Genomic DNA, 114,336 nt, shown 5'->3' on the forward strand with positions numbered 1-114,336 from the left:
TCGTCGTTCTTCAGCAGGACGATGGAGCGGGAGGCCGCCTCCCGCGCGAGCGCGTGGTGCGCCTCCACATCCAGGGGCCCCTCGACGCGGTCCGTCTGCGCCCATCCGGCGGCGAGGCGGGCGACCCGGGCGGCCGACACGTCGAGCTCGTCCTCGTCGAGGGAGCCGTCGCCGACCGCGGCGACCAGCGCCCTGTCGCCCTGCCCGCCGTTGCCCGGCATCTCCAGGTCGAGGCCGGCGTGGAGCGCCGCCACCCTGTCGTTCACCGCGCCCCAGTCGGAGACGACCAGGCCCTCGAAGCCCCACTCGCCGCGCAGCACGTCGGTGAGCAGCCAGCGGTTCTCCGACGCGAAGACGCCGTTGATGCGGTTGTAGGAGCACATGACCGTCTTCGGCTGGGCGTCCTCCACGACGCGCTGGAACCCGCGCAGGTAGATCTCGCGCAGCGGACGCGGGTCGACGTCGGACGAGGACCGCATCCGGTCGTCCTCCTGGTTGTTCGCGGCGAAGTGCTTGAGCGAGGCGCCGACGCCCTGGGACTGGATGCCGCGCACCAGCGCCGCGCCGAGCACGCCGGAGACGATCGGGTCCTCGCTCAGGTACTCGAAGTTGCGGCCGCACAGCGGCGATCGCTTGATGTTGATGCCGGGCCCGAGGATGACGGCGACATCCTCGATCGACGACTCCACGCCGAGCGCGGTGCCGACCCGCTCGACGAGCTCCACATCCCACGAGGAGCCGAGCGCCACGGCCGGCGGGAAGCAGGTCGCCGGCACGCTGTCGCCGATCCCGAGGTGGTCGCCGCCCTCGCGCTGCTTGCGCAGGCCGTGCGGTCCGTCCGTGAGCATGACGGACGGGACGTCGCCCACCGCCTTGGTGCGCCAGAAGCTCTCGCCGCTGGTGAGCGCCGCCTTCTGCTCGACGGTGAGGCCGGAGAGGTCCGGCGTCGTCGTGGTGGTGTCGGTCATGGTGTCCTTTCGTGTGGTGCGGTGAAGGTCAGCGGGTCGCCTTGATCGGCCAGACGGCGAGTGCCCCCAGGATGCCGAGCACGATCGCGATCGGGAAGAGCGCGGCGTAGCCGAAGGCGAGGATGATCGCTCCGGCGACGCCGGGGGCCAGGGTCTGCGGGAGGGTCGCCGCGATGTTGACGACACCGAGGTCTTTCGCGAACGACTTCGCTGACGGGAGCACCTCGCTCATGAGAGCCGTGTCCACGGCCTGGAACATCCCGAAGCCGAAGCCCGACACGATGGTCATGATCACCCAGGCGGTGACATCCGGCCACAGCCACGGGAGTAGGAACGCGAGGCTGACCACGGCGGCGGATGCGAACACGAACGGCTTCCTGCGCCCGATCCGGTCGGAGAGGGGCCCGGCGACGATGGTCGAGACGAGGATCCCGACGAGGCTCAGGAGGCCGAGGATCGGAATGATCTGCTCCGGGTGCGCGACGCGGAAGTAGTTGCTCAGCAGGTAGAGCTGGTACCCGGTCACCGCGAAGTAGCCCGTGTAGAGCAGCAGGCGGCCGGTGAACGCCCAGAAGAAGTCGGGATGCGCGACCGGGTTCACCCAGAAGGTCTTGAGGAAGTCGACCAGTGTGAACGGCTCCCGCTGCAGCTGGCGGCTGGAGTAGTCCGGGTTGGCGAGCACGAACAGGCTCAGCACCACGAGCGAGAACACGGCGAAGAACACGTACCCGACGGTGATGCTGTTGAAGAAGAGCGCACCGACGATCGAGCCGCCGAGCGCTCCCACCATGAGCCCGATGCCCGACAGCGCTGCGAACGTCCCGCGCCGCTTGAGCGGAACGCGGTCCGGCATCACGGCCGTGAGCGGGCCCTGCGCGAAGTTGTAGCTGATCTGGACGAGGGTCCAGGCGATGATCACGCCGACCAGCGAGTTCGCGAAGGCCAAGCCGACGAGCGACAGACCGCCCGCGAGGGAGCCGATGAGGATCCAGGGCGCACGACGTCCGAAGCGGGAGCGCGTGCGGTCGGAGATCTGGCCGGCGATCGGCTGTGCCACCATCGCGGCGAAGGCTCCGATCGTGGCGACGACGGCCAGGTTGGCGACCTGGTCCTTCTGGCCGAACAGCACCGTGATCTGCTGCGGGAGCAGGATCCCGGGCAGCGCTCCCCAGATCAGGTAGATGCCGAGGTTGGCGGGGATGATCCACACCATCAGGCGGCGGAGGCCCTTGATCGGTGCGGGCGGATCGTCGTTGCCGGCGGCGGTGCCGACGAAGGTGTTGGTGGTGATCGGGGCGACCGGTCCGGCGGGCTGTTCTGCGGCCGAGTCCGCGGCCGGGATGGAGGTGTCTGACGTCATCGTCGTGGGGGTCCTCTCGCCATCCACCGTGGATGGTGGCAAAACCTTACGTCACTCGGTTTTCAGAAATCAAGCGCCACTCGGTTTATCCTCGGGTCATGGCAAGCAGAGGCGCATACGCGAAGGGCGTGGCCAAGCGCGACGAGATCCTGGAGACCGCCCTCGAGGTGATCGCGCGCGAGGGCTACCGCGGCGCGTCGGTGAAGGAGCTGGCGGAGGCGGTCGGACTCTCGCAGGCCGGCCTCCTGCACTACTTCGACAGCAAGGACGAGCTGTTCACCGCCATCCTCCGCAAGCGCGACGAGGTCGACTCGCGCCGCTTCGGCGACCTCGACGAGAAGCCGTCGCTCGACCGCATGCGCGAGGGCTTCGTCGGGATCGTCCGCCACAACGCCGAAGTCCCGGGGCTCGTGCAGCTGTTCTCGCGGCTGGCCGTCGAGGCCGGCGACCCGCAGCATCCCGCCCACGACTACTTCGTGGAGCGGAGCGCCGCCCTGCGCGGCACGGTCGCCGACGCGGTCGCCCGCCGCCAGCAGGAGGGCGGCATCGGCGACGCGGTCGACCCCGAGACCATCGCGCGCATCATCCAGGCGGTCGCCGACGGCCTCCAGCTGCAGTGGCTGCAAGACCCGACCATTGACATGGCCGCGACGGTCGACGCGGTCTTCACCCTGCTCGCCGCGCCCGCCGCGCAATCGAGTGGACGCGACACGCCGTAACGGCGGACCCGCTCAGGGCATGTTGCGTCACATAGATGCGGAACCGGGTGGGCCCTGCCTCGCGGCACTGCATCGAACCGACGACCGTGCTTCGCAAACGGTGGGCCCTGCCGGGATCGAACCGACGACATCCACGGTGTAAACGTGGCGCTCTACCAGCTGAGCTAAAGGCCCGGGATGCCGACCAGCCTACTGGACCGGCTCAGACGTGGGCGGGCAGCCGGTCGAGCGCGGCGCGGTATGCGTCGATCGAGCGCGCTTCGCCCGGGGCGGTGATGAACGACTGGCGGATGATGCCGCGCTCGTCGATCAGGAAGGTCGCGCGGTTCGCGAAGCCCTTCTCGGGCAGGAAGACGCCGTACTCCTTGGCGATCTCGCCGTGGGGCCAGAAGTCGGCGAGCAGGGAGAACGAGTAGCCCTCCTGCTCCGCCCACGCGCGCAGCGTGTACTTGGAGTCGACCGAGATCCCCAGCAGCTCCACCCGGTGGTCCTCGAACAGGGCCAGGTTGTCGCGCAGCGCGCACAGCTCGCCGGTGCAGGTGCCGGAGAACGCCAGCGGGAAGAAGACCAGCGCCACCGCCTTGCGTCCGCGGAAGTCGCTGAGCCGCACGCTCTCCCCGTACTGGTTGAGGAGCTCGAAGTCTGGAGCCTGGGTGTCGTTCTCGAGAGCCACGAGCAGACAGCATAGACCGGCACGCTCCCACCACCAAGCGACGGTCAACACTGGCCACGGAGTGCGGCTAGGCTGAAGGATGGTGTCCGCACTTGTCGAGAACCGACAGCGCATGGGCATGTCCACGATCCATCCGACACAAGAAAGAGGTCGAGGGTGACTGTAAACGACCAGGACCCGTACTCGGTGAACAACATCGATTCGGACCCGGAGGAGACCGCCGAGTGGCGTGAATCCCTCGACCAACTGGTTGCGGCCCATGGCCATGAGCGTGCTCGCGAGATCATGCTCAGCCTGCTGAAGCGCTCCTCCGAGCTGCACCTGGGTGTCCCGATGGTGCCGACCACGGACTACATCAACACCATCTCCGCCGAGGACGAGGCGGAGTTCCCCGGCGACGAGGAGATCGAGCGCCGCTACCGGGCGTGGATCCGGTGGAACGCCGCCGTCATGGTGCACCGCGCGCAGCGCCCCGGCATCGCCGTCGGCGGCCACCTGTCCAGCTACGCCTCCAGCGCGACCCTCTTCGAGGTCGGCTTCAACCACTTCTTCCGCGGCCAGGACCACCCGGGCGGCGGAGACCAGGTCTTCTTCCAGGGCCACGCCTCCCCCGGCGTCTACGCCCGCGCGTTCCTCGAGGGCCGGCTCAGCGCCGACCAGCTCGACGGCTTCCGCCAGGAGAAGTCGCACGCCGGCGGCGGCCTTTCCAGCTACCCGCACCCCCGGCTCATGCCCGAGTTCTGGCAGTTCCCGACCGTGTCGATGGGTCTCGGCCCGATCAACGCGATCTACCAGGCGCAGCTCAACAAGTACCTCACCAACCGCGGCATCAAGGACGCCTCCGACCAGCACGTCTGGGCGTTCCTCGGCGACGGCGAGATGGACGAGGTGGAGTCGCGCGGCCAGCTCCAGGTCGCGGCGAACGAGAAGCTCGACAACCTGACCTTCGTCATCAACGCGAACCTGCAGCGCCTCGACGGCCCGGTGCGCGGCAACGGCAAGATCATCCAGGAGCTGGAGAGCTACTTCCGCGGCGCCGGCTGGAACGTCATCAAGGTGATCTGGGGCCGCGAGTGGGACGACCTGCTCTCCCGCGACACCGACGGCGCCCTGGTCAACCTCATGAACCAGACGCCCGACGGCGACTACCAGACCTACAAGACCGAGAACGGCGCCTACGTGCGCGAGAACTTCTTCGGCCGCGACCCGCGCACGCTCGAGCTCGTCAAGGACTACACCGACGACCAGGTGTGGGGCCTCAAGCGCGGCGGCCACGACTACCGCAAGGTCTACGCGGCCTTCAAGGCGGCCTCCGAGCACAAGGGCCAGCCGACCGTCATCATCGCCAAGACCATCAAGGGCTACGGGCTGGGCCCGTCGTTCGAGGGCCGCAACGCGACCCACCAGATGAAGAAGATGACCCTCGACAACCTGAAGGCGTTCCGCGACGCCATGCGCATCCCGGTGTCGGACGCGCAGCTCGAGGAGAACCCGTACCTCCCGCCGTACTACAACCCCGGCGCCGAGGACGAGACCATCCGCTACCTGCACGAGCGCCGCCGCGACCTCGGGGGCTACGTGCCAGAGCGCCGCGCGAAGTACACGCAGCTGAGCCTCCCGGAGGACTCGGCGTACGCGATCTCGAAGAAGGGCTCCGGAACGCAGGAGATCGCCACCACCATGGCGTTCGTCCGCCTGCTGAAGGACCTGCTGCGCTCGAAGGACTTCGGCCACCGAATCGTCCCGATCATCCCGGACGAGGCGCGCACCTTCGGCATGGACGCGTTCTTCCCGAACGCGAAGATCTACAACCCGAACGGCCAGCACTACACGTCGGTCGACCGCGAGCTGCTCCTGGCCTACAAGGAGAGCCCGCAGGGCCAGATCATCCACGTCGGCATCAACGAGGCCGGCGCGGTCGCCGCGTTCACCAACGTCGGCACGTCGTACTCGACGCAGGGCGAGCCCCTCATCCCGGTCTACGTCTTCTACTCGATGTTCGGCTTCCAGCGCACGGGCGACGCCCTGTGGGCGGCGGGCGACCAGATGGCGCGCGGCTTCCTCATCGGCGCCACCGCCGGCCGCACCACGCTGACGGGCGAGGGCCTGCAGCACGCAGACGGGCACTCCCCGCTGCTCGCCTCCACCAACCCCGCGGTCGTCTCGTACGACCCGGCGTACGGCTACGAGATCGGCCACATCGTTCGCGCCGGCCTCGAGCGGATGTACGGCGGCAACCACCCGGACCCGAACGTCATGTACTACCTCACGGTGTACAACGAGCCGATCGTGCAGCCGGCCGAGCCGGAGGGCGTGGATGTGGACGGCATCGTCCGCGGCATCCACCTGCTCCACGGCGGCCAGGAGCAGGGCCCGAAGGCCCAGCTGCTCGCCTCCGGCGTCTCGGTGCCGTGGGCGCTCGAGGCCCAGCACCTGCTCGCGCAGGACTGGGGCGTGTCGGCCGACGTGTGGAGCGTCACCTCGTGGGGCGAGCTGCGCCGCGACGGACTTGCGGCGGAGGAGCACAACTTCCTCTACCCGCAGCAGGAGAAGCAGGTCCCGTACGTGACCCGCAAGCTGCAGGACGCCCAGGGCCCGTTCGTCGCCGTCAGCGACTACGAGCACGCCGTCCCTGACCAGATCCGGCAGTTCGTTCCCGGCGAGTACGCCACGCTCGGTGCCGACGGCTTCGGCTTCTCCGACACCCGCCCGGCAGCGCGCCGGTTCTTCAAGATCGACGGCCCGTCGATCGTGGTCCGCACCCTCGAGCTGCTCGCGGCCCGCGGCCAGGTGGACCCGAACGCTCCGGCGTGGGCGATCGAGAAGTACCTGCTGCACGACGTCAACGCCGGCACCACCGGCTCGGCGGGCGGCGAGGCGTAACGGCCCCCGTGGCTGGGAGCTCCGTGGAGAGGACGAAGCCCGAGACGCTCGCGTGGCTGCGCAAGATCTCGGGCGAGTTGGCTACGACCACGCTCAAGCGGCTGGAGGACACCCTCCCCTGGTACCGCGACATGCCACCGGGCCGGCGCAGCGCCGTCGGCCTGGTGGCCCAGGCGGGCATCTCGTCGTTCATCTCCTGGTACGACGATCCGCGGTCGACACCGTGGATCGCCGCGGACGTGTTCGGCGCGGCCCCGCGCGAGCTGCTGCGGAGCGTGAGCCTGCAGCAGACCCTCCAGCTCATCAAGATCACCGTCGAGGTGGTCGAGGAGCGCGTGAAGAGCGCGGGCGGCGAGGACCTGCGGGAGGCGATCCTGCTCTACTCGCGCGAGATCGCGTTCGCGGCCGCCGACGTGTACGCGCGCGCCGCCGAGGCCCGCGGACTGTGGGACGCGCGCCTGGAGGCCCTGGTCGTCGACAGCATCCTGACCGGCGAGTACGACGACGAGCTGCCGAGCCGCATCGCCGCGCTCGGCTGGCACGGGCACGGCGAGGTCAGCGTCCTGGTGGGCACCGCCCCGAAGATGCTCGACGTCGACCAGCTGCGCCGCACGGCCCGGCACATGTCGGCGGACGTGCTGATCGGCGTTCAGGGCAGCCGCCTGGTGCTCGTCATCGGTCGCGCGTGGCCCAGCAACAGCACCCCGGAGGACGCGATCGGCCCGGCGCCGGTCGTCTCCTTCCTGGAGATCGCGCAGCAGCTGGAGCCCGGCTTCGGCGCCGGCCACCTGGTGCTCGGCCACGAGGTCCCCAGCCTGGTGGACGCGTCCAAGAGCGCGAAGGCGGCCCTGGCAGGGTTCGCGGTGGCCAAGGCATGGCGCAACTGCCCGCGACCGGTGCACGCCGACGACCTGCTGCCGGAGCGCGCGCTCGCGGGCGACGGGCTCGCCCGCGCGACGCTGATCAGCCGCATCTACCGGCCGCTGCAGGGATACTCCTCCGAACTGCTCACCACCCTCTGGTGCTACCTCGACAACGGCCGTTCCCTGGAGGCCACGGCGCGCGAGCTGTTCGTGCACCCGAACACGGTGCGCTATCGGCTGAAGCGCGTCTCCGAGGTGATCGGCTGGGACGCGACGGGAGCACGCGAGGCCCTCATCCTGCAGGCGGCGCTCATCGTCGGCTCGATCAACGAGCCCGATTCGCCCCGGCGCGGTGGCTGACCTTGTAGACAACCACAAGCATTCCTCGAATACTTCGTATCCATCCGACACATCCGCTCGGCGGAAGATTGGCAGACTGGAAACCGTGATCGTCATCGTGTGCCCGGGTCAGGGATCCCAGACCCCCGGCTTCCTGGACCCCTGGCTCGCCGAGTCCTCGTTCCGCGATCAGCTGACCGGCATCTCCGACGCCGTCGGCATCGACCTAGTCGCGCACGGCACCGTGAGCGACGCGGACACCATCCGCGACACCGCCGTGGCCCAGCCGCTGATCGTCTCCGCCGGGCTGCTGACGCTGTCCGCCCTGTTCGCCGACGGACGCCGTGAGCGCGTCGGCGGCATCGCCGGGCACTCCGTCGGCGAGCTGACCGCCGCGGCCGGCGCCGGCGTGCTCAGCGAGACGGACGCTGTCGCGTTCGTGCGCGAGCGCGGCGCCGCAATGGCCCGCGCGGCCGCCGAGGTGCGCACCGGCATGAGCGCGGTCATCGGCGCCGACGAGGCCGAGCTGCTGGCCCTGCTCGACGAGCTCGGCCTCTCCCCCGCCAACTACAACGGCGGCGGCCAGATCGTCGTCGCGGGCGCCCTGGACGCGCTGGCCCGGCTGGCGGAGAACCCGCCGGCCCGCGCCCGCGTCATCCCGCTGCAGGTCGCCGGCGCCTTCCACACGCGCTACATGGCCCCGGCGGTCCCCGCGCTCGAGGCGTTCGCCGCGACGCTCGGCACGAACGACCCGACGCTGCGGCTCTGGACGAACAGGGACGGCTCCGAGGTCACCGACGGCGCCGAGTTCCTGCGCCTGCTCGTCGGTCAGGTCTCCTCGCCGGTGCGCTGGGACCTCGACATGAAGGCGTTCGAGGCGGCCGGCGTGACCGGCCTCATCGAGGTCGCCCCGGCCGGCGCCCTCGTCGGGCTCGCCAAGCGCGGGCTCAAGGGCGTCCCCACCGTCGCCATCAAGACCCCGGACGACCTGCCCGCCGCCTTCGACCTCATCGACCAGGCCGCGTAAGGCCGCAAGGAGCTCCCGACGATGACCCACCCCACCCTGCAGCAGTCGCACGGCCCGCAGTACACGCGCATCCTGTCCATCGGCGCGGCGCGCGGCGACCTCGTGGTGCCGAACGACGACCTGGTCGGCCCGATCAACTCCTCCGACGAGTGGATCCGCCAGCGCACCGGCATCGTGACGCGCACGCGCGCCAGCCACGACATCAAGGCGCTCGACCTCGCCACGGAGGCCTCGAAGGAGGCCATCGCGAAGTCCGGCGTCGACCCGTCGCTCATCGACGCGGTCATCGTCGCCACCATCTCGAACGTGCAGCAGACGCCGTCGCTCGCCGCCGTGCTGGCCGACCGCGTCGGCTCCAACCCGGCCGCGGCCTACGACATGAACGCCGCCTGCGCCGGCTACACCTACGGCATCGCCCAGGCCGACGCGCTCATCCGCACCGGCGTCGCCCACTACGCGCTCGTCGTCGGCGCCGAGAAGCTGTCCGACGTCGTCGACCCCACCGACCGCACCATCTCGTTCCTCCTCGGCGACGGCGCGGGCGCGGTCGTCATCGGCCCGAGCGAGTACCCCGGCATCTCGAAGACCGTCTGGGGCTCCGACGGCTCCAAGGCCGACGCGGTCGGGATGGACGGAACGCTCACGCAGTTCCGCGACGGCGAGACGTCCTGGCCGACCCTGCGCCAGGAGGGCCAGACGGTCTTCCGCTGGGCGGTCTGGGAGATGGCGAAGGTCGCGAAGCGCGCGCTCGACGAGGCCGGGGTCGCCCCGGACCAGCTCGCCGCGTTCATCCCCCACCAGGCCAACATGCGCATCGTCGACGAGTTCGCCAAGCAGCTCAAGCTGCCGGAGACCGTGGCGATCGCCCGCGACATCGAGACGACGGGCAACACGTCCGCCGCCTCGATCCCCCTCGCGACCCACCGGCTGCTCCAGGAACACCCGGAGCTGAGCGGCGGACTGGCGCTGCAGATCGGCTTCGGCGCCGGTCTGGTCTTCGGCGCCCAGGTCGTCGTGCTGCCCTAGACTGTTTCCCGGTCACAACGACACCCCCCTCAAGGAGAGAAAACCATGGCATTGTCCACCGAAGAAGTTCTTGCCGGCCTGGCCGAGCTCATCAACGACGAGACCGGCATCGCGACCGACACGGTTGAGCTGGACAAGTCGTTCACCGACGACCTCGACATCGACTCCATCTCGATGATGACCATCGTGGTCAACGCCGAGGACAAGTTCGACGTCAAGATCCCCGACGAGGAGGTCAAGAACCTCAAGACCGTCGGAGACGCGGTCGAGTTCATCGTCAAGGCGCAGGACGCCTAAGGCCTCAGGCTGATTTCTTCCGCGCGGGCGGCGCACCACGGGTCGCCGCCCGCGCGTGCGGAAGCGCTCTGACTTCCGCTTCTCGACACACAGAGAGTTGCCGTTATGACCAAGAAGATCGTCGTCACCGGCGTGGGCGCGTCCTCGCCCCTCGGTGGCACCGCCCCCGAGAGCTGGACCGCGCTGCTCGCCGGCGTCTCCGGCGCCCGCACCCTCGAGCACGACTGGGTGAAGCAGTACGAGCTCCCGGTGACCTTCGCCGCCGAGGCGAAGGTGCGCCCGGAGGAGGTGCTGGAGCGTCCCGTCGCCAAGCGCCTCGACCCGTCCAGCCAGTTCGCCCTGATCTCCGCCATGGAGGCGTGGGAGGACGCGGGACGCCCCGAGGTCGCCCCCGAGCGCCTCGGCGTCGACTACGCCACCGGCATCGGCGGCGTCTGGACCCTGCTCGACGCCTGGGACACCCTGCGGGACCGCGGACCCCGCCGCGTGCTGCCGATGACCGTTCCGATGCTCATGCCGAACGCGGCCTCCGCCGCCGTGTCGATGCACTTCGAGGCGCGGGCGTTCGCGCGCACGGTCGCCTCCGCGTGCGCGTCGAGCACCGAGTCCCTCGTCAATGCGTACGAGCACCTGCAGGCGGGCCTCGCCGACGTCGTGATCGCGGGAGGGACCGAGTCGGCCATCCACCCGATCACCGTCGCCTCGTTCTCGTCGATGCAGGCCCTGTCGCGCCGCAACGACGACCCCGCGCACGCCTCCCGCCCCTACAGCGTCGACCGCGACGGCTTCGTCATGGGCGAGGGCGCGGCCAGCCTGGTGCTCGAGACCGAGGAGCACGCGCTCGCCCGCGGCGCCCGCATTTACGCGGAGCTCGCCGGCGGCGGCGTGACCGCCGACTCCTACCACATCACCGCCAACGACCCGGAGGGCCGCGGCGCCAGCCGTGCCGTGCACATCGCTCTGGAGCGTGCGGGCGCGTCGGCCGACGACGTCACCCACATCAACGCCCACGCGACGAGCACGCCGGTCGGAGACCCGTCGGAGTACGTCGCGCTGCGCGAAGTGTTCGGCGACCGGGTGCACAGCATCCCGGTGTCGGCCACCAAGGCGTCCACCGGTCACCTGCTCGGTGGCACCGGCGCGCTTGAGGCCGTGTTCACCATCTTCGCGATCCGCGACCGTCAGGCGCCGCCGACGATCAACATCACCGAGATGGACCCGGCCATCCCGCTGCAGGTCACGGGCGAGCCCCAGCCGCTCGGCGACGGCCCGCAGCTGGCGATCAGCAACTCCTTCGGCTTCGGCGGCCACAACGCCGTCGCCGCGTTCCGCAGCTACTGACCCGGTTCGGAACGTCTGCGACTGCTCGCGCGGCCGCAGACGTTCCGTGGGACAGCAGAAGGCCCCGGTCGAGTGACCGGGGCCTTCTGCGTGTCACCGCGTGCGGGCGGCCTCTGCCGGGCCCGCCGCGGGAGGCACGGTGTCAGCCGACGTTGTGCAGCCAGATGACGGAGGTGTCGTCGTGGGCGTGGCGGAACGGCTCCAGCTCGTCGTCCCACGCCTGCCCGAGCGCCAGCCGCAGCTCGCGGTGCAGCTCGAGCGCGTTGGCGCCGGCGATCTCCATGGCGTAGCGGATGCGGTCCTCCGGGACCACCATGTTGCCGGCCGTGTCGACCTGCGCGAAGAAGATGCCGAGGTCGGGGGTGTGCATCCACCGGCCGCCGTCGGTGCCGTGGCCCGCGTCCTCCGTCACCTCGTAGCGGAGGTGCTCCCATCCGCGGAGGGCGGAGGCGAGGCGGGCGCCCGTGCCGGCGGGGCCGTCCCAGAAGAACTCGGTGCGCTGGGCGCCCTTGAGCACCGGCTGCCTCTCCCAGGTGAAGTTGACAGCGCGGCCGAGAGCGCGACCCGCGGCCCACTCGATGTGGGGGCAGAGCGCGCTGGGAGAGGAGTGCACGTAGAGCACCCCTCGAGCTGCGTGTGCCGACATGGTTCTCCTCCGTTCGTTGGTGCGTCTTCCCCTACGACCAGGAACGGGATGGAGTGCTTCGGCGTATGAAATTGGATGCGCGCAGGCGCGTTGAGTCGATTATGCCCGAGAATCGCGGGGAGTTACAAGATTGTGATTCGGCGATTCGGTCGCGTGGCTACGCGTGCGCGGAATAGCATACCGAGTATGTCGGTCCAGAACGGTTTCCTGGCGCTGCTCACGCAGGGTCCCGCCTACGGCTCGCAATTGCAGAGCGAGTTCCTGTGCCGCGCGGCGCACCGCCGGCAGCTCAATCCCGGCCAGGTCTACTCCACGCTCGACCGGATGATCGACCAGGGCCTCGTCGCCTCAGCGGGCGCGACGGACGACGGCCTGCCCCTCTACGAGCTCACTCCGGCCGGACGGGAGGCGGCGGCCGCGTGGCTCTCGACCGGCCCTTCCGACGGCCGGCCCGACTGGGACGAGATGCAGGACCAGGTGCTCATCGCCGCCTCGCTCGACGGCGGCGCGGCCCTCACGATCGCCGACGGCTACCGCGTCGCGTACGCCGAGCGCATCCGCTACCTGACGCACGAAGCGGACTCGCGGGCGCTGCTCGCCGCCAACCGCGCGGCCGAGCTCGGGGCGAAGGCGGCCATCGAGTGGCTGGACGAGGTGGTCTCAGCCCTGCGGAAGAACCCGGAGGCGCTGCTGCAGGCGCGCTCCCCCGAGCGCCCGCGCCGCGGCCGCCGGCCCGCGGCGGAGTCGGCGGCGCCCGCGGAGGCCTGACCCGGCCCGGTGATCAGTGCAGCAGCTCGCCCTGCTTGTTCAGGACGTTCTTCTCGCCGGCCTCGATCGGCACTGCGAAACGGTTCTGCGCGGGAGGCAACGGGCAGTTGAAGTTGTAGCTGAACGCGCAGGGCGGCAGCACCGCGAGGTTGAAGTCGAGGGTGACCGTGCCGTCCTCGTTCGGGACGACGAACAGGAAGCGCCCGACCGAGTAGGTGCTGTCGCCGTTGGTGGTGTCCGCGAACACGAGCTGGAGGGCACGCCCTGCCTTGAAGGCGGCCAGGTTGTAGTCGACGCCGTCCTTGGTGAAGGTGATCTCGCCCGGGATGACCATGTCGCGGGTCGCGCCGTCGTCCTTGAGGTGCTCGAAGCCGACGGTCTTGCCGCCCTCGATCGGCGTGAACGTCGCCTGGATGATCCACTCGGGGTTGAACGGGAACGCGTCGATGGAGCCGAAGTTCTGGATGTCCTCGGAGTCCGCGTCCCACACCCGCAGCGCGTAGTCGCCGGCCTCGCTGGCGATGACGAACCCGGTCCTCGTGTCGCTGAAGCGGATCGCGGACGGGTTCGGGTCGTCCTTGCCGCGCACGATCGCGCTGCCGTCGACGAGCACCTCGTCCACGAAGATGTCGTCGGTCGCCGTCGCGGTCACGCGCAGCCCGGACTCGCCCTTCGGGAGCGGCGACCACAGACCGGGCACGCCCCAGACCGGCTGCTCGCTGTCCGGTTCGCCGGTGATCCACTGCGTGTTGACGAGGGCCAGGTTGCCCTGCGGCGCGGTCACGGCCTGCTCGCGGCGGGCGCGGTAGCGGGCGAGGACGGCGTTCGGGTCGGTCGCGGTGGTGTCGGTCATGGTCTCCATCCTCGGTCAGGTCGTAGGTCGCAACCAACTCCGACACTCGGGCATTCCGTGCCCGGGGTCATTTCGCCTCCGCGTAGCTGTCCGCGATGACCGCCGTGACCGGGAACTCGACCGGGAATGCCCCGAACAGCAGCCGCCCGGCCTGCTCGGCCGACGCGCGCACGGCCGCGGCGACCTGCTCGGCCAGGGCCTCCGGCGTGTGGACGATGACCTCGTCGTGCAGGAAGTACACCAGGTGCGGCGCGGCCGTGAGCGACTCCCCCGGCGCCAGGGCGGTCAGCCGGTTGCGCAGTTCGGCCATCCAGCAGAGCGCCCACTCGGCGGCGCTCGCCTGCACGACGAAGTTGCGGGTGAACCGTCCCCAGTCCCGAGCCTGCGAGCGGGCCCGGCGCTCATCGGTGTCGGTGGATTCGGGCCCTGCTGCCGCAGCCTGGGTCGCCGCCCAGCTGCCGCCGGGCCGGGGCGAGCTCCGCCCGAGCCGCGAGGTCACCTTCTCGCCGCGCTCCCCGGCGCGCGCCGCCTCCTCCACCAGCCGTACTGCGCGTGGGAACGCGCGGCTCAGCCGCGGCATCAGCCGGCCGCTCTCCCCCGTCGTCGCCCCGTACATGGCACCGAGCATGGCGACCTTCGCCTGCGCGCGCTCCTCGACGGCCCCCGAAGCGACGATGCCCTCGTAGAGGTCTTTCCCGCGCCCGGCGGCCGCCATCGCCTGGTCGCCCGCGAGCCCGGTGAGGATGCGCGGCTCCAGCTGGGCCGCATCCGCCACGACGAGCTTCCAGCCCGGGTCGGCGACGACGGCGCCGCGCACCTGTTTCGGCAGCTGGAGCGCACCGCCGCCGCGGGTGGCCCAGCGGCCGGTCACGACCCCGCCCGGCACGTAGTCGGGCCGGAACCGGCCGTCGCGCACCCACGCGTCGAGCCACGTCCAGCCGTTCGCGGTGAGCAGCCGCGACAGCTTCTTGTAGCGCAGCAGCGGCTCGATCACGGGATGCTCCAGCCGCCGCAGCTCCCAGGAGCGCGTGGAGGTGGCCATCACGCCGGCGCGCTGGAGGGCACGCAGGAGGTCGGGTGGGCTGTCCGGGTTGAGGCCGGGCGACTCCAGGTGCTCCCGGATCTCGCGCACGAGCGCCTCGAGCACGGCCGGGCGGCCGTAGGCGGGCCGCGGCCCCAGCAGCTCGGTGAGCAGCTCGTCGTGCCGGTCGGCGCGGTACGGCAGCCCGGCGTGCTGCAGTTCGACGCCGATCAGAGCGCCGGCCGATTCCGCCGCAAGCAGCAGCCGGAGCCGGCGTGGGTCGGTGCTCGCCGCCACGGCGGCCTCCTGAGCGGCGAACTCCTCGCGCGCCGACAGCCCGGCGGTCGCCGCCGCGTCGGCCTCGGGCTCGGGCACGTCGAGCTCGAACAGCGCCGTGTGCGCGGGCGCGGACTCGCCCTCCGGCTCGGCCGCCGCATCCCACCGCCCCACCGGCGCCGTCGCGAGCGGCGTGTCCGCGGTGAGGGTCGACCCGCGCAGGATGGCGTGGCACAGCCGCAGGTCGACGCACCGCTCGACCCGCGCACCCGCGGCCAGCAGCGCGGGGTACCAGGCGCGCGTGTCGTCCCACACCCAGCGCGGCCGCTCCTGGCCGGCCTCGTGCTCGCGCACGAACGCGGCCAGGGCGCCGGCGGGCAGCTCCTCCGACCGCTCGTCCTCTCCTCCCACGCTCGCCCCGGGCGCGGCCGGCGCCCAGGTCGCCCGGACCGTGTCGCGGCCGGCGCGTTCGAGGAGGATGTGCACCCTCCCATTCTCGACGCCCCCGCCGACACCGGCGCGCCGCTTGCGGGGCCGACCGGGCGGTGAGCATAATTCACTGAACGACGAATGCCGACCCGAAAGGCATGATCGACGATGACCGTCTACCTGCACGACAGCCAGGGGGTGTGGATCGCGTACCGAACCGATCTGCGCTCCCGCGACCTCTTCAACCCCGACGGGGAGTGGATCGGCTGGTTCCCCTGGTCCGACGACGTGGCCGTCACCCCCGACGGGGAGTACCTCGGCAGCGTCCGCGGCGACCGCCTGTTCGCCGACGCGGGGCACCCGTACCGCGGAACGCCGGGCTACCCCGGTGCTCCGGCGTACCCGGGTCCGGCGCCGTACCCGGGTGCCGCGAGCTACTCGGGCCTGCCGGCCGGCTGCGACGACGTCGCATCCGGGCTGCTCTGGCCCGCCCGGCACGCGGTCTAGTCACCGCCGCTGCGGCTACCGCTGTCCGGTCGTCACCCCGACAGCGCGGTGAGGCGCGCCCGCAGCTGCGGCCAGGCGTCCGCGAATCCCGGGTGCAGCGGCAGTGCCGACACCTCGTGGACGGGCACCCAGCGCAGCTCGATGCTCTCCACGTCGGCCATGTGCGCCTCGAACGGACGCACCGCCTGCGCCACGACGGTGGTGTACGACCAGAATCCGAGGTCGAGCACGCTCTCGAACAGCACCTCGAGGGCGTCGGGCGGCACCGCCGCCTCCTCCGCCGCCTCGCGCAGTGCGCCCTCCACGGCCGTCTCCCCCGCATGACGCGCACCGCCCGGGAGACCCCAGGTGCCGCCGAAGTGGCTCCAGTCCGCCCGGTGCTGCAGCAGGATGCCGCGCCGCAGGTCGTGCACGAGCAGGCCGGCCGCACCGAACCGGCCCCAGAACCGCCGGCCGTCCGGTCCCTCCACCCACGCGTCTCCCGAGTCCACGCTTCCACGTTAGTCGCCGCGGCGTGCCCCGCCGCACGGCTCGTCTCACGGCGTCACGCGTGACAGGCTGAGGGGATGACCGTTCGCAGCGCCGCCGTGCTCCTCTATCGCCGCCGGGAGGAGGTGGAGGTGTGGATCGCGCACATGGGCGGACCGTTCTGGGCGCGCAAGGACGAGGGCGCCTGGTCGCTGCCGAAGGGCATCGTCGAGTCCGGCGACCTCGGCGACGAGCTGGCCGCCGCCCGGCGCGAGTTCGCCGAGGAGATCGGGACGCCCGCACCGGACGCCGACTACGTCCCGCTGGGCGAGTTCCGCGGCTCGGGCAAGACGATCGTCGTCTTCGCGGCGGAGTCCGAGTTCGAGCCGGGAGCGATCGTCAGCAACACGTTCGAGCTGGAATGGCCGCCGCGGTCGGGCCGCCGGCAGGAGTTCCCGGAGGTCGACGATGCCCGCTGGTTCGCGGTCGAGGAGGCGCGGGTGAAGCTCACGAAGGCGCAGCGGCCCATTCTGGACGCGCTGCTCGCCCGCCTCGCACAGGACGCGGAAACCCGCTAGCGCCACACGGGGTCCGTACCCGTATGGTTAGCGCCACGAGGGGGTGCAAACCGAGGAGGCACCGTGGCGAAGACCAAGGCCGAGAAGGCCGCAGAGCGAGCACTCGACGCGGCCCGCGTCGCCGTCGGCGAGGCGGAGCAGGCCGTGAAGAAGCTCGACAAGAAGACCCGCCGGGAGGCGGAGGACCTGGCCGACCGGCTGGCGCAGGCGGCGAAGGACGCGAAGAAGGCGGTCCGCAGGGCGAAGAAGACGGCGGAGGAGGCACGCACGTCGGCGAAGTCGGTGGCGGAGCACGTCGGTCCGCCGGCCTCCAGCACCGGCATCCCGACCTTCCGCGAGCTGCGCGACCGCGCGAAGGCCCGCGGCATCCAGGGCTACTCCCGGATGAACAAGGCGCAGCTGCTGCACGCCCTCGGCGAGGGCTGAGCGACGCGACCGGCAGGCTCGTTCACCGGCGCTTTACCCGCCGGCCCTAGCGTGCCGCCGTGACCGACGCTCCCCTGACCTCGGCCCCCGGGCTGCTCCTGCGCGTCTCCGAGGCGCCGCCCGCGCGGACGCTCGTCGACGTGCTGACGGAGACCGCCTCCCGCCATCCCGACGCCTCCGCTCTCGAGGACGCCGCGGGCGCCCTCAGCTATCGCGAGCTGCTCGCCCAGGTCTTCGCCGGAGCCGCACGCCTGCGCGAGCACGGCGTGGGCCGCGGCGACCGGGTCGGCGTGCGGATGAGCTCGGGCACCCGGGAGCTGTACCTGGCCATCCTGAGCGTGCTCGCCGCGGGGGCGGCGTACGTGCCGGTCGACGCCGACGACCCGGAGGAGCGCGCCGAGCTGGTGTTCGGCGAGGCGGCCGTGCGTGCCGTGCTGACGGACGCCGGGCTGGCCGTGGGCGACGCCCCGGCCGTCCCGGTCTTCGAGGGCTCGGCGCCGCATCCCAGCACCGCCGCCATGCCCGTCGTCTCGCCTCCGGCGCCGGAGGACGACGCCTGGATCATCTTCACCTCGGGCTCGACGGGCACGCCGAAGGGTGTGGCCGTCCGGCACCGCTCCGCCGCCGCGTTCGTGGACGCCGAGGCCCGCCTGTTCCTGCAGGAGGACCCGATCGGGACGCAGGACCGCGTGCTGGCCGGGCTGTCGGTCGCCTTCGACGCCTCCTGCGAGGAGATGTGGCTGGCGTGGGGTCACGGAGCCTGCCTCGTGCCCGCGCCGCGCTCGCTCGTGCGCACCGGGATGGACCTGGGGCCGTGGCTCTCGGCCCGTCGCATCACGGTCGTCTCGACTGTGCCCACACTCGCGGCGCTCTGGCCCGTGGATGCGCTCGACAGCGTGCGGCTGCTGATCTTCGGCGGCGAGGCCTGCCCGCCCGAGCTCGTGTCGCGCCTCGCGGTGACCGGCCGCGAGGTCTGGAACACGTACGGGCCCACTGAGGCGACGGTCGTGGCGTGCGCCGCGCCGCTCGTGGCGGGCGAACCGGTGCGGATCGGCCTCCCGCTCGACGGCTGGGACCTCGCCGTAGTGGACAGCGAGGGGCGGCCGGTCTCGGACGGCGGCTCCGGCGAGCTCGTCATCGGCGGCGTCGGCCTCGCCCGCTACCTCGACCCGGCCAAGGACGCCGAGAAGTACGCACCGCTGCCGACACTCGGCTGGGAGCGCGCCTACCGCAGCGGCGACCTCGTGCGGTTCGACCCCGCCGGGCTGTTCTACCTGGGCCGCGCCGACGATCAGGTGAAGGTCGGCGGCCGGCGGATCGAGCTCGGCGAGGTGGAGGCCGCGCTGCAGCAGCTGCCGGGCGTCTCCGGTGCCGCGGCCGCCGTGCGCCGCTCCGCCGCGGGCAACGATGTGCTGGTGGGCTACCTCGCGGTGCCCGACGAGGATGCGTTCGACCGCGCCGCGTCGATCGCGCACCTCCGGGAGACGCTCCCCGCCGCGCTGGTGCCGCTGCTCGCCGTGGTCGAGGAGCTGCCGGTGCGCACCTCCGGCAAGGTCGACCGGGCAGCACTGCCGTGGCCGCTGGAGGAGCCGGAGGGTGAGGGCGCGGTCAGCGACGACCCGGTGGCGGCGGCTCTCGCCGCGGACTGGCGCAGCGTGCTCGGCCTCCCGGTCACCGGACCGGACGAGAACTTCTTCGACCTGGGCGGCGGGTCGCTTGCGGCCGCGCAGCTGGTGTCGCTCATCCGGCGTCGGCATCCCGACATCACCGTCGCCGATGTGTACGCGACGCCGCGGTTCGGCGCGATGGTGCAGGCGCTCGCCGAGAGCTCGCCATCGTCGACCGCCGCCTCCACCCACGTCGTGCCGCCGACGCCCTTCCGGATGCGGCTGCTGCAGACCGTGCTCGGCATCCCGCTCTTCATCCTGGGCGGGATGCGGTGGCTGCTCTACCTGCTGACCGCGTCCGCCATCCTGCGCCCGCTCGGCGGGTTCGACGTGCTCCCGGCGGTGAACGTCGGCTGGCTGATCGTCGGGCTGATCGTCTTCGTGACCCCGTGGGGCCGGATGGCGATCTCGGTGGTCGCCGCCCGGCTGCTGCTGCTCGGCGTGCGGCCGGGCGACCATCCCCGCGGCGGCGGAGTGCACCTGCGGCTGTGGCTGGCCGAGCAGGTCGCGCACCAGATCGGCGCCGCAAGCCTGGCCGGCGCCCCGTGGATCCTGTACTACGCCCGCGCGCTGGGCGCCACGATCGACCGCGGAGTCGACCTGCACACCCTGCCGCCGGTGACCGGGATGCTGCGCATCGGCGCAGGCGCGTCGGTGGAGCCGGAGGTCGACCTGGCCGGCTACTGGATCGACGGCGACGTGGTGCGCATCGGAGAGATCCGCATCGGTGCGGGCAGCTCCGTCGGCGCCCGCAGCTCGCTGATGCCGGGTACCAAGATCGGACGGAACGCGACGGTCGCGCCAGGCTCCGCCGTCTTCGGCCGCGTGCCGGCCGGGCAGAACTGGTCCGGCTCGCCCGCGGTCCGGGTCGGCCGCGCGCGTGACTGGTGGCCAGAGGAGCGCCCGGCACGCCGCACCCGGTGGGTCGCCGCGTATGCCGCCGCCTCCCTCGGTGTCTCCCTAGTGCCCGTGATCGCCTTCGCGGCCGGAGCCGCGGTCGTCGCGGCGTTCGTGCGCGGCGCGGCCGACTGGGCCGAGGTCGCCGGGCGCACGGCCGCCGCCCTCGTGCCCGCCACGCTCGTCTCCGGGGCGGTGCTCGCGGCGCTGGTGGTCGTCCTGGTGCGGCTGCTCGGCATCGGGATGCGGGAGGGCGTGTACCCGGTCCGCAGCCGCACCGGCTGGCAGGCGTGGTCGACCGAGCGCCTGCTCGACCTGGCCAGGACCGTCCTCTTCCCGCTCTACTCGAGCCTGTTCACGCCGATCTGGCTGCGGATGCTCGGCGCAAGAGTGGGCCGCGACGTCGAGGCGTCGACCGTGCTGCTGCTCCCCCGGATGACGCGCATCCGCGACGGCGCGTTCCTCGCCGACGACACGCTGGTCGCCTCCTACGAGCTCGGCGGCGGCTACGTGCGCATCGCGCCGGTCGACATCGGCGCCCGCGCCTTCCTCGGCAACTCCGGTATGGCCGGCGCGGGCAATCGGGTGCCGCGCGACGGGCTGGTCGCGGTGCTGTCGTTCGCCCCGCGCAAGGCGAAGGCCGGGTCGTCGTGGCTGGGCTCGCCTCCCGTCCGGCTGCGCCGGCACGCTCAGGAGGGCGACCTGTCGCGCACCTTCCGTCCTGCGCCCTGGCTGCGGGTGGCCCGGAGCGGCTGGGAGCTGCTGCGGATCGTCCCGGTGTTCGTCACCTACGGGATCGGCCTGGCCGTGGTGGTCGCGCTCGGCGCGATCGACGCCGCCTGGGGCACGCCGTGGGCGGTCGTGCTCGGCGGTCCCGTCCTGATGCTGGCCGGTGCGGTCGCGGCCGCCGTGAGCACCGCGGCGAAGTGGGCGCTGCTCGGGCGGCTGCGCGCGGGCGAGCATCCCCTCTGGTCGTCGTTCATCTGGCGCAGCGAGGTCTCCGACACGTTCACCGAGATGGTGGCCGCTCCCTGGTTCGCCTGGGCGGCGTCCGGGACGCCCGCGCTGGTCTGGTGGCTGCGCAGCCTCGGCGCACGCATCGGCTCCGGCGTCTGGATCGACAGCTACTGGCTGCCGGAGGCCGATCTCGTCTCGCTCGGCGACGCATCCACGGTCAATCGGGGCTGCGTCGTGCAGACGCACCTGTTCCATGATCGAATCATGAGCATGGACCAGGTCACGATCGAACGCGGCGGCACGCTCGGGCCGCACAGCGTCATCCTGCCCGCCGCCGACATCGGCGCCGACGCGACGGTCGGCCCGGCGTCGCTCGTCATGCGCGGCGAGACGGTGCCGGCCGGCAGCCGGTGGAGCGGCAACCCGATCGGTCCGTGGCGCGAGGTGGTCGTGCGCGAGTACCGGGCACGGGTCGAGGGATGACGGACGCTGCGCACTCCTACCTGCCCCGATCCGGCACCGACGACTACGCGGTGCGGGAGTACGACCTCGACCTGAGCTACCGCGTCGCCACCAACCGGCTGGACGCGACCGCCGTGATCCGCGGGCGGGCGCGCGTCCCGCTGCCGGCGATCGTGCTCGACCTGGTGCACCTGAAGGCCAAGCGCGTGCGGCTCGACGGGGACAAGCGCGTCCGGTTCACGCAGTCGCCGACGCACCTGCGGATCACGCCGCCGACGCCCATCCCGGCGGGCGCGGAGTTCACGGTCGAGATCGCCTACGACGGGTCGCCCGTCCCCCGGCGCACCCGCTGGGGCACGCTCGGCTGGGAGGAGCTGACCGACGGTGTGATCGTGGCCGCGCAGCCCTCCGGCGCGCCGTCCTGGTTCCCCTGCAACGACCACCCCGCCGACCGCGCCGCCTACCGCATCCGGATCGCCACGGAGCAGGCTTACACCGTGCTCGCGACCGGCGAGCCGACCGGGCACAGCGTGACCTCGGGCCGCGGCGTCTGGACGTTCGAGCGGCCGGAGCCGACGCCGACCTACCTCGCCACGGTCCAGATCGGGCGCTACACCCTGGAGCCTCGGCGCACCGCGGGCGTGGAGTGGGTGGTCGCCTATCCCCCGGCGCTCGCCCGCCGCGTGCTGCACGACTTCGCGCCCGTCGGGACGATGCTGGAGCGGTTCCAGGAGCTGTTCGGGCCGTACCCGTTCCCGTCGTACACGGTCGTCGTGACCGAGGACCCGCTCGAGATCCCGCTGGAGGCGCAGGCGATGGCGACCTTCGGCTCGACGCACGCCGACGGCCGCGGCGGGTCGGAGCGGCTGATCGCGCACGAGCTCGCCCACCAGTGGTTCGGCAACAGCGTCGGGCTGGCGTCCTGGCGCGACATCTGGCTCAACGAGGGCTTCGCCTGCTACGCCGAGTGGCTCTGGTCGGAGGCGTCGGGCTCCCACTCGGCGGGGGTGCTGGCGCGGACGCACCACACCGGCCTGCGGCTCGCCCCGAAGGACATCGTGCTCGGCGACCCGGGACCCGATCTGATGTTCGACGACCGCGTCTACAAGCGTGGCGCCTGCCTCCTGCATGCGCTGCGGCTGCGGCTCGGCGACGACGGCTTCTTCGCCCTGCTGCGGGAGTGGACGTCGCGGCACCGCTTCGGCACGGTCACCAGTGCCGACTTCGAGACGCTCGCGCAGGAGCACTCGGACGAGCCGCTCGCCGGGTTCTTCGACGCCTGGCTGCGTCAGACGGCACTGCCCTCGCTCACGCGCTGAGCGTCGCCACGGTGACGCGGCAGCCGTCGGCCCGGGTGCTGCGGAGCCGGTAGCGTCGCCCGTCGAGCACCGCGCGCCACCGGCCGACCCGGACCGCATCCGGCGGCACCCGGAGGCCGCGGCCGTCGGCTTTGAGCACCGCCTCGATCGCGGTCCAGCGCCGGAGGACGTCGCCGCGGCCCGGGGCGAGGTCGTCGATCGCGGCGCGGCGCCCCGGCGGGGTGTCGAGCGGCTCGGCGTCGATCCCGACCGGCGCGCGGCCAGCCGTCGCGAAGGCGGCATCCGCAGCGTGCGCCAGGGCGAGGAACAAGGGCCGCTCCGCATCGGCCGCCCGCGGTCGGCCGTGCGCGGCGCCGCAGTCCGGGCAGGTGGCGTCGACGGTGATCCCCGGCTCGCCCGCCGCGGTGGCGGCGCCGAGCAGCGCGGAGCGGCCGGCGAGGAACCGGGCGCGGTCCGTGGTGCCGGCCAGACCGGCGAGTCGCGCGCTGTCGCCCGGAGAGAGGTGCGGGACGACCCCCTCGGTGCCAGGATCGTCGTAGCGGACGACCACGAAACCTCTCACATCCGTCCCTCCGCGCGCCGACATCCTGATGCTAACGCGCTCTGCCGCTGCACCGTTTGCGCCGGAGAATCGCACCCGCTCGGTTCGAATCTCCGACGATAGGCAGCCCAGCAGGAGAATCGAACGTCTGTCCGCTCAGTTCGACCGGGGGACGGGCGGCCCGCTGCACAGCGAGATGCTGTCGGCCGCCGGGTAATCCGGCGGCCGACAGGACAGGGGGCGATCGGGATGCTGCCCCGACGGCTAGCGGGAGGTGCCGGTGCCGTCGTCGAAGCGCGGGGCCTCGTGCCGGGCGTGACGGGCCGGGTCGTCCGCCGGGGCGGCGGTGCCCTCGGCCGGCGCGGCCGGAGCTGCGGCGGGCGCCGCAGGCGCTGCCGCGGGTGCTCCGGGCGCGGCGGCAGGCGCGTCGGTGCGCGTGCCGTCGTCGATGCGGTTGCCGTTCTTGTCGGTCTTGACGTCCGGGTCGACATGGTCGGCGCGGCGCATGGCCTCCTCGGAATGGGAGCGGGCCTCCGCCGCGGCGGACTCGCGCTCCTCCGCCTCGCGACGCAGACGCTCGGCGTCGACCTCGGCCTGCTTGGCGTCGGCTGCGGCGCGGGCGGCCTTCGCCTCCCGTTCCCGTGCCTCGAGCTCGGACTGCGCAGCCGACTGCCGCATCTCCTCGGCGCGCCGGCGGTCGGCCTCGCGCTTCCGGTTGCGGCCGACGGTGGCGGCGATGATGGCGATCACGGCGATCACGACCACCACGACGACGATCAGGATGATCCATCCAGTTGTGTTCATGCCCCGTCACGGTACCCCGACGGCGAAGAATGGCTAGGGGATTGAACAATCGCCGTCTCGTGCCCCCGCCGGCGCGCGATTCGTCACGAACGGGCGCGATTCGTGACGAGTCGCGAGACGGAGTCGCACGAGGAAAGTAGGGCGGACGGGACTTGAACCCGTGACCGAGGAATTATGAGTTCCCTGCTCTGACCGGCTGAGCTACCGCCCCGGACGTGCGCCTTCCCCGGTCACTCCGGCGAGGCCACGCGGGAGGCCGCTTCCGTCTCCGGGTCGGCCACCGGCTCACCACGATACAGGCTTTCGAAGGTGCTGATCGTGGACTGGATGTCGTGCGCGGCGACGATGCGCAGCGACGCGCGCTTCAGCACATCGAGCTCGTCCTGAGGCAGGCTGAGCACGCTCTCCAGCTTGTCCGCGAGGTCCTGCGCGTCGCCCGGGCGGAACAGGTGGCCGTTCTCGCCGTCGTGCACCAGGTGCGGCAGTGCCATCGCGTTCGCGGCGACGACCGGAAGGCCGGAGGCCATCGCCTCCATGGTCGCGATCGACTGCAGCTCGGCGATGGAGGGCATCGCGAACACGGTGGCGCGGGTGTACGCCTGGCGCAGCTCCTCGTCGCTGACGTAGCCGAGGAACTCGACGCGGTCGGCGATCCCGAGGGTCTCCGCCATGGCCTGGAGGTTCTTCAGCTGGTCGCCGCCGCCCACGATCTGCAGGCGGGCGTCCAGGTCGGCGGGCAGCAGCTTCACGGCGTTCAGGAGCACGTCGATATGCTTCTCGCCCGTGACGCGGCCGACGAACAGGATGCGGTTGCCGCTGCGCGGCGAGAAGTCGGGGGTGTAGTTGCCCGCGTCGATCCCGCAGGAGATCGCATGGACGCCGCGGAGGCCGGTGGCCTTCTCGAGGAAGTCCGCGGCGCGGCGGGTCGGGGTGGTGACGGCTTCGGCGCGGTCGAAGCTGCGGCGGGCGTCGCGCCACTCGACGGCGATCAGCACCTTCTGGAGGAACTTGGGGATGACCGTGAACTCCATGATGTTCTCGGGCATCACGTGGTTCGTCGCGATGATGCGGATGCCGCGCTTCTGCGCCTCGAAGGCGAGGCCCCGGCCGACGACGATGTGCGACTGGAAGTGCACGACGTCGGGCTTGACCTCGTCCAGGATGCGCCGGGCGTTCGCCTTGCTCGTCCACGGCAGCGCGAACCGCAGCCAGTCGTGCGGGTACCAGCGCCAGCTGCGCAGGCGGTGGACCGTCATCTTCTGGCCCTCGTGCTCCTCTGTCCACGTGCCGTGCTTGCGGCTGGCGGCGGGGGCGACGATGTGGACGTCGTGGCCGCGCTCGACGAGGCCGGCGGCGAGCCGCTCGGCGAAGCGCGCGGCGCCGTTGACGTCGGGTGCGAACGTGTCGCAGCCCATGACGATGGTCAGCGGCTTCTTGGCTGCCGGGGCGGGCGGGGTCGGATGCGGTCCGCTCGAATCAGGCACGTGGTTCTTATCCCTCGGTCGTGGGCTTCGGAAGGCGAATCCGGCGACGGCGTTCGCGTGTCGGGCAGTGGGTGCGCCCGGGTCGATTCAACGGCCTAGTCTAGGCTGCTTTCCTTCGCGACGCCCGTAATGCGGTCGGCCACCGGCGCGTCCGCCGAGGTCTGCGGGTGGTGCTTCGACAGCTGGAAGACGCCGAAGATGGCCACGGCGCCGGTCGCCGCGAAGCCGACCATGGCCCACCAGGGCGCGCCTGCGGCCTCGTTCAGCACCACGATTCCGATGGTCACGGCGACGAGCGGGTCGATCACGGTGAGGCCGGCGATCACCAGGTCGGGCGGCCCGGAAGAGTACGCGTTCTGCACGAAGTAGGCACCGAGCACGGCGGCGAGCAGCAGCGCCACGATGCAGGCGACGAGCAGCCAGTCCCACTCCTGGTTGGAGATGCGGTCGATCGCGACCTTCGCCAGCGTCGCGACGAAGCCGTACAGCACGCCCGCGCCCACGACGTAGATGATCGCCTTGAACCGGCGCCGCAGGAACCAGAACAGCGTGCCGAACAGGATCAGCACGACGGCGAGGATGATCAGGATGACCACCAGCGCCCGGCTGGTGACCGGCTCGTCCCGCGCGAACACGGCCGCGAGCAGCACGAACGCGCCGACGCCGCTGACGCACAGGATCACTGCCACCACCGACTGATGGTTGAGCTTCACCCCGCTGACCCGCGCGTTCAGGATGCTGGTGATGACCAGCCCGACGACGCCGAGCGGCTGCACCAGGATGATCGGCGAGAGCTTGAGGCTGACCAGCTGGAAGACGATGGCGAGGCCGAGCAGCAGCGTCCCGATCACCCAGGAGGGCCGCGCGAGCAGCAGGCCGAGGTTGCGCAGGCTCATGCCGCCGTCGCCGTGACCGGCGTTCGCCTCGACCTTCGCGACGCCGTGATGCTGCAGCTGCGCGCCGACCGACAGGAAGCAGGCACCGATGAGCGCGACCGGGATGCCCAGGAGCTGGCTGGGCTGATAGCTCAGGTCCAACGCATCCATCAGTTCCGTACCCACCCCACGACCCTACAAGGAATGATCCGGATAGTCTTGCTGAATGGCCGTCCTCCCGATCCGGATCACCGGTGACCCCGTCCTCCACTCCCCCGCGCGACCGGTCGACGAGATCGACGACGAGCTCCGAACCCTGGTCGCGGACATGTTCGAGACGATGGACGAGGCGCCCGGCGTCGGCCTGGCCGCCCCGCAGGTGGGCGTGCCGCTCCGGCTGTTCGTCTACGGCTGGACGGACGACGACGACGTGCTTCACCGCGGCGTCGCGATCAACCCGACGCTGTGGCTGAGCCCGCTGCCTGTCGGCGAACTCGACGAGGACGCGGAGTCGGAGGGCTGCCTGTCGTTCCCGGGCGAGCGGTTCCCGCTGCGCCGCGCCGAGCGCGCCATCCTGCAGGCGACCGACCTGGACGGCCAGGAGTACGAGGTGCACGCGGAGGGCTGGCTGGCCCGCATCTTCCAGCACGAGTACGACCACCTCGACGGCCTGCTCTACGTGGATCGGCTCGGCCACCCCTACGGTAAGGCCGCCGCCAAAGCGCAGCGCAAGAACAGCTGGGGCGTCCCCGGCCTCAGCTGGCTCCCCGGGCGCGACCACCTCGAGGACTGAGCGCGCAGCAGGCCGCCGGCCTCACCGGCGCAGATCGACCCCGTGAACGCCGTTGTGGTGCCGCAGTGCAGGGAACACCGCCGACAGCGTGAACCCGACACCGGGGACCGTCTGCGCGGTGAGCGTGCCGCCGAACAGCGCGGCGCGCTCCCGCATCTCGATGATGCCCGCCCCCTCGTAGTGCTCGGTGAGCGCCCGCACGTCGTCGGCGATGCTGTACGCGGTCGCCTGGTCGACGCCCTCGCGGTCGAGGCCGAGGCGACGGGCCGCCGCGCGGATGCCGTCGTCCTCCACGCTGACCTGGAGGCCGTCGGCCGTCCACGAGAAGCCGACCACGGCGTTCGTGCCTGCTCCCCCGTGCTTGAGCGCGTTCTCCAGGCTGGTCTGCAGGATGCGGAACACCGCGAGCTCTGCACCCGGCCGCAGCTCGAAGCGGTCGCCCGTCTCGGTGAACGTCACCGCCAGCCCGGCTTCGCGCAGCACCCGGAACAGGTCACGGGCGGAGTGCAGGCTGGGCTGCGGGAGTGCCGCGTCCTGCGCCTCCCTCGCGACCGCCTGCAGCCGCCGCAGGTCGGCGAGGGCGTCTCGGGCCGAGGTCTCCAGCACCCCGACCGAGCGCACGGCCGCGGCCGCGTCGCCCTCGGCGGCGTAGCGGACCCCTTCGGCCTGCGAGACCAGCCGGGAGACCGACTGGATCGCGACGTCGCCGAGGTCGCCGATGATGCGGAACCGGCCGGCCTGCTCGGCGAGGTCGAGCTCGCGGTCGATGCGGTCCCACTCCGACTCCTGGCGGGTGTCGCGCAGCCGGATGCGACGCCGTCGCTCCCAGAGCCACAGGACCAGGAGGACGAGCGCGATCGCGGCCGCCAGGATCGCGGCGACGAGCGTGACGGTGTCCATCCCAGTCCTTTCCTGCCCACGGTTGTGCGGCCCGGTCGATATTACCGGCCCGCTCCGGACGCGCAGACGGGCGCCGTCCGGAGTTGTGGACAACTCAGAACGACGCCCTCCTGTGTGCACCTCGGCGTGGAGATCGGGCGCGGCCGTCAGGCACCGTCGCGATTCGCGCGGAGCACCTCCAGCCGGGCCCGGTACTCCTGCTCGTCGATGTCGCCGTTCGCATAGCGCTGAGCCAGGGTCGACTCGGCCGAGCGGGTCCCGCCGCGGGGTCCCCAGCCGCCGGGTCCGTAGCCGCCGCGCTCCATCGCCGCTCGCCGCCAGCGCCGGCCGGCGAACGCGAAGATCAGGACGAAGACGAGGATCCAGAAGATCGGGATGAAGATCCACCACCAGCCGAAGAAGTGCGGGCCGTACGCGACGACGCACGGCGCCGAGGCGACCGCGGTGGCCAGTGAGCTGAGCATGATGTGTCCAATCGGTGGGTGGTCCACGCCGTTCGCGGACCGTCACCGACAGCCTCGCGCCGGGCGGTCCGCCGCGAATCCGCCGGCGGGAGCGATCCGCTCTACTCCCCGGGGAGCACCGCAGACGCCGGCCCCTGTCGCCGCCCCGCTCCTCCGACGTACGATGCGCGCATGAGCGAACACGACGGGCGGCACGGCAAGCGCGGCCGAGACGAGGGCGAGCCGGACGACCCGCTCACGGAGTACGAGAACGACGAGGCGCAGGACCGCGAGTCGCTAGAGCGGGAGGCCGGGCTGACCGCATTCGGCGGCCCGAGCTTCGGCCACCTGTTCGACCAGGCGCCGCGGGACGACGGCGGGTTCGACGCCGAGCACAACCCGTGAGCCGCCCGGGCGCCTGCCGCGTACTCCCCGGGGAGTAGCCGCGAGACACCGCCGGACGGACGCCGGGCGCGTCCGGCGTGATTAGCATGAGGGGATGCCCTGGAACGCGCCCTCCGATCCGGGCACGGGCGCGCCCTGGCAGCGCGCACCATGGGCGCGCGGCGAGGGCCCCCGCGGCGCCCGCTGGTTCGCCGTGCTCGTCGCGGCCCTCCTCCAACTGCCCGGCCTCGCCATCGCCGCCGCCGGCGCCTCCCACGACCCGCTGGCGCTCGCCCTCGCACTGCTCGCCTTCGCGGCCTCGTTCGTCCTCCTCGCCGGCAGGTCGTATCCCGGCATCACGGTCGTCGCGACCGCCGTGCTCTGCGCGCCCGCGATCGCGGTGACGACAGGTCCCCCGTTCTCCGCCGTCCCTCTCGCCTTCGCCGTGGTCGGCGCGGTGGTGCGCGGGGCGCGGGTATGGGCGTGGGGGACGCTGGCCGGCTTCGCGGTCGCCGGTCCCGCCGCCGCCTACCTGCTGCGCGGCGACGCGGCCGCCATGATCCGCCCGCTCATCGTCGCCCTGGTGCTCATGCTGCTGATCGGCGTCGGGGAGGCGCTGCGCAACCGGCGCGAGCGCTTCCGCGAGATCGCGCGCACCGTCGCCGCCCGGCGCGAGGCGGCTGCGGAGGCAGAGCGGCTGCGCATCGCGCGCGAACTGCACGACGTGCTCGCCCACTCGCTGTCGCAGATCAGCGTGCAGGCCGGGGTCGGGCTCCACCTGTTCGACACCCGGCCGGAGAAGGCGAGGGAGAGCCTGGAGGCGATCAAGGCCACCAGCGGCCAGGCCCTGGAGGAGGTGCGGGGCGTGCTCGGCTTCCTCCGCGGCCCCGACGGCTACGCGGCGCGCTCGCCCGAACCCGACCTCGCCCGCATCCCGGTGCTCGTCGACACGTACCGGTCGGCCGGGCTGGAGGTCGACTACGACGTCGAGCTGCACTCGACCCCATCGGCGGCCGCGCAGCTCGCCCTCTACCGGATCGTGCAGGAGTCGCTCACGAACGTCGGGCGCCACGCGCAGGCGACGACCGTGCGCATCCACCTGGTGGAGGAGCACGGCTGGCTCGTCCTCACCGTGCAGGACGACGGCCGCGGGCTGCCCGCCGACATGGAACGACGCGAGGGCGGCCGCGGGATGCTCGGGATGCGCGAGCGCGCCGAGCTGCTCGGCGGCCGGTTCGACGCGCGGACGCCCGAGGGCGGAGGCCTGCTCATCGAGGCGCGCCTGCCGCTCGCGGCCGCGGGCGAGGGGGTTTCGCGATGATCCGGGTGCTGCTTGCGGACGACCAACTGCTGGTCAGGGCCGGTTTCCGAGCGCTGCTCGAGGCCGAGCCGGATGTCGAGATCGTCGGAGAGGCCGGTACGGGCCGCGACACCGTCGACCTGGCCAGGGCGACCCGGCCGGACGTCGTGCTCATGGACATCCGCATGCCCGACGGCGACGGGCTGTGGGCGACCGGCGAGATCGTCGCCGACCCGGCGCTCTCCGGCACGCGCATCGTCATCGTGACCACGTTCGAGCTCGACGAGTACGTCGCGCAGGCGATCGTTGCCGGTGCCAGCGGCTTCCTCGTGAAGGACACCGAGCCCGTCGAGCTGATCCGCGCGGTGCGCGTGGTGGCGGACGGGGATGCGCTGCTCTCCCCCGGCGTCACGCGCCGCCTGCTGGAGCGCGTGTCGGGCGGTCTGCGCCCCGCTCCCGACACCGCGCGGCTGGAGCAGCTGACCGAGCGGGAGCGCGAGGTCCTCGAACTCGTGGCGCACGGCCTGACCAACACCGAGATCGGCGAGCGGCTGTTCCTCAGCCCGCTCACCGCGAAGACGCACGTCTCGCGGATCATGACGAAGCTCGACGCGCGCGACCGCGTGCACCTCGTCGTGCTCGCCTACGAGACGGGCCTCGTGCAGCCGGGCTGGCAGTAGCACCCCGCCCCGGACACGCAGAAGGCCCCCACCGCGAACGGTGAGGGCCAGGAGCTCCCCGACTTGGACTCGAACCAAGAACCTGCCGGTTAACAGCCGGCTGCTCTGCCAATTGAGCTATCGAGGAATGCTTGATCAGCGAAGCTACTCTAGCAAGATTCGCCGCCGCTCCGGAAATCGGGACAGCATCCCGGGTGCGTCGCCGATCAGTACCCCGCCTCGGTGTCGACGACGCCGACGAAGCGCCCGTCGTCGAGGAACGCGCGGACGTTCTGGCGGATGCGCTCGGCCAGCAGGGGTGCCGTCATCTCGGGGGTGTCGGCCTGGTGCGGTGTGATGATGACGCCGGGCTCGTCCCACAGCGGGTGGCCGTCGGGCAGCGGCTCCGGATCGGTGACGTCGAGGCCTGCGCCCGCGATCGCACCGGAGCGGAGCGCGTCGAGCAGTGCGTCCGTGTCGACGAGACCGCCTCGTGCGATGTTCACGAGGTACGCCGTCGGCTTCATGGCCGCGAACTCCGGCGCACCGAAAAGGTGGCGCGTTCCGCCGGTGAGCGCCGCGGCGACCACGACGAGGTCGGCGTCGGGCAGCACCTCGCCCAGCCGGTCGGTGGTGACCGTGCGCGCCGCGCCCTCGACGGGCGACGACGAGCGGCGGACGACCGTGATCCGGGTCCCGAACGGCTCCAGCAGCCGGATGAGCTCCAGCGCGATCCCGCCCGCGCCGACGATGACCACATCGAGTCCGTAGAGCGACCGCCCCTCCGGCTCGGTCGCCCACGAGCGCGCCCGCAGCCGCTTGGGGAGCACGCGCAGCAGCGCGAGGCTGAGCACGAGCGCGTGCTCGGCGACGGGCTGCGCGTACGCCCCCTTGGCGCTCGTCCAGACGAGCCCCGGTCGGTCCTCGCCCGCGAGCACCTCGGCGAAGGCGTCGACGCCGGCGAACGGCAGCTGCACCCAGCCGATGCCGGGATGCGCCTCAAGCACGGGCGGGAACGCGGAGGCGTCCCGGTTCGAGAGCCAGACGACACCCCGCGTGCGGTCGGAGAGCGGCTCGACCGTCCCGCCGGCCGCCTCCACCGCGTCCACGAACTGCCGGTCCGGCTCCGGGAGGACCGCGATCGGCCCGGGCTCCGGCCGCTTCTCCGGCGGCAGGGCCGTCACGTCGTCGGCCAGCACCGCGCGGTGGCGCGGGGCGGCGTCCTGCTGTGCGTCGTTCTCGGTGCTCACGTGCGGTCTCCTGTCACTTCTGCTCCACGGCGGGCGGCCCGCTGGGGTCGGCGCTCCGTACGCTGCTGCGGCGGCTTCAACGCTCGCGCGAGCCCCGCGACGAACGGGTGCGCCGGGTCCGCGAGCACCTCTTCGATCGGCCCGTAGCCGACCGGGCGCCCTCCCTGCAGCACCAGGGATACGTCGGTGGCGCGGCGCAGCACCGCGAGGTCGTGGCTGACCACGACCGCAGAGAAGTCGGGATGCTCGCGCAGCTGCCCGAGCAGGTCGATCACCGCGTCGCGCACGGTGGCGTCGATGCCGGCCGTCGGCTCGTCGGCGACCAGCATGGTCGGCCCGAGCACCAGCGCCCGGGCCAGCGCGACGCGCTGCCGCTGACCGGAGCTCAGCTCGTACGGGTACTTGCTCAGCACGCTGAGCGGCAGGTGCACGGTGTCGAGCATGGTCGCCGCCCGCTCCCCCGCCGCCCGGCGCGGGTAGCGCTCGTCGCGCTCGAAGATCGGCAGCGTCACGTTGTCCTGCACGCTCATCGTCGGCTCCAGCGTCGCGGCGGCGTCCTGCGGCAGGTAGCCGACGTGGAACGTCACCTCGGCGAGGTCGCGCTTGCGCGCCTTGCGCAGCGGATGGCCGAGCACCGACGCCTCGCCGCCGCTGATGCGCGGGCCCGCCTCCGAGGAGCGCGGCGGCAGCACCCGACCGGAGAGCACCTGCGCGAGCGTGCTCTTGCCAGAGCCCGTCTCGCCGAGCACACCGAGCACCTGCCCCTGCTCGAGCCGGAAGCTGACCCCGCGCAGGGCGACGCACGAGGCGCTCGGACCCCGCGCGGGGTACTCGACGGACAGGTCGCTGACGACGATGGCGGGGTCGGAACTCACACCATCGACCCTAGGCGCTCTGCGACGACAACCGCTGCAGCGCCTCCCGCCGGTCGGCCTGTTCGATCGGGTCGGGCACGGGGAGGGACGCCAGCAGCCGCTGCGTGTACGCCTCGCGCGGGTTGCCGAGCACCTCCTCGCCGGTCCCCTCCTCCACGAGCCTGCCGCGGTGCAGCACCGCGATCCGGTCCGCGAGCAGGTCGACGACGGCGAGGTCGTGGCTGATGAACAGAGAAGCGAAGCCGAACTCCTTCTGCAGGTCGGCGAACAGCTCCAGCACGCGGGCCTGCACCGACACGTCGAGCGCGGAGGTCGGCTCGTCGGCGATCAGGAGCGTCGGCTCCAGCGCGAGGGCACGCGCGAGGCTCGCGCGCTGACGCTGGCCGCCCGACAGCTCGTGCGGGAAGCGGTCCCCGTACGTGCGGGGCAGCTGCACGGCCTCCAGCAGCTCGTCCACCCGCTTGCGGGCCTCCGCTGCGGAGGACGCCCGGCCGTGGACGACCAGCGGCTCGGCGACGCACTCGGCGATCGTGAGCAGCGGGTTGAAGCTCGACGCCGGGTCCTGGAACACGAACCCGATGTCGCTGCGCACCTTGCGGAACTGCCGCTCGCGCACGCCGTTCATCTCCAGGCCCAGCACCTGCAGCGAGCCGCCGGTGACCTTGTTCAGGCCCGCGATGGCACGCCCGATCGTGGTCTTGCCCGAACCGGACTCGCCCACCAGACCCAGCACCTCGCCGGGCCGGATGTCGAACGACACCCCGTCCACGGCCACGAAGCCGGGGCGACCGAGGCGGCCGGGGTACTGGATGCGCAGGTCGCGCGCCCGCACCACCGGCGCCTGCTCCGGGCGCTCGGCCCGGGCGATGGCGCGGTCCTGGGTCGCCACGGCGCCCTGACCGATCTTCGGGACGGCCGCGAGCAGCGCCTTGGTGTAGTCCGCCTGAGGGGCCGAGAACAGCGTGCGCACGTCCGCCTGCTCGACCAGCTTTCCCTGGTACATCACGGCGACGCGGTCGGCGAGGTCGGCGACGACGCCCATGTTGTGCGTGATCAGCACGATGGCTGCGCCGAACTCGTCGCGGCAGCGGCGCAGCAGGTCGAGGATCTCGGCCTGCACCGTCACATCCAGCGCGGTGGTCGGCTCATCGGCGACGATCAGGCCGGGGTTCAGCACGAGCGCCATCGCGATCACGATGCGCTGCTTCTGCCCGCCGGAGAACTGGTGCGGGTAGTACTTGACCCGCTTCTCCGGCTCCGGGATGCCCACCCGCTCCAGGATCTCGACCGCCTTCGCCTGCGCCTCCTTCTTGGAGAGCTTGCCGTGGGCGCGCAGGCCCTCGGCGATCTGCCAGCCGACGGGGTAGACGGGGTTGAGGGCGGTCGACGGCTCCTGGAAGACCATCGCGACGTCGGTGCCGCGCACCTCGCGCAGCCGGCGCTTATCGATGGAGACGACGTCCGCCTCCGACTTCCCGTCGCGGCTGCGCAGGATGACGGCGCCGGAGGCGGTCGCCGTCTCCGGCAGCAGGCCGAGGATCGTCTTCGCGGTGACGGTCTTGCCGGAGCCCGACTCCCCCACGATCGCGAGGACCTCGCCGGCGGCGACGGTCAGGCTCACGTCGTCGACGGCCTTGACGGCGCCGGCGTCGGTCGAGAAGGTGACCGACAGGTCGTTGATCTGGACGACGTCGCTCATGGACGCACCTCGATTCCATGCTCGTCGAACGATTCGCCGCCCTCGAGACCGTCGACCCCGCCAGGGCCCGCGGTCAGCGTGCCGCCGGGGACCACCGAGGTCTCCGCGACCTCGCCGGAGGCGGCGGCCGCACGGCGACGACCGCGAAGGCGCGGGTCGGCCAGGTCGTTGAGGCTCTCGCCCACTAACGTGATGCCGAGCACCGAGAGCACGATCGCGAGGCCCGGGTAGATGGCGGTCCACCAGATGCCGCTCGTCACGTCGTCGGTGGCCTTGTTCAGGTCGTAGCCCCACTCGGCAGCCGCCGTCGGCTCGATGCCGAAGCCGAGGAAGCCCAGGCCCGCGAGCGTCAGGATGGCCTCCGACGAGTTCAGGGTGAAGATCAGCGGCAGGGTGCGGGTGGAGTTGCGGAGCACGTGGCGGAACATGATGCGCCAGTTGCTCGCGCCGACCACCTTGGCGGCCTCCACGTAGGCCTCGGACTTGATCCGGACGACCTCCGAGCGGATCACGCGGAAGTACTGCGGGATGTAGACGACCGTGATCGAGATCGCAGCCGCCAGGATCCCGCCCCACAGGCTCGACTGGCCCCCGCTGATCGCGATGGCCATGACGATCGCGAGCAGCAGCGACGGGAAGGCGTAGATCGCGTCACAGATCACGACCAGCACGCGGTCGAGCCAGCCGCCGAAGTAGCCGGAGACCAGCCCTAAGAGCACACCGATGAAGATCGACAGGATGACCGCGACGATGATCACGAGGATCGCCGTCTGCGCGCCCCAGATCACGCGGGAGTAGACGTCGTACCCGCCGGAGGTGGTGCCCCAGATGTGCGCGGCGCTCGGCGGCTGCTGCGCCCCGAAGGACTTCCCGTCCGCCCGGCTCTGAGCGAAACCGTACGGCGCGATGAGCGGCGCGAAGATCGCGACCACGACGAAAACGAACGTGAGCACCAGGCCGATGACGAGCATCGCCCGCTGCAGGCCGACGCTCTGACGGAGCTGGTGGACGACGGCCAGACGGTCCCAGAGGGAGCGCTTGCGCGGGGTGAGTGCGGTTGCCGACACCTCAGTACCTCACTCTCGGGTCGATCAGGGCCGCGATGACGTCGACCACGAAGTTGGTGAGCGTGACGATCACCGCGAGGAGGACGACCATGCCCTGCACCGCCACGAAGTCGCGCGCCTGCAGGTAGTGCACCAGCTGGAAGCCGAGGCCCTTCCACTCGAACGTGCTCTCGGTCAGCACCGCGCCGCCGAGGAGCAGGGCGATCTGCAGGCCGATGACGGTGATGATCGGGATGAGCGCCGGACGGTAGGCGTGCTTGCGCAGCAGCCGCGACTCCTTCACCCCTCGGGAGCGGGCGGCGTCGACGTAGTCGGTCGACAGCGTCCCGATCACGTTCGTGCGCACCAGGCGGAGGAAGATTCCGGCCGTGAGGAGGCCGAGGGCGACGCCGGGCAGGATCGCGTGCAGCAGCACGTCGCCGACGACGGCGGGGTCGCCGGTCTGGAAGGCGTCGATGAGGTAGATGCCGGTCTTGTTGTCGAGCGTCTGCATCTCCAGCTCCGAGCTGGTGGATGCGCGCCCCGCGACAGGCAGCCAGCCGAGCCAGATCGAGAACACCAGCTTGAGCACCAGACCGACGAAGAAGACGGGCGTCGCGTAGAACAGGATCGCCATGATCCGGAGCGTCGCATCCTGCGCCTTGTCGCGGTAGTACGCGGCGATGAGGCCGAGCGGGATGCCGACGATGAACGCCACGATGAGGGCGTAGAACGCGAGCTCGAGCGTCGCGGCGCCGTACGTGAGCAGCACCTGCGTGACGGGCTGGTTATCGGTGAACGTCGTCCCGAAGTCGCCGCGCAGCAGCTGGCCGAGGTACTCGAAGTACTGGACGATGATCGGCCGGTCGTAACCGGCCTCGTGCACGCGCTGGGCGAGCTGCGCCGGCGGCAGCTTGCCGCCGAGGGCGGCGGTGATGGGGTCACCCGTCGATCGCATCAGGATGAAGACGACGGTGACGAGGATGAAGATGGTCGGGATGATGAGGAGGGCGCGGACCAGGATGTAACGGCCGAGGCCGCCTCCCGATCGTCGCCGTGCCTTCGTGCGCTCGGGGCCGGGGGCGGTTCCCGCGTCCGGCGCGCTGACAGTCGCTGTCATGGAAGCCAATCGTGGTGGTTCGTGGAAGGGGGTGGCTCGCTGATCCAGCGAGCCACCCCCCGGTTCGGCTCAGAGCTCGCGCTCGGGAACCGTCTTACTTCGAGAGCGCCGCGTAGCGGAACTTGAAGGAGGCGTCGAGCGTCTTGTCGGCGCCCTTCACGTCCTTGCCGACGATCGCGATCTGCGAGCCCTGCAGCAGCGGGAGGGTGCTCAGGTCGGCGCCGACCTTGGCCTGGATCTCCTCGATCAGCTTGGTGCGCTCGGCCTTGTCGGTCGTGCCCGCCTGCTTCGCGATGAGGTCCTGGACCTCGGCGTTGTCGTAGTGGTTCGCCAGGAAGTTGTCCTTGATGAAGAACGGCGACAGGTAGTTGTCGGCGTCGGAGTAGTCCGGGAACCAACCCAGCTGGTAGGCCGGGTAGACGTCCTTCGTGCGGTCCTTGGAGTACTGCACCCACTCGGTGGACTGCAGGTTGACCTTGAACAGGCCGCCGTTCTCCAGCTGCTCCTTCACGAGCGCGTACTCGTCGCCGGAGGACGGACCGTAGTGGTCCGGGTTGTACTGGAGGTTCAGCGAGACCGGCGTGGTGACGCCCGCCGCCTGGAGGGTCTGCTTCGCCTTGTCGAGGCTCGGGCCGCCGTTGCCGTCGCCGTACAGGTCCTTCAGGACCGTGGTGGCGCCGGTGAGGCCGTCCGGGACGAACGAGTACAGCGGGGTGTAGGTGCCCTTGTAGACCTGGTCGGCGATCGCGGCGCGGTCGACGAGGTCGGCAGCGGCCTGGCGCACGGCGAGGGCCTTCTTCGCGTCGGCCTCCGGCGTGGTGGCGCCGTACGGCTGGGTGTTGAAGTTGAACACGATGTAGCGGGTCTCGCCACCCGGTCCCTTCACGACCTTGACCTTGTTGTTGTTCTCGAGGCTCGAGATGTCGGTCGCCGAGAGGCTGCGGTAGGCGACGTCGATCGCGTTCTTCTGGATGTCGAGCTTCAGGTTCGACGACTCCGCGTAGTACTTGACGTTGACCTTGGCGGTGGCCGGCTTGCCGAGGATGCCCTTGTAGCCGTCGAACGCCTTATACGCGATCAGGTTGTTGAAGTCGTAGCTCGAGATGTCGTACTGGCCGGCGAACGGGTGGCCCTTGACGATGGTGTTGTCGGCTGTGACCTTGTCGGCGGAGAAGACCTGCTCGTCGACGATCGGACCGGCAGGGCTGGAGAGCACCTGCGGGAAGGTCTGGTCGTTCGGCACCTTCAGCTTGAAGACGACGGTGGTCTTGTCCGGGGTGGACACGCTGTCGAGGTTCGCGAGCAGCGACGCGGGACCGTTCGGGTCGTTGATCTTCAGCTGGCGGTAGAAGGTGAACTTGACGTCGGAGGACGTCAGGTCGTGGCCGTTCGCGAACTTCAGACCCGGCTTGAGCTTGACCGTGTACTCGGTCGGCGACGTGAAGTCGGCGCTCTCGGCGATGTCCGGCTTGACGTCCGGGCTGCCGTAGGGGGTGTTCAGGAGGAACGGGTAGACCTGGTTCATGACGGCGAAGGAGCCGTTGTCGTACGAGCCGGCGGGGTCGATCGACGTGATCTTGTCGGTGGTGCCGACGGTGATGGCGCCGCCGCCACCGCCTCCGCCGTTGTTGCTTCCGGAGCAGCCGGCGAGCACCAGTGCCGCGGCCGCGAAAGCGGCGGACACGGCGAGCAGGCGCCGGCCACCGTTGTGTGCGGATGTCATATCCGATTACCTCTTCCTGGTGTGGGATGCGCGTCGGACGTCACAGCAGGCGTGCGGGATCGCCGTTCGCGTGAGAACTTTCCTAGCACGGAATGGCCACGGAACCCGCATCCTGATGCGGATCCGGGCGCGATCTTTACACGGACGCAACAAAAGAGCGCTTCTGCGGGGCGCCGACGGCAGAATCCGCAGTGGCCGTCTACTCGCCGCGGAGGCGGCGGCGCTCGGTCTCGATCGCGACCATGGCGATCGAGATCTGCCGGCGCAGCTCCGGGTCCTCCGTGCGGCCGAGCCGGGAGGTGAGCTCGGCCTTCTCGCGGAGCAGGTCGCGGTCGATCAGGCCGTCGACGATCGAGCGGGCGTACCGGCCGGGGTCGCCGCCCTGCGGGAGTTCGGCCACGGCGAGGGCGTTCACGGTCGGCACGTACGCCTGCGGCACCTCCGCCAGCACGCGGTCCACCCAGCCGGGCTGGGTCATCGTCGGGAGCTGGCTGGCGATGGCGTCGCGGACGACCGCGTGGGTCGGATTCACGAACGGCACCTGCACGGCGCGGGCGGCGCGGTCGGCGCCCACCTCGCCGGGGAGCTGGAGCAGGACCATGAGGCTCTCGCGCTCGGTGCGCTGCGTCGGGTCCGCGAGGTCGGACTGCGCGAGCGGGCGGGGCTGGTCGGCGGGGGCTGCGGCGGCTGCGCCGCGCGGGTCGTGCTGCGCCGTCCTGCTCGCCTCGCGCTGGTCGCCGCCACGGCCGCCGCCGCGGGCCCCGCTGTGCTGCGCCGAGCGGACGGCACGCGCCGCGTCCTGCAGCTCGGCGCCGGACAGCCGGGCCAGCTCGCGCGTGTAGCCGTTCTGCGAGGCGGGGTCGCGGATCGTCGCCACGATCGGCGCGCCGGCACGGAGAGCTGCGGCCCGGCCCTCGACCGAGTCGAGGTCGAAGCGCTCCACCACCTGCCGGATCATGAACTCGAACATCGGCTTGCGGGCGTCGATCATGCGCCGGACGGCGTCGTCGCCCTTCGCGAGCCGCAGGTCGCACGGGTCGAGGCCCTCCGGCCCGACCGCAACGTACGTCTGCGCCGAGAACCGCTGCTCCTCGCCGAACGCGCGTGCCGCGGCCTTCTGACCGGCCGCATCCGGATCGAACGTGAAGATGACGGACCCCTGGCTGTTGTCGTCGCCCATGACGCGCCGGATCACCTTGATGTGATCGACGCCGAACGACGTGCCGCAGGTCGCGACCGCGGTGGTGATGCCCGCGAGGTGGCACGCCATCACGTCGGTGTAGCCCTCGACGACCACCACCTGGTCCTGACGGGAGATGTCGCGCTTCGCCAGGTCGAGGCCGTAGAGCACCTGCGCCTTCTTGTACACGGCGGTCTCGGGGGTGTTGAGGTACTTCGGGCCCTTGTCGTCGTCGAGCAGGCGCCGGGCGCCGAAACCGATCGTCTGCCCGGTGACATCGCGGATCGGCCAGATCAGCCGGCCGCGGAACCGGTCGTACACCCCGCGGTCGCCCTGGGAGACGAGGCCGGCGGCGACGAGCTCATCCTGCGTGAAGCCCTTGCCGCGCAGGTGCTTGGTCAGCTCGTCCCAGCTCTTCGGCGCGTAGCCCACGCCGAAGTGCGCTGCCGCCGCGGCGTCGAAGCCGCGCTCGCCCAGGAAGCGGCGGCCGGGCTCGGCGTCGGGCGCGGAGAGACGATCGCGGAAGAACTCCTCCGCCGCGGCGTTCGCCGCGAGCAGGCGGGCGCGGTTGCCGGAGCTCTCGGACGGTCCGCCGCCGCCCTCCTCGTAGTGCAGCTGGTAGCCGATGCGCGCCGCGAGCCGCTCGACGGCGTCGGTGAAGGAGACGTGGTCCATCTTGAGCAGGAACTCGTAGACGTCGCCGCCTTCGCCGCAGCCGAAGCAGTGGTAGCGCCCGACGCCCGGGCGGACGTAGAAGCTGGGGCTCTTCTCGTCGTGGAACGGGCACAGCCCCTTGAGCGCGCCGACGCCGCCGGTCTTGAGACTGACGTAATCGCCGACGATGTCGCCGATGTTGGTGCGGGCCTTGACCTCTTCGATGTCGCTCTGTCGAATCCGGCCGGCCATGCTTCGATTCTAGTGAGCCGGACCGACCCTCCGGCCGGCCGGGCCGAATCTGTGGACTACTCCCCCGGCGGACGGCGGCGTCGCGTGTTCTGCGCGATCTCGATGATGGCGCAGAACACCTCGATGCCCACCCGGAGCAGCAGCACCGCCAGCATCGCGCCCACCAGCGTGATGAGCACGCCGAAGAGGAAGACGAACGCCCCGATCGGGGCATGGGTCGCGATGGCGGAGGTGAGCGCGTTGGCGAACCCGACGACGACCCCGAGCGCGATCAGGACGAGCCCGACCACGTACACCGGCCCTGCCAGCTTGCGCGTGACGTAGTTGGTGAACGTGAAGTCGAACAGCGAGGAGAAGAAGCGGGAGTCGTCCAGGCGGTCGGCGAGGTCGCTCACGGTGCGTCCGGACGGCGCGTGCGGTCCTGCGGCGGCGTCGGCGGGCTCGGAGACGGCGGCATAGGCGTCGGGACCGGGGACGGCGCCTGCCGTCTCGGCACCCTCTGCTACCGCCGGGGCAGCGGGCTCGGCCTCGGTGTCGGCCGCGTCGAGGCGCTCGGTCGGTGCGGTCGCGGTCGTCGACGAGGGCTCGCCCACGGTGCTCGCCGCGTCGGCGGCCTCTGTCGTCTCCACCGCGGTCTCCTGAGTAGTGTCGGACGGTCGAGCGGCCGCGGCCGTCGGGGCCGGTGCCGCGTAGACCTCCTCCGCGGTCGGAAGACGCTTGGTGGTCGCCTCGGACCCGGACGCGGACTCCGTCTCGACCAACGGCTCGGCGGGCGAGCTCGACGTGTCGGCCGCGACCGATCCGGCCGCTGGGCTCGTCGCGACCGGGTTGCGCGCGCCGAGTGTCGCGTCCATGATCGACGGCGCCTCGCCCTCAGGGGCGATCGGCGTGGGCTTCGCGGCGGTGCGGCGCGTCCGCGTGGCGGGCTTCTTTGCGGCGGGCGTCGCGGTGCCGTCCGCCGGGGTCTTACCGGCGGGCGTCTTCGCGGCTGCGGCCGTGCCCGACTTGGTGGCGCGGGTGGTCTTCGCGGCCGGCTTGGCTGTTCCGGAGGACGCGGTGGCACCCGTCTTGGCGGTGCTCGCGCGGGACGACGTCCGCGCCGCTCCCGTGCCGCCGGACGCGCGCGACGCGGGGCGGGCGGCCTTCGGCGCGGCCGGGGCCGCCGCCGGTTCGGTCGCCGCTGCCTCGGTCGCCGGTGCTTCGCCCTCGGTGGGGCGGTCGCCGTCCGACGGTGGTGGTGCGGTGCTCATTCGTCTCCTCCCGAAGGCTTGCTCCCCAGCATTCTGCACACGGCGGCGGGATTCAACCCCGCGCGTCGGCGCGTCAGTGCTGCACGAGGCGCTCGTACCAGCTGAGCGCCGACTGATCGGTCAGGCTGGCGACCTGATCGACCACCACGCGCTTGCGCTGCTCGTCGCTGTCGGCGACACGCCAATCCTCCGCGAAGCCCGGGTCGAGCTCCGCGGGGCCGCGCTGGTACAGGATGTCGGCGAGCGTCGTCAGGATCTGCCGCTGCTGCGCGTAGATCGGCTGCCGGGTGTTCCGCGACATGACGAACGTGGCCACGATGCCCTTCAGCACCGCGATCTCGGCGCGGATGCCCGCCGGGACCACCACGTCGGCACCGAACCGGATGAGGTCGGTGCGCCCTGCGGCCTCCTTCGTGGCGTGCACGGCCGCGTGCGCGAATCGTCCGATCAGCTGGCTCGTCAGGTTCTTCAGACGCGCCTGCGAGCGACGGGAGCCGTCCCACCCGTCGAGCCAGATGTCCATGCTGTCGAGGCGGTCGAAGGCCTCGATGAGCTCCTGGTGGCTCACCTCGCCGCCGACCCACTCGTGCATCGATTCGACGAGGTCTTCGTGGTCGACACGGCTGCCGAGCGCTGCGACGTCTATGTAGCCGTTGACCACGGCGTCCTCGAAGTCGTGGACGGAGTAGGCGATGTCGTCGGAGAGGTCCATCACCTGGGCCTCGATGCAGCGCTGGCGGGCGGGGGCGCCCGCGCGCATCCACTCGAAGACGGCGTGGTCGTCGGCGTAGAAGCCGAACTTGGCGCGACCGCTCGGATCGGCCACCGAGGACGACGCCGGCCACGGGTACTTGCAGCTCGCGTCGAGGCTGGCGCGGGTGAGGTTGAGCCCGTAGAGCCGGCCGTCGCGGCCGAACACCTTCGGCTCGAGGCGCGTGAGCAGCCGCAGCGTCTGGGCGTTGCCCTCGAAGCCGCCGATCTCCTCCGCCCATGCGCTCAGGGCGCGCTCGCCGTTGTGACCGAACGGCGGGTGCCCGATGTCATGCGCGAGGCAGGCCGTGTCGACGATGTCCGGGTCGAGCCCGAGACTGTTGGCCAGCTCGCGGCCCACCTGTGCGACCTCGAGCGAGTGCGTGAGGCGGTTGCGCGCGAAGTCGAGGCCGGCGGTCGGGCTGAGCACCTGGGTCTTCGCGGCGAGCCGTCGCAGGGCGCTCGAGTGGAGCAGCCGGGCCCGGTCGCGGGCGAAGTCGCTCCGGCGGTTCGAGTGCTGCTCGGGAAGCCAGCGCTCACGGTCGTGCTCGGTGTACCCGGAAACGGCCTCGGCCGAGTGCGAGTGCGCCGGTGCCGCGGGAGCCGCCGCGCGGGTCGTCGCCGCCACGTCATCCACCACTGTTGTGCACCTCCGCGTCGGCGACCTCGGCACGCTGGGCGCCGTCGAGGTCGCGGCTCTCGAGCCAGCCGTCGGGCAGGGCCGGGCGCTTCGGCGAACCGGCGCGGCCCCGCTGGCCCTCCGCGGCCTCGCCCGGGTACTCCTGATCCCAGTCAAGGGTCGCCAGGAGCTCGTCGAGGTGCTCGAGCGTGTCGACGGTGGCGAGGTTGGCGCGCAGGTCGCCGCCCACCGGGTAGCCCTTGAAGTACCAGGCGACGTGCTTGCGGATGTCGCGGCAGCCGCGCTCCTCGCTGTCGAAGAACTCGACCAGCAGCTCCGCGTGGCGGCGGAAGGTCTGCGCGACCTGACCGAGCGTCGGATGCGCCTGCGCGGCCGCAGCCTCTGCTGCGCTGATCTCGCCCGCGCGGGCGCGGAAAGCCGCCGCCAGGTCGCCGAACAGCCACGGCCGGCCGAGGCATCCACGGCCCACGACGACGCCGTCGCAGCCGGTCTCCTCGACCATCCGGATGGCGTCGGCCGCCGACCAGATGTCGCCGTTGCCGAGCACCGGGGTGGAGGTCACGGTCTCTTTGAGCTTCGCGATGGCCGACCAGTCGGCGTGGCCGGAGTAGAACTCCGCGGCCGTGCGCGCATGCAGTGCCATCGACGCAACGCCCGCGCCCTCGGCGATCCGCCCGGCCTCGAGGTAGGTCAGGTGGTCGCCGTCGATGCCCTTGCGCATCTTGATGGTCAGCGGGATGTCGCCGGCCGCCTTCACCGCGCCCTCGACGATCTCGCGGAACAGCCCGAGCTTCCACGGCAGCGCGGCGCCGCCGCCCTTGCGGGTCACCTTGGGCACCGGGCAGCCGAAGTTGAGGTCGATGTGGTCGGCGCGGTCCTCCGCGACGAGCATGGTCACGGCCTCGCGCACCGTCACCGGGTCGACCCCGTAGAGCTGGATGGAGCGCGGCGTCTCGGACTCGTGGTGCGTGATGAGCCGCAGGGACTCCGGCGTGCGCTCCACCAGCGCCCGTGACGTGATCATCTCGCTGACATAGAGACCCGCACCGAACTCGCGGCAGAGCCGGCGGAACGCCGTGTTGGTGATCCCCGCCATGGGCGCGAGGACCACGGGCACGTCGAGCGCCAGCGGACCGATGGTCAGCTGGGGAGCGTGGCTTAGGGTGGCTGTGGTAGACATCTCACTCGATTCTCCCAGAAAGCGTGCTGAGCTATGGCCGAGAGCCCGGAATCCGTGGATAACTCCCCCGCCGCTGCGGCTGTGGACACCGGACGCACCCGCGTCACGGCCGACGCAGAAGCCCGCGGGGTCGACATCCGCATCGTCGAGCGCCCCGCCGCGCGGAGCCTGGAGGAGGCGGCCGAGCTGCTGGGCATCCAGCCGTCCGACATCGTGAAGACGCTCGTGGTGAAGCGCAGCGACGACACCTTCGTCTTCGCGCTCGTTCCCGGCGGCCGCAAGATCGCGTGGGCGAAGCTGCGCGGCGTGCTCCAGGTGAACAAGCTGCAGCTGCCTGACGCCTCCGTCGCCCTCGCCGCGACCGGCTACGAGCGCGGCACCATCACGCCGTTCGGGAGCACGACCGCGTGGCCGGTCGTCGCCGACGCGACCATCCCGGGCCGGACGGTCTCGATGGGGGCGGGCGAGCACGGCTACTCCCTCTTCGTCGACGCGGACGACCTCATCCGCGCCTTCGGCGCCACCGTCGCCGACATCACCGACCCCGAATAGCCGCCGCGCGCCCCTTCCGATCTGTGGGACGCAACACGCCGCAATGCACGCGCGCATTGCGGCGTGTTGCGTCCCACGGATTCGATGGGTGTGGATAACGTCCGCGGCGCGTCGGCGGATTTGCCAGAGTGATCGGCATGCGCCGCCCCGCCGACCTTCCCCCCATCGCTCGTTCGTCATCCTTCTCCACCCGCACTGCGCAGCTCGCGGGCGTCACGCGATCGCGCCTCCGGCGCACAGACCTCACGAGCCCGTATCACGGCGTCCGGCGGACGACCGATGCTCCGATGACGCTCGATGAGCGCTGCCGCGCCTACCAGCGGGTGATGCCGGACGGGCTGTTCTTCAGCCACGCCACGGCCGCCGCGCTCTACGGGCTGCCGCTGCCGCGCAGCGACCGCGAGCTGCTTCACGTGGGCGCGCGGCGCCCCAGACGGGCACCGCGCGCGGCCGGCATCGTCGGCCACCGTGTGACCCTTGGCGAGGGCAGCGTCTTCACCCTCCGCGGCCTTCCCGTTCCCGCGCCGGTCGAGGTTCTGCTCGAACTCGCCGGGATGCTGGGACACGACGATCTCGTCCGGGTCGGAGATGCACTGGTGCGGCGCACGGACCCTCTGTCGTCGATGGAGGAGCTCCGCTCCGCCGTCGCCGGCGCCCAGGGGAGACCGGGCATCCCGACCCTGCGCAACGCTCTCGAATGGATGCGTGCACGCACCGACTCTCCCATGGAGACGACGCTCCGGCTGGCGCTGGTACGCTCGGGCCTTCCCGAACCGAGCATCAACCATGTCATCGACATCGGGAGCGGGCGGACGGCGCATCTCGACCTCGCCTACCCGAATCATCTCGTCGCGATCGAGTACGACGGGGACCACCACCGCACAGACGACCGGCAATATCACCTCGACGGCGACAGGCTGTGGCGGATCGAGAAGCGAGGGTGGCGGATCGTCCGCATCAACCGCTCACACATGGGCCACTCCGAAGAGGAAGCCGTCCGCCGGGTGCGCGACGCCCTCGCGTCTATGGGACGCAACACGCCGTTATGACGAACGCAAAACGGCGTGTTGCGTCCCATGGATCAGGATGGGAGGGCGCAGGTGTCGCCGTCGCAGACGGCTCCGGCCCCGCCGAGCGGGACGAGCGCCGGGCGCAGCGCGGGCGCCGCTTGGGGCGTTCCCGCGTCCGAGGCCGCTCCGGCGGTCACGCCGACGGGTGCACCAGGCGCGGCCGCTGCGGGCGCGGCCGCTGCGGGTGCGCCGCTCACGCGGTCACCGCCGCGCGCTCGGACCAGACCTGCTCCAGGACCTGGGCGAAGGTCTGCGCGTCCTGGGCGCCGGAGACGCCGTACTTGCCCTCGATGACGAAGAACGGGACACCGTTGATGCCGTACTCGACAGCGGTCGACTGGTCGGCGCGCACGTCGGAGAGGTACTGGTTCGACTCGAGGGCGGCCACGGCCTCCGCGCGGTCCAGACCGACCTCGGCGGCCAGGTCGGCGAGGTCTTCGACGCGACCGACGTGGCGGCCCTCCACGAAGTACGCGCGGAAGAGGCGCTCCGCCAGCTCCAGCTGCTTGCCGTTGGCCTTCGCGAAGTGCAGCAGCTCGTGAGCCTTCACGGTGTTGGTGTGCTTCAGGTGCTCGAAGTCGTAGTCGAGGCCGACGGACGAGGCGATTCCGGTCACCCGCTCCAGCATCTGCTCCACCTGGCCGGCGGGAAGACCCTTGTGGCCGGCGAGGAAGTCGACCTCGCTGCCGTCGAAGTCGACCGGGGTGTCCGGGGACAGCTCGAACGAGTGGTACTCGACCTCGACGGCGCGGCCGTCGCCTGCGCCCGAGAAGAGGCCGCTGCCGGCCTCGAACTTGCGCTTGCCGATGTAGCACCACGGGCACGCGATATCGGACCAGACGTCGATCTTGATGGGTTCGCTCACGAAAGAAGCAACATCGTGCACGACTGCAGTTATTCCGACGCCGCGGTGGGCGTGTCGACCGCTCCCCCGAACCTCCGGTTGCGCTGCTGGTACAACGTCACGGCCTCCCACAGGTCGGTCCGGCTGAAGTCCGGCCACAGCGTGTCGAGGAACACCATCTCGGCGTACGCGCTCTGCCAGAGCAGGAAGTTGCTGGTGCGCTGCTCCCCCGAGCTCCGCACGAACAGGTCGACGTCGGGCATGTCGGGCAGGTACAGGTGGCGCTGGATGGTCTTCTCGCTCACCGCGGACGGACGCAGCCGGCCCGCGGCCACCTCGTCGGCGATGGACCGCACAGCGTCGGCGATCTCCGTCCGGCCGCCGTAGTTGACGCACATGGTCAAGGTCAGCACGTCATTCCCGGCGGTGAGCCGCTCGGCGTACTGCAGCTCCTTGATCACCGACGACCACAGCCGCGGCTTGCGGCCGGCCCACCGCACCCGCACGCCCCACTCGTTGAGCTGGTCGCGCCGCCGGTGCAGCACATCGCGGTTGAAGCCCATCAGGAAGCGGACCTCGTCGGGCGAGCGCTTCCAGTTCTCGGTCGAGAAGGCGTAGACGCTGAGGTGCTTGATCCCGGCCTGGATGGCTCCCGCCACCACGTCGAGCAGGGCCGCCTCCCCTGCCCGGTGCCCCTCGATCCGGGTCAGGCCCTGGCGGTTCGCCCAGCGGCCGTTGCCGTCCATGACGATGGCGACGTGCGACGGCACGCTGCCCGCGGGGAACGCGGGAGGGTACACCCCGGTCCAGTCGAGCGGGCGGTACTCGACCGCGTCCTTGTGCGTGTACGGCTTCGGACTCATCCACTCGCCTTCTGATCGTCGCTGTCGTGCGCCACGTGCTGGAGCGAGCGCAGCCCGCGCTCCAGGTGCCACTGGGTGTACGCCGCCACCACGCCGTTGGCGCGGCCTCGGGTGGTCTCTGACGCCGCCTCGGCCGCCTCCCAGTCGCCGGTCAGCAGCGCGCCGAGGAGGGCGATGGTGTCGGCGTCGACCCGCGGAGCGCCTTGCGGCGCGCAGTCGTCGCACACCACGCCGCCGAGCTGGACGACGATGTGCGTGTGCGGGCCGGGGGTGCCGCAGCGCGAGCAATCCTGGAAGCTGGGCGCCCAGCCCGCGAGCGACAGCGCCCGCAGCAGGTAGGAGTCGAGCGTGAGCCCGGCGCCGTGCTCCCGGCGCGAGAGCGAGCGCAGAGCGCCGACGAGCAGGAGGTACTGCTGCAGGGAGGCCTCGGCGTCGGTGAGCCGGTCGGCCGCCTCCACCATCGCGTTCGCCGCGGTGTAGCTGGCGTAGTCGTCTGCGATCAGCGCGCCGTAGGCGCCGAGCGTCTCAGCCTGGGTGATCACGTCGAGGCTGCGGCCCTCGTACAGCTGCACGTCGGCGACCATGAACGGCTCAAGCCTGGACCCGAAGCGGGACGCCGTGCGCCGCACGCCCTTCGCGACCGCGCGGATCTTGCCGTGCTGCCGGCTGAGCATGGTGACGATGCGGTCGGCTTCCCCCAGCTTGTGGGTGCGGAGCACGACGGCTTCATCACGGTAGACAGGCACACTCCAGTATCGCGCGCTCCCCTGACAGGTCGGCGGATGCGGACGGCGAGGCACAGCCGCCGGGAGATGGTACATATGGTGGGTGAGCACGACCGCCGCCCTCTCGATCCCGCTGTGGGGCGACCTGATCGCCGTCGGCGTCGGCAGCCTGCAGGGCGCCATGTTCGCGGCGGGCTTCCGCGACCGCAGGCTCGACCTGCTCGGCGTCGCCATCATCGGCGTGGCGACCGGCATCGGCGGCGGCCTGCTGCGCGACCTGCTGCTCAACGTCACCCCGGTGGCGCTGCAGTCCAACTGGTACCTGCCCGCGACGGTCGTCTCCGCACTGCTCGGGATGCTGCTGATCCGGCTGTTCCGCCGGCTCGACCCGGTCATCACCTTCCTCGACGCGCTCACCATCGGGCTCTTCGGGGCGATCGGTGCGAGCAAGGCGCTGGCGCTCGGGCTGCCGGAGGTGCCCGCGGTGTTCGTCGGCGTGGTCGCCGCGGTCGGCGGGTCGATCCTGCGCGATGTGCTGCTGAACCTCCCGATCGCGCTCATGCACGTCGGCTCGCTGTACGCGGTGGCCGCGGGCGCCGGGACGATCGTGCTCGTGGGGATGATCGACCTCGGTGCGCCCCTGACGGTCGCCGCGATCGTCTGCGTGGTGGTGACGCTGGTCATCCGGCTCCTGGCCGTGCGGTTCGGCTGGAGTCTGCCGGAGCAGCGGGAGCTCGGCCGCATCCCGACGCCCCGGTGGATGGTGTTCGGCCGCCGCCCGAGCGCCTCGCGCACGACGGAGCGCACCGACACGGGAGCCCTCCCCCGTTACCGCATCGACAAGCCCGGCGACTAGGCGCCCGCCGCGAAACGATGGGGCGCAACACGCCGTTCCGCGGGAGCGATAACGGCGTGTTGCGCCCCATGGACGGCTAGGCGGAGACGAGCTCCGCGGCCTCGTGCCCCGCTGCCGAGCGGACCGCGCGGTTGACCGCCGACACGACGGCCTTGAACGACGCCGTGGTGGTGTCCCCGTCGATGCCGACGCCCCAGCGGCGCTGGCCGTCGACGTCCAGCTCGACATAGGCCGCCGCCAGCGCCGACTCGCTCGCCGACAGCGTGTGCTGCGAGTAGTCGTACAGGTGGGCGTCCACCCCGTGCTGGTGCAGGATGTCGAAGAACGCCGCGATCGGGCCGTTGCCCTCGCCGGTGGCCTTGGAGACGGTGTCGCCGTCGCGCAGCGTCACCGTGAGCACGACGTGCTCGCCCGTCTCGTTCGTCGTCGTGGTGCTGCCCAGCTCGAACCGGCCCCACTTGGCGTCCGGGTCGCTCGCCGGCGCGGGCAGGTACTCGTCCTGGAAGATGTCCCAGATCTGGTCGCTCGTGACCTCGCCGCCCTCGGCGTCGGTCTTCGCCTGCACGACCCCCGAGAACTCGATCTGCAGCTTGCGCGGCAGGTCGAGCGCGTGGTCGGTCTTCAGCAGGTACGCGACGCCGCCCTTGCCGGACTGCGAGTTGACGCGGATGACCGCCTCGTACGAGCGGCCCAGGTCCTTCGGGTCGATCGGCAGGTACGGCACGGCCCAGACCAGATCGTCGACCGAGACCCCCTGCTCGGCGGCCCGCGCCTCCATCGCCTCGAAGCCCTTCTTGATGGCGTCCTGGTGCGAGCCGCTGAACGCGGTGAACACCAGGTCGCCGCCCCACGGGCTGCGCTCCCCGACCGGCAGCTGGTTGCAGTGCTCGACGGTGCGCTTGATCTGGTCGATGTCACTGAAGTCGATCTGCGGGTCGATGCCCTGCGTGAACAGGTTGACGCCCAGGGTCACCAGGTCGACGTTGCCGGTGCGCTCGCCGTTGCCGAAGAGGCAGCCCTCGATGCGGTCGGCGCCGGCCATGTAGCCCAGCTCCGCGGCGGCGACGGCCGTGCCGCGGTCGTTGTGCGGGTGCAGCGACAGGATGACGTTCTCGCGGTGGTTCAGGTGGCGCGACATCCACTCGATCGAGTCGGCGTAGACGTTCGGCGTCGCCATCTCGACGGTCGCGGGCAGGTTGATGATGACCTTGCGCTCTGTGGTCGGCTCGAACACCTCCAGCACCTGGTTGCAGATGTCGGCGGCGAACTCGAGCTCGGTGCCGGTGTACGACTCGGGCGAGTACTCGTAGTAGATCGTGGTGCCGGGCACCAGCGACTCGTACTGGCGGCACAGGCGGGCGCCGTTCAGCGCGATGTCGACGATGCCCTGCTGGTCGGTGCGGAAGACGACCTCCCGCTGCAGGATGCTGGTCGAGTTGTACAGGTGCACGATGGCCTGCTTGGCGCCGACCAGCGACTCGTAGGTGCGCTTGATCAGGTGGTCGCGCGACTGGGTCAGCACCTGGATGGTGACGTCGTCCGGGATGGCGTCCTCTTCGATCAGGCTGCGGACGAAGTCGAAGTCGGTCTGGCTGGCCGACGGGAAGCCGACCTCGATCTCCTTGTAGCCCATCCGGACCAGCAGGTCGAACATGATGCGCTTGCGCTCGGGGCTCATCGGGTCGATGAGGGCCTGGTTGCCGTCGCGCAGGTCGACCGCGCACCAGCGCGGCGCCTGGGTGATCCGGTTCGACGGCCAGGTGCGGTCCGGCAGGTCGACGCGGATCTGCTCGTGGAACGGTCGGTACTTGTGGATCGGCATGGCGCTCGGCGCCTGCGTGTTCTTCATGGTCTGCATCCTCTTCGCGGGGTGTGGTGGAGAGCCGACGACGAACTCCGCGACGAGTGAGGCCCGGAACTAGGACTCGTCGCGGCAGCTAAGGAGGAGCAGACCGTACACAGGGCTCAGGATAGCACGCGCGCTGGAGCTCAAAGCAGCGCGGAGCGATGCCGCGACGCCAGCGCCGAGGGAGCCTGCGACCGAGGTCACGGATGGCCGAGCGACGGAGCCATTCAGCTGCGTCCCCGGACGAACGTCGCGGCCTGGGCGACGGACAGCTCCGGCAGGTACGCGCGGACCAGCGCGATGCCGATCGCCGGCAGCGCGACAGGGTCCGGGTAGGCCATGATCAGCGGGTGCAGTTCCGGCTGGAACTTCTGCTTGAACTTGAGCAGCGAGCGGAACCCGTACACCGGCTCCAACGACGAGCTGAGGAAGCCGAGCAGGCGGTCCATCGTGTCCTTGTCGTCCTCCGGCGTCGCCGCGGTGTGCGCGAGCGGCGCGGCAGAGAGGGACATGAACTCGATGCCGTCCTCCTTCATCCGCGTGGCGGCCTCGGCGATGAGGAACTCCATGACGCCGTTGATGCTGTCGGGGCGGCGGCGCATGAAGTCGAGCGTCCAGCCGACCACGATGCCGTCGCGGAACGTCGGCAGCCAGCTGGTCACGGCTTCCACGCGGCCGTGCTCGTCGACGGCGAGCATGAGCCGGACCTCCGGGTCGCGCAGCTCGTCGAGCCCGCCGAGGGTGAAGCCCATCTCGGGCAGATCCTTCTCGGCCACCCACTGCTCCGAGATATCCGAGAGCTGGACGGTCGTGGTGAGCGGCAGCGCGGCGAAGCTCGTCCACTCGGAGCGGATGCCGGCCCGCTGGGCGCGGTTGATGGACGAGCGCACGTCCTGCCACTTCTTGCCGGTCGTGGCCCAGAGCTGCGGACGGATCACCGTCTCCTCCGCGACCGTCATCGTCGACCAGCCGAGACGCTCGAACAGCGGCGTGTAGTGCGCGTCCACGCTGTAGAACACCGGGATCCAGCCGTTGTCGTCGCAGAAGCGGGCGAAGCCCTGGATCGCGCCGTCGTGCGGTCCGCGCGCACCGAACGGGCCGCCCGTGGTGAGCGCGACGCGGCCCTCGACGCGATAGGCGATGGCGCCGCCGCCGATCGGATCGAACCAGTACGAGTTGCCGGGCCAGGTGGCCATGAACGAGATCGCGTCGCCGCCGCCGCGGTGCAGCAGCTCGCGGACGTGCGAGGCGTCGTCGCCCGGCCGGCGCCGCAGGCCGCGGCCGAGCACGGCGGGGATGGCGCCGAGGATCGCGACGATCCAGAACACCGTTCCGATGTTGTGGTAGACGATCGTCGCGAGCGGTGTGGTCGGCAGGTACTCGACCGGCTCGCGGCGCAGGAAGCTGACCGGGACGAAGCGCTCCAGCACGTCGGCGAGCAGGTCGCCGACCTCCACCGGCCGGGTGAAGCCGGTGTCCTTCTGCAGCCAGCCGACGAGCACGTACAGCCCGACGAGGCCGACGCCGGTGCCGATCAGCAGCAGCACGTAGCGGCGCACGGCTCGCATCGAGGGCAGCACCGTGAAGTGCCGCCGGTAGACCACCAGCAGGATCGCCATCGCCAGCGGCACGAGCGTCGACAGCGCGAGGATGATGGTGACCTCCCAGTAGCGCGGGGAGACCACGGGACGCGTCGACGCGATGGGGAGGATGCCGTAGTACAGCGCGGACAGCAGCGCGAGCAGGCCGTTCACGGCGACGGCGAGCCAGACGGCGAAGCGGCGGCCGCGCAGCAGGCCGTAGGCCGCGACGAGCAGCAGGAGCAACGGCAGCACCGACAGCAGCACGGGTCCAAGGCCGTTGATGCGCTCCAGGGTGAGGTCGCGGAAGCAGGCGCGCGTCACCGCGAACGCCTGGCAGCGCTCCACGACGGTGGTCGCACTGGGCGCCTCGTTGCTGAACAGCAGCCCGATCGGCGACAGCAGCCCGTAGCGGGTGGAGCCCAGCAGGCCGATGACCGGCCCGAGTGCGGTGATGGTCAGCGCGGAGGCGAGCAGCACCCGGACCTCGTGGTGGGAGCTGCGCAGCCAGCCTCCGGTCACCCGGGTCTGGCGCAGCAGCGGGCCGAGGCCGAGGCCCGTCAGCACTGCGAGCAGGCGGTAGAGGTCGGACGGCAGACCCGAGTACAGCAGGTACATGATCGCGACGAGCAGGGTGATGACGCGGATGCGGCGCCGCCACAGCGTCCCGGCGAACGCGCTCGCGGTCATGATCGTGCCGCCGATCGCGGTGAAGACGTCGAGCACGAGGAGGCCGTGGACGTTGCGCGCCCACAGCTCGCCGACGTTGTTCGCCACCACCTGCACGATCGCGCCGACGACGATCCCGACCGCGGCGGTGCCGAAAAACGCCAGCGCCGTGCGCCAGGTGCCCATCAACCGTTCGGACACCCCGACGAGCGCGACCGTCAGGATGAGCACGACGATCAGCTCGAACAGGTCGTCGGTGAACAGCACGGCCGTGAAGGGCGACCACCAGTGCCCGTCGATCAGCTGGATGGCGCCGGCGCCGACCCAACCGCGCAGCGGCCGGTGCGGCCCGCGCAGCGGACCGGTGACGAGCGCGAGCACGAGGATCAGCAGCGTCACCCCGGTGGTGAAGGGGTGCTGCACAATGAGCCGGCCCGCACGGGCGAGCACAGCGCGAGGTTTCACGAACCCAGCCCCATCTGCCGCGCGATCGCCGGGAACCCGTGCGCCAGCACGTAGCGCACCGTCTTCCAGTCGTGCGCGGTTCCGGGCGAGCTGAGCAGCTGGGCCTTCACACCCGCGGCCGTCGCGTCGTCGTAGAGCTTGCGGGCGAAGGCGGTGTACTTGGCGTCGTTCCGACCGGCGCCGAACACCATCGTGGAGTCGCGGTACGGCGCGTGCGCGGCCAGCGCCGCGGCAGGCTGCGCCTTCTCGTACGCCGCCTTCGACCCATCGAATCCGGTCTGGATGGTCAGCTCCTCGTTCCCCAGTGTCGGCCCGAGCTCGCTCGACGAGGCCAGCGCCGAACCGAAGAGGTCGGGCCGCCCTGTGGCGAACTGCACGGCGCAGGTCGCGCCCTGCGAGTAGCCGAACACCCCCCATCCTGCCGGATCGCTGCTCACGCGCAGGTGCGAACGCACCCAATCGCGCACATCCGTCAGCAGGTAAGTGGCCGAGTTGCCGAAGGTGCGGGAGTCGACGCACATCGGGTTGCGTCCGGGCCCGCCGAGCTGGTCGGCGGCGACCACGATCGGTGCGTAACCCTGGTGCTTCGCGGCGAACGCATCCATCGACGCAGCGATGCCGCCCGCCGTGAACATATCGGCCGGGGCGCCCGGCTGGCCGGAGAGCGCGTAGAGGACGGGAAGCGCGGGCGGGTCGGCGGTGAGCGCCACGGGAGGCAGATAGACCACGGCCTCACGCGCCGGGAAGTGGGACTGGGTCGCCGCGATCCGGACGGTGCCCACCTCGCCCTTCGCCGGCACGGAGGCGCTGCCGGAGGTGGTCGCGCGCCAGTTCGTGCCGCTGACGACCTCGCCGTGCTCGTTGTGCAGCTGGAGGCCGCGGTAGGGCACGACGCCGAGCGCGTCGTTCAGGTTGCGGTAGGCGCCGAAGTCGGCGTTGATGCCGCAGAAGGCCGCAGCCAGGAACACCGGGATGCTGACGACGGCGATCAGCTTGCGCCACCACCGCGACCGGAACAGGTTCGCGACGGCGAGGCTCACTCCCCCGAAACCGAGGGCCGTCCACAGCGTCGTCACGGGCGTGAGGGCGACACCGAACACGTCCATCACGTCGTCGACCAGCCACACCACGAACCAGCCGACCAGACCGCCGGCGACCGCGGCGATCAGGCCGGCGAGCGTCCGCCGCCAGGTGGGGCGGATGAGGAGGTACAGCGCGAACGCCGCGGCGACGAGGTAGAGCGGGACGAGGAACGACAGTTTGTCGATCCTCAGCGTCATCAGCGGGTCCAGGGCGGGTCCTCTCACGCGGCACGGGCGAACGACTCATTATTCAGCGCTCAGATCACGACTGGCTGAGGCTCTGTGAGAGTTCAGCCAACTGTCAGCGCGCTCACTCGACCGCGAGAGCCTCCACCGGCGAGACGCGGGTGGCCCGGCGCGTCGGAGCCAGCGCCGCGACGACCGCGAGGACCGCCGCCGCGACGGCGATCGCGGCGAGGAACGGCCACGGCAGGGCGGGCGCGAGCAGGCCCCCGCCCGGGAGCATCCCGAGCAGCGACTGCGCGCCGATCCAGCCGTAGGCGGTGCCGAGCGCGAGCCCCGTCACCACGGAGGCGACGACCAGTTGCGCACTCTCGGCGAGGACCATCCGCCGGATCTGGACGGCGCTGAAGCCGAGCGCCCGCAGCAGCCCGAGCTCCCGCCTGCGCTGCAGCACGCTGACGGAGAGCGAGTTGACCACGCCGCACGCGGCGATCGCGGCCGAGAAGCCGACCAGCACGGTGAAGACGGCGAGCACGCCGCCGATGACGTCTTCCGCGTCCTGGTAGAGCGCCGGATCGCCATCGGCGGCCGCGCGGAGCTGCTGCTGCCACGTCGAGGCCGCGACGACGAACATGGTGATCAGCGTCACGCCGATGACCAGGCCGATCGCCGTCCGCGAGCTGCGCTCCGGGTTGCGGACCGCGTTCGCCGCCGCCAGCCGGGTGGCGGCACTGCGCCCCATGACGAGGCCGACCGCACGGAGGACCGCCGGGAGGAAGAACGGCGCCGCCTGGATGACCCCGGTGAACGAGACGATCCCTCCGGCCAGCGCGACCAGCACGCCGTAGGTCCAGATGTCCCTGGTCACGCCGAGGCCCTCGAAGGCGCCGACCCCCAGCAGGAGCCCGAGGGCGAGCAGCGCGCCGCCCAGGACGAGAAGCACCAGCGACACCACGGCGCGCCCACGGCTGCGCACGGCCGCGAGCGGCCGCTCCTGCGCGGCGCCCAGCGCCTGCACCGGCGTCACCGTCAGCACTCGCCGGCTGCCCACCCACGACGCCAGCCACGTGGTGAGCACCACGACGACGACCGGTGGGACCATCTCCAGACTGAGAACGGGATAGGTGCCGTCGGGCAGCGCGCCCGTCGCCACGAACACCCTCACCGCGACCAGTGCGAGCACCGCCGCCGCCGCGCCGCCGATGAGGGCGCCGAACAGGCCGACGGCGAGGCCCTCCCCCGCGACCGCCCGGCGCTGAGCGCGGGCGCTCGACCCGATCAGCCGCAGCAGCGCGATGGTGCGGATGCGCCCGGCGATCACCGTGGCGAACGTGTTGGTGATGACGATCGCGCCGACGTAGACGGCCACGATGAAGAAGATCACCCCGACCACGGTCAGAGCGATCTTCGCGCTCTGGCGCTGGCCGACGTCCGACGCGCCGATGTAGGCCGACAGCACGTCGACGCCGCCGACGAGGGCGACCCCGAACGCGGAGCTGAGCGCGGCGACGAGGATGCCGGCCCGGTGATCGCGCGCATTCGCACGGAAAGCGGAGAACGGGCGGCTCATGCTCGCGCCTCCATCCCGAGCATGAACGCGGAGATCTCCTCGGCCGACGACGGGCCGCGCTCGGCGGCGACGCGGCCGTCGGCGAGGAACACGATGTGGTCGGCGAAACTCGCCGCCACCGGGTCGTGGGTCACCATGGCGATGCTCTGGCCGAAGGTGCGGGCCGCCTCCTGCAGCACGCCGAGCACCTCGCGGCCGGTGCGCGAGTCCAGGTTGCCGGTCGGTTCGTCGGCGAAGACCAGGTCGGGGCGCGTCGCCAGTGCCCGCACGATCGCGGCCCGCTGCTGCTGGCCGCCGGAGAGCTCGTGCGGCCGGTGGGTCAGGCGCCCGGTGAGGCCGAGCGTCTCGACGAGGTGGTCGATCCACTCGGACTGCTCGCGGGTCGGCCGACGGCCGTCGAGCTCGAACGGGAGCAGGATGTTGCCGCGCACGTCCAGCGTCGGCACCAGGTTGAACGACTGGAACACGAAGCCGACCCGGCGGCGGCGCAGCAGTGTCAGCTCCGCATCGCCGAGGTGGGTGATCTCGGTGTCGCCGAGGAACACGCGCCCGCTGCTGACCGAGTCGAGGCCCGCCATCACGTGCATCAGGGTCGACTTGCCGGATCCGCTCGGACCCATGACGGCGGTGAACCGGCCCGCCGGGATGCCGAGCGTGACGCCGTCGAGCGCGTTCACGCGCCCCGCCCCGCTGCCGTAGGTCTTCGTGGCCGCGTCGACGCGCGCCACCGTTTCGGTGAGAGTCAGCTCCATGCCCTCAACGCTAGGGAGCGGCCGCCCCCGCCGGATCGGGCGCTGGGGCGATCCTGTGTCCTCCCTGAGGATGATCCCTCGCGCGACTGCGGTACCCCGTCACGACTGCGGGTGCGCGCCCGGGCGCACTTGTACCGGGGCACCGCAGTCGCGGGTGAGGTCGCGGGCTATTCGCCGCCGGTCAGGCCGTGCTCGAACGCGTAGACGACCATCTGCACGCGGTCGCGCAGGCCGAGCTTGGCGAGGATGCGGGAGATGTGCGTCTTGACCGTGGCCTCCGAGAGGAACTCGCTGCCCGCGATCTCCGCGTTGCTGAGGCCCCGGGCGGCGAGCACGAAGATCTCCCGCTCGCGCGAGGTCAGCGACGCGAACTCGGCCGGCTCCTGCCGGGTCGGCTGCGCCGCCGAGAAGTACTCGAACAGCTCGCGCGTCGCCCCCGCGGCGATCACCGCGCTCCCCGCGTGCACCGTGCGGATGGCCGCCAGCAGGAACTCCGGCTCCGCGTCCTTCAGCACGAACCCGGACGCCCCGCCGCGGATCGCGCGCGCGGCCGCCTCGTCGAGGTCGAACGTGGTCAGCACCACGATGCGCGGCGGCGTTCGGCCCGCGCGCTCGGCGTCCGCGATGATGGCGCTCGTCGCCGCGATGCCGTCCATCACGGGCATCCGGATGTCCATCAGCACCACGTCCGGCCGGGTCTCGGCGGCGACCCGCACACCTTCCTCGCCGTTGCCGGCCTCCCCGGCGAACTCCAGATCCGGCTGCGAGCCCAGGAGCATCCGGACGCCGGCGCGGAACAGCGGCTGATCGTCGACGAGCAGCACGCGGATGGGCGGCGCCTCGACCGCGGCGCCGCTCACGCCGCCGCCCCCGGCAGGAACGCGGTGACGACGAACTCGCCGTCGCGTCCCTCGGCGGTCAGCCAGCCGCCCGCGAGGGACGCGCGCTCGCGCATCCCGGGCAGGCCGTGGCCGACCCGCGGCAGCGAGCCGGTGGTCGTCGGTTCGGTGGTGGTGTTCCTCATGGTGTTCCTCACGGTGATGACGAGGCCGGGGCCGTGGTCGACGGGCGCCTCGGCGAGCACGACGCCGGCCGGGCGGCTGGTGTCGCCGTGGCGCAGCGCGTTGGTGAGCGCCTCCTGCACGATGCGGAAGGCGGCGAGCTGTTGCGCGGAGCCGAGCCCCGCGACGTTCCCCTCGCGCTCGAGGGTGACGGGGAGACCGGCCGAGCGGATGTGCTCGACCGTCTGGTCCAGGTCGGCGAGCGACGGCTGCGGGCCGTCGTGGGCGCCGGGCGGGCGGCCGGGCTCGGGCTGCGACTGCCGCAGCTCGGCGAGCAGCACCCTCACGTCGCCGAGCGCGGAACGGGCGGTGGACGCGATGGTCGCAAGCGCCTCGTCCACCGCCTCCGGGTCGGTCTGGCGGGCGTACCGCGCGCCGTCCGCCTGCGCGATCACGACCGCGAGCGAGTGGGCCACCACGTCGTGCATGTCGCGGGCGATGCGGGTCCGCTCCTGCTCGACCACCACATCCTGGACGGCGCGGTTGCGGTCGAGCTCCGCCTCCGCCCGCGCACGGCGGGCGACCCGGGCGTTGCGCCAGGTGCGCACCAGGAGGCCGAGCACCCACGACAGCCCGAGCACGGTCACGCTGACCACGAAGAGGAAGGCGAACTGCAGCGCCACGCTCGCGATCTGGCTAGACAGGAGGTCGTAGTAGCCCTGGGCGACGGCCGCCGTGACCGTCAGGTAGAGGGCGGCGACGAGCGCACCGATGCCGGCCGAGATGAGGCCGGCGCCGCGCACGATGCGGTCGCCGTAGGCGGCGGTGGCGTACAGCACGATCAGGATCCCGATGTCGCTGACCAGGATGTTGTGCCCGGTCGTCATCTGCAGCACGGCGCCGAGCCAGGCGAGCGAGAGCGACACCGCGGGCGACATCCGGCGCAGCGCGATGGCCACCGCCAACGCCATCGTGACGAGGACCGCGGAGCGGTCCCACACCCCGCCGATGAGCAGGCAGAAAGCGGTGAAGGCCCCGGCGCCCGCGATGTCGAAAGTGAGCTGGGCGCGCGTCAGCCGGCGCACGAGCTCGGGCCGGGAGGGGTCGTCCTCCGTCTGCTCCGCCCCGCCGCTCGACGCCAGCCAGACGAGCACGGAGGGTCCGGTGCCTGCGCCGGTGCCGTGCTGCGCCGCACGCTGCCGGGCGACCAGGAAGCCGAGCAGCCAGGCCGCGACGAAGATGACGGCCAGCAGGAGGCTCATCAGCAGCACGCCGATGCCCTGGCTGGTGTAGTAGCCGGCGATCACCGGCCCGAACTGCGGGAACTTCAGGTCGCCGCGCACGGTGAACAGGTACGCCACGGCCGGACCCAGCAGGATCGCGGAGGCGAAGTCGAGCCAGCGCAGCACCGGGCCGCCGTGCGCCGCGACGCCGACCAGCACGGCGACGACGGCCACGGCCGCGATGATGCGGTAGGGGGCCGCCAGGGACTCCTGCTCGGTCAGCTCCAGCAGGACGCCCGCCCAGAGCAGCCCCAGCGCGACCCCCGGCAGGATGCGGGAGAGCGCGATCGCGGCCGCGTAGAACGCGAGCGCGAGCGTCGCCGCCAGGTCCTCCGGCAGCCCGCTCAGGAACCACGCCGCGAACAGCACGAGCGCCAGCGCCGGCTCGAGCACCCAGCGGTAGGGCGCGAGCGCGGCGAGCGATCGGCGGAGGTCCGGCATGCCTCTACGGTACGGTGCGGGCGCGCGGCGACCGGCATCCGGACCGCGGAATCATCCTCCGGATGTACGGCCGCCCGGCCGCCGCCGGCTCAGAAGCCGAGGCGGCCGAGCTGCTTCGGATCGCGCTGCCAGTCCTTCGCGACCTTCACGCGGATCGACAGGAACACGTGCCGGCCGAGGAGCTTCTCGATCGGTCCGCGCGCCGCCGCCCCGACGTCGCGGATGCGGCTGCCGCCCTTGCCGATGACGATCGCCTTCTGGCTGTCGCGCTCGACGAAGAGGTTGGCGTAGACCTCCACGAGGTCTTTGTCGTCGCGCTCGACGATGTCGTCGATGGTGACGGCGAGCGAGTGCGGCAGCTCGTCCTCGACGCCCTCGAGCACGGCCTCGCGGATGAACTCGGCGATGCGGTCCTCCAGGCCCTCGTCGGTGATCGCCTCGTCGGGGTAGAGCGGCGCCTCGGAGGTCGGAAGCAGCTTCATCAGCTCCGACCTCAGGGTCTCCAGCTGGATGCGGCTCGCCGCCGAGACCGGCACGATCGCCTCCCACTCGCGCAGTGCCGAAACGGCGAGGAGCTGCTCGGCGACCTGCGCCTTGCCCGCAGCGTCGACCTTGGTGACGATCGCCACCTTCTTGGCCCGCGGGTACGCGTCCAGCTGCTCGTTGATGAAGCGGTCGCCCGGCCCGATCTTCTCGTCGGCCGGCACGCAGAAGCCGATCACGTCCACATCGCCGAGCGTCGACTGCACGAGCGTGTTGAGCCGCTCGCCGAGCAGGGTGCGCGGGCGGTGGATGCCCGGGGTGTCCACGAGGATCAGCTGGCCGTCCTTCTGGTGCACGATGCCGCGGATGGCCCGGCGGGTGGTCTGCGGCTTGGAGCTGGTGATGGCGACCTTCTCGCCCACGAGCGCGTTGGTCAGCGTCGACTTGCCGACGTTCGGTCGGCCGACGAATGAGACGAATCCGGCGTGGTAGTCGGTCACGATCTGGTCTCCTGGGTGGTGTGGCGGTGGTCGGCGTGACGGTCGGCGTGACGGTCGGCGGCCCTGCGGTCGCCGTGGCGGTCGGGCTGGCGGTCGCCGGCGTGCGGCACCGGGCTTGTCGGTGCGTCGCCCTCCGGCAGCAGCGCGACATCGCGCTCGACGAGCACGGTGGCGACGTGCTTGTGCCGGCCCTCGATCCGGTCGACGGTGAACCGCAGGCCGTGCACGGTGACGGTCGAGCCGACCTCGGGCAGCCGGCCGAGCGCCTTGGTGACGAGACCGCCGACGCTGTCGACGTCCTCGTCCTCGATCTCCAGGTCGAACAGCTCCCCCAGGTCGTCGATCGGCAGCCGGGTGGCGATGCGGTAGCCACCCTCCGGCAGCGGCTGGATGAGGGCGACCTCGTGGTCGTACTCGTCCGAGATGTCGCCCACCAGCTCCTCGATGAGGTCCTCGAGCGTCACAAGGCCGGCGATGCCGCCGTACTCGTCGACGACCATGGCCAGGTGGTTGGACTCGCGCTGCATCTGCGCGAGCAGCGCGTCGGCCTTCTGCGACTCGGGCACGAACAGGGCGGGGCGGGCGAGCTCGCGCACGGTGAGCTCGTCGGCGCCGAGCGGTCGCTCGTAGCTGAGCTTCGCGGCGTCGCGGAGGTACAGGATGCCGACCACCTCGTCCGGGTCGCCCCCGTCGATCACCGGCATCCGCGAGACGCCGGTGGAGAAGAACAGGCCCATGGCGGTGCCGAGCCCGGCCGTCGAGTCCACGGTCTTCATGTCGGTACGCGGGATCATCACCTCGCGCACGACCGTCGCGTTGAACTCGAAGATCGAGTGGATGAGCTCGCGGTCGTCCTCCTCGAGCACGTCGAACTCGGTGGCCTCGTCGACGATCGACAGCAGCTGCTCCTCGCTGGTCACCGGTGCCGACCGGGCACGCGACGGCGTCACCCGGTTGCCGAGGGCCACGAGTCCGCCGGGGATCGGGCCGAGCACGACCCGGACGAACCGCACGATCGGAGCGGAGAGGCGCAGCAGCACGGTCGAGTTGGCCCGTCCGACGCTCCGCGGGCTGACCCCGACCAGCACGAACGACACGGCCGTCATGATCAGGGCGGCGAGGATGAGAGAGACCCACCACTGCTCGAAGATCTGCTCGAAGGCGAGCGTTACGAGCACCGCCGCGGTGGTCTCGGCGAGGAGACGGGTGAACCCGACGGCGTTCTGGTAGGCGCCCGGGTCCTGCGAGATCGCGAGCAGCGACTTCTTCGCGCGGGAGGTCTCTGCCAGGTCGGAGAGGTCGCCGCGCGACTGCACGCCGAGGGCCGAATCGACGGCCGCCATGAGACCGCCGAAGGCCACCAGCAGGAACGCGACGATGAAGAACAGCGCCTGCAGCATCTCAGGTCCTAGCGCTGTCGGTCGTAGCGCCCGAAGCCGACGAGGATGTCGCGCTGGATGGCGAACATCTCGCGCTCCTCGGCCGGCTCGGCGTGGTCGAACCCGAGCAGGTGCAGGATGCCGTGCGTGGTGAGCAGGAGCAGCTCGTCCTGCAGCGTGTGGCCGGCGGTCTCCGCCTGCACCTGGGCGACCTGCGGGCACAGCACGACATCGCCGAGCAGGCCCGCGGGCGACGGCTCCTCCTCGGTGCCGGGGCGCAGCTCGTCCATCGGGAAGCTGAGCACGTCGGTCGGGCCGGGCTCGTCCATCCACTGCACGTGCAGCTGCTCCATGGCGGCCTCGTCGACGAGCACGATCGCGAGCTCGGCGTCCGGGTGCACGTGGAGGATGTCGAACGCGTACGCGGCGAGCCGCTGCAGGGCGGACTCGTCCACCTCGATGGTCGACTCGTTGTTGATCTCGATGCTCACGGCGGCCCTTATCGTCGCTTCGGGAGGTGGTCTCGCGGAATGGCCGAGCGCCGCTCGGCGCGGTTGGCGAACTCGGCCGCCTGGTCGCGCTCGAACCGGCGGGCCTGCTGCTTGGCGTCGTACTCGGTGTAGGCGTCCACGATCCGGCCGACCAGGCTGTGGCGGACGACGTCCTCGCTGCCGAGGCGGGCGAAGTGGATGTCGTCGATGTCGTTCAGCACGCGCGTCACCAGCCGGAGGCCGCTCGCCGCGTTGGGCAGGTCGACCTGCGTGATGTCGCCGGTGACGACCATCTTGGAGTTGAAGCCGAGACGCGTCAGGAACATCTTCATCTGCTCCGGCGTCGTGTTCTGCGCCTCGTCGAGGATGATGAACGAGTCGTTCAGGGTGCGGCCGCGCATGTACGCCAGCGGCGCGACCTCGATCGTGCCCGCCGCGAGCAGCTTCGGGACGAGGTCCGGGTCCATCATCTCGTTGAGCGCGTCGTAGAGCGGCCGCAGGTACGGGTCGATCTTGTCGGTCAGCGTGCCGGGCAGGTAGCCCAGCCGCTCCCCCGCCTCGACCGCGGGACGCGTGAGGATGATGCGGTTGACCTCCTTGCGCTGCAGCGCCTGCACGGCCTTGGCCATGGCGAGGTAGGTCTTGCCTGTACCGGCGGGTCCGATCCCGAACACGATGGTGTTGTGGTCGATCGCGTCGACGTACCGGCTCTGGCCGAGGGTCTTCGGGCGGATGCTCTTGCCGCGCGCGGTCAGGATGGCCTGCCCGAGCACGTCGGACGGGCTCAGGTTGAGGTCGGTGCCGAGCATGCGGGCGGAGCTCGTGACCTCGGCGGGCGAGAGCTCCTGGCCGTTGCGCACCATCTGCAGCAGCTCCTCCACGAGGCGCTGCGCCGCGCCCACCTGGGTCGCGTCGCCGGTGAGCGTGATCTCGTTGCCGCGCACGTGGACGTTCACGAGCGGATACTGCCGCTCGAGCGTGGTGAGCAGGCGGTCCTGCGGCCCGAGCAAGCGGACCATCTGGACGCCGTCGACGCTCAGGCGCGCCTCGGCGCCCTGCTCTCCCGCGTTCGACGGGCCCTGGGTGGCTTCAGAGTTGGCCAAGTGTTCCTTCCTGGAGGCTGTGTCCCCCACCGTTGGCGCTGAGGACGTGGGCGTGGACGTGGAACACGGTCTGACCCGCGCCCGCGCCGGTGTTGAAGACGAGACGGAAGTCGCCGTCGGAGTGCTCGTCGGCCAGCCGCTTCGCTGTGGCGACGAGCTCGGCGAGCAGCTCCGGGTCGCCCGCCGCGAGCTCGGTGACGTCGCGGTACTGCTCCGTCTTCGGCACCACGAGCAGGTGCACCGGCGCCTGCGGCGCGATGTCGCGGAACGCGATGATGCGCTCCGAGTCGAACACCACGTCGGCCGGGATCTCGCCCGCGATGATGCGCGAGAAGATCGAAGGTTCCGTCTCTGCCATGTCCCCCATCCTATTCGCGTGCGCCGACAGCGGGCGGGGTGTCCGCTCTCGGCGTCATGCCCGCGCGGTTCGTGACGAATGGTCTCCGTTCGCCACGAATCGCGGCCGTTCGTCACGAATCGGGCGCGTCACCAGCGGCCGAGCGCCGCGTTCAGCACGGCGAGGGCCGCGGGTCCCGCGGTCGAGGTGCGCAGCACCGTCCCGCCCAGTCGCACCAGCTCTGCGCCGGCCGCGCGGAAGGCGTCCAGCTCCTGCGGCGCGATGCCGCCCTCCGGGCCCACGACGAGCACCAGGTCGCGGCCGTCCGGAACGACGGCCGTCAGCGCCGCCTCCGCGTCCGGCTCGAGCACGAGCACCCGTGCGCCCGCGGCCAGCGCCGCGACCTGCTTCGTCGTCGCCAGCTCCCGCACCTCGGGCGTCCACGCGCGGATGGACTGCTTGGCCGCCTCGCGCACGATGGTCGCCCAGCGCTCGCGGCCCTTCGCCACCTTCGCGCCCTCCCAGCGGGAGACCGAGCGGGACGCGGCCCACGGCACCACCGCGTCCACGCCGAGCTCCGTGGCCGCCTGCACCGCGAGCTCGTCGCGGTCGCCCTTCGCCAGCGCCTGCACGAGCGTGATCGTCGGCGCGGGTCGCTCGACGCGCGAGACCGCCTCCACGTCGATCGTCAGCTCGGCGTTGGTCGCCTCGATGACTTCTCCGGAGGCGACGAGGCCGCGGCCGTTCCCGATCAGCACCGACTCCCCCGGCCGCGTGCGGTTCACGGTCGCCGCGTGCTTGGCCTCGGCTCCGGTGAGGGACAGCCGGGCGCCGACCTCGACGTCCTCGAGGTCCTCGCGCAGATAGAGGGACGCCATCGCCGGGCTACAGGTGGAGGAAGCGGTCGCGCAGCTTCGCGAACAGGCCCTGCTGGAAGCGCGCGAGCGACGGCTCCTGCGGCTTGTGGGTGGCCGCGAACTTCTTGATCAGCTCCTTCTCCTTGTGGTCGAGCTTCGTGGGCGTGACCACCTGGATGCCGACCCGCAGGTCGCCGCGGCCGGAGCCGCGCAGGTGCGTGATGCCGCGGTCCTTGACCGTGACGATGTCGGCGGACTGCGTCCCCGGCTTCAGCTCCAGCCGGATGTCGCCGTCGAGGGCCTTCACCGTCGCGGTGGTGCCGAGGATGGCATCCGTCATCGACAGCTCCAGCGTGCAGAGCAGGTCGTCGCCGTCGCGGCTGAACACCTCGTGGTGCTTCACCTTGATCTCGAGGTACAGGTCGCCGTTCGGGCCGCCTGCGGGGCCGGCCTCGCCGCTGCCGGGCATCTGCAGGCGCAGGCCCGTGTCGACGCCGGCGGGGATGTCGACCGGCACCGTTCGGCGGGCGCGCACGCGGCCCTGACCCTGGCAGGTGACGCACGGCGTCGCGATGACCGTGCCGTAACCGCGGCAGGTGCCGCAGGGGCTCGAGGTCATCACGTTGCCGAGCAGCGAGCGCACCGAGCGCTGGATGCTGCCGGTCCCGTGGCAGATGTCGCACGTCACCGGGTGGGTGCCCGGCTGGCAGCACGAGCCGTTGCACGTCTCGCAGACGACGGCCGTGTCGACCTCGAGGTCGCGGTGGGTGCCGAAGATGACCTCGTCGAGGTCGACCTCCACGCGCAGCAGGGCATCCTGGCCGCGCTCGCGCCGGGAGCGCGGGCCGCGTCCCTGGCCGCCCCCTCCGCCGAAGAAGGTCTCGAAGATATCGCTGAAGCCCGCGAAGTCGGCGCTCCCGCCACCGCCGAACCCGCCGGAGCCCCCGAGGTCGTACTGCTGCCGCTGCTGCGGGTCGCTGAGCACGTCATAGGCATGCGTCACCAGCTTGAACCGCTCCTGCGCCTCGGCGCTCGGGTTCACGTCCGGGTGCAGCTCGCGCGCGAGCCGGCGGTACGCCTTCTTGATCTCGTCGGGGCTGGCGTCGCGCTCGACGCCGAGGACTTCATAGTGGTCGGCCACGTGGGCTGTTCCTTACTTCGATCGTTCGCTGTTCTTCGCTTCCGGCGGCCTACTGGTCGCCGAGCAGCCGGGAGAGGTAGCGGGCGACGGCCCGGACGGCCGCCATGTTGCCCGAGTAGTCCATGCGGAGCGGGCCGAGCAGGCCCACGCGGGCGACATCCGACCCCGCGGCACTGTAACCGCTGGAGAGGACGGATGCTTCCGTCAGCCCGAAGCCGGCGTTCTCGCGCCCGATGCTGACGGCGACGCCGTGCTGGTCGGTCGCCATCTCGTCGAACAGGCGCAGCAGCACCACCTGCTCCTCGATCGCCTCCAGCACCGGGGTGATGCTGCCCGGGAAGTCGAGCTCGGTGCGCACCAGGTTGGCGGCGCCCGCCATCACCAGCTTCTCCTGCCGGTTGGCGGCGATCTGGTCGAGCAGGGCGCTGGCCACCGGCTCCACAAGGGCGCGCGTGCGCTCGGTCAGGGCCTCCGGCAGCTCCTTGAGCCGGGCGGTCGCCTCGCCGAGCGTCAGGCCGGCCGCGGCGCCGTTGATCGCGCCGCGGATCTCCGCCACATCCTCGTCGGTCAGCTCGGTCGCCGGCTCGATCACGCGCTGCTCGACGGCGCCCGAGTCGGTGATGAGCACGCTCAGCAGCCGGCGCGGGGCCAGCGACACCAGCTCGATGTGCCGGATGCGCGAGCGCGCCACCGACGGGTACTGCACCAGTGCGACCTGGTTGGTCAGCTGCGACAGCAGACGGACCGTGCGCGACAGCACGTCGTCGAAGTCGGCCGACGCTCCGAGGAACGTCTCGATCGCCGTCCGCTGCGCGGAGCTGAGCGGGCGCACCTCGGCCAGGTGGTCGACGAAGAGCCGGTAGCCCTTGTCGGTGGGGACGCGGCCCGAGGAGGTGTGCGGGGCCGCGATCAGCTCCTCCTCCTCCAGCAGCGCCATGTCGTTGCGGATGGTCGCCGCCGACACCCCGAAGGAGTGCCGCTCGACGATGCTCTTGGAGCCGACCGGCTCCCGCGACGCGACGTAGTCCTGCACGATGACGCGCAGCACCTCAAGGCTGCGTTCCGAGACCATCTCCGCCTCCCGTCGACCGATTTAGCACTCGTGGTTCCTGAGTGCCAATCCTACCGCGCAGAAACGCGCGCCGGATGATTGCTGGCTGTGACACGGTCGCAGTACCGTATGTGCACCGGCTCGGCAGCGCCGCAGCCGATCACGAAAGGGTTCCGCACATGTCAGACCCGAACCAGCCCAACGACCCCAACGCCGGGGTCCCGCCGCAGCCGGGAGCCGTGCCCCCGCAGCAGCCCTACGCTCAGCCCGCCGGCGGCCCGCAGCAGCCGTACGCGCCATCCGCCGCCGCTGCCCCGCTCGACGCCGCGCAGGACAAGCAGTGGGCGGCCTTCGCCCACCTCGGCGGCATCCTGTGGTTCCTCCCCTCGCTCATCATCTGGCTGGTGTTCAAGGACCGCGGCCGGCTGACCGACCAGGAGGCCAAGGAAGCCCTCAACTGGCAGATCACCTGGATCATCGCCTGGGTGGCCTCGCAGGTGATCGGGATCATCATCGGCAGCTTCACCTACGGCGTCGGCTACCTGCTGTTCGGCCTGCTCATCCCGTGGGCGCTGTACATCGTGAACCTCGTGTTCTCGATCCTCGGCTTCGTGCGGGTGAACGGCGGCGGCACCTACCGCTACCCGGTGAACTTCCGGTTCATCAAGTAGCGGAGCGTTCAGGCTCTTTTCAGTTTCGGGATGCGAGCCCTAGGCTGGGGGCGACCATGTCCACCCCTGCCCATGTACAGAGGAGAACAGAACGATGTCCGCGACACCCCCGCCCCCGCCGCCCCAGCAGCCCTACGGTGGCAGAGCGCAGCAGCTGAGCCCCGCCGACGAGAAGCTCTGGGCCACCCTGATCCAGATCGGGGGCATCCTGTTCAACTGGATCCCCGCCCTCATCGGGTACCTGGTGCTGAAGGACCGCGGTCCGTTCGTGCGCGCCCACTCGGCGACCGCGCTGAACTTCCAGATCACGATCTTCATCGCCTACGTCGTCGGCGGCATCCTGTCGATCGTCGTGGTCGGCATCTTCATCATCCTGGCGGCCTGGGTGCTGAACATCGTGTTCAGCATCATCGCCGCGGTGAAAGCCAACCAGGGTGAGTTCTACACCTACCCGATCGCGATCAAGTTCGTCAGCTGACCCGACGCGCTCGGACGGAGCCGCCCCCGCGGGATCGATGAGATCCGCGGGGGCGGCTTCTCATGTCCGCCGGGCGATCTCGACCGGCGCCGAGTCTTGAGGCTGGGCGACGTCCTCCGCCAGCAGTCGCCGCACCACCGCGTCCGCCAGCAGCCGGCCGCGCTGCGTCAGCACGATCGACCCGCGCAGGGCGGCGCGCCCGTCCACCAGACCGTCGGCGATGAGGCCGGGCACCTCTCGACGGCCGGCCTCTCGGAGTTCGTCGACCCCGAGTCCGTCGCGGATGCGGCTGAGCAGCAGCACACGCTCCACCTGGCGCGTCTCGGCGTCGAGCGTCTCCCGCCCGGCCGCGGGCGACTCCCCCGCCAGCACGCGCTGGGCGTAGGCGGCGGGATGCTTCACGTTCCACCAGCGCACGCCGCCGACATGGCTGTGCGCGCCGGGGCCGACGCCCCACCAGTCGTGGCCGAGCCAGTACGCGAGGTTGTGCCGGGAGCGGTGGGCCGTGTCCGTCGCCCAGTTGCTCACCTCGTACCAGTCGTAGCCGGCCTCGGCGAGCCGCGCGTCCGCCAGCTCGTACATGTCGGCTTCGAGGTCGTCGTCGGGCTCGGGAACCTGCCCGGAGCGGATCTGCCGCGCCAGCTTCGTGCCGGGCTCGACGATGAGCGCGTACGCCGACAGATGGTCGGGCGCGCACGCGAGCGCCGTGTCGAGGCTGCGCGACCAGTCGTCGAGCGACTCCCCCGGCGTCCCGTAGATCAGGTCGAGGCTCACCTGCAGCCCGGCGTCGCGCGCCCACCCGACGACCAGCGGGATGCGCGCCGGGTCGTGCGTGCGCTCCAGCGTCTCGAGCACGTGCGGGACGGCCGACTGCATCCCGAAGGACACCCGTGTGAAGCCGGCGTCGGCGAGCCGGCGCAGGTCGTCGGCATCGACCGAGTCCGGGTTCGCCTCGGTCGTCACCTCGGCGCCGTCGGCCAGCCCCCAGGCGTCGCGGACCGCGCCGAGCATCGCCGCCAGGTCGCCGGGCGGGAGCAGCGTCGGGGTGCCGCCGCCGAAGAACACGGTCGACACGGGACGCGCCGGCAGTCCGCTGCCCTCGAGCGCCGCCGCCGCGAACCCGACCTCGCGCACCGCGTGCCCGGCGTAGTCGGACTGGGAGACACCGCGCAGCTCGGTGGCCGTGTAGGTGTTGAAGTCGCAGTAACCGCAGCGCACCCGGCAGAACGGGACGTGCAGGTAGACGCCGAAGTCGCGCTCGGCCGCGCCCTCGGCGGCGGACGCGGGCAGCAGTCCGTCGGCCGGGGCCGGGTCGCCGACCGGCAGGATGCTCGGCATCAGGCGGAGCTCGCGGGGTGGAGCGCGCGCAGGTAGCGGGCCGTGTAGCGGCGCTGCACCATCGACAGGACCGGCGACGTCAGCCGGTAGAACGCGTTGGACGGCCGCGACAGGGCGCGCAGGACGAACCACACGGTCCCGTCGTCGCGCTGCTCGACCAGGAACAGCTCCTCGCCGCTCTCCGGGTGACCGTGCAGCGTGCCGTAGGCGAAGCCGCGGCGGTGCGGCTCGTCGACGACATAGACCACGCGGATCGGCGCGGACACCTTGAACGGGCCGAACGGGATCTTGAGCACGGCGGTCATCCCGTTGCGCACGAACGGCGTGCCGTCGTCGGCGAAGACGTCCTCCTCGGTGCGGTTGGCGCGCATCCGCACCGGAGTGCCGTCCGGGCCGAACTCGACGCCCTCGTACTGGACGCCGGTGCCCTCCTGCACGTCGGTGACGAGGATGCCGCTCCCCTTCTGCACGCCCCAGGCCATGAGCGCCGTGGCCGCGGCCTCGAAGCGCTCGTCGCCGCTGCCCAGCCGGACCTTGCGCTCCAGCGGCTTGTAGCCCTTCGGCGGGTAGTACAGCAGGTCGGCCGCCTGGGTGCCGCCGACCGCCCCGTACGTGACGGGTTGGTCGGTGAAGGTCGAGCGACGCATGTACTCATCTTCCGTCATGGGCGACGGGTTCGCGAAACGCCGGTTCCGGATGCCGGCGCAGGACTACTTCTTGTCCTTCTTCTCGGTGTCGCCGAAAGGCGCAGACGACGACAGCCCCGGCGGTGCTGCGTCGACAAGCTTCTGGCGCGCGAGCTCAACGAGCTTCGCGGCAGCATCGAAACTCACGCTGACGGTCCCGAACGAATTGAAGGTGAGCGCACCATCATGCCCGTCATCGCGGAACACCTCGAGCAGCCGCTCGCCGCTGGCGTCGACGAGCTCTACCGCAATTCCATCCCGAGTAGAGACGTCACTCGCGATCTGGAAGCGATAGGGTCCCATTCGCCTCACCTTTCAAAGATCTATTTCTTGGCGTCTTTGGACTTCTCGGTGTCGCCGGAGAGCGCGGCGATGAATGCCTCCTGGGGGACCTCGACGCGGCCGACCATCTTCATGCGCTTCTTGCCCTCCTTCTGCTTCTCGAGGAGCTTGCGCTTACGCGTGATATCGCCGCCGTAGCACTTCGCGAGGACGTCCTTGCGCATGGCGCGGATGTTCTCGCGGGCGATGATGCGGGCGCCGATGGCCGCCTGGATCGGGACCTCGAACTGCTGGCGCGGGATGAGCTCGCGCAGGCGCGACGCCATCATCGTGCCGTAGGCGTAGGCCTTGTCGCGGTGCACGATCGCGCTGAACGCGTCCACCGTCTCGCCCTGCAGCAGGATGTCGACCTTGACGAGGTCGGACTCCTGCTCGCCGAACGGCTCGTAGTCGAGGGAGGCGTAGCCGGCGGTCTTCGACTTGAGCTGGTCGAAGAAGTCGAAGACGATCTCGCCGAGCGGCATCGTGTAGCGGATCTCGACGCGGTCCTCGCCGAGGTACTCCATGCCGAGCAGGGAGCCGCGGCGGCTCTGGCAAAGCTCCATGATGACTCCGACGTAGTCCTTGGGCGCGAGGATGGCGGCCTTGACGATCGGCTCCTCGACCTTCTCGATCTTGCCGCCGGGGAACTCGCTCGGGTTGGTGACGGTAACGGTCTTCTTGTCCTCCGTCGTCACCTCGTAGATCACGCTCGGCGCGGTGGTGATGAGGTCGAGGTCGAACTCGCGGGACAGCCGCTCTGTGATGATCTCGAGGTGCAGCAGGCCGAGGAAGCCGCAGCGGAAGCCGAACCCGAGGGCGACGGAGGTCTCCGGCTCGTACACGAGGGCCGCATCCGACAGTTTGAGCTTGTCGAGCGCCTCGCGCAGCTCCGGGTAGTCGCTTCCGTCGATCGGGTACAGCCCGGAGAAGACCATGGGCTTGGGCTCGGTGTAACCGGGGAGGGCCTCGGTGGCGGGCTTCGCGGCGCTGGTGATCGTATCGCCGACCTTGGACTGGCGCACGTCCTTCACGCCGGTGATGAGGTAGCCGACCTCGCCGACGCCGAGACCCTTCGACGGGGTGGGTTCCGGCGAGGAGACGCCGATCTCGAGGATCTCGTGGGTGGCGCGCGTCGACATCATCTGGATGCGCTCGCGCGGCTGCAGCTTGCCGTCGACCATGCGGACGTAGGTGACGACACCGCGGTAGCTGTCGTAGACGGAGTCGAAGATCATGGCGCGGGCGGGTGCGTCGGCGACGCCGACCGGGGCGGGGATCTCGGCGACGACCCGGTCGAGCAGCGCCTCGACGCCCATGCCGGTCTTGCCGGACACGCGCAGCACGTCCTCCGGGCGGCCGCCGATCAGGCTCGCGAGTTCTTCCGCGTACTTGTCGGGGTCGGCCGCGGGCAGGTCGATCTTGTTGAGCACTGGGATGATGGTCAGGTCGTTCTCGAGCGCCAGGTAGAGGTTGGCGAGCGTCTGCGCCTCGATGCCCTGGGCCGCATCCACCAGCAGGATGGCGCCCTCGCACGCGGCGAGCGACCGCGAGACCTCGTAGGTGAAGTCGACGTGGCCCGGGGTGTCGATCATGTTGAGCGCGAAGGTCTGACCGTCCACCTGCCACGGCATGCGGACCGCCTGGCTCTTGATGGTGATGCCGCGCTCGCGCTCGATGTCCATGCGGTCCAGGTACTGCGCCCGCATGTCGCGATCGGAGACCACGCCGGTTATCTGCAGCATGCGGTCGGCCAGCGTCGACTTGCCGTGGTCGATATGCGCGATGATGCAGAAGTTGCGGAGGGAGGCCGGGTCGGTCGCGGCGGGCTCGAGGGCCTGAAGAGCTCGTGGTGACATCGTCCGGCCATTCTCCCATGAACGCTCGTCGCCCGGGCGCACCCCGCCCCGGCCACTGCCCGCCTCAGCTCAGGCGAAGCGCTCGGACCGCTCGACGATGCGCGCGGCGCCGTCCTCCCAGCGGTAGACCTCGGAACCGCCGATGAACACGCGCTCGGCGCGCGAGTTCACATCCAGCGGGTCTCCGGACCAAACGACCACGTCGCCGTCAAGCCCGGGGGTCAGCGAGCCGACCCGGTCGTCGAGGCGGAGGAACGCGGCCGGGTTGACCGTCAGCGCCTCCAGCGCGGTCTGCCGGGGCAGCCCGTCCTTCACGGCGAGGGCGGCCTGGTAGACGAGGAAGTTGATCGGTACGACCGGGTGGTCCGTCGTGATGGCGACCCGGACGCCGGCCGCGGCGAGGGTGGCGAGGTTCGCGATCGCGCGGTCGCGCAGCTCCACCTTCGACCGGGAGGTGAACATCGGACCGAAGATCACCGGGATGTCGCGCTCGGCGAGCACGTCGGCGATCTTGTGCGCCTCGGTGCCGTGGTTGACCACCAGCCGGTAGCCGAACTCGTCGGCGAGCCGAAGCGCCGTGGCGATGTCGTCGTGGCGGTGGGTGTGCTGGTCCCAGGCGAGTTCGCCCTCGAGCACCCGGACCAGCGTCTCCTTCGCCAGGTCGCGGTCGAACGGCTTGCCCTCGACCTGAGCGTGCTGTCGCTGGGTGCGGTAGTTCTGGGCGGCGACGAAGGCCTCGCGGATGATCATGGCGACGCCGAGACGCGTGCTCGGCGTCTGGTTCTTGCCGCCGTAGACCCGCTTCGGGTTCTCGCCGAGCGCCGACTTCACGCTGACGGCCTCGCGGATCACCTGCTCGTCGATGGTGCGACCGCCCCAGGTCTTGATGGCGACCGTCTGGCCACCGATCGGGTTGCCCGAGCCCGGCTTGACGACGACGGAGGTGACACCTCCGGAGAGGGCGTCGCGGAAGCCCTCGTCGTCGATGTTGATGGCGTCGATCGCGCGGACCGCGGCCGTGTTGGGCGTGGTCATCTCGTTGGTGTCGTCGCCCGCGGGACCGTTGGCCTCCTCATGGATGCCGACGTGGCCGTGCGACTCGATGAAGCCGGGGAGCACCCACTTGCCCGCGGCATCGACGACCGTCGCGTCGTCGGGCACCCGCACGTCGTCCGCGCCGCCCACCGCCTCGATGACGCCGTCCCGGACGAGGACGACGCCGTTCTCGATGGGCTCCTGGGAGACCGGGACGACGTAACCGTTGACGATGGCGAAGGTGGTGGAAGTCATGGCTCGAGCCTACGCGCGGCCGATCGGGCGGGAACCGCGTCCAGCGGATCTGTGGAATGCTCGTCGGCCGAGCGCGTTGTGGAGAAGTATGAACATCCTCCTGACCGGCGCGACCGGCTTCATCGGCTCCTCCGTCCTCCCCCGGCTCCTCGACGAGGGCCACACCGTGACCGCGCTGGTGCGCGACGAGGAGAAGGCCGCCGTCGTTCGGTCGGCCGGCGCCACGGCCCTCGTCGGCGACGCGGCCGACGCGGCCCTGGTGGAGCGGGCGGCGCGCGAGAGCGACGGCGTCATCCACCTCGCCTCGTCGAAGCACGTCGACGCGGTGCTGGTGCCCGCGGTGCTCGCGGGGCTCGCCGGATCGGGCGCGCCGTTCGTCCACACCGGCGGCATCTGGACCTACGGCAGCAGTGACGACATCACCGAGCTGTCTCCCGTCGCCCCGCCGGCGCTGACCGCCTGGCGCGGAACGGCCGAGGCGCTCGTGCTGGGAGCGGACGGCGTGCGCGGGACCGTCATCGTCCCCTCGATCGTCTACGGCCACGGCAAGGGACTGCCGAACCTCATCGTGGACGCGCCGCGCACCGAGGGCGCCGCCCCCGCGCTTCGCCTCATCGGCGACGGCTCGCAGCACTGGGCGACGGTCCACGTCGACGACCTCGCGGCCCTCTACGTGCTGGCCCTCGAGCACGGCGCCGCCGGCTCGGTCTACATCGGCGCCAGCGGGCACAACCCGACGGTGCGGGAGCTCGGCGAAGTCGCCGCAGAGGCGGCGGCCCTCGCGGGCGGCGTGGTGGCGGAGTCGGCCGAGGAAACCGCTGCGCGGATCGGCGAGGGCCTCACGGAGGCGCTGCTGCTCGACCAGCAGGCGGGTGGCGCCAAGGCGCGGATCGACCTCGGCTGGGAGCCGAACGGCCCGGCGCTGACCGAGGAGCTGCTCGTCGGCTCGTACGCCCCCGCACGCGTCTGATCCGGACCCGGGAACGCGCCGGGGCGTCGGTTTTGCCGGGACACGGCCACCGCTGGTAAAGTGGTTTGTTGGCTTGCGTGTGGATGTGTCCGCACGAAACGCCGCAAGGCGCCCTCTCCGCTGAGCGGCACATCCCTAACTCATCACGAAACGAAAGTGACCACTCGTGGCAAACATCAAGTCGCAGATCAAGCGCAACCGCACCAACAAGAAGGCGCAGGAGCGCAACAAGGCCGTCAAGAGCGAGCTCAAGACCGCCATCCGCGCCACCCGTGAGGCCGTCGTCGCCGGCGACAAGGAGAAGGCGACCGCGGCGCTGCGTCTCGCCGCGAAGAAGATCGACAAGGCGGCCAGCAAGGGCGTCATCCACAAGAACCAGGCGGCGAACCGCAAGTCGGCCATCGCCAAGCAGGTCGCCGCGCTCTAAGCGACGGCCGTCCGCGGGACCTGTCCCGCGCCGCGAGCGAGCCCCCGTCCGGACCGAGTCCGGGTGGGGGCTCGCTGCGTCTGCGGTGCGTTCGGCCGCCCGCGCGCCGTGCGCGACTGCGGTGCGGCGGAACGAATGCGGCGGGGCGAGCGGGCGCAGACGTTCCGTTGCACCGCAGACGTTCCGGATCAATGCGCGAGTGCGGTGTGGCGGAACGAATGCGGCGGGGCGAGCAGGCGCAGACGTTCCGAACGGGCGCCGTCGCACCGACGGTAGCGCGGGATACGTCAGTCGCGGCCGCGGGCGCTGACGATGCGGATCATGCGCTCGAGGGCGAACACCGGGTCGCGGCCGCCGCCCTTGACGTTGGCGTCGGTCTCGGCGAGCAGCTCGATGCAGCGGCCCAGGCCGTCCTCCGTCCAGCCCTGGAGGTCGCGGCGGGCGCGGTCGACCTGCCACGGCGCGAGTCCGAACTGCTGCGCCAACTGGCCGGAGCCGCCGCGGGCGCCGGAGATCTTGGCCATGGTGCGGATCTTGCTGGCGAACGCGGCCACCATCGGTACCGGGTCCGCCCCGGACGCGAGCGCATGACGCATGGTGACGAGAGCCTCGCCGTGGCGGCCGGCGATCGCGGCGTCGGCCACCTGGAACGCGTTGGTCTCCACGCGGCCGCCGTAGTACTTGTCGACCGTCGCCTCGGTGATCTGCTCGGCCGAGTCGGAGAGCAGCTGCTGGCAGGCGGCCGCGAGCTCCGCGAGGTCGTCCGAGAACGCCGAGGTGATCGCCCGGAGCGCGCCGGGGGTCACCTTGCGGCCGGCCGCCGCGAACTCCGCCTGCGCGAAGTCGTACTTCTCGGCGTCCTTCTTCAGCTCGGCGCAGACCACCTCGATGCCGCCGCCCTTGCCGGAGCGGATGACGTCGAGCAGCTTCTTGCCGCGCACACCGCCCGCGTGGCGGAGCGTGACGACCGTACCGTCGGCCGGGGCTTCGAGGTAGTCGAGCATGTCGGCGAGGAACGCCTCGTTGCACTTCTCGACGGCCTCGACCCGGATGAGCCGCGGCTCGCCGAACAGGGAGGGGCTCGCGAGGGTGAGCAGCTCCCCCGGCGCGTAGTCTCCCGCGTGCAGGTCGCTGATCTCCAGGCTCGGATCGTCGGCCTTGAGCGCGTCGCGCAGAGTGCGCACGGCACGGTCGGCGAGGAACCCCTCGGAACCGGTGACGAGGACCACGGGAGCGGACCGCACCTGGTTCCACGGAACCTGCGGGATCGCGCTGGCGGCGGTGCGCGCCTTGCTCGCTCCGCCTCTGCTGTTGCCTCGGGTCGCCACGTTCCTCCTCGTCCGTATCCAGGATACGGGCGACCACCGGCAGTGGTCGCCGCGGGCCGCTCGCTCCACACCGCGACACCGTGCTCGCGGGGGGAGACGAGGAGCATGCCCTGCTGATCGGTGCGCGCGACGGCGGTCCCGACCTGCGCCAGCATCCGGAGCGCCGACCGAGTCGGGTGACCGTAGCCGTTCCTCTCCCCCACCGACACGAGCCCGACGCGCGCCGACAGCGCTGCGTAGAGCGCCGGGCTCTGGTCCGCGGACCCGTGGTGACCGACCTTCACCACGTCGACCGGACGGACCGTGCGCGTCGCGAGCAGCGCGTCCTGCGCCTCCTCGCCGAGGTCGCCGAGGAAGACGGCGCGCAGCCCACGTCCCTCGACCTCCACGGTGAGACTGCCGGCGTTCCCCGTGTCGCCCTCCGCAGCGCCGCCGCCCGCGGGACCCGGCGGCCACAGCAGACGCCAGCGCAGCTCTCCCAGGCTTCCGCTCAGCCCCGCGTGCGCCCGCTCGGCGGGGACACCGGCGTCACGGAGCAGGCCCAGCGTGCGCTCGTCGGCGTCTCGTACCGGACGCTGCACCAGCGCCCGCTCCGCCCGCGACACGACACCCGAGAGGCCGCCGACGTGGTCTGCGTCGAAGTGGGTGAGCACCAGGAGCTGCACCCGGCTGACCCCGAGACGGTCCAGGCACGTAGTGGCGGGTGCAGGCTCGCGTCCGACGTCGATCATCGCCACGGCGTCTCCGTCACGGACGAGAAGCGCATCTCCCTGCCCGACGTCGCAGGCGGCCAGCACCCAGTCGGACGGGATGGAGGCGACGCGGGCGACCCAGGCTCCCGCGAGCACACCGCCGTAGACCACGACTCCGATCGCGAGCACACCGGCGGCGACGGCCGCGACCGCCGGGGATGAACGCCGCACCGACACCAGGACCGCCACCGCGACGAGCGTCAGCGCGCACAGCACGACGCCGAGCGCGCCGGGCGCCCACGGCAGCGCCGTTCCGGGCAGACCGCTCGCCAGCGCCGCGACCTGGGCGATCCAGGCGGAGGGCACCCAGGCGAGCCGGACCAGCACGTCGCCCAGCCAGGGCGCCCAAGGCAGCACGGCACAGGCCAGGCAGCCGAGCACGGTGGCGACAGGAGCGGCCGGCTCCGCGAGGAGGTTCGCCGCGACGCCGTACAGCGGGAGGCTCGGCGCCAGGAGGATGAGGACGGGCTGGCACGCCAGCTGCGCCGCCGCGGGCACCGCGAGGGCGAGGGCGAGCGAGCGCGGCATCCAGCGGCCGAGTGCGCGGGCGAGCGGCGCTGCGAGGACCAGCAGCCCGGCGGTCGCGAGCACCGAGAGGGCGAACCCGTAGTCTCGGGCGAGCCACGGGTCGTGGATCAGCAGCACGACGACAGCGAGAGCGAGTGCGGGGATGCCGTCCGCCGGGCGTCCTCGCGCCAGCCCGACGAGCATCACGGACGCCATGGCCGCCGCGCGGATGACGCTGGCGCCCGGGCCGACCAGGACCACGAAGCCGAGCAGTGCCGCCCCCGCGACGACGACGCGGGTACGACGCGGCAGGCCGAGCAGCCGCGCAGCGAGGAAGACGAGACCGATCACCAGCGCGCAGTTCGCGCCGGACACCGCGGTCAGGTGGCTGAGCGACGAGGCCTTCATCGCCGCGTCGAGACCCGGCGTCACAGCGGTCTCGTCGCCGATGGCGAGGCCGGGGAGCAGGCTGCCGCCGTCGCCGGGCAGTCCCGTCGCCGCGTGCGCGAACCGCGCTCGCAAGGCGGCGGCCCAGGCGAGCCAGGGCGGCGGGGGCTCCTGCACGGCCGGCCGGTCGTGCGCCCGGACGAGATAGGTCGTCGCCTCCCCCGGATCCTCGCGCACGACCGCCCCATGGACGCTCACGACGGCTCCGAGTGCGAGCTCGCGCGCCTCAGCCTCCGACGCGTCGAACTGCACGGTTACCGGGACACCGGCACCCTCTCCTGCGGTCCTGCCGCGCAGGCTCCAGCGCGGGGCGTCTCCGAAGCCGCCCGACAGGCGCTGCGGCGGCCGATCCACGCCGACCAGGAGGTCGACCGAGGCGCCGTCGCGAACGGCCGCGTCCAGCTCCGCCGATGCCCGCGCCGGCGCTTGCGCAGCGACAACCGACGCGCCGAGCGCGACCGCGCCGAGCGCCACAGCCGCCACGGGTAGAAGCCGGAAGAGCCGGAGCCGACGCGAAGCCCGCACGGCCGCCCGGCCGACGCACACGACCGCGGAAACGGCGCCGACGACGACCACGGCCCACGCCGCCTCGGGGAGCCCGATCAGCAGCGCGCACGTCACCCAGAGGGCGACGGCGGGCACGGCGAGGCGGAGGTCGGGCATCAGACCACCACGCGGTCCTTGAGGCCGTCGAAGAGTTTCTGGCCGATGCCGGAGACCTTGAGCAGGTCGGACGGCTGGGCGAAGCGCCCGTTGGCCTGCCGCCAGTCCACGATGCGCTGCGCGAGGGCCGGACCGATGCGCGGTAGACCTTCCAACTCTGCCTGAGTGGCCGTATTGAGGTTGACGGGAGCACTGCCCGCAGCCGCACCGGAGCCGACGGCAGATCCGGAGCCCACCGCAGCGCCCGCCGGCGGGTCGCCCACCTTCGGAATCGCGAGCTGCTCCCCATCCGCCACCGGACGTGCGAGGTTCACGGCCGCGACATCTGCGTCGTCCGCCACCCCTCCTGCCGCGGCCACCGCGTCGACCACCCGCGCTCCGGCGGCCAGCGACACGAGCCCCGGCCTGCGCACCGCGCCGGTCACATGCACCAGCACCGAACCTGGCGGCGCCGACTCCACCGGGGATGTCTCACGCAGAGCGACCGCCGACGGCGTCACGACGGAGCCACCGCCCTGCGCCGCCGCCGACACCAGCACGGCGATCACGGCCGCGACGATCAGCAGCACCACCGCGCCGCCGACCCCCGCACGCACCCGCCGAGACCGCGGGGCGGGCTCCGCTCCGCGCACACCGGAGACGGCCGGCTCATCCGGTGCGGTGTCGGCGCTGTGTCGCATGCCTCAACGCTAGGAAGGCCGCACGCCCGGCACCGGCCGCCTGCGGAATCGGTGGAGAACGCAGCGAGGGCGCCGGATTGTGGAGAACCCGGCGCCCTCAGCTCACGAATGAGCCGACGACCTCAACCGCGCGGCTTGGTGGCGATGTTCACCAGGCGCGGCGCCCGCACGATCACGTTGACGACCTCCTGGTCGCCCACCGACCGCGTGACCGCCTCCGAGCCGCGGGCCAGAGCCTCCAGCTCGTCGGCCGAGATCTTCGGCGAGACCTCGAGCCGGTCGCGAACCTTGCCGTTCACCTGCACGACGGCCGTGACCGACTCCTCGATCAGCAGTGTGGGGTCGGGCTTGCGCCACTGCGCCAGCGCCACCGACGGCTCGTAGCCGAGCTTCTGCCACATGTCCTCGGCGGTGTATGGCGAGAACAGGTTCAGCGCCATCGCGACGACCTCGGCCGCCTCGCGCACGGCCGCGTCGCCCGGGCCTGCGCCGGTGTCGATCGTCTTGCGGGTGGCGTTCACCAGCTCCATCAGACGCGCGACGACGACGTTGAACTTGAACGACTCCACCAGCCCCGGCGCGTCAGCCAGGAAGCGGTGCGTGACACGGCGCAACGCCGCATCCCCCGTCTTCCAGACCACGTCGGGAGCGCTGGTCACGTCGTCGGCGATGCGCCAGGCGCGCGCCAGGAACTTCGCCGAACCGGACGGCGACACGTCGGCCCAGTCGATGTCGTCCTCCGGCGGGCCGGCGAACGCCATGGTCAGGCGCACCGCGTCGACGCCGTGCTCGTCCAGCTGCTCGGAAAGCTTCACCAGGTTGCCGCGCGACTTGGACATGGCCGAGCCGTCCATCAGCACCAGGCCCTGGTTCAGCAGGGCGGTGAACGGCTCCGTGAAGCTGATGTAGCCGAGATCGAACAGCACCTTGGTGACGAACCGGGCGTACAGCAGGTGCAGGATGGCGTGCGTCACGCCGCCCACGTACTGGTCGACCGGCGCCCACTTCTCCGCCTCGCGCGGGTCGAAGGCCTGCGTGTCGTCCTTCGGGTTCAGGAAGCGCAGGAAGTACCACGAGCTGTCCACGAACGTGTCCATCGTGTCGGTGTCGCGGGTGGCAGGGCCCCCGCACGACGGGCACGAGACGTTCAGCCACTCGGTCGCCCCGCCCAGCGGGCTGGTGCCCTTGGGCTGCAGGTCGAGTCCCTCGGCCGGCGGCAGCAGCACCGGCAGCTCCGACTCGGGCACCGGCACCTCGCCGCACTGCTCGCAGTGGATGATCGGGATGGGCGTGCCCCAGTACCGCTGCCGGGAGATCAGCCAGTCGCGCAGCCGGAAGTTCTTCGCCGGTGCGCCCAGGTGCGACGCCTGCAGCGCCTCGGTGACGCGACGGATCGCGTTCGACTTGCTCAGCCCGTCGAACGGCCCCGAGTTGATCAGGCGGCCCTCTCCGGTCAGCGCGACGCCGGTCTCGGCCGGGCTCTCCAGCGCGGCCTCCTCCGGCAGGATCGGCTCACCGGTCTCCGGGTCGGTGTGGATGACCGGGATGGCGCCGGTCACCGGCTGCGTCGTGTCGACCACGACCCGCACGGGCAGGTCGAACGCACGGGCGAAGTCCAGGTCGCGCTGATCGTGCGCAGGCACGGCCATGATCGCACCGTGCCCGTAATCGCTCAGCACGTAGTCGGCGGCCCAGATCGGCAGCTTCTCGCCGGTCAGCGGGTTGATCGCGTGGCGCTCCAGGAAGACGCCGGTCTTCTCGCGCTCGGTGCTCAGCCGGTCCATCTCGGTCGTGCCGCGCACGGCCTCCAGGTACTCGTCGAAGCGCTGCTTGACCTCGGGACGCGCACCCTCGACCAGCTCGGCGGCCAGGTCGGAGTCCGGCGCGACGACCATGAAGGTGACGCCGTAGAGCGTGTCAGGACGGGTCGTGTAGACGGTGACCGGCTCCTCGCGGCCCTCGATCTGGAACGTGACGTCGGCACCCGTCGAGCGCCCGATCCAGTTGCGCTGCATGGAGATGACCTTGGACGGCCACGCGCCCTCCAGCTGGTTCAGGTCATCCAGCAGGCGGTCGGCGTAGTCGGTGATGCGGAAGTACCACTGGGTCAGCTTCTTCTTCGTGACCAGGTTGTCGCAGCGCTCGCAGCGGCCGTTCACGACCTGCTCGTTCGCCAGCACGGTCTGGTCGAAGGGGCACCAGTTGACCTGGCTGGCCTTGCGGTACGCCAGGCCCTTCTCGTACAGCTTCAGGAACAGCCACTGGTTCCAGCGGTAGTAGGAGGGGTCGCTCGTCTGCAGCACGCGGTCCCAGTCGAAGCTGGGCGCGTAGCGGCGCATCGACGCCTTCTGCTGCGCGATGTTGTCGTTGGTCCAGCCGGCCGGGTCGAGCCCGCGCTTGATGGCTGCGTTCTCGGCGGGCAGGCCGAAGGAGTCCCAGCCGATCGGGTGCAGCACGTTGAAGCCCTGCTGCCGCCAGTAGCGGGCGATGACGTCGCCCAGCGCGTACGCCTCGGCGTGGCCCATGTGCAGGTCGCCGGACGGGTACGGGAACATGTCGAGGATGTACTTGCGCGGGCGCGTGTCGGCGGGGTCGTCGGTCGCGAACGGGCGCAGCTCCTCCCAGATCGGGAGCCACTTGTCCTGGATCGCCGCGAAGTCGTACTGCGCGCGCTCGGTCTGCGCGTCCTGCGGGGTGCTCGCGGCCGTGGTGCCGGCTGCGTCGTGCTCGTGTGCCACGTGACTCTCAATCTCGGATCCGTCGTGCCGCGGGTGGGTTCGGCGGCACGGAAGAGGTCCGGACGGCGCGCGTCCGGGTCTCCAGCTTACTGAACGTCGGAGGCGTCCAGTCCGTTCCCAGCGGGCTCCCGGTTCGCCGACGGCGTGACGGCGCCGGCGACACCGGCGGCACCGAGCAGCGCGGCGGCCTTCACGCGCACCTCCTCCAGCTCCTCGCGCGGCACCGACAGCGCGGTGATGCCGCCGCCTGCGCCGATCGTCGCCATGCCGCCGGCGAAGTGGATGCTGCGGATCACCATCGCGAGCTCCGCCGTGCCGTTGAACGCGAGGTAGCCGAAGCATCCGGCGAACGCGCCGCGCGGGCCGCGCTCCAGCCGGTGCAGGATGCGCATCGCGCTCAGCTTGGGCGCGCCGGTCATCGAGCCGGCCGGGAAGCACGCGGCCACCGCGTCCACCGCGCCGAGCCCGGCCCGCAGCCGGCCCTCGACGGTGGACACCAGCTGGTGCACCTGCGCGTAGCTCTCCACGGCGAGCAGGTTGCGCACCTCGACCGAGCCGACCTCGCTCACCCGGCCGAGGTCGTTGCGCATGAGGTCGACGATCATCACGTTCTCGGCGCGCTCCTTCTCGCTCGCCTCGAGGTCGGCGCGCAGCTCGAGGTCGGCGGCGACGGTCGCGCCGCGGGGACGCGTCCCCTTGATCGGACGGGTGCGGACGCGGCCGTCGGCCTCCACGCGCAGGAACTGCTCCGGCGACGAACTGACCAGCACGTCGCCCCCGATCCGCACGAACCCGGCGTGCGGCGCGGGGCTGAGCTCGCGCAACCGCAGGTGCACGGCCAGCGGGTCGGCATCCGTCCGCGCCTCCGCACGGTTGGTGAGGCACAGCTGGTAGGCGTCGCCGGCGCGGATGGCGTCCTGGCAGGCGGCGATCGCGGCGAGGTACGCGTCGTCGTCGTGCCGCCAGCGTGCGGTGGCCGCGGGGATGGGATGCGCCGCGCGGTAGGCGGCCGCGGCGCCGGCGGCGTTCGCGAGCGCGGAAGCCGTCGCGGCGAGCCAGGCGCGACCGTCGGGGGTGTCCGGCGCGACGAGCTCGGCGGTGCCTGCGGCGTGGTCGACGCAGAGGAGACGGTCGACGAGCAGCAGGGCGGCATCCGGCGACCCGGAACCGGAGACAGAGACCGGGACGCCTGTAGCGGCAGCGCCCGCCTCGTAGCCCAACCGGCCCCACCAGCCCACCGGGTAGGCGCCGGGCTCCGGACGAGGCCGAGCGGCCAGGTCGTCCCGGAGTGCGTCGAGGATCCCGCCCGGCGTCGTGACGCCGTCGACCGTCACCGTGCCGTCGGCGACGGACGCGGTCGCGGTGACCGAACCCGTCCCGAGGAAAGTGCGCCCGTCGGAAGCATCCGGCCCGCTGTCCAACCACACGGCGTCGCCGCCGGCGCCGAACACGGTCACGAACGCGTCCGCCGGGTCAACCCGGGTCTCGAGCCGGTGCACGCGGAGCGGGAGAGCCACCGGACTAGCCTAGGCGAGTGGATCCACAGCGCACCGGACCGATGACCGCGCTCGCCGACTGGGCGAACGGCGAACTGCGGTTCCGCGACGACTGCGAATTAGTGGAGACCGAGCTGCTCGGCGCCGACTCCTTCCTGGTCGAGGAGGGCCGCGTCCTCGCTCTCGGCCTGCACCGGTCCCGGTTCGCCGAGACCGCGCGCGAGCAGGGCTTCGGCGACCTCGGCAAGCTGGAGGCGTTCTGGGACGCCGGGATCGCCGCCCTGCCGCGCGACGGCGCCTGGTTCCCGCGGTTCGAGCTGGTGCGTGTCCGGGACGCGCTGCGGCTGCGGTTCCGGCAGCGTACGGCTCCGGAGCGGACGTCGTCGGTCGTCGTCGCGACCGCGGACGCCGACCCGCGCCGGGTCCCGCACCTCAAGGGTCCGGACATCGACCGGCTGAGCGCGCTCCGGCCGAAGGCGCAGCGGCGCGGCGCGCAGGAGGCCGTGATCCTGGACGACGGCCGCGTCTCGGACGGCGCGACGACCGCGTTGCTGTGGTGGCGCGGCGGGACGCTGTTCGCTCCCCCGTTCGAGCTGCCGCGCGTCGACAGCGTCGCCGCGCGGACGGTGCGCGGCATCGCGGCGGCGCTCGGCGTCCCGGTCGAAGAGGAGTCCGTGCGCCCGTCGGAGCTCGACGGCGCGGTGCTGTGGGCGGTCAACGCGCTGCACGGCATCCGGCCGGTGACCTCCTGGGTCGACGGTCCTGTCCTCGCCGCCGATCCGGCGCGCACGGACGCCTGGCGCGCCCGCTTCGCAGCGCTCGCCCGGCCGCTCCCTTCGCCGAGTTGACACGACACGCCGTGCGGCCGGCGGGCTGCGCGGCGTGTTGCGTCAACCAGGCGGAAATCTAGGCGACGAGCCGGCCGTCCTCCAGACGCAGCGTGCGGTCGACCAGGTCGGCCGGGACGTCGGTGTGCGAGATCAGCAGCACCGTGCGGCCGTCCTCCGCGGCCGTGGTGAGCACGTCGCGGACGATCGCGCCGGCGGCCGCCGCATCCACGTTCGCCGTGGGCTCGTCGACGACCAGCACCGGGAAGTCGGCGAGTAGCGCCCGCGCGAGCGCGATCCGCTGCGCCTGACCGCCGGAGACCAGGGCGCCCCGCTCACCCACCCGGGCGTCGAGTCCGCCGCGCTCGGCCGTCCACTCGGCGAGCCCGACCCGGCCCAGGGCCGTGAGCAGCTCGTCGTCGGTGGCGGTGTCGCGGGCGAAGAGGAGGTTCTGCCGCAGGTCGGCGTCGAACAGGTACGGTCGCTGCTCCACGAGCCCGACCACGCGCCGCACGTCGTCCTGCCGGAGCCCGCGCGTCTCCACGCCGTCGAGCGCGTAGCCTCCGCTGTGGTCGAGCAGGCGGGTCAGGACGTGCGCGAGCGCGGTCTTGCCTGCCCCGGTCGGTCCGGTGAGCACGACGCGCTCCCCCGGCGCGAGCCGCAGCGACACGTCGCTCAGCACCGCGCCCTCCGCCTCCGGCCAGCGCGCCGACACGCCGTCGAGCCGCACCTCCGGGACGCCGCCGAGCGCGAGCGGCGCCGCGTCGGGAGCGTCCACCGGGATGCCGTCCGGCACGGTCGCGGGAGCGACGTCCGCGATCCGCTCCGCGCTCGCGCGCACCCGCCTCCAGGCGCCGAACGCGAGCGGGACCATCCCGAACACCTCGAACACCGCCAGCGGGAGGAGGGCGAGCACCGCGAGCCCCGGTGCGCTGAGCGCGCCGTCGCGGAGAGCGGGGATCCCGGCCGCCAGCGCCCACACGGTGGCGGCGCCCGCGAGCACGGACACGACACCGGCCGTCACGCCCAGCCCGGCGGCACGCGACCGCGCGGCAGCGGTCAGCCGGTCGCTGGCCACGCGTACGCGCTCCTGCGCGGCGGGCAGGGCGTCGTACGCGGTGAGGACATCGAGGTTCGAGACCAGGTCGTGCAGCGCGTCGTTGAGGGCGGCGCGCAGCGGGGCGATCCGCCGCTCCGACGACGCGGTCGCCCACCGGTTCACCAGCACACCGGCGACGAGCGCCACCAGCAGGGTCGCCAGCAGCGCGACCCCCGCGGCCGGGAGGATCAGGAACGCCACCACCGCGCTTCCCGTCACCACGACGGCCGCGGTCACCAGGGGCTGCACGACCCGAAGGGCCAGGTTCTGCAGCTCGTCGACGTCGTCGGCGACCCGTGTCAGCAGGTCGCCCGACCGCACGCCGCGGAGGCCGTCGGGCGCGAGCGGCTCCAGCCGCCGGTACAGGCGCGAGCGCACGGTGCCGAGCTGCCGGAACGCCGCGTCGTGCCCGGCGAGGCGCTCCAGGTAGCGGAAGAACGCTCGGCCCAGGGCGAACGCGCGAACGCCCACCACGGCCATCGACAGGTACAGCATCGCCGGCTGCTCCGACGCCCGGGTGATCAGCCACGCGGACACCCCGAGCAGTGCGACCGCGCTCGCCCCGCTCAGCACGCCGAAGGCGATCGCGGTGCCGAGCCGGCCCGCGGGCGGCACGGCGAGCCGCAGAATGCGACGGACCTCGGGGGTGGGCGCAGTGAGCGTCTCAGCGGACACGGGACACCTCCTCCGCCTCGACGGCGATCACCCGGTCGGCGGCCTCCGCGGCCGCATCCCGGTGGCTCACGACAAGCACCGCCGCACCCTGCTCCGCCACGCGCTTCACCGACGCGAGCAGGCGTCGCTCGGTCGCGGCGTCCAGCGCCGAGGTCGGCTCGTCGAGGATGAGGACCCGGCAGCCGTGGGTCCGCAGCCGGTAGAGTGCCCGCGCCACGGCCACACGCTGCGCCTGGCCTCCGGAGAGCCCGGTGCCGCCGGCACCGAGCTCCGTCGCCGGGTCGAGCTCGCCGACCGCCGCGTCGCGCAGCGCCTCGGCGACCGCAGCGCCGTCCGGCGCGGGATCGCCGAGTGCCACGTTGTCGGCGATGCTTCCCGCGACGAGCCCCGGCCGCTGCCCGGCCCACGCGATCGCGCCGCGCCGGCCGTCGGCATCCGCCCGTCCCCCGGCGAGGATGCGTCCCTCCGCGGGCACGAAACCGAGCGCGGCGCCGACGAGGGACGACTTGCCCGCTCCGCTCGGCGCCCGCAGCACGGCCAGCACGCCCGGCGGCACGTCGGCCGTGAAGCCGTCGACCACCGTCCGCCCGTCGTAGCCGACGTTCACCTGCTCGAACACCAGTCCGTCGCCGGCGGGCGCACCGGGAGCGGCGACCGGCTCGGCGACGCCGTCCGCCGCCTCGATGACCGCGAACGCCCGATCCGCCGCCTCCATGCCCTCGGCAGCCGCGTGGTAGCTCGCGCCGACGTTCCGCAGCGGCAGGAACGCCTCCGGCGCCAGCAGCAGCACGAACAGGCCGACCGACAGATCCAGCGAGCCGCCCAGCAGCCGGAGCCCGATCGTGACCGCGATCACCGCGACCGACAGGCTCGCCACCAGCTCCAGCACGAAGCCGGAGAGGAACGACATCCGGAGCACCTTCATCGTGTGCACCCGGTACTGGTCGCTGACCTCGCGGATGCGCGCCTCCTGCCGGTGCTGCCGGCCGAACAGCTTCAGGGTCGACAGGCCGGCGACGACATCCAGGAACCCGCTCGACAGCGTCGACAGCGCCCGCCACTGCCGCTTCTGCGCCGCCTGGGTCGCCCAGCCGACGAGCACCATGAAGACGGGGATGAGCGGGAGCGTGACGAGCAGCACGATCCCGCTGGTCAGGTCGGCCCAGCCGATGGTGAGGACGAGGAGCGGCGTGGCCACCGCGGTCGCGACCAGCTGCGGCAGGTAGCCGGCGAAGTAGCCCTCCAGCGCCTCCATGCCGTGCCCGGCGACCAGGGTCACGTCGCCGGAACTCCGCCGGGCGACCCACCCGGGCCCCAGCTTCCCGATCGCCGCGGTCAGCCGCTCACGCAGCTGGCCGACGGCGCGGGCACCGCCGCGGGCGGCGACGGCGTCCGTCGCCCAGAGCAGCAGGCCGCGCGCGGCCACCGCTCCGGCGAGCAGCAGCAGCGTCCCGCCGAGCGAACCCAGGTCCTCCCCGGCGATCGCGCGGACGATCACGTCGGTGACCAGCCACGAGAAGGCGACGACGCACGCCGTCCGCAGCACGGCGAGCAGCGCACCGGCCGCGAGCGTGCCGCGGGTGGCGGAGGCGTACTTCAGGAGGCGCGGGTCGAGCGGGCGCATGTCAGGCGGTCACCGGCTGCTGCGGCTCCCCCGCGTCGTCGACGGTCTCCTGCGGGATGTGGTCGCGGGTCACGCGCTTGCGGAAGATCCAGTACGTCCAGCCCTGGTAGACCAGGATGAGCGGCAGGAAGATCGCCGCGACCCACGTCATGATCGTCAGTGTCGTGTCGGAGCTCGACGCGTTCGCGATCGTCAGGGTGTTCTCCGGGTTCGGCGACGACGGCATGACATTCGGGAACAGCGCCGCGAACAGCGACACCACGGCCAGCGCGATCGTCGCGGCCATGAAGCCGAACGACCAGCCCTCGACCCCGCGCAGGTTGGCGATCCAGGAGGCGATCAGGGCCACGGCGGCGAGGATCGCCAGGGCGAGGAACACCGGCGAGAAGTGGTTCAGCGCCGTCCAGCCGAGGAAGACGGCGGCCACCACGATCGCCGCGGCTCCCGAGCGCGTCGCCAGCTTCCGCGCCCGCAGCCGGAGGTCGCCGTCCGTCTTCAGCGAGACGAACACCACACCGTGGGTGAAGAACAGCAGGAGGGTGGTCAGTCCGCCGAGCAGCGCGTAGCCGTTCAGAAGGTCGAACAGGGTGCCGGTGTAATCGTGGTGCGCATTCAGCGCGACGCCCTGCACGATGTTGGCGAACGCCACACCCCAGAGGAACGCGGGCAGGGCGGAGCCGACCACGATCATCCCGTCGAACCAGCGCTTCCACCGCGCATCGGGACGCTGGTGCCGGTACTCGAACGACACGCCGCGCGCGATGAGCGCCAGCAGGATGAGCAGCAGCGCCAGGTAGAAGCCGCTGAACAGGGTCGCGTACCACTCCGGGAAGGCCGCGAACAGCGCGGCCCCGCCGACGATCACCCAGGTCTCGTTGAGGTCCCAGACCGGACCGATCGTGTTGATCATCACGCGCCGATCGGTGTCGTCGCGGCCGAGGAACGGCAGCGCCATCCCGACCCCGAAGTCGAACCCGTCGAGCACGAAGTAGCCCACGAAGAAGAAGGCGACGATGCCGAACCAGAGAACTGCCAGATCCATTTCCGTGCTCCTCCTAGTAGACCGTCGCGACCGGGACGGGCTCGCCCGCCTCGTCGAGATGCTTCTCGATCGGCTCGGGGCCCTTCTGGGCGGCCCGCTTGATCAGCTTGAACTCGACCACGGCGAGCGTGCCGTAGATGGCCGTGAAGGCGATCAGCGAGATCAGCACCTCCAGGCCCGTCGTGCCGGGCGAGACGCCGTCGGCCGTCTTCATCAGGCTGAACACGATCCAGGGCTGCCGGCCCATCTCGGTGAAGATCCAGCCGACGATCATGGCCAGCAGCGACAGCGGCATCGCCCAGATGGCGATCTTCCACATCCACGGCTTGGCGGGGCTGCGGCCCTTGCGGGTCAGCCACAGGCCGACGACCGCGATCAGGACGTGGAGCATGCCGAGCCCGATCATCCACCGGAAGGCCCAGTAGGTGACCCAGATGGTCGGGGTGTAGTCGCCGGGACCGTACAGCTGCGTGTACTGCGCCTGCAGGTCGTTGATGCCCTCGACCGTGCCGTTGAGGCTGTGCGTCGAGAGGAACGACAGCAGGTACGGGATGCGGATGGAGAACAGCTCGTGGACGCCGTCCGGGGTTCCGAGGGTGAAGATCGAGAAGGAGGCATCCGCTCCGGTCGACGTCTTGTACAGGGCTTCGGCCGCGGCCATCTTCATCGGCTGCGTGGAGACCATCGCGAGTCCCAACTGGTCGCCGCTGAGCACCGTGCCGATGCCGGCGCCGATCATCAGCCACAGACCGAACTTGAGCGCCGGTCGCATGGTCTCGAGGTTCCGGTTGCGCGACAGGTGCCAGGCGGCGACGGCGATGATGAGACCCGCCGAGACCATGAAACAACCGAAGATCGTGTGCGGGAAGGCGGCGAGGGCGACCTTGTTGGTGAGCACGGCCCAGAGGTCGGTCAGCTCGGCGCGGCCCTTCGCGGCGTTGATGTGGTAGCCGACCGGGTTCTGCATGAACGCGTTGGCGGCCAGGATGAAGTAGGCCGACAGGATCGTGCCGATCGACGTGATCCAGATGGTCGCGAGGTGCAGGCCCTTCGGGAGCTTGTCCCAGCCGAAGATCCAGAGGCCGATGAAGGTGGCCTCCAGGAAGAAGGCGAGCAGGCCCTCCAGCGCCAGCGGTGCGCCGAAGATGTCGCCGACGAAGCGCGAGTAGTCGGACCAGTTCATGCCGAACTGGAACTCCTGCACGATGCCGGTGACGACGCCCATCGCGAAGTTGATGAGGAAGATCTTCCCGAAGAAGTGCGTCAGCTGCAGGTAGTGCGGCTTGCCGGTGCGGTACCAGGCGGTCTGGAAGATCGCGGTGCAGGTGACCAGGCCGATGGTGAGCGGTACGAACAAGAAGTGGTAGATCGTGGTGAGTCCGAACTGCCAGCGTGCCAGCAGGAGCGGATCCAGCAACTCGTTCACATGCCATCCCTCCGTTACTTCTACGCTCCGTAGAAGTCCAACTTCTACAAAGTGTAGAACATTCCCAGCCGGATCGCGCTACCCTGGAAACGTGGCCAATCTCGGAGAACTCGAACGGGCCGTCATGGACGCCCTGTGGGACGGCGACGCCCCCGTCACGGCCGGGGAGCTACGCGACAAGCTAGCGGCGGCCCGGCAGGGCGGCAAGGCACCGGCGCTCACCACGATCCTCACCGTCCTCTCCCGTCTGGAGTCGAAGGGATTCGTCGCGCGCGACCGCGACGCGCGGCCCCACCTCTACACCGCCGCGCTCACCCGGGCCGGCCACGTGGCCGACCTGATGCGCGAAGTGCTCGAGTCGTCGTCCGACCGCACCCAGGCACTCGCCTACTTCGTCGGGTCGGTCGACGAGTCGGAGGCCGAGGTGCTGCGGCGCCTCCTCGACGCCCGCAGCGTGTGAGCGCCTCCCCCGTGGCGGGGCTCTGGGCCGCGGTCTTCCTCGGCGCCCTCGCGGTCGCCCTCGCCTGGCCCGTGCCGCTGCTGCTCGCCCGGGCCAAGTGGCCGTCCGCCGCTCCCGTGCTCGCCGTCGCGCTCTGGCAGTCGATCGCGCTCGCGGGAGGCATCTCGATGATCGGGTCGCTGCTCGTCGCAGGCCTGCAGCCGTTCGGCGACGACCTGTGGAGCCGGATCGCGGGGGCCGCATCCCACATCTTCCAGGGTTCCCTCCCCGCGGATGTGACCCTGCTGAACGCGTTCCTGCTGAGCGCAGCGGTTCTGCTCACGGCGCACCTCCTGCTCAACCTCGCCCTCACCTCGGTGCGCAGCCGCAACCAGCGGCACCGCCACATGGAGCTGCTGCGGCTGCTGTCGTCGCCGCTGCCCGACACCCCGAGCACGCGCGTGATCGACCATCCTGCGCCCGCCGCCTACTGCCTCCCGGGAGCCCGCAGCGTCACCGTGCTGTCGGAGGGGATGATCGAGCTGCTCTCCCCCGCCGAACTCGACGCCGTCGTCGCCCACGAGCGCGCCCACCTGCGGCAGAAGCACCACCTGCTGCTCGACGCGTTCCGCTCCTGGAAGCGCTCGCTGCCGTGGTTCCCGATCGCCACCCGGGCTCAGGACGCCGTAGCGCTGCTCCTGGAGATGCTCGCCGACGACACCGCGCGGCGCACCTCAGGGGATGCGGTGCTCGCCGAGGCGATCCGGCTGGTCGACGAGACGGGCCAGGCGGGTGCCGTGCTCGGCGCGCCGAAGGACCGCCGCACCCCCGAGCAGCGGCGCGCGGCTCTCCTCGCGCGCGAGGAGCGCCTGACCGACGGCCGCCGCACGGTCGGGCCTGTGCTCCGCGCCGCGGTCGTCGTCGCGACGGCACTCCTCGTCCTCGTCCCGCCCGTCGTCGTCCTGCTCTCCTGACGGTTTGGGGCGGGGGCTCAGGCGACGACGCTAGGGTTCGGGTATGCCGCGACGGGAGCCGACGACATGAACGACGCACTGACCTGGGTGCTCGACCTGGTGCAGAGTGTCGACCCGGTGCTCCGGACGCTGCTCGCGGGGGTCGGCATCATGCTGGAGACCTCGATCCTGGTCGGCCTCATCGTGCCGGGCGACACCATCGTCCTCGTCGCCAGCACTGCGGTGGAGGGCCCGGTCGAGTATCTCGCGCTCGTCCTCGCGGTGATCGTCGGGGCGCTCTGCGGCGAGTCGATCGGGTTCGCGCTCGGGCGCTGGTTCGGCCCGCGCATCCGCGCCAGCCGTCTCGGCGCCCGCATCGGCACGCGCAACTTCGATCGCGCTGAGGCGTATCTGGCACGACGTGGCGGCATCGCCGTGTTCCTGTCCCGCTTCCTGCCGGTGCTGCACTCGCTCATCCCGCTCACCGTCGGGATGAGCCCGATGCGGTACCGCACCTTCATGGCCTGGACCGCGCCGGCCTGCGTGCTCTGGGCGCTGGCGTACGTCACGGTCGGCTCGGCCGCCGCGGGCGGCTACCGCGAGCTCTCGCGCGAGCTGCACTGGGCCGGCTACGTCTTCGTGGCGGTGATCGCCGTGTTCGTGCTCGCTGTGTTCGTGGTCAAGAAGGTGCTCGGCAAGCGGGAGGCCCGGCATATGGAAGCGGCGGCCCGGGAGTCCGAGCCGCCGCTTCACGAAGCCGAGTGACCGGCTACTTGATCGGGTGGTCCTGAAGCCACTTCTTGGCGACCGCGTCGGGCTGGGTCTTGCTCGAGCCCTGGTTCTCGCCGTTCATGTCGATGAGGTCCGACGTGGTGAGCTCCTTAGAGACCTTGTTCAGGACCTCCTTCACCTTGTCCGACGCCTTCTTCGAGTTGATCAGCGGCACGATGTTCTGCGCCGCGATCAGGTTCTTCGGGTCCTTGAGGGTCACGAAGCCGTTGTCCTTGATGGCCGGGGTCGTCGTGTAGATGTCGGCCAGCTGCACGTCGCCGTTCTTCAGCGCCGCGACGGTCAGCGGACCGCCCGAGTCGCTGATCGGCTTCAGCGTCGCGGTGACGCCGTAAGCTGACTTGAGGCCCGGGATGCCGTACGGCCGGGTCTCGAACTCCGGGTTGGCGCCGACGGTGAGCGGCACGGTGACCTTCTTCAGGTCGTCCAGGCTGGTCACGCCGTACTTGTCGGAGAACTCCTTGGTGACGTTGTACGAGTCGGCGTCCTGCGCCTCCGACTGGTCGAGCACCTCGTAGCCCTTCGGCAGCGCCTTGCCGAGCGCGCTGTAGACGTCGTCGCTCGAGGTCGCGGTGCTGTTCTTGTCGTAGAACTGGAGCAGGTTGCCGCTGTACTCGGGGATGAGGTCGATCGAGCCGTCCTGCAGCGCCTTCAGGTAGACGTCGCGCTGACCGATGCTCGGCTTGTACGAGACCTTGACGCCGTTGGCCGCGAGGGCCTGGCCGTAGATCTGCATGAGGATCTCGGACTCGCCGAACGCGGCCGAGCCGACCGTCACGGTGTCGCCGGACGAGGAGCTGGAACCGGTGTTGAACGCGCCGCCGCCGGACGAGCAGGCGCTCAGGGCGAGCAGGGCCCCGGCGGCGAGCACGCCTGCTGCGAGGCGGCTCTTCTTCGATGCGAACATGATCTCTCTTCTCTCGGTGTGTTTCGTGTTCTCTGTGTGCGGGTAAGTAACGTCAGGAGGTCGTGGCGCCCTCGGGCGCGGTCGTGCGGGTGCGGCCACGGCCGCCCTCCGCGGTGTCGCGGACGCGGCCGGCGACGACGCCGCGCGGGACGACGAGCCGCTGGACGATCGCGAACAGGCCGTCGGAGACGAGCGCGAGCGCGATGACGATGATGGAGCCGCCGAGCATCTCGGGGTAGTTCTGCACGGCGATGCCGTCGATGAGGAACCGGCCGAGGCCGCCGACGGGCAGGATGGCCGCGACGGTCCAGGTCGCGATGACCTGCAGCGCGCCGGAGCGGATGCCGCCGATGACGAGCGGAAGGGCCAGCGGCAGCTCCACCTTGGCGAAGACCTGCCAACCGGTCATGCCGATCGACCTGGCCGCGTCGATCGGCGCGCGGTCGACCGATTCGAGGCCCGAGTAGGCGCCCGCCAGGATCGGCGGGATGGCCAGGATGGTCAGCGCGATGAGCGGGGGAACGATCGAGATGTTGGCGGTGATCAGGGCCAGGTACACCACGAGCCCGAGGGTCGGCAGGGCGCGGAGCGCGCCGGAGACCCCGACCGCGACGCCGCGGAACTTCCCGGTGTGCCCGATGGCAAACCCGATGGGCAGCGCGATCGCGGCGGCGAGCACCAGCGTGAGCAGCGAGTACAGGATGTGCTCGAGCGTCCGCGCCGGGATGCCGCCGGCGCCGACCCAGTTGGCCGGGTCGAAGATCCACCCGAAGGCGGCGAGGATGTCGGTCATGCTCCGGTCACCGCCTTCATCGCGGCGCTGCGGCCCTGCTTGCGGGTGCGCCGGTCGGCGCGTGTCCACGGCAGGAGCAGTCGGCCGATGTCGACCAGGATCAGGTCGAACACCAGCGCCAGGATCATGATCAGGACGATGCCGGTGACGGCCTCCTCCGGGTAGTACCGGTTGAGGCTGTCCGTGAACAGGAAGCCGAGGTTCGGGACGCCGAGGAGGGCCGCGACGCTGACCAGGCTCACCGTGCTCACGGAGACCACACGGAGTCCGGCGAGCAGCACAGGACCGGCGAGCGGGAGCTCCACCGTCCAGAACCGCCGCCAGCCGGAGAAGCCGACCGCTGTCGCGGACTGCAGCACGTCACCGGGAACGGCGGCCAGGGCGTCCGCCGAGGTGCGCGCCATGAGCGCCAGCGCGTAGACGCTGAGGGCGATGACCACGTTGACGGGCGACAGGATCTGCGTGCCGATGAGCGCGGGCATGGCGAAGAAGAACGGCAGCGACGGGATGGCGTACAGGATGCCGCACACCGTGAGCAGCACGCCGCGGCTCCAGCGGTAGCGGTTCGCCACCCACCCGATGGGCACGGCGACGACGAACCCGATGACGATCGGCAGTGCCGCCAGCCACACGTGGGAGACCGTGAGATTCCAGACCTGGCCGAGGTTCGACCACAAGAAGCTCACGACGCGTCCTCACCCTGCGCCGGAGCACCCGCGACCGGAACGGTCGCGGCCTTTGCCTCGGAGGGGACGGCGCCGCCGGTCGGCGCGCCGGACAGGACGCCGGCCGGACGTCCGTCGTCGTCGACGAGCACGGAGCCCGTCGGCGTCTGCTCGACGTGGAGGACCCGACGGCCGCGCTCCGCGCCGATGAACGACGCGACGAAGTCGTCGGCCGGGTCGGCGAGGATCTCGGACGGCGTGCCCTTCTGCGCGACGATCCCGCCCTTGCGGAAGATCACCACCTGGTCGCCGAGCTTGAACGCCTCGTCGATGTCGTGCGTCACGAAGACGACCGTCTTGCCGAGGTCGCGCTGCAGCCGGAGCAACTCGTTCTGCAGGTCGTCGCGCACGATCGGATCGACCGCACCGAACGGCTCGTCCATGAGCAGGATGTTCGGGTCGACCGCGAGACCGCGAGCCACGCCGACGCGCTGCTGCTGACCGCCGGACAGCTGGCTCGGATAGCGGTCGGCGAGCGAACGCTCGAGGCCCACCGTGTCCATCAGCTCGAGCGCGCGCTGGCGCGCCTCCTTCTTCTTCACGCCCTTGAGCAGTGGCACCGTCGCGATGTTGTCGACGACCTTGCGGTGCGGGAGGAGGCCGGAGTTCTGCATCACGTAGCCGATGGAGCGCCGGAGGGCGACGGGCTGGAGGGAGAGCACGTCCTCTCCGTCGATCTCGATCGCGCCGGAGGTCGGGTCGACCATCCGGTTGATCATCCGGAGGATGGTCGTCTTGCCACTGCCCGACGAGCCCACCAGCACGGTGATCTTGCGCGACGGGATGACGAGCGAGAAGTCGTCGACCGCCAGCGTCCCGTCGGGGAAGCGCTTCGTCACGTCGCGGAACTCGATCACGAAAGCCCTCCACGGAAAGGTGCTGCATCGTGGAGTGCTGCGCGCTCGAAGTCGCTCGGGTGTGCACGGACTGAGTCGGCCATCGTCTTCAGCCAAACAGGGTCGAGCCGTTTGCGCAACGGAATGCGTCGAATTGTGGCGTTCAGGGTCGGTCGCATACCGGCCCCCCTTCGGTCTCGTGGCGTTCGGTGGCGGCCCCGGTCTCCCGATCGTCTGAGCTGCCTACGCCCTCTGTTCGGAGCGCTCGCCCGTGTGGATGCCAACCTGCCACCGACCACCGACATTCCCGTTTCGCGCGGATGGTTCGGGGCGCCGACGGGTCAGGCGCTGTCGCCGAACCGCCGCTCGAGGTACTCGCGGGCCACCGTGCGCGCCTCCCCGATGAAGCGCTCGTCGCCCTCCGGGTCCTCGACGAAGGCGCGGTTGATCAGGGAGTCCATGATCTCGACGACGACCTCGAGCCGGAAGGACAGCTCCTCGCCCGAGGGCAGGCCGTACTCGTCGGACAGGATGTCGGCGAACTGCTGGGCGAAGCTGACGGGACGGACGACCTCGTCCTCCGGGACCCCGGCGCGCTCGACGTCGGTGAAGCGGATGATGCGGAAGCCCGGCTCGGTGCGGAACATGCCGACGAAGGCGTCGATGGCGCACTCGACCGCGTTCCACCAGTGCGCCGGCGACTGGGCGTCGATGGCCTCCACCACCGAGCGGCGGTAGCGCAGCAGCGCGCGGTCGCGCAGGGCCTGGAGCAGCACGATGCGGTCGGGGAAGTAGCGGTAGACGGTTCCGATGGACGCACCGGCGCGCTCGGCGACCATTGCGGTAGTGAGGCGGTCGAATCCGATCTCGTCGACGACGGCGGCGGCAGCGTCGAGCAGGGCGTCGATCCGGGCGGCGCTGCGCTCCTGGATGGGTTCCGTGCGGACGAGCGGAGCTCCGACGGTGCTCTGTCCGGCGACCAGATCATTGATGGGCACGAGGGCGACTCCTTCTCTAGTCGTACAAGTGGTGGTGCGGGTCCCCAGCCCTGCGACGCCGTGCGTCGCGCTTCCCGTGAATCATATTCGTGGAAACCTCACTTCCGCTGGGCATTACCCTGCGACGCGCCGCAGAAAAGTCCCCCAGATCTGGGGGATGCATTCGTGACCGCCTCCACTCCATGAGAAAATACATCAGATGCCCTCCCCCGAATCGCGCCACGAGCCCGTCTCCGGCGACTCCCCCTCACGCCGCGGCGCAGCGGTCGAGCCGATCATGCATCGGGCCGCGCGCATCGAGGACGCCTTCCACGAGTTCCGAGCCAGGCGGGCCCGCAAGCGGGGCTTCCTTGCGACGGTGGTGCCCTACACCGGCTACGGCGCGCCCAGCTGGGTGCGCATCCTCGGCCGGGTCGTTCTGGCCAAGGACCCGCGCCCCGGGTCCCGCGCCGAGCGGCTGCACCGCAAGCGCGAGGAGTCCATCCGCGGCTGGCGCTCGTTCGTCAGCGTCCCGCTCGCCCAGACCACCGTGACCGTGGAGATCGAGGGCGACCGCCACGAGGTCGTCACCGACCGCGGCGGGGTCATCGACACGGTCATCCCGGTGCAGCTCACCCCCGGCTGGCACACCGTGCGGCTCTCGACCGCGGAGTCGACGCGCGTCTTCGAGGCGCCCGTCTTCGTGGTCGACCCCAAGGCGACCTTCGGCGTGATCTCGGATGTGGACGACACCGTCATGGTGACCGCCCTGCCGCGCCCGCTGCTGGCCGCCTGGAACACCTTCGTGCTCGACGAGCACGCCCGCGTGCCCACGCCCGGCATGGCCGTGCTGCTCGAGCGGCTCGCCTCCACGCATCCCGGAACGCCGGTGATCTATCTCTCGACCGGTGCGTGGAACGTCGCGCCGACGTTGAGCCGGTTCCTCTCGCGCAACCTCTTCCCCGCCGGCCCGCTGCTCCTGACGGACTGGGGGCCCACGCACGACCGCTGGTTCCGCAGCGGACGGGAGCACAAGCGCACCAGCCTCGAGCGGCTGGCCCAGGAGTTCCCCGGGCTGAAATGGCTGCTGATCGGCGACGACGGGCAGCACGACGAAGACCTGTACGGCGAATTCACGGTCGCGCACCCGGAGAACGTCTCGGCCGTGGCCATCCGCCAGCTCTCCAGCGGCGAGGCGGTGCTCGCCGGCGGCCGCTCGAAGGCGCAGAAGCACAGCGAGCTGTCGGGGGCGCCGTGGGTCTACGCACCCGACGGGGCCGGGCTGAGCGAGCAGCTCGGAGAGCTGGGTCTGCTCCCCTAGCGACAGCACCGCGCAGCGGTGTCGGTGGGACCTGCCAGGATGGCCCCATGCGAGCCAGCCGCGACGACCTGCTCCGGATGCGCCGACTCGCGCAGGCGATCGACGGCCCGCGCGAGCCGGACCCTGCCGCCGTGGCGCGCCGGATGCTCGCCGTGCAGGGCCAGGACTTCGCGGCGGGCTGCTGGGCGCTGGCCCTGCGCTCCGAGGGCGCGCGGCAGTCCGACGTGCTGGCCGCGCTCGATACTGGCACGGTCATCCGCTCGTGGCCGATGCGCGGCACGCTGCACTTCGTCCCGCCGGAGGACCTGCGCTGGATGCTCTCGGTCACCACGGACCGGCTCCTCGCGGGCCTCGGGCGCCGTCAGGAGCAGCTGGGGCTGACCGCGGCCGACTTCGCCCACGCCGCCGACGTGGTGACGGGGGTGTTGTCCGGCGGTCGCAGCATCGGCCGCGCCAATCTGATGGAGGTCTGGGAGCGGGCGGGCATCGCGACGACCGGCCAGCGCGGATACCACCTGATCTACTACCTGGCCCAGACGGGACTGCTCTGCTGGGGCCCGGTCGTGTTCGCGGGGAACGGCAACCCGTCGCAGGCGCTGGTGCTGCTCGACGAATGGGCTCCTGCGCCGCCTCCGCTGGATCCCGACGAGGCGATCTCCCGGTACCTCTTTCGCTACCTGGCAGGCCACGGCCCCGCCACCGTGCGCGACTTCGTCTGGTGGATCAAGGGGACCGTCGGCGGCGCGAAGACGGCCCGCGCTGTCCTCGGCGATGCACTCACCATGCTGGAGGTCGACGGCGTCGAGTATCTCGTGACCGCCGAGCTCGCCGACCGTGCGGCGGCCACACCGGCGACGCGAGCGGAGAGGGAGGCGGTGCAGCTGCTGCCCGCCTTCGACGAGTACCTGCTCGGCTACCAGGACCGCTCCCCCATCCTCGACGAGGGTCACTTCGAGCTCATCGTGCCCGGCGGCAACGGCGTCTTCCAGCCGATCATCGTCGCCGGCGGCCGCGTCGTCGGCACCTGGCGCCGCGACAACGGCCGCGCGGTGCCGCAACCGTTCGGCGAGCTCAGTGCGGCGCGGCGCACGCGGCTCGATCGCGCAGCGACGGCGTACGCCCGGTACGCGGCGGGCTGACCGCGCCGGGTAGCGTTGAGGGGTGGCACGCAACAGCTCGACCGCACGCCGGCTCCCCGCCGCGATCGCCCTCCCGAAGACCATCCGGGCGAGCTCGCGCGCGCCGTTCCTGCAGGTCGTGAAGACCGCCGTCGCGATGATCCTCGCGTGGGCCGCCGCGAGCCTGTTCGTGCACGGCGAGCTGCCCGTGTTCGCGACCATCGCGGCGCTGCTGGTGGTGCAGCCGAGCGTGAACCAGTCCGTCGGGCGCGCCATCGAACGTTCGATCGGCGTCATCGTCGGCGTGGTGGTCGCCTACCTGATCGGCCTGGCGTTCGGGACGAACAGCTGGATCGTGCTGCTCGCGGTCGTCGTCTCCGTGCTGCTCGCGTGGGCGCTGAAGCTGACGCCCGGCACCGCGAATCAGGTGCCCATCACGGCGATGCTGGTGCTCGCGATCGGCGCATCCGACCCGCAGTACGCGCTCGCCCGCATCGTGGAGACGGTGCTCGGCGCGGCGATCGGCGTCGTCGTGAACGTGGCGATCGTGCCGCCGGTGCTGACGGCGCCCGCCCGGCAGGCGGTGGTGGCGCTCGGGGCCGAGCTCGCGTCCACCCTCGACCGCCTGGGGTCGGCGCTGACGACCGAGCACACCCGGGCCGAGCTGGACGCGCTCCTCATCGAGGCGCGCCTGCTGCGGCCGATGGAGGCCAAGGCGCAGAGCGCGCTGACGGCGGCCGACGAGAGCCTGTCGCTGAACCCGCGGCAGCGCAAGCACCGCGTGTACCTGGAGCACGACCAGCAGTTGTTCGAACGGTTGCGGCCGCTGATCAACCGCACGATCGGGATGACCCGCGCGTACCACGACCACTACGACGACAGCCTCGCGGCCGAGCCGACCATCCACGCGATCGCCGACGAGCTGCACCGCGCCGCCCACGACCTGCGACTGCTGGCGCGTGACCCGGACGAGCCCGTCGTCGAGCCCGGCACCGAGACGGCGGGAGTACCGGTGCTGACGGCGCCGCTGACCGTCGCCACCCCGGACCCGCGCCACTGGGTGCTGATCGGCTCCCTCGTGGAGGATCTCCGTCGCGTCCACGTCGAGATCGCCGGCGACGACGCTTCGACGGCCTGACCGGACCCTCGACGCGCGCTACGCGGTGAGCTCCGCAACCGCCTCCGCGACCGACAGCGTGCGCCGGTCGCCGGTGCGGCGGTTCCACAGCTCGACCTCGCCCTGCGCGGCCCCGCGGCCCACCACGAGCACGCGCGGGACGCCGATCAGCTCGGCGTCGCCGAACTTGACGCCCGGCGACACCTTGGGGCGGTCGTCGTAGAGCACGTCGAGACGGGCGTCCTCCAGCTGCGCGATGATCTCCTCGGCCAGCTCGTACGCAGCGTCGTCGCGGCCGGTGGCCACCACGTGCACGTCGAAGGGCGCGACGGACTCCGGCCAGACGAGACCCCGGTCGTCGTTGTTCTCCTCGGCGATGATCGCGAGGATGCGGGTGACGCCGATGCCGTAGGAGCCCATGGTGACCGTGACGAGCTTGCCGTTCTCGTCGAGCACCTTCAGACCGAGCGCCTCCGCGTACTTGCGGCCGAGCTGGAAGACGTGCCCGATCTCCATGCCGCGGGCCAGCTCGACGGGACCGGACCCGTCGGGCGCGGGATCGCCCGGCTTGACCTCGGCGACCTCGACCACGCCGTCCCAGCCGAAGTCGCGACCGGCGACCAGACCGAAGACGTGCTTGCCCTCGGTGTTCGCTCCCGTGATCCAGCCGGAGCCGTCGACCACGCGCGGGTCGACGACGTAGCGGATGCCGGTGGCCGACTCCTCGCCAAGCACGGCGCCCTCGGGCGACCAGGGACCGATGTAGCCCTTCACGAGGCCTGGGTGCTTCGCGAAGTCCTCGTCGGTGGCCGCGTCGACCTCGGCCGGCGCGAAGGCGACCTCCGCACGCTTGAGGTCGACCTCGCGGTCGCCGGGCAGCCCGACGACGACGAGCTCCCGCGTGCCATCGAGGTTGGTCAGGGCGAGCACGACGTTCTTGAGCGTGTCCGCCGCCGTCCAGGAGCGGCCGTCGGGACGAGGGTGCTTCTCGTTGGCGAGCTCGACCAGCGTCGCGATGGTGGGGGTGCCGGGAGTGTCGAGCACCTCCTGCGGCGTCAGCTTCTCGTACGAGCGCGCGGGCGGCGCGAGGGTGGTGAAGGCCTCCACGTTGGCGGCGTACCCGCCGGGCGAGCGCACGAACGTGTCCTCGCCGACCGGCGTGGGGTGCAGGAACTCCTCCGACCGCGAGCCGCCCATGGCGCCCGCGTCGGCCTGGACGATCACATAGGAGAGCCCGAGCCGCGTGAAGATGCGCTCATAGGCGTCGCGCTGGGCCAGATAGCTCGAGTCGAGCCCTTCGTCGGTGTAGTCGAACGAGTACGCGTCCTTCATCGTGAACTCGCGGCCGCGCAGCAGACCGGCGCGCGGGCGGGCCTCGTCGCGGTACTTGTCCTGGATCTGGAAGATCGTCAGCGGCAGGTCTTTGTACGACGAGTAGAGGTCTTTCACGAGCAGCGTGAAGACCTCCTCGTGCGTCGGCGCCAGGAGGTAGTCGGCGCCCTTGCGGTCCTGCAGGCGGAACAGCGCGTCACCGTACTCCTCCCACCGGCCGGTCGCCTCGTAGGGCTCGCGCGGCAGCAGGGCGGGGAAGTGCACCTCGTGCGCGCCGGCGGCCGTCATCTCCTCGCGGATGATGCGCTCGATCTTCTCCTTCACCCGCAGCCCGAGCGGCAGCCAGGCGAAGACGCCCGGCGCCTGGCGCCGGATGTAGCCGGCGCGGACGAGCAGCCGGTGGCTGGTCACCTCGGCGTCGGAGGGGTCTTCACGGAGGGTGCGGAGGAAGTAGTTGGTCAAGCGTGTAGGCACCGACCCAGTTTATGGGGCGGAACGGCGGCGTCCACGCGGGCACGGGATCGGTGGACAACTCGAGCGGCCGCCCGGCTGTGGACGGAGAGGGTCGCCGGAGCACCGGGCTAGGGTGGCGGCATGCCCGACCGCCGCGCCCACGTCGCCCCGTCCCCGGCGTCCGCGCCCCTCGCCGCCTCCCTCGCCGCCCTGCGCCGTGAGCTGCGGCTGCCGGACGCCTTCCCGCCGGCGGTCGAGGCGGAGGCGGCCGAGGCGGCCGCACGGCGTCCGCTCCCGGAGACCGACCTCACGGGCGTGCCGTTCCTCACGATCGACCCGGCCGGCTCGACCGACCTCGATCAGGCGCTGCACCTGGAGCGCACGGCAGACGGCCACCGCGTGCGGTACGCGATCGCCGACGTCCCCGCCTTCGTGACGCCCGCGGGCGCCGTGGACGCAGAAGCCCGCCGCCGCGGTCAGACCGTCTACGCGCCCGACGGCCGCATCCCCCTCCACCCCGACGTGATCGGCGAGGACGCGGCCTCCCTTCTCCCGGACGTCGAGCGCTCCGCGTTCGTCTGGGACATCCGCCTCGGCGCCGACGGCCATGCGACCGGCGCCACGGTGTCGCGGGCCCGCATCCGCTCCCGCCGGCAATGGGACTACGCCGAGGCGCAGGCCGCGATCGGCGACGGGAGCGCGCCAGAAGAGCTGAGACTGCTGCGTGAGGTCGGCGAGGCGCGCATCGCCTGCGAGCGGGAGCGCGGCGGCGCCAGCCTCAACGCCCCGGAGGAGGAGGTCGTCGTGCGCGACGGCGTCTACACGCTGGAGCGCCGCACCGTCCTGCCGGTGGAGTCGTGGAACGCGCAGCTCTCGCTCCTCACCGGCATGGCCGCCGCGCAGATGATGCTCGACGCGCGCATCGGCATCCTGCGCACCATGCCGGCGCCGGACGAGGACGCCTTCCGTGCGTTCCGCATCCAGACCGTCGCCTTGGGCCTGCCGTGGCTCGAGGGCGTGCCGTACGGCGAGTACCTGCGCACGCTGGACGCCGATCACCCGCGCGCCGCGGCGGTGCTCCAGGCGGCGACCGCGCTGTTCCGCGGCGCGGGCTATGTGGCCATGGACGGCGAGGCGCCGGCCGACCCCCAGCAGTCGGCGATCGCCGCGCCGTACGCGCACGTCACCGCTCCCCTGCGCCGCCTGGTGGATCGCTGGGGCCTCGTGATCTGCGAGGCACTGTGCTCCGGGTCACCGGTCCCGGAGTGGGCGCGCGCGTCGCTCGGCGAGCTGCCGGCCATCATGGGGAACTCGTCGCGGCTCGCGTCGCAGGTCGTCGCGGGCGCGCTCGACCGCGTCGAGGCGGCGCTGCTGAGCTCCCGGATCGGGACGGTCGTGGATGCGACCGTGCTCGCGGTGCGCAACGGCGGCGTGCTCGTGCAGCTGGACGATCCGGCGGTCAGCGCGTCGGCGCCGCGCCCGGACGGCGTGCAGCCCGCGGACCGCATCCGCCTCACCGTGACGGCCGCCGACATCGCGACCGGGCGGGTCGCGTTCGAGCCCGTCGCGGGCTGACGGCGCACGCGGCGCCGACAGCACGCAGGCCTCAGCTCACGCCGACCTCAGTGCGCGCGGACTTCAGTGCGCGCCGACGCTGACCGTGGGCTCGCCCGACGGCCGGTCGCCCATCTCGTCGGCGATGCGGTTCGCCTCGGCGATCAGGGTCGCGACGATCTCCGACTCGGGGACGGTCTTGATGACCTCGCCCTTCACGAAGATCTGGCCCTTGCCGTTGCCGCTCGCGACACCGAGGTCGGCCTCGCGCGCCTCGCCGGGGCCGTTGACGACGCAGCCCATGACCGCGACGCGCAGCGGCACGCTCATGCCCTGCAGGCCCTCCGTGACGCTGTCGGCCAGCGAGTAGACGTCGACCTGAGCACGGCCGCAGCTGGGGCAGGAGACGATCTCGAGCTTGCGCTCGCGCAGGTTCAGCGACTGCAGGATCTGCAGGCCGACCTTGACCTCCTCCGCGGGCGGCGCCGACAGCGAGACGCGGATGGTGTCGCCGATGCCCTCGGACAGTAGGATGCCGAACGCGGTCGCGGACTTGATGGTGCCCTGGAACGCCGGACCCGCCTCGGTGACCCCGAGGTGGAGGGGCCAGTCGCCCCGCTCGGCGAGCTGGCGGTAGGCCTTCACCATGACGATCGGGTCGTTGTGCTTGACCGAGATCTTGAAGTCGTGGAAGTCGTGCTCCTCGAACAGGCTCGCCTCCCAGACGGCGCTCTCGACGAGCGCCTCCGCGGTCGGCTTTCCGTACTTCTGGAGCAGGCTCGGCTCGAGCGATCCCGCGTTGACGCCGATGCGCAGGGACACGCCCGCAGCCTTCGCGTAGGCGGCGATCTTGCCGACCTGGTCGTCGAACTTGCGGATGTTGCCCGGGTTCACGCGGACGGCGGCGCAACCCGCGTCGATCGCCGCATAGACGTAGTTGGGCTGGAAGTGGATGTCGGCGATGACCGGGATCTGGCTCTTCTTGGCGATGATCGGCAGCGCCTCGGCGTCGTCGCGGCTCGGCACGGCGACGCGGACGATGTCGCAGCCGGAGGCCGTCAGCTCGGCGATCTGCTGGAGCGTGGCGTTGATGTTGGTGGTCGGCGTCGTGGTCATCGACTGGACGCTGACGGGGGCGTCGCCGCCGACCAGGACTTTGCCCACGCGGATCTGGCGGGACTTGCGACGGGGGCTAAGGGTTTCGGGGACTTTGGGCATCCCCAGGTTGATTGCTGCCACGGCTCAATCCTACGCGGCAGGGTGGGAGCGGGCTGGACGTCAGCCGAACAGGTTGACCGGCTTCACGATGTCCGCGTACATGAGCAGCACGCTCATCCCGCCGAAGATGATCACGACCGCGAACGTGAGCGGCATGAGCTTCGCCATGTCGACGGGGCCGGGGTCGCGACGGCGGAAGATCTTCGCCACCGTGCGCCGCAGCCCTTCCCAGAGCGCACCCGCGATGTGTCCGCCGTCGAGCGGCAGCAGCGGGATGAGGTTGAAGACGAACAGAGCGATGTTGAGCGACGCGAGCATGCCGATCATGGTGTAGACCTTGTCCACCACCGGCACGCCGTCGAGGGCGGTCAGTTCCCCCGCCGCCCGGCCGATCCCGACCACGCTGATCGGCCCGTTCGGGTCGCGCTCCGCGGAGCCGAAGGCGGCGTTCCAGACGTCGACCATGCGCTGCGGCAGGTGCAGGAAGACGTTGAAGACGGCGCCCGTCTGTGCGCCGACCGCCGGGAGGACCGCGGTCGCCGGCTGCGGCACCAGCTTCGTCACGGGGCCGATGCCGACGAACCCGACCGTGAGGGTCTCGATGCCGCCCGCGGCGTTCTTCACGACGGTGCCGTTGGCGTCCGTCTTGGCGACCTTGTTGACGACGGGCGTGAGCTGGACGGTGCGCTCCGCGCCGTCACGGCTCAGCACGACGGTGAGCGTCTTGCCCGCCGACTGGCGGATGATCGCGGTCGACTGGTCCCAGCTGCTGATCTTCTGCCCGTCGATGCTGACGATCGTGTCGCCGGGCTTGAGGCCGGCCGCGGCCGCCGGGCCCTGCTTCGCGTCGCTCGGGCAGGTCTGGCTCGTGCTCCCGGCCGGGAGCACGCACTGGCTGACCGTGGCGACGGTGGTCGAGCTCTGCGGCGCACCGAAGCCCATCAGGAGCACGCCGAACAGCACCACGCCGATGACCAGGTTCATGAACGGGCCGCCGAACATGATGATGATGCGCTTCCACACCGGCAGCTTGTAGAAGGTGCGCTCCTCCTCGCCGACCGCGACCGTCTCGGCGCTGGCGGTCCTGGCGTCCTGCGCCATCTGCTGCATGAAACCGGTGGTGGCGTTGCGGCCGCGACCGCCCTCCTTGCCGGGAGGGAACATCCCGATCATGGAGATGTAGCCGCCGAGTGGGATCGCCTTGACCCCGTACTCGGTCTCGCCGCGGCGGAACGAGAACAGCGTCTTGCCGAACCCGATCATGTACTGGGTGACCTTGACCCCGAACAGCTTCGCCGGCACCAGGTGCCCGATCTCGTGCAGCGCGATCGACAGCGCGACGCCGATCAGGATGATGACGACGCCGAGGACGAACAGGAGCACGGAATCCACGGTCTCAGGCTAGCGGCGGATGCCTTGGAGCAGGCCGCGAAGCGCATGGGTGACCGCTATGCGAGCGCTGTCAGGCTTCCCGATCCGCGACGCGATCCGCGCGCCGCGGTCAGCGCGCCGCGGTCAGCGCGCCGCGATGAGGGTGTCCGCCTTGCGGCGCGCCCACTCCTCCGCGTGCACCAGTGACTCGCGAGTCAGCTCCCCCGATGGCACGTGCGCGTCGACAACGCGCTCGACCGTCTCCAGGATGTCGAGGTAGCCGATCGCCCCGGCATGGAAGGCAGCGACGGCCTGCTCGTTCGCGGCGTTGAAGACGGCCGGGTAGGTGCCGGACGCCATGCCCACCTTCTTGGCGAGCCGCACGGCCGGGAACGCCTCGTCGTCGAGCGGCTCGAACGTCCACGTGTGCGCCGTCGACCAGTCCAGCGGCGCGCCGACACCGGCGACCCGGTCGGGCCAGCCGAGGCCGAGCGAGATCGGCAGGCGCATGTCGGGCGGCGAGGCCTGCGCGATGGTCGAGCCGTCCACGAACTCCACCATCGAGTGGATGACGGACTGCGGGTGCACCGTGACGTCGATCCGGTCGTAGGGCACGTCGAAGAGCAGGTGTGCCTCGATCACCTCGAGCCCCTTGTTCACCAGGGTCGAGGAGTTGGTGGTGACGACGAGGCCCATGTCCCAGGTGGGGTGGGCGAGCGCCTGCCGCGGGGTGACGTCGCGCAGCGAGTCGCGCGACCGTCCGCGGAACGGACCGCCGGACGCGGTGAGCACGAGCCGTCGGACCTCCTCCGGCGCTCCCGCGCGGAGGGCCTGGGCGATGGCGGAGTGCTCCGAGTCGACAGGAACGATCTGGCCGGGCGCTGCAACCCGCTTGACCAGGCCGCCGCCGACGATGAGCGACTCCTTGTTCGCCAGCGCGAGCAGAGCGCCGGTCTCCAGCGCCGCGAGGGTCGGGCCCAGACCCACGGAACCGGTGATGCCGTTGAGCACGACGTCCGCCTCCACCGACCGCACCAGCAGCTCGGAATCGTCCGCCCCGAGGGCCGTGTCGACCACGCCGAACCGCTCCGCCTGCACGGCCAGCTCCTCCGCGTTGCGGCCGGCGCTCAGCCCGACGACGCGGAATCGGTCGGGGTTGGCCGCGATGACGTCGAGCGCCTGCGTCCCGATCGAACCGGTGGACCCGAGGATGATGACTCTGCGCACAGTTGCCATCGTACGCAGGGCCCGCGCGGGGTCTATCTGGTCGTCTTCAGGATGTCGATGACGAACACCATGGTGTCGGTGGCCTTGATGTCGCCGGAGCCCTTGTCGCCGTAGCCGTCCGCGGGCGGGACGATGGCGATCACCTGCGAGCCGACCTTCTGACCTTCCAGCGCCTGCTGGAAGCCCTTCACGACCTGCGTGGTCTGGAAGGCGGCCGGAGTGCCCCGGCTCCAGCTGGAGTCGAACATCTGGCCGTTCCGCCAGAGGACGCCCTTGTACTGCACGGTCACCGTGTCGCCGGACTGCACGGTCTCGCCGTCGCCCTGCTTCAGCACCGCGATCTTCGTCTCCTTCGGCGGGTCGGCCTTGGGGATCGTGATGTCCGGCTCGCCGGTCTTCGCGTCGAGCGTGACCTTCGGGAAGCCGGCCGGCGGCGTCACGGCCTTGCCGTTCGCCCGCGTCTGCGGCAGGTCGACCAGGTCGGCGACGAACACGATGCTGTCCTTGTCGGTCAGGTTCAGCTGCGCGAGGTTCTGCTGCCCGACGGCACTGCCCGCAGGACCGGTCAGCACCACCCGGGAGCCAAGGGGCAGGCACTCGACGGCGCGCACGAGGCCCGGCACGAAGGCCTTGTCGTCGACCTTGAGCATGGCCGTTGCCGACCCGTCGAACCCTTGCGCCGAGAGCTCCTTGCCGGTGGTCCCGTTGTACGCGGCGAGTGCGATGTCCACATTCGACCCGGCCTTCACCACGGCGCCGGTGCCTTTGACGACCACGGTGCGTTCCAGGTCCGTCGCCTTCAGCGGGCTGCCGAAGGTCACGGTCGGCGTCTTGCCGAAGTCGCCCGCCACCTTCACGGAGTCCGAGGTCGCGCCCGACTTCACGTTCTGGCAGGTCGCGGCCGCGGCGGTGGGCGTCGAGGACGCGGTCGGCTCGCCGGAGCTGCACGCGGCGAGCCCCGAGACGAGGAGGGCCGCGGTCGCGGTCGCGGTCAGGGCCTTGAGAGAGGTACGCACGGTCGTCCATCCTGCACCATCCGGCTCAGGCGAACCTGACAGCGGGGAATGGGTCGGCTGAATCCGCCGCCTACGATGGAAGGCATGACCCGCGAATTCTCCGTGCCCCAGTCCCGCCACCTCGTCACCGAGCTGCCCGGCCCGCGGTCGGTCGAACTGCAGCAGCGCCGGGTCGCGTCGGTCAGCCGCGGCGCGGGCACGCTCGCGAACATCTACATGGAGTCCGGGTCGGGCGCCATCCTGGTCGACGTCGACGGCAACCGCCTGATCGACCTGGGCTGTGGGATCGGCGTCACCACGATCGGGCACGCGCACCCGGCCGTCGCCGCGGCCGCCGCGGAGCAGGCCGCCAAGCTCACCCACACGCTGTTCACGGTGACCCCGTACGAGAACTACGTCGCCGTCGCCGAGAAGCTGGGAGAGATCACGCCCGGCGACTTCGAGAAGCACAGCATCCTGGTCAACTCCGGCGCTGAGGCGGTCGAGAACGCGGTCAAGATCGCCCGCAAGTACACGGGTCGCCGCGCCATCGCGACGCTCGACCACGCCTTCCACGGCCGCACAAACCTGACGATGGCCATGACGTACCGCCCCTGGCCGGAGCGCGCGGGGATGGGCCCGTTCCCGGGCGAGATCTACAGCCTCCCGATCAGCTACCCGTTCCGCGACCCCGAGGGGATGACCGGCGAGGAGGCCGCGGAGCGCACCATCGACTACATCCGCACCCACATCGGCGCCACCGAGCTGGCCGCCCTGTTCGTCGAGCCCATCCAGGGCGACGGCGGCATCATCATCCCGGCGCCGGGTTATTTCGCGCGCCTCGCCGAGTTCTGCGCCGAGAACGGGATCGTGTTCGTCGCCGACGAGATCCAGGCCGGCATCGGCCGCACCGGCACCTGGTACTCGATCGAGCACCACGGGGTCGTGCCCGACCTCGTCACCAGCGCGAAGGGCATCGCGGGCGGCTTCCCGCTTGCCGCGGTGACCGGCCGCGCCGAGATCATGGACGCGGTGCAGCCCGGCGGCATCGGCGGCACGTTCGGCGGCAACCCGGTGTCCACCGCTGCCGCCCTCGCCGTGTTCCAGGCGTTCGAGGATGAGGACCTGCTGGCGGAGGCCCGCCGCGTCGAGAAGGCGCTGTGGGCGCGGATCGGCGACTGGGCGGACCGGTTCCCGGTCGTCGGCGAGGTGCGCGGCAAGGGTGCGATGTTCGGGATCGAGTTGGTCCAGCCCGGCACGAAGACCCCCAACCCGGAGGCGCTGCAGGCCGTGCTCGGCCATGCCACGCGCAACGGCGTCATCCCGCTCGACGCCGGCAGCTGGGACAGCGTGCTGCGCCTGCTGCCGTCGGTCGTCATCAGCGAGGAGCTCATCGACGACGCGGCGACCGTGCTCGAGGAGGCGCTCGGCCGGCTGGGCTGACGAACTGTCAGGCGATTCCGGCCAGTGCACAGCCGGTCTCCCAGACCGGCGCGCTACCGTCGCTCCCGACCGTCCCGGCCACATGAGGAAGGCACACCGATGCGGCTCCCCCGCCTGCGCGTGATCGCCGCGGCCACCGCCGCCGCGGCTGCGCTCGCGCTGGTGCCCGCGGTCGCCGTCGCGGAGCCGGCGACGCCCTTCTACCCCGGCTACATCATCAGCGACGACAGCTTCTTCAACCCGGACGCGATGACCGCCGGGCAGATCCAGCACTTCCTGGAGGACCGCTCCTGCCACCCGAAGGACGGCGTGCCGTGCCTGGCCGACTTCCGGATGAACTCGCCGGCGCAGCCCGCGTCGGCCGAGCGCTGCACGGCGCTACCCGCACGGAAGAAGGAGGCGGCCAGCAGCATCATCGCGCGGGTCGCCGAGGCGTGCACGGTCAGCCCGCGCGTGCTGCTGGTGCTGCTGCAGAAGGAGCAGTCGCTGCTGACCGCGCCCAGCGCGAAGGGCTACGAACGCGCGACCGGGTACGCGTGCCCCGACACGGCCGAGTGCGACAAGCGGTACTTCGGGTTCTTCAACCAGGTGTACCGGGCGGCGTGGCAGTTCCGGGAGTACACCGTCCACCCCGGCGACTGGCGCTACAAGGTGGGGCTGAACCGCATCCAGTACCACCCGGATGCGGCCTGCGGGTCGAGCGAGGTCACGATCCTCAACCAGGCGACGGCGAACCTCTACAACTACACGCCGTACCAGCCGAACGACTCGACGTTGAAGGCGCCGAAGGGACCGGGAGGCGACTGCTCGGCGTACGGCAACCTCAACTTCTCCCGGCTGTACACGGACTGGTTCGGGTCGCCGCTGTCGGTCCGCTACACGGGCCTCGTCGACGGCTGCCTGGTCTACCGGGACGGGTTCGGCTGCGACCAGGGCACCCCGCTGCGCTCGTGATATCGGCGCATGCCGTGACCGGAATACGACCTCGCCTACTGTCGGAAGCGTGAGCATCGACCAGCCCGACGATGACGTCGCCGCGCTGCAGCGCCCCGGCGCGCTGTACTACGCCGGCCGCATCCTCATGGCCCCGCTGCTGAAGCTCGTCTACCGGCCGCGAGTGATCGGCCGCAGGAACGTCCCGAAGCACGGCAAGGTCATCCTGGCCAGCAACCACCTGTCGTTCATCGACTCCGTCGTGATCCCGATGACCGCCCCGCGGCGTGTGCAGTTCCTCGCGAAGTCGAGCTACTTCGAAGGCAGCGGGTTCAAGGGACGCGTCTCCCGCGCCTTCTTCACCTCCATCGGCGCGGTCGGGGTCAAGCGCGGCGCGGGGGCCGCCGCACAGGAGGCGCTCGACCAGTCGCGCCGGATCATCGACACCGGCGCCGCCTTCGCGCTCTACCCCGAAGGCACGCGCTCTCTCGACGGCCGCCTGTACAAGGGCCGGACCGGGATCGGCTGGCTCGCCCTGACGACCGGCGCCGTCGTCGTGCCGGTCGGGCTGATCGGCACCGACCAGATGCAGCCCGTCGGAGCGAAGTTCCCGAAGCCGCACCGGATCACCGTCGTGTTCGGCGAGCCGCTCGACCTGGCGCATTACGGACCGCCGGAGTCGGGACGCGCTCGGCGCCAGGCGACGGACGCGATCATGGCGGCCATCCACGGCCTCACCGGCCAGGAGCTGGCGGGCGTGTACAACGAGGCGCCGCCCGCGAGCGCGGTCGAGCGCGTCAAGCGCGCCCTGCGGCCCGAGCGTCTCTGACGCGGCGCCCGTCACGGTTCGTGACGAACGCGCGCCATTCGTGACGAACGCGCGCCATTCGTGACGAATGCGCCCGATTCGTGACGAATCGGGGACGGGCGCACTCGGCGATTCGTCACGAACGGACGCTGTTCGTCACGAATCGCGGCCATTCGTCACGAACGGGCGCGGGCGCAGGTCAGGCCTCGAGGGCCTGGGACTTGGCGCGGTAGGTGCGGGCCTTCTGGCGGTTGCCGCAGACGCCCATGCTGCACCACTGGCGGGAGCCGTTGCGCGACTCGTCGTAGAAGGCCCAGCGGCAGTCCTCTCCCCCGCACAGGCGGACGCGCGCGAGCTTTCCCTGGATCTGCAGGACCACCGCGCTCGCCAGGGCCGCCTCCGCCGCGGTGCGGGCGGTGAGGCCGACCGCGCCCGGTCCGGACGAGACGGGAAGCGAGAGCTCGGGCAGCGGCGCCTCGGCACCGTCGACGATCTCGCGGAGCGCGTCCCGCAGCTCCTGCGCGCGCACCCGCTCCCCCGGGGCCACGCCATGATCGCCGGCCCAGCGGCGGAGTCCGGCATCGTCGGCGAGCTGGTCGGCGTCGTCCTCGACATCGAGAGTGTTCAGGAAGTCGACCAGCAGACCGGGGCCGAGCTCGGGCGCATTCGTACGCATATAACCATTGTAACTCGTTAGCGGGTTACTGTAGCCTGTAACCTGTCAAAGCAGATAGGTGGTTATCATGCATCCGCTGTTCTTCTGGTCCCTGTCCACGTCCGAGCTCGCCGAGCGCGAGCACGAGGCGGCCGTGCTGCGGGCGCAGCGCGACTCCGGCATCGAGCAGCCCGCGCCGCTCACGCGAGACGACCGCTGGCGCGCCGCCATCCAGCGCTGGGCCGCCGCCGAGCCGCCGCAGCTCCCCGCCCCCGCGGCGCCCTCCGCGCACTCCCCGCGCCTCGGCTGCGCCTGACCCCCCACCGCCGAGTCCGCGAAGACTGCACGCCTGCACGGCGTGTCGCGTGCAGTCTTCGCGGACTCGATGGAGGACGGAGAGGTCAGGCGAGGGTGAGCGTCTCGGGAACGTGGTGCACGGGGAAGTTGACGCTCGCGGCGATGAAGCACTTCTCGGCGGCCGGCGCGTGCAACGACTCGGCGAGCTCGCGCTGCGCGGGATCGGCGATCGTCACCCGCGGGCGCAGGGTCGCCTCGGTGAAGTGGCCGCCCCCGTTGGCGGTCTGCTCCATGGTGCCGGTGGCCGCATCCGTGTAGCCGACCACCACGAGGCCCGCCCGGGCCGCCTCGGCCAGGTAACTGAGCATGTGGCACTGCGCGAGCGCGGCCAGCAGCAGCTCCTCCGGGTTCCAGCGGTCGCGGTCGCCGAAGAACACGCGGTCGGCGGACCCCTCGATGGGATGCTTGCCCTCGGCGCTCACGACGTGGTCGCGGCCGTACGCCTTGTACCCACTCGTTCCCTCTCCGCGGTTGCCGGTCCACTGCAGATCGATCGCGTACCCGTGCTCGAGCTTCATGCTCCGATTCTCGCACCCCGGTTAGACTCGGATCACCATGACTGACACCGTGAGCACCCCCGCGCCCGTCTTCTCCGTTCCACAAGAACGCCGCATCGTCACCGCCGTCCCCGGCCCCAAGTCGCAGGAGCTGCACGAGCGACGCCTGGCCGTCATCCCGACCGGCGTCTCCTCGGCTCTGCCCGTGTACATCGCCAAGGCGAACGGCGCGATCCTGGTGGATGTGGACGGCAACCAGTTCGTCGACTTCGGCGCGGGCATCGGCGTGACCACGGTCGGCCACACCGAGACCGCGGTCGTGGAGGCCGCGGCCGGTCAGCTGCAGGACGTCATCCACACCCTCTTCACCATCACGCCGTACGAGGAGTACGTGCGGGTCGCCGAGCTGCTCGCCGAGCACACCCCCGGCGACCACGCCAAGAAGACCGTGCTGGTCAACTCCGGCGCGGAGGCCGTC

General features: G+C 71.3%; 104 protein-coding genes, 3 tRNA genes and 1 pseudogene (2 of these 108 cut by a window edge). 37 read left to right on the forward strand and 71 right to left on the reverse strand.

Annotation, left to right across the window (positions count from 1 at the left end):
* On the reverse strand, positions 1-968 hold the beginning of the coding sequence (locus tag P5G59_RS03455) for a glycoside hydrolase family 3 C-terminal domain-containing protein (protein ID WP_301216023.1). The gene continues 1,309 nt to the left of window position 1, outside the view; 968 of the gene's 2,277 nt are visible here — the first part of the coding sequence; its start codon is at positions 966-968; its stop codon lies beyond the left edge, outside the window.
* A 28-nt stretch (positions 969-996) separates the two neighbouring features.
* Positions 997-2,328 (reverse strand): MFS transporter, encoded by a 1,332-nt coding sequence (locus P5G59_RS03460; protein WP_301216025.1) that lies wholly within the window; start codon positions 2,326-2,328, stop codon positions 997-999.
* Between the two features lie 98 nt (positions 2,329-2,426).
* Between P5G59_RS03460 and P5G59_RS03465 the strand changes: the two genes are divergently transcribed.
* Positions 2,427-3,047 (forward strand): TetR/AcrR family transcriptional regulator, encoded by a 621-nt coding sequence (locus P5G59_RS03465; protein ID WP_301216027.1) that lies wholly within the window; start codon positions 2,427-2,429, stop codon positions 3,045-3,047.
* Between the two features lie 101 nt (positions 3,048-3,148).
* Here P5G59_RS03465 and P5G59_RS03470 read toward each other — a convergent pair.
* Together P5G59_RS03470 and P5G59_RS03475 are read right to left on the reverse strand one after the other, a co-directional pair.
* Positions 3,149-3,221: transfer RNA gene (locus P5G59_RS03470), tRNA-Val, on the reverse strand.
* 28 nt (positions 3,222-3,249) lie between these two features.
* Positions 3,250-3,720, reverse strand: a complete 471-nt coding sequence (locus tag P5G59_RS03475; protein ID WP_301216029.1) for a peroxiredoxin — start codon at positions 3,718-3,720, stop codon at positions 3,250-3,252.
* Between the two features lie 156 nt (positions 3,721-3,876).
* Here P5G59_RS03475 and aceE point away from each other — a divergent pair, with 156 nt between their 5' ends.
* The 6 genes from aceE to P5G59_RS03505 all read left to right on the forward strand — a co-directional run bounded on the left by aceE (position 3,877) and on the right by P5G59_RS03505 (position 11,496).
* On the forward strand, positions 3,877-6,603 hold the full coding sequence (gene aceE / locus P5G59_RS03480; RefSeq protein ID WP_301216031.1) for a pyruvate dehydrogenase (acetyl-transferring), homodimeric type: 2,727 nt from the start codon (positions 3,877-3,879) through the stop codon (positions 6,601-6,603).
* A 23-nt stretch (positions 6,604-6,626) separates the two neighbouring features.
* The gene (locus tag P5G59_RS03485; protein WP_301216033.1) at positions 6,627-7,826 is read left to right on the forward strand and encodes a PucR family transcriptional regulator; all 1,200 of its coding nucleotides are present in this window, start codon (positions 6,627-6,629) and stop codon (positions 7,824-7,826) included.
* A gap of 85 nt (positions 7,827-7,911) precedes the next feature.
* The gene (locus P5G59_RS03490; protein ID WP_301216035.1) at positions 7,912-8,832 is read left to right on the forward strand and encodes an ACP S-malonyltransferase; all 921 of its coding nucleotides are present in this window, start codon (positions 7,912-7,914) and stop codon (positions 8,830-8,832) included.
* A 21-nt stretch (positions 8,833-8,853) separates the two neighbouring features.
* A complete protein-coding gene (locus P5G59_RS03495; protein WP_301216037.1) occupies positions 8,854-9,858 on the forward strand; it encodes a beta-ketoacyl-ACP synthase III in 1,005 nt (334 codons plus the stop codon).
* A gap of 45 nt (positions 9,859-9,903) precedes the next feature.
* Positions 9,904-10,155 carry an acyl carrier protein gene (locus tag P5G59_RS03500; protein ID WP_021765217.1) on the forward strand — a complete coding sequence of 84 codons (252 nt, stop codon included), beginning with the start codon at positions 9,904-9,906 and terminating at the stop codon, positions 10,153-10,155.
* A 105-nt stretch (positions 10,156-10,260) separates the two neighbouring features.
* Complete coding sequence (locus P5G59_RS03505) at positions 10,261-11,496, forward strand: beta-ketoacyl-[acyl-carrier-protein] synthase family protein (protein ID WP_301216039.1); 1,236 nt, start codon at positions 10,261-10,263, stop codon at positions 11,494-11,496.
* Between the two features lie 142 nt (positions 11,497-11,638).
* Here the strand turns inward: P5G59_RS03505 and P5G59_RS03510 are convergent, their stop codons facing one another.
* Positions 11,639-12,142: a DUF3145 domain-containing protein gene (locus P5G59_RS03510; protein WP_175336099.1), complete on the reverse strand. Its 504-nt coding sequence runs from the start codon at positions 12,140-12,142 to the stop codon at positions 11,639-11,641.
* 186 nt (positions 12,143-12,328) lie between these two features.
* On the opposite strand from P5G59_RS03510, the gene P5G59_RS03515 reads away from it, so the two are divergent.
* Positions 12,329-12,910 carry a PadR family transcriptional regulator gene (locus tag P5G59_RS03515; RefSeq protein ID WP_301216042.1) on the forward strand — a complete coding sequence of 194 codons (582 nt, stop codon included), beginning with the start codon at positions 12,329-12,331 and terminating at the stop codon, positions 12,908-12,910.
* A 13-nt stretch (positions 12,911-12,923) separates the two neighbouring features.
* On the opposite strand, the gene P5G59_RS03520 is transcribed toward P5G59_RS03515, so the two are convergent.
* Entirely contained in the window at positions 12,924-13,763 is an 840-nt protein-coding gene (locus P5G59_RS03520) for a DUF1684 domain-containing protein (protein WP_301216044.1), read from the reverse strand.
* A gap of 67 nt (positions 13,764-13,830) precedes the next feature.
* Positions 13,831-15,546, reverse strand: a complete 1,716-nt coding sequence (locus P5G59_RS03525) for a bifunctional 3'-5' exonuclease/DNA polymerase (protein ID WP_301216046.1) — start codon at positions 15,544-15,546, stop codon at positions 13,831-13,833.
* Between the two features lie 111 nt (positions 15,547-15,657).
* Between P5G59_RS03525 and P5G59_RS03530 the strand changes: the two genes are divergently transcribed.
* A complete protein-coding gene (locus tag P5G59_RS03530; protein WP_301216048.1) occupies positions 15,658-15,996 on the forward strand; it encodes a hypothetical protein in 339 nt (112 codons plus the stop codon).
* 32 nt (positions 15,997-16,028) lie between these two features.
* On the opposite strand, the gene P5G59_RS03535 is transcribed toward P5G59_RS03530, so the two are convergent.
* A complete protein-coding gene (locus P5G59_RS03535; protein ID WP_301216050.1) occupies positions 16,029-16,487 on the reverse strand; it encodes an NUDIX domain-containing protein in 459 nt (152 codons plus the stop codon).
* Positions 16,488-16,562: 75 nt separating this feature from the next.
* Between P5G59_RS03535 and P5G59_RS03540 the strand changes: the two genes are divergently transcribed.
* From P5G59_RS03540 to P5G59_RS03555, 4 genes are all read left to right on the forward strand, one after another.
* Entirely contained in the window at positions 16,563-17,042 is a 480-nt protein-coding gene (locus P5G59_RS03540; protein ID WP_301216052.1) for an NUDIX hydrolase, read from the forward strand.
* 63 nt (positions 17,043-17,105) lie between these two features.
* Positions 17,106-17,468: a hypothetical protein gene (locus P5G59_RS03545; RefSeq protein ID WP_301216054.1), complete on the forward strand. Its 363-nt coding sequence runs from the start codon at positions 17,106-17,108 to the stop codon at positions 17,466-17,468.
* 59 nt (positions 17,469-17,527) lie between these two features.
* Positions 17,528-21,472 carry a Pls/PosA family non-ribosomal peptide synthetase gene (locus P5G59_RS03550; RefSeq protein ID WP_301216056.1) on the forward strand — a complete coding sequence of 1,315 codons (3,945 nt, stop codon included), beginning with the start codon at positions 17,528-17,530 and terminating at the stop codon, positions 21,470-21,472.
* Positions 21,469-22,770, forward strand: a complete 1,302-nt coding sequence (locus tag P5G59_RS03555; RefSeq protein ID WP_301216057.1) for a M1 family metallopeptidase — start codon at positions 21,469-21,471, stop codon at positions 22,768-22,770. Before P5G59_RS03550 ends, P5G59_RS03555 begins: the two co-directional genes overlap by 4 nt.
* Here P5G59_RS03555 and P5G59_RS03560 read toward each other — a convergent pair.
* From P5G59_RS03560 to P5G59_RS03580, 5 genes are all read right to left on the reverse strand, one after another.
* Positions 22,760-23,356, reverse strand: a complete 597-nt coding sequence (locus tag P5G59_RS03560) for a 4'-phosphopantetheinyl transferase family protein (protein WP_301216059.1) — start codon at positions 23,354-23,356, stop codon at positions 22,760-22,762. The two genes, P5G59_RS03555 and P5G59_RS03560, sit on opposite strands and share 11 nt — an antisense overlap.
* A 219-nt stretch (positions 23,357-23,575) precedes the next feature.
* The gene (locus tag P5G59_RS03565; protein WP_301216061.1) at positions 23,576-24,115 is read right to left on the reverse strand and encodes a hypothetical protein; all 540 of its coding nucleotides are present in this window, start codon (positions 24,113-24,115) and stop codon (positions 23,576-23,578) included.
* A 137-nt stretch (positions 24,116-24,252) separates the two neighbouring features.
* Positions 24,253-24,326: transfer RNA gene (locus P5G59_RS03570), tRNA-Ile, on the reverse strand.
* A 19-nt stretch (positions 24,327-24,345) separates the two neighbouring features.
* Positions 24,346-25,599: a glycosyltransferase gene (locus tag P5G59_RS03575; RefSeq protein ID WP_301216063.1), complete on the reverse strand. Its 1,254-nt coding sequence runs from the start codon at positions 25,597-25,599 to the stop codon at positions 24,346-24,348.
* A gap of 95 nt (positions 25,600-25,694) precedes the next feature.
* The gene (locus P5G59_RS03580; protein WP_301216065.1) at positions 25,695-26,660 is read right to left on the reverse strand and encodes a DMT family transporter; all 966 of its coding nucleotides are present in this window, start codon (positions 26,658-26,660) and stop codon (positions 25,695-25,697) included.
* 40 nt (positions 26,661-26,700) lie between these two features.
* Between P5G59_RS03580 and def the strand changes: the two genes are divergently transcribed.
* A complete protein-coding gene (gene def, locus P5G59_RS03585; RefSeq protein WP_301216067.1) occupies positions 26,701-27,267 on the forward strand; it encodes a peptide deformylase in 567 nt (188 codons plus the stop codon).
* A gap of 21 nt (positions 27,268-27,288) precedes the next feature.
* On the opposite strand, the gene P5G59_RS03590 is transcribed toward def, so the two are convergent.
* Both P5G59_RS03590 and P5G59_RS03595 read right to left on the reverse strand, forming a co-directional pair.
* Complete coding sequence (locus P5G59_RS03590; RefSeq protein WP_301216069.1) at positions 27,289-28,167, reverse strand: sensor histidine kinase; 879 nt, start codon at positions 28,165-28,167, stop codon at positions 27,289-27,291.
* A 146-nt stretch (positions 28,168-28,313) separates the two neighbouring features.
* The gene (locus tag P5G59_RS03595) at positions 28,314-28,631 is read right to left on the reverse strand and encodes an SHOCT domain-containing protein (protein WP_301216070.1); all 318 of its coding nucleotides are present in this window, start codon (positions 28,629-28,631) and stop codon (positions 28,314-28,316) included.
* Positions 28,632-28,802: 171 nt separating this feature from the next.
* Between P5G59_RS03595 and P5G59_RS03600 the strand changes: the two genes are divergently transcribed.
* From P5G59_RS03600 to P5G59_RS03610, 3 genes are all read left to right on the forward strand, one after another.
* A complete protein-coding gene (locus tag P5G59_RS03600) occupies positions 28,803-29,015 on the forward strand; it encodes a hypothetical protein (RefSeq protein WP_301216071.1) in 213 nt (70 codons plus the stop codon).
* Positions 29,016-29,109: 94 nt separating this feature from the next.
* Positions 29,110-30,315: a sensor histidine kinase gene (locus P5G59_RS03605; protein WP_301216073.1), complete on the forward strand. Its 1,206-nt coding sequence runs from the start codon at positions 29,110-29,112 to the stop codon at positions 30,313-30,315.
* Positions 30,312-30,974: a response regulator gene (locus P5G59_RS03610; protein ID WP_301216075.1), complete on the forward strand. Its 663-nt coding sequence runs from the start codon at positions 30,312-30,314 to the stop codon at positions 30,972-30,974. The genes P5G59_RS03605 and P5G59_RS03610 overlap by 4 nt, the downstream gene beginning before the upstream one ends.
* A 54-nt stretch (positions 30,975-31,028) precedes the next feature.
* Here the strand turns inward: P5G59_RS03610 and P5G59_RS03615 are convergent.
* The 11 genes from P5G59_RS03615 to dusB all read right to left on the reverse strand — a co-directional run bounded on the left by P5G59_RS03615 (position 31,029) and on the right by dusB (position 44,572).
* Positions 31,029-31,101: transfer RNA gene (locus tag P5G59_RS03615), tRNA-Asn, on the reverse strand.
* Positions 31,102-31,180: 79 nt separating this feature from the next.
* Positions 31,181-32,203, reverse strand: a complete 1,023-nt coding sequence (locus P5G59_RS03620) for a D-isomer specific 2-hydroxyacid dehydrogenase family protein (RefSeq protein ID WP_301216077.1) — start codon at positions 32,201-32,203, stop codon at positions 31,181-31,183.
* Positions 32,200-33,078, reverse strand: a complete 879-nt coding sequence (locus P5G59_RS03625; protein WP_301216079.1) for an ATP-binding cassette domain-containing protein — start codon at positions 33,076-33,078, stop codon at positions 32,200-32,202. The genes P5G59_RS03620 and P5G59_RS03625 overlap by 4 nt, the downstream gene beginning before the upstream one ends.
* A gap of 10 nt (positions 33,079-33,088) precedes the next feature.
* Positions 33,089-34,777, reverse strand: coding sequence for an ABC transporter ATP-binding protein (locus P5G59_RS03630; RefSeq protein WP_301216081.1), 1,689 nt, complete (start codon positions 34,775-34,777; stop codon positions 33,089-33,091).
* Entirely contained in the window at positions 34,774-35,844 is a 1,071-nt protein-coding gene (locus tag P5G59_RS03635) for an ABC transporter permease (RefSeq protein ID WP_301216083.1), read from the reverse strand. The genes P5G59_RS03630 and P5G59_RS03635 overlap by 4 nt, the downstream gene beginning before the upstream one ends.
* A gap of 1 nt (position 35,845) precedes the next feature.
* Positions 35,846-36,943: an ABC transporter permease gene (locus tag P5G59_RS03640; RefSeq protein ID WP_301216085.1), complete on the reverse strand. Its 1,098-nt coding sequence runs from the start codon at positions 36,941-36,943 to the stop codon at positions 35,846-35,848.
* Between the two features lie 94 nt (positions 36,944-37,037).
* Positions 37,038-38,666 (reverse strand): ABC transporter substrate-binding protein, encoded by a 1,629-nt coding sequence (locus P5G59_RS03645; RefSeq protein ID WP_301216087.1) that lies wholly within the window; start codon positions 38,664-38,666, stop codon positions 37,038-37,040.
* 199 nt (positions 38,667-38,865) lie between these two features.
* Positions 38,866-40,752: a DNA primase gene (gene dnaG, locus P5G59_RS03650; RefSeq protein ID WP_301216089.1), complete on the reverse strand. Its 1,887-nt coding sequence runs from the start codon at positions 40,750-40,752 to the stop codon at positions 38,866-38,868.
* Between the two features lie 56 nt (positions 40,753-40,808).
* Positions 40,809-42,002 (reverse strand): DUF4282 domain-containing protein, encoded by a 1,194-nt coding sequence (locus P5G59_RS03655; protein ID WP_301216091.1) that lies wholly within the window; start codon positions 42,000-42,002, stop codon positions 40,809-40,811.
* Between the two features lie 73 nt (positions 42,003-42,075).
* The gene (locus P5G59_RS03660) at positions 42,076-43,392 is read right to left on the reverse strand and encodes a deoxyguanosinetriphosphate triphosphohydrolase (RefSeq protein WP_301216093.1); all 1,317 of its coding nucleotides are present in this window, start codon (positions 43,390-43,392) and stop codon (positions 42,076-42,078) included.
* Positions 43,382-44,572: a tRNA dihydrouridine synthase DusB gene (dusB, locus tag P5G59_RS03665; protein WP_301216095.1), complete on the reverse strand. Its 1,191-nt coding sequence runs from the start codon at positions 44,570-44,572 to the stop codon at positions 43,382-43,384. The genes P5G59_RS03660 and dusB overlap by 11 nt, the downstream gene beginning before the upstream one ends.
* Before the next feature lie 33 nt (positions 44,573-44,605).
* Here dusB and P5G59_RS03670 point away from each other — a divergent pair, with 33 nt between their 5' ends.
* Both P5G59_RS03670 and P5G59_RS03675 read left to right on the forward strand, forming a co-directional pair.
* Positions 44,606-45,124, forward strand: a complete 519-nt coding sequence (locus tag P5G59_RS03670; protein ID WP_301216097.1) for an aminoacyl-tRNA deacylase — start codon at positions 44,606-44,608, stop codon at positions 45,122-45,124.
* Between the two features lie 287 nt (positions 45,125-45,411).
* Positions 45,412-46,173, forward strand: coding sequence for an endonuclease domain-containing protein (locus tag P5G59_RS03675; protein WP_301216099.1), 762 nt, complete (start codon positions 45,412-45,414; stop codon positions 46,171-46,173).
* 32 nt (positions 46,174-46,205) lie between these two features.
* Here P5G59_RS03675 and P5G59_RS03680 read toward each other — a convergent pair whose 3' ends face one another.
* From P5G59_RS03680 to recO, 4 genes are read right to left on the reverse strand one after another with little or no spacing between them, the layout of a single operon-like run.
* Positions 46,206-46,391 (reverse strand): hypothetical protein, encoded by a 186-nt coding sequence (locus P5G59_RS03680; protein ID WP_301216101.1) that lies wholly within the window; start codon positions 46,389-46,391, stop codon positions 46,206-46,208.
* Entirely contained in the window at positions 46,388-47,059 is a 672-nt protein-coding gene (locus P5G59_RS03685) for a DsbA family oxidoreductase (RefSeq protein WP_301216103.1), read from the reverse strand. Before P5G59_RS03685 ends, P5G59_RS03680 begins: the two co-directional genes overlap by 4 nt.
* Before the next feature lie 29 nt (positions 47,060-47,088).
* Complete coding sequence (locus P5G59_RS03690; RefSeq protein WP_301216105.1) at positions 47,089-47,901, reverse strand: isoprenyl transferase; 813 nt, start codon at positions 47,899-47,901, stop codon at positions 47,089-47,091.
* On the reverse strand, positions 47,898-48,647 hold the full coding sequence (gene recO, locus P5G59_RS03695; RefSeq protein ID WP_301216107.1) for a DNA repair protein RecO: 750 nt from the start codon (positions 48,645-48,647) through the stop codon (positions 47,898-47,900). Before recO ends, P5G59_RS03690 begins: the two co-directional genes overlap by 4 nt.
* An 82-nt stretch (positions 48,648-48,729) precedes the next feature.
* On the opposite strand from recO, the gene P5G59_RS03700 reads away from it, so the two are divergent.
* On the forward strand, positions 48,730-49,482 hold the full coding sequence (locus P5G59_RS03700; RefSeq protein ID WP_301216110.1) for a trimeric intracellular cation channel family protein: 753 nt from the start codon (positions 48,730-48,732) through the stop codon (positions 49,480-49,482).
* A 76-nt stretch (positions 49,483-49,558) separates the two neighbouring features.
* On the opposite strand, the gene leuA is transcribed toward P5G59_RS03700, so the two are convergent.
* The 15 genes from leuA to hrcA form a co-directional block, all read right to left on the reverse strand.
* Positions 49,559-51,331: a 2-isopropylmalate synthase gene (leuA, locus tag P5G59_RS03705; RefSeq protein WP_301216112.1), complete on the reverse strand. Its 1,773-nt coding sequence runs from the start codon at positions 51,329-51,331 to the stop codon at positions 49,559-49,561.
* Between the two features lie 224 nt (positions 51,332-51,555).
* The gene (locus P5G59_RS03710; protein WP_301216114.1) at positions 51,556-54,042 is read right to left on the reverse strand and encodes a bifunctional lysylphosphatidylglycerol flippase/synthetase MprF; all 2,487 of its coding nucleotides are present in this window, start codon (positions 54,040-54,042) and stop codon (positions 51,556-51,558) included.
* Positions 54,039-55,322, reverse strand: a complete 1,284-nt coding sequence (locus tag P5G59_RS03715; RefSeq protein ID WP_301216116.1) for an alpha/beta hydrolase — start codon at positions 55,320-55,322, stop codon at positions 54,039-54,041. Before P5G59_RS03715 ends, P5G59_RS03710 begins: the two co-directional genes overlap by 4 nt.
* A 112-nt stretch (positions 55,323-55,434) precedes the next feature.
* On the reverse strand, positions 55,435-56,877 hold the full coding sequence (locus tag P5G59_RS03720; protein WP_301216118.1) for an ABC transporter permease: 1,443 nt from the start codon (positions 56,875-56,877) through the stop codon (positions 55,435-55,437).
* Entirely contained in the window at positions 56,874-57,629 is a 756-nt protein-coding gene (locus tag P5G59_RS03725; RefSeq protein WP_301216119.1) for an ABC transporter ATP-binding protein, read from the reverse strand. The genes P5G59_RS03720 and P5G59_RS03725 overlap by 4 nt, the downstream gene beginning before the upstream one ends.
* Positions 57,630-57,796: 167 nt before the next feature.
* Entirely contained in the window at positions 57,797-58,489 is a 693-nt protein-coding gene (locus P5G59_RS03730; protein ID WP_301216120.1) for a response regulator, read from the reverse strand.
* The gene (locus P5G59_RS03735) at positions 58,486-60,354 is read right to left on the reverse strand and encodes a sensor histidine kinase (RefSeq protein WP_301216122.1); all 1,869 of its coding nucleotides are present in this window, start codon (positions 60,352-60,354) and stop codon (positions 58,486-58,488) included. The genes P5G59_RS03730 and P5G59_RS03735 overlap by 4 nt, the downstream gene beginning before the upstream one ends.
* Positions 60,355-60,443: 89 nt before the next feature.
* Complete coding sequence (era, locus tag P5G59_RS03740) at positions 60,444-61,337, reverse strand: GTPase Era (protein ID WP_301216124.1); 894 nt, start codon at positions 61,335-61,337, stop codon at positions 60,444-60,446.
* Entirely contained in the window at positions 61,334-62,737 is a 1,404-nt protein-coding gene (locus P5G59_RS03745) for a hemolysin family protein (protein WP_301216126.1), read from the reverse strand. The genes era and P5G59_RS03745 overlap by 4 nt, the downstream gene beginning before the upstream one ends.
* Before the next feature lie 8 nt (positions 62,738-62,745).
* Entirely contained in the window at positions 62,746-63,207 is a 462-nt protein-coding gene (gene ybeY / locus P5G59_RS03750) for an rRNA maturation RNase YbeY (protein ID WP_175336050.1), read from the reverse strand.
* Positions 63,208-63,215: 8 nt separating this feature from the next.
* The gene (locus P5G59_RS03755) at positions 63,216-64,310 is read right to left on the reverse strand and encodes a PhoH family protein (protein WP_435871234.1); all 1,095 of its coding nucleotides are present in this window, start codon (positions 64,308-64,310) and stop codon (positions 63,216-63,218) included.
* Positions 64,297-64,668, reverse strand: a complete 372-nt coding sequence (locus tag P5G59_RS03760) for a histidine triad nucleotide-binding protein (protein ID WP_301216129.1) — start codon at positions 64,666-64,668, stop codon at positions 64,297-64,299. Before P5G59_RS03760 ends, P5G59_RS03755 begins: the two co-directional genes overlap by 14 nt.
* 128 nt (positions 64,669-64,796) lie before the next feature.
* Positions 64,797-65,525, reverse strand: a complete 729-nt coding sequence (locus tag P5G59_RS03765) for a 16S rRNA (uracil(1498)-N(3))-methyltransferase (protein ID WP_301216131.1) — start codon at positions 65,523-65,525, stop codon at positions 64,797-64,799.
* Between the two features lie 7 nt (positions 65,526-65,532).
* The gene (dnaJ, locus tag P5G59_RS03770; RefSeq protein WP_301216133.1) at positions 65,533-66,645 is read right to left on the reverse strand and encodes a molecular chaperone DnaJ; all 1,113 of its coding nucleotides are present in this window, start codon (positions 66,643-66,645) and stop codon (positions 65,533-65,535) included.
* Between the two features lie 49 nt (positions 66,646-66,694).
* Complete coding sequence (gene hrcA, locus P5G59_RS03775; RefSeq protein WP_301216135.1) at positions 66,695-67,717, reverse strand: heat-inducible transcriptional repressor HrcA; 1,023 nt, start codon at positions 67,715-67,717, stop codon at positions 66,695-66,697.
* Between the two features lie 158 nt (positions 67,718-67,875).
* Between hrcA and P5G59_RS03780 the strand changes: the two genes are divergently transcribed.
* Together P5G59_RS03780 and P5G59_RS03785 are read left to right on the forward strand one after the other, a co-directional pair.
* Positions 67,876-68,367, forward strand: coding sequence for a magnetosome magnetite crystal formation protein family (locus P5G59_RS03780; protein ID WP_301216137.1), 492 nt, complete (start codon positions 67,876-67,878; stop codon positions 68,365-68,367).
* Positions 68,368-68,461: 94 nt separating this feature from the next.
* Positions 68,462-68,845, forward strand: coding sequence for a DUF4870 domain-containing protein (locus tag P5G59_RS03785; protein WP_301216140.1), 384 nt, complete (start codon positions 68,462-68,464; stop codon positions 68,843-68,845).
* 60 nt (positions 68,846-68,905) lie between these two features.
* Here the strand turns inward: P5G59_RS03785 and hemW are convergent, their stop codons facing one another.
* From hemW to P5G59_RS03810, 5 genes are all read right to left on the reverse strand, one after another.
* Positions 68,906-70,183, reverse strand: a complete 1,278-nt coding sequence (hemW, locus tag P5G59_RS03790; RefSeq protein WP_301216142.1) for a radical SAM family heme chaperone HemW — start codon at positions 70,181-70,183, stop codon at positions 68,906-68,908.
* Positions 70,183-70,848, reverse strand: coding sequence for a DUF1990 domain-containing protein (locus P5G59_RS03795; protein WP_301216144.1), 666 nt, complete (start codon positions 70,846-70,848; stop codon positions 70,183-70,185). The genes hemW and P5G59_RS03795 overlap by 1 nt, the downstream gene beginning before the upstream one ends.
* 45 nt (positions 70,849-70,893) lie before the next feature.
* Positions 70,894-71,172 (reverse strand): hypothetical protein, encoded by a 279-nt coding sequence (locus P5G59_RS03800; RefSeq protein ID WP_301216146.1) that lies wholly within the window; start codon positions 71,170-71,172, stop codon positions 70,894-70,896.
* Positions 71,173-71,192: 20 nt separating this feature from the next.
* On the reverse strand, positions 71,193-73,049 hold the full coding sequence (lepA, locus tag P5G59_RS03805) for a translation elongation factor 4 (RefSeq protein ID WP_301216148.1): 1,857 nt from the start codon (positions 73,047-73,049) through the stop codon (positions 71,193-71,195).
* Positions 73,050-73,118: 69 nt separating this feature from the next.
* Complete coding sequence (locus P5G59_RS03810; protein ID WP_301216150.1) at positions 73,119-74,339, reverse strand: amidohydrolase; 1,221 nt, start codon at positions 74,337-74,339, stop codon at positions 73,119-73,121.
* A gap of 88 nt (positions 74,340-74,427) precedes the next feature.
* On the opposite strand from P5G59_RS03810, the gene P5G59_RS03815 reads away from it, so the two are divergent.
* The gene (locus P5G59_RS03815) at positions 74,428-75,309 is read left to right on the forward strand and encodes an NAD-dependent epimerase/dehydratase family protein (protein WP_301216152.1); all 882 of its coding nucleotides are present in this window, start codon (positions 74,428-74,430) and stop codon (positions 75,307-75,309) included.
* A gap of 166 nt (positions 75,310-75,475) precedes the next feature.
* Positions 75,476-75,736 (forward strand): 30S ribosomal protein S20, encoded by a 261-nt coding sequence (gene rpsT, locus P5G59_RS03820; protein ID WP_064109082.1) that lies wholly within the window; start codon positions 75,476-75,478, stop codon positions 75,734-75,736.
* A gap of 287 nt (positions 75,737-76,023) precedes the next feature.
* Here the strand turns inward: rpsT and holA are convergent, their stop codons facing one another.
* The 5 genes and pseudogenes from holA to pabB all read right to left on the reverse strand — a co-directional run bounded on the left by holA (position 76,024) and on the right by pabB (position 84,368).
* Complete coding sequence (gene holA / locus P5G59_RS03825; RefSeq protein ID WP_301216156.1) at positions 76,024-77,064, reverse strand: DNA polymerase III subunit delta; 1,041 nt, start codon at positions 77,062-77,064, stop codon at positions 76,024-76,026.
* A gap of 263 nt (positions 77,065-77,327) precedes the next feature.
* Positions 77,328-79,433 (reverse strand): annotated as a pseudogene (locus P5G59_RS03830) (ComEC/Rec2 family competence protein); the annotation flags it as partial.
* Complete coding sequence (locus P5G59_RS03835; protein ID WP_301216158.1) at positions 79,433-80,113, reverse strand: ComEA family DNA-binding protein; 681 nt, start codon at positions 80,111-80,113, stop codon at positions 79,433-79,435. The pseudogene P5G59_RS03830 and the gene P5G59_RS03835, both read right to left, overlap by 1 nt.
* Positions 80,114-80,235: 122 nt before the next feature.
* The gene (gene leuS / locus P5G59_RS03840) at positions 80,236-82,851 is read right to left on the reverse strand and encodes a leucine--tRNA ligase (protein WP_301216161.1); all 2,616 of its coding nucleotides are present in this window, start codon (positions 82,849-82,851) and stop codon (positions 80,236-80,238) included.
* Positions 82,852-82,937: 86 nt separating this feature from the next.
* Positions 82,938-84,368, reverse strand: coding sequence for an aminodeoxychorismate synthase component I (gene pabB, locus P5G59_RS03845; protein WP_301216163.1), 1,431 nt, complete (start codon positions 84,366-84,368; stop codon positions 82,938-82,940).
* 17 nt (positions 84,369-84,385) lie between these two features.
* Here pabB and P5G59_RS03850 point away from each other — a divergent pair, with 17 nt between their 5' ends.
* Positions 84,386-85,195 (forward strand): aminotransferase class IV, encoded by an 810-nt coding sequence (locus P5G59_RS03850; RefSeq protein WP_301216165.1) that lies wholly within the window; start codon positions 84,386-84,388, stop codon positions 85,193-85,195.
* Between the two features lie 58 nt (positions 85,196-85,253).
* Here P5G59_RS03850 and cydC read toward each other — a convergent pair whose 3' ends face one another.
* The 4 genes from cydC to P5G59_RS03870 are packed head-to-tail and all read right to left on the reverse strand — an operon-like array spanning position 85,254 to position 91,040.
* On the reverse strand, positions 85,254-86,948 hold the full coding sequence (gene cydC, locus P5G59_RS03855) for a thiol reductant ABC exporter subunit CydC (protein WP_301216167.1): 1,695 nt from the start codon (positions 86,946-86,948) through the stop codon (positions 85,254-85,256).
* A complete protein-coding gene (gene cydD / locus P5G59_RS03860) occupies positions 86,938-88,572 on the reverse strand; it encodes a thiol reductant ABC exporter subunit CydD (RefSeq protein ID WP_301216169.1) in 1,635 nt (544 codons plus the stop codon). The genes cydC and cydD overlap by 11 nt, the downstream gene beginning before the upstream one ends.
* Position 88,573: 1 nt before the next feature.
* A complete protein-coding gene (gene cydB, locus P5G59_RS03865) occupies positions 88,574-89,614 on the reverse strand; it encodes a cytochrome d ubiquinol oxidase subunit II (protein WP_301216172.1) in 1,041 nt (346 codons plus the stop codon).
* A gap of 13 nt (positions 89,615-89,627) precedes the next feature.
* On the reverse strand, positions 89,628-91,040 hold the full coding sequence (locus tag P5G59_RS03870) for a cytochrome ubiquinol oxidase subunit I (protein ID WP_301216174.1): 1,413 nt from the start codon (positions 91,038-91,040) through the stop codon (positions 89,628-89,630).
* Between the two features lie 91 nt (positions 91,041-91,131).
* Here P5G59_RS03870 and P5G59_RS03875 point away from each other — a divergent pair, with 91 nt between their 5' ends.
* The 3 genes from P5G59_RS03875 (at position 91,132) to P5G59_RS03885 (ending at position 93,197) form a co-directional block, all read left to right on the forward strand.
* Positions 91,132-91,500 (forward strand): BlaI/MecI/CopY family transcriptional regulator, encoded by a 369-nt coding sequence (locus P5G59_RS03875; protein WP_301216176.1) that lies wholly within the window; start codon positions 91,132-91,134, stop codon positions 91,498-91,500.
* Positions 91,497-92,453 (forward strand): M56 family metallopeptidase, encoded by a 957-nt coding sequence (locus tag P5G59_RS03880; RefSeq protein WP_301216178.1) that lies wholly within the window; start codon positions 91,497-91,499, stop codon positions 92,451-92,453. The genes P5G59_RS03875 and P5G59_RS03880 overlap by 4 nt, the downstream gene beginning before the upstream one ends.
* 66 nt (positions 92,454-92,519) lie before the next feature.
* Positions 92,520-93,197, forward strand: coding sequence for a DedA family protein (locus tag P5G59_RS03885; protein WP_301216180.1), 678 nt, complete (start codon positions 92,520-92,522; stop codon positions 93,195-93,197).
* 4 nt (positions 93,198-93,201) lie between these two features.
* Here P5G59_RS03885 and P5G59_RS03890 read toward each other — a convergent pair whose 3' ends face one another.
* The 5 genes from P5G59_RS03890 to P5G59_RS03910 form a co-directional block, all read right to left on the reverse strand.
* A complete protein-coding gene (locus P5G59_RS03890; RefSeq protein WP_301216182.1) occupies positions 93,202-94,128 on the reverse strand; it encodes an ABC transporter substrate-binding protein in 927 nt (308 codons plus the stop codon).
* A gap of 52 nt (positions 94,129-94,180) precedes the next feature.
* Complete coding sequence (locus P5G59_RS03895; protein WP_301216184.1) at positions 94,181-94,921, reverse strand: ABC transporter permease; 741 nt, start codon at positions 94,919-94,921, stop codon at positions 94,181-94,183.
* Positions 94,918-95,607 (reverse strand): ABC transporter permease, encoded by a 690-nt coding sequence (locus P5G59_RS03900; RefSeq protein ID WP_301216186.1) that lies wholly within the window; start codon positions 95,605-95,607, stop codon positions 94,918-94,920. The genes P5G59_RS03895 and P5G59_RS03900 overlap by 4 nt, the downstream gene beginning before the upstream one ends.
* Positions 95,604-96,503 (reverse strand): ABC transporter ATP-binding protein, encoded by a 900-nt coding sequence (locus P5G59_RS03905; protein WP_301216188.1) that lies wholly within the window; start codon positions 96,501-96,503, stop codon positions 95,604-95,606. Before P5G59_RS03905 ends, P5G59_RS03900 begins: the two co-directional genes overlap by 4 nt.
* Positions 96,504-96,823: 320 nt before the next feature.
* Entirely contained in the window at positions 96,824-97,480 is a 657-nt protein-coding gene (locus P5G59_RS03910) for a TetR/AcrR family transcriptional regulator (protein WP_301216190.1), read from the reverse strand.
* 199 nt (positions 97,481-97,679) lie between these two features.
* On the opposite strand from P5G59_RS03910, the gene P5G59_RS03915 reads away from it, so the two are divergent.
* Genes P5G59_RS03915 through P5G59_RS03925 form a run of 3 tightly spaced genes read left to right on the forward strand, consistent with a single transcriptional unit; the run spans position 97,680 to position 101,036 of the window.
* A complete protein-coding gene (locus tag P5G59_RS03915) occupies positions 97,680-98,780 on the forward strand; it encodes an App1 family protein phosphatidate phosphatase (protein WP_301216192.1) in 1,101 nt (366 codons plus the stop codon).
* A gap of 47 nt (positions 98,781-98,827) precedes the next feature.
* Positions 98,828-99,919 carry a winged helix DNA-binding domain-containing protein gene (locus P5G59_RS03920; protein WP_301216194.1) on the forward strand — a complete coding sequence of 364 codons (1,092 nt, stop codon included), beginning with the start codon at positions 98,828-98,830 and terminating at the stop codon, positions 99,917-99,919.
* 22 nt (positions 99,920-99,941) lie between these two features.
* Positions 99,942-101,036 carry an FUSC family protein gene (locus P5G59_RS03925; protein ID WP_301216196.1) on the forward strand — a complete coding sequence of 365 codons (1,095 nt, stop codon included), beginning with the start codon at positions 99,942-99,944 and terminating at the stop codon, positions 101,034-101,036.
* An 18-nt stretch (positions 101,037-101,054) separates the two neighbouring features.
* Here P5G59_RS03925 and P5G59_RS03930 read toward each other — a convergent pair whose 3' ends face one another.
* The gene (locus tag P5G59_RS03930; protein WP_301216198.1) at positions 101,055-102,821 is read right to left on the reverse strand and encodes a proline--tRNA ligase; all 1,767 of its coding nucleotides are present in this window, start codon (positions 102,819-102,821) and stop codon (positions 101,055-101,057) included.
* Between the two features lie 120 nt (positions 102,822-102,941).
* Between P5G59_RS03930 and P5G59_RS03935 the strand changes: the two genes are divergently transcribed.
* The gene (locus P5G59_RS03935; RefSeq protein WP_301216201.1) at positions 102,942-104,375 is read left to right on the forward strand and encodes an RNB domain-containing ribonuclease; all 1,434 of its coding nucleotides are present in this window, start codon (positions 102,942-102,944) and stop codon (positions 104,373-104,375) included.
* Between the two features lie 63 nt (positions 104,376-104,438).
* On the opposite strand, the gene ispG is transcribed toward P5G59_RS03935, so the two are convergent.
* The 4 genes from ispG to P5G59_RS03955 all read right to left on the reverse strand — a co-directional run bounded on the left by ispG (position 104,439) and on the right by P5G59_RS03955 (position 109,186).
* Positions 104,439-105,572, reverse strand: a complete 1,134-nt coding sequence (gene ispG / locus P5G59_RS03940; RefSeq protein ID WP_301217001.1) for a flavodoxin-dependent (E)-4-hydroxy-3-methylbut-2-enyl-diphosphate synthase — start codon at positions 105,570-105,572, stop codon at positions 104,439-104,441.
* A gap of 60 nt (positions 105,573-105,632) precedes the next feature.
* Positions 105,633-106,955 carry a M50 family metallopeptidase gene (locus tag P5G59_RS03945; RefSeq protein WP_301217003.1) on the reverse strand — a complete coding sequence of 441 codons (1,323 nt, stop codon included), beginning with the start codon at positions 106,953-106,955 and terminating at the stop codon, positions 105,633-105,635.
* Between the two features lie 132 nt (positions 106,956-107,087).
* Positions 107,088-108,179 carry a 1-deoxy-D-xylulose-5-phosphate reductoisomerase gene (locus P5G59_RS03950; protein WP_301216203.1) on the reverse strand — a complete coding sequence of 364 codons (1,092 nt, stop codon included), beginning with the start codon at positions 108,177-108,179 and terminating at the stop codon, positions 107,088-107,090.
* A gap of 23 nt (positions 108,180-108,202) precedes the next feature.
* Complete coding sequence (locus P5G59_RS03955) at positions 108,203-109,186, reverse strand: FKBP-type peptidyl-prolyl cis-trans isomerase (RefSeq protein ID WP_301216205.1); 984 nt, start codon at positions 109,184-109,186, stop codon at positions 108,203-108,205.
* Positions 109,187-109,261: 75 nt separating this feature from the next.
* On the opposite strand from P5G59_RS03955, the gene P5G59_RS03960 reads away from it, so the two are divergent.
* From P5G59_RS03960 to P5G59_RS03970, 3 genes are all read left to right on the forward strand, one after another.
* Positions 109,262-110,608: an aminotransferase class III-fold pyridoxal phosphate-dependent enzyme gene (locus P5G59_RS03960; protein ID WP_301216207.1), complete on the forward strand. Its 1,347-nt coding sequence runs from the start codon at positions 109,262-109,264 to the stop codon at positions 110,606-110,608.
* 99 nt (positions 110,609-110,707) lie between these two features.
* A complete protein-coding gene (locus P5G59_RS03965; RefSeq protein ID WP_301216209.1) occupies positions 110,708-111,562 on the forward strand; it encodes a hypothetical protein in 855 nt (284 codons plus the stop codon).
* A 49-nt stretch (positions 111,563-111,611) separates the two neighbouring features.
* Positions 111,612-112,370 (forward strand): lysophospholipid acyltransferase family protein, encoded by a 759-nt coding sequence (locus tag P5G59_RS03970; RefSeq protein ID WP_301216211.1) that lies wholly within the window; start codon positions 111,612-111,614, stop codon positions 112,368-112,370.
* 178 nt (positions 112,371-112,548) lie between these two features.
* Here the strand turns inward: P5G59_RS03970 and P5G59_RS03975 are convergent, their stop codons facing one another.
* Positions 112,549-113,025 carry a CGNR zinc finger domain-containing protein gene (locus P5G59_RS03975; protein ID WP_301216213.1) on the reverse strand — a complete coding sequence of 159 codons (477 nt, stop codon included), beginning with the start codon at positions 113,023-113,025 and terminating at the stop codon, positions 112,549-112,551.
* Positions 113,026-113,092: 67 nt separating this feature from the next.
* Between P5G59_RS03975 and P5G59_RS03980 the strand changes: the two genes are divergently transcribed.
* Positions 113,093-113,320, forward strand: a complete 228-nt coding sequence (locus P5G59_RS03980; RefSeq protein WP_301216215.1) for a hypothetical protein — start codon at positions 113,093-113,095, stop codon at positions 113,318-113,320.
* Between the two features lie 85 nt (positions 113,321-113,405).
* On the opposite strand, the gene P5G59_RS03985 is transcribed toward P5G59_RS03980, so the two are convergent.
* The gene (locus P5G59_RS03985) at positions 113,406-113,879 is read right to left on the reverse strand and encodes an OsmC family protein (RefSeq protein WP_301216217.1); all 474 of its coding nucleotides are present in this window, start codon (positions 113,877-113,879) and stop codon (positions 113,406-113,408) included.
* A 37-nt stretch (positions 113,880-113,916) separates the two neighbouring features.
* On the opposite strand from P5G59_RS03985, the gene gabT reads away from it, so the two are divergent.
* A protein-coding gene (gene gabT, locus P5G59_RS03990; protein WP_301216219.1) for a 4-aminobutyrate--2-oxoglutarate transaminase crosses the window boundary here: on the forward strand, positions 113,917-114,336 show its 5' end (the start). The gene runs 942 nt beyond the window's last position; only the first 420 of its 1,362 coding nucleotides appear in the window; its start codon is at positions 113,917-113,919; its stop codon lies off the right edge, out of view.

Source organism: Leifsonia virtsii, from assembly GCF_030433675.1.
Lineage (GTDB): Bacteria > Actinomycetota > Actinomycetes > Actinomycetales > Microbacteriaceae > Leifsonia > Leifsonia virtsii.

Bases quoted from the DNA above. Each gene is read 5' to 3' on its own strand.
- P5G59_RS03460 (WP_301216025.1), bottom strand. From the start codon at position 2,328: ATGACGTCAGACACCTCCATCCCGGCCGCGGACTCGGCCGCAGAACAG.
- P5G59_RS03465 (WP_301216027.1), top strand. From the start codon at position 2,427: ATGGCAAGCAGAGGCGCATACGCGAAGGGCGTGGCCAAGCGCGACGAG.
- P5G59_RS03495 (WP_301216037.1), top strand. From the start codon at position 8,854: ATGACCCACCCCACCCTGCAGCAGTCGCACGGCCCGCAGTACACGCGC.
- P5G59_RS03500 (WP_021765217.1), top strand. From the start codon at position 9,904: ATGGCATTGTCCACCGAAGAAGTTCTTGCCGGCCTGGCCGAGCTCATC.
- P5G59_RS03505 (WP_301216039.1), top strand. From the start codon at position 10,261: ATGACCAAGAAGATCGTCGTCACCGGCGTGGGCGCGTCCTCGCCCCTC.
- P5G59_RS03510 (WP_175336099.1), bottom strand. From the start codon at position 12,142: ATGTCGGCACACGCAGCTCGAGGGGTGCTCTACGTGCACTCCTCTCCC.
- P5G59_RS03515 (WP_301216042.1), top strand. From the start codon at position 12,329: ATGTCGGTCCAGAACGGTTTCCTGGCGCTGCTCACGCAGGGTCCCGCC.
- P5G59_RS03520 (WP_301216044.1), bottom strand. From the start codon at position 13,763: ATGACCGACACCACCGCGACCGACCCGAACGCCGTCCTCGCCCGCTAC.
- P5G59_RS03530 (WP_301216048.1), top strand. From the start codon at position 15,658: ATGACCGTCTACCTGCACGACAGCCAGGGGGTGTGGATCGCGTACCGA.
- P5G59_RS03540 (WP_301216052.1), top strand. From the start codon at position 16,563: ATGACCGTTCGCAGCGCCGCCGTGCTCCTCTATCGCCGCCGGGAGGAG.
- P5G59_RS03555 (WP_301216057.1), top strand. From the start codon at position 21,469: ATGACGGACGCTGCGCACTCCTACCTGCCCCGATCCGGCACCGACGAC.
- P5G59_RS03560 (WP_301216059.1), bottom strand. From the start codon at position 23,356: ATGTCGGCGCGCGGAGGGACGGATGTGAGAGGTTTCGTGGTCGTCCGC.
- P5G59_RS03565 (WP_301216061.1), bottom strand. From the start codon at position 24,115: ATGAACACAACTGGATGGATCATCCTGATCGTCGTCGTGGTGGTCGTG.
- def (WP_301216067.1), top strand. From the start codon at position 26,701: ATGGCCGTCCTCCCGATCCGGATCACCGGTGACCCCGTCCTCCACTCC.
- P5G59_RS03590 (WP_301216069.1), bottom strand. From the start codon at position 28,167: ATGGACACCGTCACGCTCGTCGCCGCGATCCTGGCGGCCGCGATCGCG.
- P5G59_RS03595 (WP_301216070.1), bottom strand. From the start codon at position 28,631: ATGCTCAGCTCACTGGCCACCGCGGTCGCCTCGGCGCCGTGCGTCGTC.
- P5G59_RS03600 (WP_301216071.1), top strand. From the start codon at position 28,803: ATGAGCGAACACGACGGGCGGCACGGCAAGCGCGGCCGAGACGAGGGC.
- P5G59_RS03605 (WP_301216073.1), top strand. From the start codon at position 29,110: ATGCCCTGGAACGCGCCCTCCGATCCGGGCACGGGCGCGCCCTGGCAG.
- P5G59_RS03610 (WP_301216075.1), top strand. From the start codon at position 30,312: ATGATCCGGGTGCTGCTTGCGGACGACCAACTGCTGGTCAGGGCCGGT.
- P5G59_RS03630 (WP_301216081.1), bottom strand. From the start codon at position 34,777: ATGAGCGACGTCGTCCAGATCAACGACCTGTCGGTCACCTTCTCGACC.
- P5G59_RS03640 (WP_301216085.1), bottom strand. From the start codon at position 36,943: ATGACAGCGACTGTCAGCGCGCCGGACGCGGGAACCGCCCCCGGCCCC.
- P5G59_RS03645 (WP_301216087.1), bottom strand. From the start codon at position 38,666: ATGACATCCGCACACAACGGTGGCCGGCGCCTGCTCGCCGTGTCCGCC.
- dnaG (WP_301216089.1), bottom strand. From the start codon at position 40,752: ATGGCCGGCCGGATTCGACAGAGCGACATCGAAGAGGTCAAGGCCCGC.
- P5G59_RS03655 (WP_301216091.1), bottom strand. From the start codon at position 42,002: ATGAGCACCGCACCACCACCGTCGGACGGCGACCGCCCCACCGAGGGC.
- dusB (WP_301216095.1), bottom strand. From the start codon at position 44,572: ATGTCTACCACAGCCACCCTAAGCCACGCTCCCCAGCTGACCATCGGT.
- P5G59_RS03670 (WP_301216097.1), top strand. From the start codon at position 44,606: ATGGCCGAGAGCCCGGAATCCGTGGATAACTCCCCCGCCGCTGCGGCT.
- P5G59_RS03675 (WP_301216099.1), top strand. From the start codon at position 45,412: ATGACGCTCGATGAGCGCTGCCGCGCCTACCAGCGGGTGATGCCGGAC.
- P5G59_RS03690 (WP_301216105.1), bottom strand. From the start codon at position 47,901: ATGAGTCCGAAGCCGTACACGCACAAGGACGCGGTCGAGTACCGCCCG.
- leuA (WP_301216112.1), bottom strand. From the start codon at position 51,331: ATGAAGAACACGCAGGCGCCGAGCGCCATGCCGATCCACAAGTACCGA.
- P5G59_RS03715 (WP_301216116.1), bottom strand. From the start codon at position 55,322: ATGACGCTGAGGATCGACAAACTGTCGTTCCTCGTCCCGCTCTACCTC.
- P5G59_RS03720 (WP_301216118.1), bottom strand. From the start codon at position 56,877: ATGAGCCGCCCGTTCTCCGCTTTCCGTGCGAATGCGCGCGATCACCGG.
- P5G59_RS03725 (WP_301216119.1), bottom strand. From the start codon at position 57,629: ATGGAGCTGACTCTCACCGAAACGGTGGCGCGCGTCGACGCGGCCACG.
- P5G59_RS03735 (WP_301216122.1), bottom strand. From the start codon at position 60,354: ATGCCGGACCTCCGCCGATCGCTCGCCGCGCTCGCGCCCTACCGCTGG.
- P5G59_RS03745 (WP_301216126.1), bottom strand. From the start codon at position 62,737: ATGCTGCAGGCGCTGTTCTTCATCGTCGCGTTCCTGCTGGTGGCCTTC.
- P5G59_RS03760 (WP_301216129.1), bottom strand. From the start codon at position 64,668: ATGGCAGAGACGGAACCTTCGATCTTCTCGCGCATCATCGCGGGCGAG.
- P5G59_RS03765 (WP_301216131.1), bottom strand. From the start codon at position 65,525: ATGGCGTCCCTCTATCTGCGCGAGGACCTCGAGGACGTCGAGGTCGGC.
- hrcA (WP_301216135.1), bottom strand. From the start codon at position 67,717: ATGGTCTCGGAACGCAGCCTTGAGGTGCTGCGCGTCATCGTGCAGGAC.
- P5G59_RS03780 (WP_301216137.1), top strand. From the start codon at position 67,876: ATGTCAGACCCGAACCAGCCCAACGACCCCAACGCCGGGGTCCCGCCG.
- P5G59_RS03785 (WP_301216140.1), top strand. From the start codon at position 68,462: ATGTCCGCGACACCCCCGCCCCCGCCGCCCCAGCAGCCCTACGGTGGC.
- hemW (WP_301216142.1), bottom strand. From the start codon at position 70,183: ATGCCGAGCATCCTGCCGGTCGGCGACCCGGCCCCGGCCGACGGACTG.
- P5G59_RS03795 (WP_301216144.1), bottom strand. From the start codon at position 70,848: ATGACGGAAGATGAGTACATGCGTCGCTCGACCTTCACCGACCAACCC.
- P5G59_RS03800 (WP_301216146.1), bottom strand. From the start codon at position 71,172: ATGGGACCCTATCGCTTCCAGATCGCGAGTGACGTCTCTACTCGGGAT.
- lepA (WP_301216148.1), bottom strand. From the start codon at position 73,049: ATGTCACCACGAGCTCTTCAGGCCCTCGAGCCCGCCGCGACCGACCCG.
- P5G59_RS03810 (WP_301216150.1), bottom strand. From the start codon at position 74,339: ATGACTTCCACCACCTTCGCCATCGTCAACGGTTACGTCGTCCCGGTC.
- P5G59_RS03815 (WP_301216152.1), top strand. From the start codon at position 74,428: ATGAACATCCTCCTGACCGGCGCGACCGGCTTCATCGGCTCCTCCGTC.
- P5G59_RS03835 (WP_301216158.1), bottom strand. From the start codon at position 80,113: ATGCGACACAGCGCCGACACCGCACCGGATGAGCCGGCCGTCTCCGGT.
- cydD (WP_301216169.1), bottom strand. From the start codon at position 88,572: ATGCGCCCGCTCGACCCGCGCCTCCTGAAGTACGCCTCCGCCACCCGC.
- cydB (WP_301216172.1), bottom strand. From the start codon at position 89,614: ATGGATCTGGCAGTTCTCTGGTTCGGCATCGTCGCCTTCTTCTTCGTG.
- P5G59_RS03885 (WP_301216180.1), top strand. From the start codon at position 92,520: ATGAACGACGCACTGACCTGGGTGCTCGACCTGGTGCAGAGTGTCGAC.
- P5G59_RS03890 (WP_301216182.1), bottom strand. From the start codon at position 94,128: ATGTTCGCATCGAAGAAGAGCCGCCTCGCAGCAGGCGTGCTCGCCGCC.
- P5G59_RS03895 (WP_301216184.1), bottom strand. From the start codon at position 94,921: ATGACCGACATCCTCGCCGCCTTCGGGTGGATCTTCGACCCGGCCAAC.
- P5G59_RS03915 (WP_301216192.1), top strand. From the start codon at position 97,680: ATGCCCTCCCCCGAATCGCGCCACGAGCCCGTCTCCGGCGACTCCCCC.
- P5G59_RS03920 (WP_301216194.1), top strand. From the start codon at position 98,828: ATGCGAGCCAGCCGCGACGACCTGCTCCGGATGCGCCGACTCGCGCAG.
- P5G59_RS03935 (WP_301216201.1), top strand. From the start codon at position 102,942: ATGCCCGACCGCCGCGCCCACGTCGCCCCGTCCCCGGCGTCCGCGCCC.
- ispG (WP_301217001.1), bottom strand. From the start codon at position 105,572: ATGCCCAAAGTCCCCGAAACCCTTAGCCCCCGTCGCAAGTCCCGCCAG.
- P5G59_RS03950 (WP_301216203.1), bottom strand. From the start codon at position 108,179: ATGGCAACTGTGCGCAGAGTCATCATCCTCGGGTCCACCGGTTCGATC.
- P5G59_RS03960 (WP_301216207.1), top strand. From the start codon at position 109,262: ATGGAAGGCATGACCCGCGAATTCTCCGTGCCCCAGTCCCGCCACCTC.
- P5G59_RS03965 (WP_301216209.1), top strand. From the start codon at position 110,708: ATGCGGCTCCCCCGCCTGCGCGTGATCGCCGCGGCCACCGCCGCCGCG.
- P5G59_RS03975 (WP_301216213.1), bottom strand. From the start codon at position 113,025: ATGCGTACGAATGCGCCCGAGCTCGGCCCCGGTCTGCTGGTCGACTTC.
- P5G59_RS03980 (WP_301216215.1), top strand. From the start codon at position 113,093: ATGCATCCGCTGTTCTTCTGGTCCCTGTCCACGTCCGAGCTCGCCGAG.
- P5G59_RS03985 (WP_301216217.1), bottom strand. From the start codon at position 113,879: ATGAAGCTCGAGCACGGGTACGCGATCGATCTGCAGTGGACCGGCAAC.